Source organism: Shimia aestuarii, from assembly GCF_900114635.1.
GTDB lineage: Bacteria > Pseudomonadota > Alphaproteobacteria > Rhodobacterales > Rhodobacteraceae > Shimia > Shimia aestuarii.
In genome coordinates this window covers 1,165,171-1,280,513 of record NZ_FOTQ01000001.1, presented here as the reverse complement: position 1 = coordinate 1,280,513, position 115,343 = coordinate 1,165,171, and the positions used below count along the sequence as shown (strand labels likewise).

94 protein-coding genes and 2 tRNA genes (2 of these 96 only partly in view) are annotated in these 115,343 nt (G+C 61.9%); 40 read left to right on the top strand and 56 right to left on the bottom strand.

Going from position 1 to position 115,343, the window contains the following annotated elements; genetic code table 11:
- The 6 genes in view from BMZ35_RS06340 to BMZ35_RS06315 are tightly spaced (at most 46 nt apart) and all read right to left on the bottom strand, a layout consistent with a single transcriptional unit that may run on beyond the window.
- Window positions 1-113, bottom strand: partial view of a CHAT domain-containing tetratricopeptide repeat protein gene (locus tag BMZ35_RS06340; protein WP_093091920.1) — the start only. Its footprint begins 2,872 nt before the window's first position; 113 of the gene's 2,985 nt are visible here — the first part of the coding sequence; its start codon is at window positions 111-113; its stop codon lies off the left edge, out of view.
- Between the two features lie 10 nt (window positions 114-123).
- Window positions 124-1,599, bottom strand: a complete 1,476-nt coding sequence (locus BMZ35_RS06335; RefSeq protein ID WP_093091918.1) for a hypothetical protein — start codon at window positions 1,597-1,599, stop codon at window positions 124-126.
- Window positions 1,599-3,017: a CHAT domain-containing protein gene (locus BMZ35_RS06330; protein ID WP_165610019.1), complete on the bottom strand. Its 1,419-nt coding sequence runs from the start codon at window positions 3,015-3,017 to the stop codon at window positions 1,599-1,601. Before BMZ35_RS06330 ends, BMZ35_RS06335 begins: the two co-directional genes overlap by 1 nt.
- A gap of 46 nt (window positions 3,018-3,063) precedes the next feature.
- Window positions 3,064-3,258, bottom strand: coding sequence for a hypothetical protein (locus BMZ35_RS06325; protein ID WP_093091914.1), 195 nt, complete (start codon window positions 3,256-3,258; stop codon window positions 3,064-3,066).
- Window positions 3,259-3,261: 3 nt separating this feature from the next.
- Window positions 3,262-5,367: a caspase family protein gene (locus tag BMZ35_RS06320; protein ID WP_165610018.1), complete on the bottom strand. Its 2,106-nt coding sequence runs from the start codon at window positions 5,365-5,367 to the stop codon at window positions 3,262-3,264.
- An 11-nt stretch (window positions 5,368-5,378) separates the two neighbouring features.
- Complete coding sequence (locus BMZ35_RS06315; protein WP_093091910.1) at window positions 5,379-5,999, bottom strand: hypothetical protein; 621 nt, start codon at window positions 5,997-5,999, stop codon at window positions 5,379-5,381.
- 205 nt (window positions 6,000-6,204) lie between these two features.
- Here BMZ35_RS06315 and BMZ35_RS06310 point away from each other — a divergent pair, with 205 nt between their 5' ends.
- From BMZ35_RS06310 to BMZ35_RS06285, 6 genes are all read left to right on the top strand, one after another.
- Window positions 6,205-7,470 (top strand): trypsin-like peptidase domain-containing protein, encoded by a 1,266-nt coding sequence (locus tag BMZ35_RS06310; RefSeq protein ID WP_165610017.1) that lies wholly within the window; start codon window positions 6,205-6,207, stop codon window positions 7,468-7,470.
- A gap of 21 nt (window positions 7,471-7,491) precedes the next feature.
- On the top strand, window positions 7,492-8,193 hold the full coding sequence (locus tag BMZ35_RS06305) for a response regulator transcription factor (protein ID WP_093091906.1): 702 nt from the start codon (window positions 7,492-7,494) through the stop codon (window positions 8,191-8,193).
- Window positions 8,194-8,196: 3 nt separating this feature from the next.
- Window positions 8,197-9,567, top strand: coding sequence for an ATP-binding protein (locus BMZ35_RS06300; protein WP_093091904.1), 1,371 nt, complete (start codon window positions 8,197-8,199; stop codon window positions 9,565-9,567).
- A gap of 42 nt (window positions 9,568-9,609) precedes the next feature.
- Window positions 9,610-11,019 carry a patatin-like phospholipase family protein gene (locus tag BMZ35_RS06295; RefSeq protein ID WP_165610016.1) on the top strand — a complete coding sequence of 470 codons (1,410 nt, stop codon included), beginning with the start codon at window positions 9,610-9,612 and terminating at the stop codon, window positions 11,017-11,019.
- A gap of 66 nt (window positions 11,020-11,085) precedes the next feature.
- Window positions 11,086-13,170 (top strand): caspase family protein, encoded by a 2,085-nt coding sequence (locus BMZ35_RS06290; RefSeq protein WP_093091900.1) that lies wholly within the window; start codon window positions 11,086-11,088, stop codon window positions 13,168-13,170.
- A gap of 19 nt (window positions 13,171-13,189) precedes the next feature.
- On the top strand, window positions 13,190-14,248 hold the full coding sequence (locus tag BMZ35_RS06285; protein WP_131814336.1) for a serine protease: 1,059 nt from the start codon (window positions 13,190-13,192) through the stop codon (window positions 14,246-14,248).
- 54 nt (window positions 14,249-14,302) lie between these two features.
- On the opposite strand, the gene BMZ35_RS06280 is transcribed toward BMZ35_RS06285, so the two are convergent.
- The 8 genes from BMZ35_RS06280 to BMZ35_RS06245 all read right to left on the bottom strand — a co-directional run bounded on the left by BMZ35_RS06280 (window position 14,303) and on the right by BMZ35_RS06245 (window position 23,183).
- Window positions 14,303-14,836: a dihydrofolate reductase family protein gene (locus tag BMZ35_RS06280; RefSeq protein WP_093091898.1), complete on the bottom strand. Its 534-nt coding sequence runs from the start codon at window positions 14,834-14,836 to the stop codon at window positions 14,303-14,305.
- 192 nt (window positions 14,837-15,028) lie between these two features.
- Window positions 15,029-15,733 carry a hypothetical protein gene (locus BMZ35_RS06275; RefSeq protein WP_093091896.1) on the bottom strand — a complete coding sequence of 235 codons (705 nt, stop codon included), beginning with the start codon at window positions 15,731-15,733 and terminating at the stop codon, window positions 15,029-15,031.
- Between the two features lie 205 nt (window positions 15,734-15,938).
- Complete coding sequence (locus tag BMZ35_RS06270; RefSeq protein ID WP_093091894.1) at window positions 15,939-16,709, bottom strand: CpsD/CapB family tyrosine-protein kinase; 771 nt, start codon at window positions 16,707-16,709, stop codon at window positions 15,939-15,941.
- A gap of 81 nt (window positions 16,710-16,790) precedes the next feature.
- Window positions 16,791-18,908 carry an NAD-dependent epimerase/dehydratase family protein gene (locus BMZ35_RS06265; RefSeq protein ID WP_093091892.1) on the bottom strand — a complete coding sequence of 706 codons (2,118 nt, stop codon included), beginning with the start codon at window positions 18,906-18,908 and terminating at the stop codon, window positions 16,791-16,793.
- Window positions 18,909-19,874, bottom strand: a complete 966-nt coding sequence (locus tag BMZ35_RS06260; RefSeq protein WP_093091890.1) for a glycosyltransferase family 2 protein — start codon at window positions 19,872-19,874, stop codon at window positions 18,909-18,911.
- Complete coding sequence (locus BMZ35_RS06255) at window positions 19,871-21,091, bottom strand: glycosyltransferase (protein ID WP_242654707.1); 1,221 nt, start codon at window positions 21,089-21,091, stop codon at window positions 19,871-19,873. Before BMZ35_RS06255 ends, BMZ35_RS06260 begins: the two co-directional genes overlap by 4 nt.
- Window positions 21,088-22,053, bottom strand: a complete 966-nt coding sequence (locus BMZ35_RS06250) for an NAD-dependent epimerase/dehydratase family protein (RefSeq protein ID WP_093091888.1) — start codon at window positions 22,051-22,053, stop codon at window positions 21,088-21,090. Before BMZ35_RS06250 ends, BMZ35_RS06255 begins: the two co-directional genes overlap by 4 nt.
- On the bottom strand, window positions 22,050-23,183 hold the full coding sequence (locus BMZ35_RS06245) for a Gfo/Idh/MocA family protein (protein ID WP_093091886.1): 1,134 nt from the start codon (window positions 23,181-23,183) through the stop codon (window positions 22,050-22,052). The genes BMZ35_RS06250 and BMZ35_RS06245 overlap by 4 nt, the downstream gene beginning before the upstream one ends.
- 187 nt (window positions 23,184-23,370) lie before the next feature.
- Between BMZ35_RS06245 and BMZ35_RS06240 the strand changes: the two genes are divergently transcribed.
- Window positions 23,371-24,123, top strand: coding sequence for a WecB/TagA/CpsF family glycosyltransferase (locus tag BMZ35_RS06240; protein ID WP_242654706.1), 753 nt, complete (start codon window positions 23,371-23,373; stop codon window positions 24,121-24,123).
- Window positions 24,124-24,131: 8 nt separating this feature from the next.
- On the opposite strand, the gene BMZ35_RS06235 is transcribed toward BMZ35_RS06240, so the two are convergent.
- From BMZ35_RS06235 to BMZ35_RS06225, 3 genes are read right to left on the bottom strand one after another with little or no spacing between them, the layout of a single operon-like run.
- A complete protein-coding gene (locus BMZ35_RS06235; RefSeq protein WP_242654704.1) occupies window positions 24,132-24,884 on the bottom strand; it encodes an SDR family oxidoreductase in 753 nt (250 codons plus the stop codon).
- Window positions 24,881-26,428 (bottom strand): GMC oxidoreductase, encoded by a 1,548-nt coding sequence (locus BMZ35_RS06230; protein WP_093091884.1) that lies wholly within the window; start codon window positions 26,426-26,428, stop codon window positions 24,881-24,883. The genes BMZ35_RS06235 and BMZ35_RS06230 overlap by 4 nt, the downstream gene beginning before the upstream one ends.
- Window positions 26,425-28,422, bottom strand: coding sequence for an acyltransferase family protein (locus tag BMZ35_RS06225; RefSeq protein ID WP_093091882.1), 1,998 nt, complete (start codon window positions 28,420-28,422; stop codon window positions 26,425-26,427). The genes BMZ35_RS06230 and BMZ35_RS06225 overlap by 4 nt, the downstream gene beginning before the upstream one ends.
- A gap of 152 nt (window positions 28,423-28,574) precedes the next feature.
- Here BMZ35_RS06225 and BMZ35_RS06220 point away from each other — a divergent pair, with 152 nt between their 5' ends.
- Window positions 28,575-29,072, top strand: coding sequence for a serine O-acetyltransferase (locus BMZ35_RS06220; protein ID WP_093091880.1), 498 nt, complete (start codon window positions 28,575-28,577; stop codon window positions 29,070-29,072).
- 17 nt (window positions 29,073-29,089) lie between these two features.
- Here BMZ35_RS06220 and BMZ35_RS06215 read toward each other — a convergent pair whose 3' ends face one another.
- The 10 genes from BMZ35_RS06215 to BMZ35_RS06170 all read right to left on the bottom strand — a co-directional run bounded on the left by BMZ35_RS06215 (window position 29,090) and on the right by BMZ35_RS06170 (window position 51,342).
- Entirely contained in the window at window positions 29,090-30,580 is a 1,491-nt protein-coding gene (locus tag BMZ35_RS06215; RefSeq protein WP_093091878.1) for a hypothetical protein, read from the bottom strand.
- Between the two features lie 80 nt (window positions 30,581-30,660).
- Complete coding sequence (locus BMZ35_RS06210; RefSeq protein WP_093091876.1) at window positions 30,661-31,326, bottom strand: sugar transferase; 666 nt, start codon at window positions 31,324-31,326, stop codon at window positions 30,661-30,663.
- A 501-nt stretch (window positions 31,327-31,827) separates the two neighbouring features.
- Entirely contained in the window at window positions 31,828-33,096 is a 1,269-nt protein-coding gene (locus BMZ35_RS06205; protein WP_093091874.1) for a GumC family protein, read from the bottom strand.
- 74 nt (window positions 33,097-33,170) lie between these two features.
- Complete coding sequence (locus tag BMZ35_RS06200; protein ID WP_093091872.1) at window positions 33,171-33,902, bottom strand: 4'-phosphopantetheinyl transferase family protein; 732 nt, start codon at window positions 33,900-33,902, stop codon at window positions 33,171-33,173.
- A complete protein-coding gene (locus BMZ35_RS06195; RefSeq protein WP_242654703.1) occupies window positions 33,899-38,557 on the bottom strand; it encodes a MupA/Atu3671 family FMN-dependent luciferase-like monooxygenase in 4,659 nt (1,552 codons plus the stop codon). Before BMZ35_RS06195 ends, BMZ35_RS06200 begins: the two co-directional genes overlap by 4 nt.
- Entirely contained in the window at window positions 38,554-39,579 is a 1,026-nt protein-coding gene (locus BMZ35_RS06190; RefSeq protein ID WP_093091870.1) for a glycosyltransferase family 2 protein, read from the bottom strand. Before BMZ35_RS06190 ends, BMZ35_RS06195 begins: the two co-directional genes overlap by 4 nt.
- Window positions 39,576-45,986 carry a type I polyketide synthase gene (locus BMZ35_RS06185; RefSeq protein ID WP_278247130.1) on the bottom strand — a complete coding sequence of 2,137 codons (6,411 nt, stop codon included), beginning with the start codon at window positions 45,984-45,986 and terminating at the stop codon, window positions 39,576-39,578. The genes BMZ35_RS06190 and BMZ35_RS06185 overlap by 4 nt, the downstream gene beginning before the upstream one ends.
- A 118-nt stretch (window positions 45,987-46,104) precedes the next feature.
- Complete coding sequence (locus tag BMZ35_RS06180; RefSeq protein WP_093091868.1) at window positions 46,105-47,472, bottom strand: oligosaccharide flippase family protein; 1,368 nt, start codon at window positions 47,470-47,472, stop codon at window positions 46,105-46,107.
- Window positions 47,469-48,293, bottom strand: a complete 825-nt coding sequence (locus BMZ35_RS06175) for a glycosyltransferase family 2 protein (protein WP_242654702.1) — start codon at window positions 48,291-48,293, stop codon at window positions 47,469-47,471. Before BMZ35_RS06175 ends, BMZ35_RS06180 begins: the two co-directional genes overlap by 4 nt.
- Before the next feature lie 91 nt (window positions 48,294-48,384).
- Window positions 48,385-51,342: a hypothetical protein gene (locus tag BMZ35_RS06170; protein ID WP_093091866.1), complete on the bottom strand. Its 2,958-nt coding sequence runs from the start codon at window positions 51,340-51,342 to the stop codon at window positions 48,385-48,387.
- A 221-nt stretch (window positions 51,343-51,563) separates the two neighbouring features.
- On the opposite strand from BMZ35_RS06170, the gene BMZ35_RS06165 reads away from it, so the two are divergent.
- Window positions 51,564-52,808: a serine hydrolase domain-containing protein gene (locus BMZ35_RS06165; protein WP_093091864.1), complete on the top strand. Its 1,245-nt coding sequence runs from the start codon at window positions 51,564-51,566 to the stop codon at window positions 52,806-52,808.
- A 56-nt stretch (window positions 52,809-52,864) separates the two neighbouring features.
- A complete protein-coding gene (locus BMZ35_RS06160) occupies window positions 52,865-54,142 on the top strand; it encodes a tetratricopeptide repeat protein (protein WP_093091862.1) in 1,278 nt (425 codons plus the stop codon).
- Window positions 54,143-54,251: 109 nt separating this feature from the next.
- On the opposite strand, the gene BMZ35_RS06155 is transcribed toward BMZ35_RS06160, so the two are convergent.
- The 3 genes from BMZ35_RS06155 to BMZ35_RS06145 are packed head-to-tail and all read right to left on the bottom strand — an operon-like array spanning window position 54,252 to window position 56,279.
- Complete coding sequence (locus BMZ35_RS06155; protein ID WP_093091860.1) at window positions 54,252-55,046, bottom strand: metal ABC transporter permease; 795 nt, start codon at window positions 55,044-55,046, stop codon at window positions 54,252-54,254.
- The gene (locus BMZ35_RS06150) at window positions 55,039-55,803 is read right to left on the bottom strand and encodes a metal ABC transporter ATP-binding protein (protein ID WP_093091858.1); all 765 of its coding nucleotides are present in this window, start codon (window positions 55,801-55,803) and stop codon (window positions 55,039-55,041) included. Before BMZ35_RS06150 ends, BMZ35_RS06155 begins: the two co-directional genes overlap by 8 nt.
- A complete protein-coding gene (locus tag BMZ35_RS06145; protein ID WP_093091856.1) occupies window positions 55,800-56,279 on the bottom strand; it encodes a transcriptional repressor in 480 nt (159 codons plus the stop codon). The genes BMZ35_RS06150 and BMZ35_RS06145 overlap by 4 nt, the downstream gene beginning before the upstream one ends.
- An 85-nt stretch (window positions 56,280-56,364) precedes the next feature.
- Here BMZ35_RS06145 and BMZ35_RS06140 point away from each other — a divergent pair, with 85 nt between their 5' ends.
- Window positions 56,365-57,351: a zinc ABC transporter substrate-binding protein gene (locus tag BMZ35_RS06140; protein WP_093091854.1), complete on the top strand. Its 987-nt coding sequence runs from the start codon at window positions 56,365-56,367 to the stop codon at window positions 57,349-57,351.
- On the opposite strand, the gene BMZ35_RS06135 is transcribed toward BMZ35_RS06140, so the two are convergent.
- The 5 genes from BMZ35_RS06135 to BMZ35_RS06115 form a co-directional block, all read right to left on the bottom strand.
- A complete protein-coding gene (locus BMZ35_RS06135) occupies window positions 57,348-57,830 on the bottom strand; it encodes a DUF2165 family protein (protein WP_093091852.1) in 483 nt (160 codons plus the stop codon). The genes BMZ35_RS06140 and BMZ35_RS06135 overlap by 4 nt on opposite strands.
- Window positions 57,831-57,893: 63 nt before the next feature.
- A complete protein-coding gene (locus tag BMZ35_RS06130; protein ID WP_093091850.1) occupies window positions 57,894-59,555 on the bottom strand; it encodes an ABC transporter substrate-binding protein in 1,662 nt (553 codons plus the stop codon).
- Window positions 59,556-60,026: 471 nt separating this feature from the next.
- On the bottom strand, window positions 60,027-61,436 hold the full coding sequence (locus tag BMZ35_RS06125) for an FAD-binding oxidoreductase (RefSeq protein ID WP_093091848.1): 1,410 nt from the start codon (window positions 61,434-61,436) through the stop codon (window positions 60,027-60,029).
- The gene (locus BMZ35_RS06120; RefSeq protein WP_242654701.1) at window positions 61,433-62,653 is read right to left on the bottom strand and encodes an amidohydrolase family protein; all 1,221 of its coding nucleotides are present in this window, start codon (window positions 62,651-62,653) and stop codon (window positions 61,433-61,435) included. The genes BMZ35_RS06125 and BMZ35_RS06120 overlap by 4 nt, the downstream gene beginning before the upstream one ends.
- Before the next feature lie 3 nt (window positions 62,654-62,656).
- The gene (locus BMZ35_RS06115) at window positions 62,657-63,436 is read right to left on the bottom strand and encodes a creatininase family protein (protein WP_093091846.1); all 780 of its coding nucleotides are present in this window, start codon (window positions 63,434-63,436) and stop codon (window positions 62,657-62,659) included.
- A gap of 169 nt (window positions 63,437-63,605) precedes the next feature.
- On the opposite strand from BMZ35_RS06115, the gene BMZ35_RS06110 reads away from it, so the two are divergent.
- The 6 genes from BMZ35_RS06110 to BMZ35_RS06085 all read left to right on the top strand — a co-directional run bounded on the left by BMZ35_RS06110 (window position 63,606) and on the right by BMZ35_RS06085 (window position 70,242).
- Entirely contained in the window at window positions 63,606-63,995 is a 390-nt protein-coding gene (locus BMZ35_RS06110) for a RidA family protein (protein WP_093092615.1), read from the top strand.
- Window positions 63,996-64,107: 112 nt separating this feature from the next.
- Entirely contained in the window at window positions 64,108-65,160 is a 1,053-nt protein-coding gene (locus tag BMZ35_RS06105) for a glycosyltransferase family 2 protein (protein ID WP_093091844.1), read from the top strand.
- 37 nt (window positions 65,161-65,197) lie between these two features.
- Window positions 65,198-67,453 carry a glycosyltransferase family 2 protein gene (locus BMZ35_RS06100; protein WP_093091842.1) on the top strand — a complete coding sequence of 752 codons (2,256 nt, stop codon included), beginning with the start codon at window positions 65,198-65,200 and terminating at the stop codon, window positions 67,451-67,453.
- Between the two features lie 99 nt (window positions 67,454-67,552).
- A complete protein-coding gene (locus BMZ35_RS06095; protein WP_093091840.1) occupies window positions 67,553-68,557 on the top strand; it encodes a hypothetical protein in 1,005 nt (334 codons plus the stop codon).
- 1 nt (window position 68,558) lies between these two features.
- Window positions 68,559-69,320 carry a sulfotransferase family 2 domain-containing protein gene (locus tag BMZ35_RS06090; RefSeq protein ID WP_093091838.1) on the top strand — a complete coding sequence of 254 codons (762 nt, stop codon included), beginning with the start codon at window positions 68,559-68,561 and terminating at the stop codon, window positions 69,318-69,320.
- Complete coding sequence (locus BMZ35_RS06085) at window positions 69,283-70,242, top strand: alpha/beta hydrolase (RefSeq protein ID WP_165610014.1); 960 nt, start codon at window positions 69,283-69,285, stop codon at window positions 70,240-70,242. The genes BMZ35_RS06090 and BMZ35_RS06085 overlap by 38 nt, the downstream gene beginning before the upstream one ends.
- Here BMZ35_RS06085 and BMZ35_RS06080 read toward each other — a convergent pair.
- On the bottom strand, window positions 70,239-71,255 hold the full coding sequence (locus BMZ35_RS06080) for a LacI family DNA-binding transcriptional regulator (RefSeq protein WP_093091834.1): 1,017 nt from the start codon (window positions 71,253-71,255) through the stop codon (window positions 70,239-70,241). The two genes, BMZ35_RS06085 and BMZ35_RS06080, sit on opposite strands and share 4 nt — an antisense overlap.
- Window positions 71,256-71,398: 143 nt before the next feature.
- Between BMZ35_RS06080 and BMZ35_RS06075 the strand changes: the two genes are divergently transcribed.
- Window positions 71,399-71,475, top strand: a tRNA-Arg gene (locus BMZ35_RS06075).
- Window positions 71,476-71,585: 110 nt separating this feature from the next.
- Here BMZ35_RS06075 and BMZ35_RS06070 read toward each other — a convergent pair.
- Window positions 71,586-71,672 (bottom strand) — tRNA-Leu (locus BMZ35_RS06070).
- 225 nt (window positions 71,673-71,897) lie between these two features.
- On the opposite strand from BMZ35_RS06070, the gene BMZ35_RS06065 reads away from it, so the two are divergent.
- Entirely contained in the window at window positions 71,898-72,878 is a 981-nt protein-coding gene (locus tag BMZ35_RS06065) for a complex I NDUFA9 subunit family protein (RefSeq protein ID WP_093091832.1), read from the top strand.
- A gap of 51 nt (window positions 72,879-72,929) precedes the next feature.
- Here the strand turns inward: BMZ35_RS06065 and BMZ35_RS06060 are convergent, their stop codons facing one another.
- On the bottom strand, window positions 72,930-73,733 hold the full coding sequence (locus BMZ35_RS06060; protein WP_093091831.1) for an undecaprenyl-diphosphate phosphatase: 804 nt from the start codon (window positions 73,731-73,733) through the stop codon (window positions 72,930-72,932).
- A gap of 220 nt (window positions 73,734-73,953) precedes the next feature.
- On the opposite strand from BMZ35_RS06060, the gene BMZ35_RS06055 reads away from it, so the two are divergent.
- The 8 genes from BMZ35_RS06055 to BMZ35_RS06020 all read left to right on the top strand — a co-directional run bounded on the left by BMZ35_RS06055 (window position 73,954) and on the right by BMZ35_RS06020 (window position 85,965).
- On the top strand, window positions 73,954-75,387 hold the full coding sequence (locus tag BMZ35_RS06055) for an NAD(P)-dependent oxidoreductase (protein WP_093091829.1): 1,434 nt from the start codon (window positions 73,954-73,956) through the stop codon (window positions 75,385-75,387).
- A 65-nt stretch (window positions 75,388-75,452) separates the two neighbouring features.
- Window positions 75,453-76,139 carry a hypothetical protein gene (locus tag BMZ35_RS06050; RefSeq protein WP_093091827.1) on the top strand — a complete coding sequence of 229 codons (687 nt, stop codon included), beginning with the start codon at window positions 75,453-75,455 and terminating at the stop codon, window positions 76,137-76,139.
- 104 nt (window positions 76,140-76,243) lie between these two features.
- On the top strand, window positions 76,244-80,782 hold the full coding sequence (gltB, locus tag BMZ35_RS06045; RefSeq protein WP_093091825.1) for a glutamate synthase large subunit: 4,539 nt from the start codon (window positions 76,244-76,246) through the stop codon (window positions 80,780-80,782).
- A 119-nt stretch (window positions 80,783-80,901) separates the two neighbouring features.
- On the top strand, window positions 80,902-81,267 hold the full coding sequence (locus tag BMZ35_RS06040; protein ID WP_165610013.1) for a DUF4189 domain-containing protein: 366 nt from the start codon (window positions 80,902-80,904) through the stop codon (window positions 81,265-81,267).
- A 73-nt stretch (window positions 81,268-81,340) separates the two neighbouring features.
- Window positions 81,341-82,054: a monofunctional biosynthetic peptidoglycan transglycosylase gene (mtgA, locus tag BMZ35_RS06035; protein WP_093091823.1), complete on the top strand. Its 714-nt coding sequence runs from the start codon at window positions 81,341-81,343 to the stop codon at window positions 82,052-82,054.
- Between the two features lie 58 nt (window positions 82,055-82,112).
- Window positions 82,113-82,778: an FtsZ-binding protein FzlA gene (gene fzlA, locus BMZ35_RS06030; RefSeq protein WP_093091821.1), complete on the top strand. Its 666-nt coding sequence runs from the start codon at window positions 82,113-82,115 to the stop codon at window positions 82,776-82,778.
- 75 nt (window positions 82,779-82,853) lie between these two features.
- Entirely contained in the window at window positions 82,854-83,906 is a 1,053-nt protein-coding gene (gene queG / locus BMZ35_RS06025) for a tRNA epoxyqueuosine(34) reductase QueG (protein WP_093091819.1), read from the top strand.
- A gap of 52 nt (window positions 83,907-83,958) precedes the next feature.
- Window positions 83,959-85,965: a hydantoinase/oxoprolinase N-terminal domain-containing protein gene (locus tag BMZ35_RS06020; RefSeq protein ID WP_093091817.1), complete on the top strand. Its 2,007-nt coding sequence runs from the start codon at window positions 83,959-83,961 to the stop codon at window positions 85,963-85,965.
- A gap of 70 nt (window positions 85,966-86,035) precedes the next feature.
- Here BMZ35_RS06020 and msrA read toward each other — a convergent pair whose 3' ends face one another.
- Together msrA and msrB are read right to left on the bottom strand one after the other, a co-directional pair.
- Entirely contained in the window at window positions 86,036-86,545 is a 510-nt protein-coding gene (gene msrA, locus BMZ35_RS06015) for a peptide-methionine (S)-S-oxide reductase MsrA (protein ID WP_093091815.1), read from the bottom strand.
- A complete protein-coding gene (gene msrB / locus BMZ35_RS06010; protein WP_093091813.1) occupies window positions 86,542-86,991 on the bottom strand; it encodes a peptide-methionine (R)-S-oxide reductase MsrB in 450 nt (149 codons plus the stop codon). Before msrB ends, msrA begins: the two co-directional genes overlap by 4 nt.
- A 144-nt stretch (window positions 86,992-87,135) precedes the next feature.
- On the opposite strand from msrB, the gene BMZ35_RS06005 reads away from it, so the two are divergent.
- Window positions 87,136-87,672, top strand: coding sequence for a glutathione peroxidase (locus BMZ35_RS06005; protein ID WP_093091811.1), 537 nt, complete (start codon window positions 87,136-87,138; stop codon window positions 87,670-87,672).
- Here the strand turns inward: BMZ35_RS06005 and BMZ35_RS06000 are convergent.
- Entirely contained in the window at window positions 87,669-90,119 is a 2,451-nt protein-coding gene (locus BMZ35_RS06000; RefSeq protein WP_207502908.1) for a GcvT family protein, read from the bottom strand. The two genes, BMZ35_RS06005 and BMZ35_RS06000, sit on opposite strands and share 4 nt — an antisense overlap.
- Window positions 90,120-90,175: 56 nt before the next feature.
- Window positions 90,176-91,690 (bottom strand): trimethylamine methyltransferase family protein, encoded by a 1,515-nt coding sequence (locus BMZ35_RS05995; RefSeq protein WP_093091809.1) that lies wholly within the window; start codon window positions 91,688-91,690, stop codon window positions 90,176-90,178.
- 96 nt (window positions 91,691-91,786) lie between these two features.
- Between BMZ35_RS05995 and BMZ35_RS05990 the strand changes: the two genes are divergently transcribed.
- A complete protein-coding gene (locus tag BMZ35_RS05990) occupies window positions 91,787-92,698 on the top strand; it encodes a LysR substrate-binding domain-containing protein (protein ID WP_093091807.1) in 912 nt (303 codons plus the stop codon).
- A gap of 118 nt (window positions 92,699-92,816) precedes the next feature.
- Here the strand turns inward: BMZ35_RS05990 and BMZ35_RS05985 are convergent, their stop codons facing one another.
- From BMZ35_RS05985 to BMZ35_RS05960, 6 genes are all read right to left on the bottom strand, one after another.
- Window positions 92,817-93,227: a thioredoxin family protein gene (locus tag BMZ35_RS05985; protein WP_093091805.1), complete on the bottom strand. Its 411-nt coding sequence runs from the start codon at window positions 93,225-93,227 to the stop codon at window positions 92,817-92,819.
- Between the two features lie 19 nt (window positions 93,228-93,246).
- Complete coding sequence (locus tag BMZ35_RS05980) at window positions 93,247-93,960, bottom strand: cytochrome c biogenesis CcdA family protein (protein WP_093091803.1); 714 nt, start codon at window positions 93,958-93,960, stop codon at window positions 93,247-93,249.
- A 57-nt stretch (window positions 93,961-94,017) separates the two neighbouring features.
- Window positions 94,018-94,893, bottom strand: a complete 876-nt coding sequence (locus BMZ35_RS05975) for a DMT family transporter (protein ID WP_093091801.1) — start codon at window positions 94,891-94,893, stop codon at window positions 94,018-94,020.
- Window positions 94,894-95,082: 189 nt separating this feature from the next.
- Window positions 95,083-96,201: a DUF2955 domain-containing protein gene (locus tag BMZ35_RS05970; protein WP_165610012.1), complete on the bottom strand. Its 1,119-nt coding sequence runs from the start codon at window positions 96,199-96,201 to the stop codon at window positions 95,083-95,085.
- 28 nt (window positions 96,202-96,229) lie between these two features.
- The gene (locus tag BMZ35_RS05965; RefSeq protein WP_093091797.1) at window positions 96,230-97,294 is read right to left on the bottom strand and encodes an HlyD family secretion protein; all 1,065 of its coding nucleotides are present in this window, start codon (window positions 97,292-97,294) and stop codon (window positions 96,230-96,232) included.
- Window positions 97,291-98,388 carry an AI-2E family transporter gene (locus BMZ35_RS05960; RefSeq protein WP_093091795.1) on the bottom strand — a complete coding sequence of 366 codons (1,098 nt, stop codon included), beginning with the start codon at window positions 98,386-98,388 and terminating at the stop codon, window positions 97,291-97,293. Before BMZ35_RS05960 ends, BMZ35_RS05965 begins: the two co-directional genes overlap by 4 nt.
- Window positions 98,389-98,500: 112 nt before the next feature.
- On the opposite strand from BMZ35_RS05960, the gene BMZ35_RS05955 reads away from it, so the two are divergent.
- The 3 genes from BMZ35_RS05955 (at window position 98,501) to BMZ35_RS05945 (ending at window position 100,412) form a co-directional block, all read left to right on the top strand.
- Window positions 98,501-99,154, top strand: coding sequence for a potassium channel family protein (locus BMZ35_RS05955; RefSeq protein ID WP_165610011.1), 654 nt, complete (start codon window positions 98,501-98,503; stop codon window positions 99,152-99,154).
- Window positions 99,151-99,531: a VOC family protein gene (locus BMZ35_RS05950; protein WP_131814334.1), complete on the top strand. Its 381-nt coding sequence runs from the start codon at window positions 99,151-99,153 to the stop codon at window positions 99,529-99,531. The genes BMZ35_RS05955 and BMZ35_RS05950 overlap by 4 nt, the downstream gene beginning before the upstream one ends.
- 194 nt (window positions 99,532-99,725) lie before the next feature.
- Window positions 99,726-100,412 (top strand): Crp/Fnr family transcriptional regulator, encoded by a 687-nt coding sequence (locus BMZ35_RS05945; RefSeq protein WP_093091791.1) that lies wholly within the window; start codon window positions 99,726-99,728, stop codon window positions 100,410-100,412.
- A 44-nt stretch (window positions 100,413-100,456) separates the two neighbouring features.
- Here BMZ35_RS05945 and BMZ35_RS05940 read toward each other — a convergent pair whose 3' ends face one another.
- The 4 genes from BMZ35_RS05940 to ade all read right to left on the bottom strand — a co-directional run bounded on the left by BMZ35_RS05940 (window position 100,457) and on the right by ade (window position 104,741).
- Complete coding sequence (locus tag BMZ35_RS05940) at window positions 100,457-100,891, bottom strand: CBS domain-containing protein (protein WP_165610010.1); 435 nt, start codon at window positions 100,889-100,891, stop codon at window positions 100,457-100,459.
- Between the two features lie 145 nt (window positions 100,892-101,036).
- On the bottom strand, window positions 101,037-101,324 hold the full coding sequence (locus BMZ35_RS05935) for an HU family DNA-binding protein (protein ID WP_058238617.1): 288 nt from the start codon (window positions 101,322-101,324) through the stop codon (window positions 101,037-101,039).
- A 133-nt stretch (window positions 101,325-101,457) separates the two neighbouring features.
- Window positions 101,458-102,936 (bottom strand): AMP nucleosidase, encoded by a 1,479-nt coding sequence (locus tag BMZ35_RS05930; protein ID WP_093091787.1) that lies wholly within the window; start codon window positions 102,934-102,936, stop codon window positions 101,458-101,460.
- Window positions 102,933-104,741 carry an adenine deaminase gene (ade, locus tag BMZ35_RS05925; protein ID WP_093091785.1) on the bottom strand — a complete coding sequence of 603 codons (1,809 nt, stop codon included), beginning with the start codon at window positions 104,739-104,741 and terminating at the stop codon, window positions 102,933-102,935. The genes BMZ35_RS05930 and ade overlap by 4 nt, the downstream gene beginning before the upstream one ends.
- 45 nt (window positions 104,742-104,786) lie before the next feature.
- Here ade and BMZ35_RS05920 point away from each other — a divergent pair, with 45 nt between their 5' ends.
- The 3 genes from BMZ35_RS05920 to BMZ35_RS05910 all read left to right on the top strand — a co-directional run bounded on the left by BMZ35_RS05920 (window position 104,787) and on the right by BMZ35_RS05910 (window position 107,284).
- Window positions 104,787-105,233 (top strand): VOC family protein, encoded by a 447-nt coding sequence (locus BMZ35_RS05920; RefSeq protein WP_423227746.1) that lies wholly within the window; start codon window positions 104,787-104,789, stop codon window positions 105,231-105,233.
- A 277-nt stretch (window positions 105,234-105,510) separates the two neighbouring features.
- Window positions 105,511-106,266: a class II aldolase and adducin N-terminal domain-containing protein gene (locus BMZ35_RS05915; protein WP_093091783.1), complete on the top strand. Its 756-nt coding sequence runs from the start codon at window positions 105,511-105,513 to the stop codon at window positions 106,264-106,266.
- Between the two features lie 22 nt (window positions 106,267-106,288).
- Window positions 106,289-107,284, top strand: coding sequence for a sterol desaturase family protein (locus tag BMZ35_RS05910; RefSeq protein WP_093091781.1), 996 nt, complete (start codon window positions 106,289-106,291; stop codon window positions 107,282-107,284).
- On the opposite strand, the gene BMZ35_RS05905 is transcribed toward BMZ35_RS05910, so the two are convergent.
- Entirely contained in the window at window positions 107,281-108,219 is a 939-nt protein-coding gene (locus tag BMZ35_RS05905; RefSeq protein WP_093091779.1) for a GlxA family transcriptional regulator, read from the bottom strand. The two genes, BMZ35_RS05910 and BMZ35_RS05905, sit on opposite strands and share 4 nt — an antisense overlap.
- A gap of 74 nt (window positions 108,220-108,293) precedes the next feature.
- Here BMZ35_RS05905 and BMZ35_RS05900 point away from each other — a divergent pair, with 74 nt between their 5' ends.
- From BMZ35_RS05900 to BMZ35_RS05885, 4 genes are all read left to right on the top strand, one after another.
- A complete protein-coding gene (locus BMZ35_RS05900) occupies window positions 108,294-109,454 on the top strand; it encodes an acyl-CoA dehydrogenase family protein (protein ID WP_093091777.1) in 1,161 nt (386 codons plus the stop codon).
- 270 nt (window positions 109,455-109,724) lie between these two features.
- Window positions 109,725-111,746: an acetate--CoA ligase family protein gene (locus tag BMZ35_RS05895; protein WP_093091775.1), complete on the top strand. Its 2,022-nt coding sequence runs from the start codon at window positions 109,725-109,727 to the stop codon at window positions 111,744-111,746.
- The gene (locus tag BMZ35_RS05890; protein WP_093091773.1) at window positions 111,743-112,528 is read left to right on the top strand and encodes a carnitinyl-CoA dehydratase; all 786 of its coding nucleotides are present in this window, start codon (window positions 111,743-111,745) and stop codon (window positions 112,526-112,528) included. Before BMZ35_RS05895 ends, BMZ35_RS05890 begins: the two co-directional genes overlap by 4 nt.
- Complete coding sequence (locus BMZ35_RS05885; protein WP_242654700.1) at window positions 112,525-112,965, top strand: DUF1810 domain-containing protein; 441 nt, start codon at window positions 112,525-112,527, stop codon at window positions 112,963-112,965. Before BMZ35_RS05890 ends, BMZ35_RS05885 begins: the two co-directional genes overlap by 4 nt.
- Here BMZ35_RS05885 and BMZ35_RS05880 read toward each other — a convergent pair.
- A complete protein-coding gene (locus tag BMZ35_RS05880; RefSeq protein WP_093091771.1) occupies window positions 112,953-113,585 on the bottom strand; it encodes a class I SAM-dependent DNA methyltransferase in 633 nt (210 codons plus the stop codon). The two genes, BMZ35_RS05885 and BMZ35_RS05880, sit on opposite strands and share 13 nt — an antisense overlap.
- An 80-nt stretch (window positions 113,586-113,665) precedes the next feature.
- On the opposite strand from BMZ35_RS05880, the gene BMZ35_RS05875 reads away from it, so the two are divergent.
- On the top strand, window positions 113,666-114,520 hold the full coding sequence (locus BMZ35_RS05875; RefSeq protein ID WP_093091769.1) for an SDR family oxidoreductase: 855 nt from the start codon (window positions 113,666-113,668) through the stop codon (window positions 114,518-114,520).
- 30 nt (window positions 114,521-114,550) lie between these two features.
- On the opposite strand, the gene BMZ35_RS05870 is transcribed toward BMZ35_RS05875, so the two are convergent.
- Together BMZ35_RS05870 and BMZ35_RS05865 are read right to left on the bottom strand one after the other, a co-directional pair.
- Window positions 114,551-114,853 (bottom strand): chorismate mutase, encoded by a 303-nt coding sequence (locus tag BMZ35_RS05870; RefSeq protein WP_093091767.1) that lies wholly within the window; start codon window positions 114,851-114,853, stop codon window positions 114,551-114,553.
- A 21-nt stretch (window positions 114,854-114,874) separates the two neighbouring features.
- On the bottom strand, window positions 114,875-115,343 hold the 3' portion of the coding sequence (locus BMZ35_RS05865) for a TetR/AcrR family transcriptional regulator (RefSeq protein WP_093091765.1). It continues 140 nt past the right edge of the window; 469 of the gene's 609 nt are visible here — the last part of the coding sequence; its start codon lies off the right edge, out of view — the gene reads right to left on this strand; its stop codon occupies window positions 114,875-114,877.

Genomic DNA, 115,343 nt, shown 5'->3' with positions numbered 1-115,343 from the left:
TTGAATGCCTGCGTGATGATCTTGCCTTCGGCCTCGGTCAGGTCTCGCGCCTGCGTGGGGTTGGACAGACCCGTTGAGAGAACAAGGCAAACGGCAAGGGCAAAGGGTTTCATGGGCAGTTTCTCAATCAGAGGGCATCACGATCAGGCAGGAGGTATAGGCATCGTCCGAGGGGCAGCTTTCGACGCGCTGGCCCGGAAGGTCAGAGGCCGAAGCGGCGGTATGGGCGGCGTGAAGGAAGAACTCCAGCGTGTCGCGGCTGGCGCGGCGTGCCTGCGTGGCACCAAAACCGGTATCGGTTTTTCGGGCCAGATCGGCCTGCCGCCAGCGCAGCGCCTTGCGGGCGTATTCCAGCGTTTTGTCGGGGACATCGCCATGGCGCAGGACATTGGCCGCCGAATAGAGAAAGAAATCCCGGTTTGGCATCTGATGCGTTTCATGCGCCGCGAGAACCCGGTCGGTTACGGCGATGAAGGCGGCGGTGGCGATCGGCTCCTGCGCCACCAACTGGCCATAGATACGCATCATTTCGACGTAGAACTCTGCAACAAGTGCATCAACGTCCAGCCCTGCGCCCTCGGCAATGGCGCGCGATTGCATGAGCAGGTCAAGCGCGGCGTCGATCTGGCCATCTGCGGCCAGAATACGTGCCTGGCGTTGCAGTAGTGTGTAACGCTGGCGGGGGCTTGAGACGACGTCCATCGCGGCGGCCAGTGCGGCGCGCTCGACGTCCGGGCGGTTGATCTCGGTGGCGGCGGCGGCGAGACCGTTCAGGGTGGAAAAGGCGATGTCGGCTGCTTCCGTATTCACATGGCCCCACCAATCGGGATGGCCGGACAATTGCCACGGCGTCGTTGTCATGTAACCAAGCGCCCGCATGTAGGCATTCGCCGCCTCGCGGTGGCGCCCGAGGGAAAACAGCGCCTCGGCGGTGAGTTTTTCCGCCTCGGTGTTCACCGCGCGTAGGTCGGCCTCGGCAAAGCTCGTGTCCATCGGCAGGAGCGCCGATCCGGCCAGCACCAGCACCCGTCCATAGGACCCGGAGGACTGGGCGTCGTAGGCGGTTTCCAGCGTGTCACGCGCGATGTCGAGCGCGGATGTATTGAAATCCCCAAGCTGTCCCTCGGCCCATTCGGCGGCGTGTTTTTTGTAATCGGCAATGTCCTTTGCGCCAAAGGTGCGGGCCAGGGTGGGCAGGGCAAGGGTCAGCGCGGCATGGGCTTCGGCAAAGCGGCCCAGATCGGCAAGCGCGTAGGCGCGCGAGGCCATCAGCGCGGCCTGAAAATCCGATTGCCCGGCATCGCCCGCGATCAGCGCAAGCCCGTCTTCGGCAACCTGCAGGGCATAGGCGGGATTGCGGGCCTCGAGTCGCAGGTGATCGGCCAGCATCGCGTAAAGAATCGCAAGGTCCGGGTCGATGACACCCGAAGCCTTAACGCTGCGCAGGATGCCCGCGATTCCGAGCGCCATCTCATCCGGGTTCGCGCCCCTTTGGAACAGCGCGTCGATCTCGGCCATGGCCTGATCAAGCGTGTAGGCCTGTGCAGGTGGGGCAAAAAGGGTGAGACAGGTCAGGCAGGTGGCAAGCAGGCGGCGCATCAATAACCCCCGTGCCCGACGATGACGAAAGGCGCCCAGGCCGCCGGGTGGGCCAGTGTCGGATCGCTTTGATCCATCAACAGGGTTTGCATCGCCGATTGCAGGGCTTCGGCCTTGCGACGTGTTCCGGGCGCGGCGCGCAGGGCGGTGAAGGTATCGGTGGTCAGCCGCGCCGCGGCGTCGTCGCGCACCGGCCAGTGGGACACCAGCAAGGACCGCGCCCCGGCAAAAAGAAAGGCGCGTGCAAGGCCCGAAAGTCCTTCGGCATCGGGGTGTCCATCGCTTCCGGCGGTGTTGCAGGCCGACAGGACCACCCAGTCAGCCGCAAAACGCATTCCCGCGATCTCGGAACTTGTCAGCAGCCCGTCATTCCCCGGCGCCACGGTGTCAGGTGGGGTCAGGACAAGCGCGGGCTCGGCCAGCCCGCGCAGCTCGCCGGACAAGAGGCCGTGGGTGGCAAAGGCGATCACTTCGGCGCGGTCAATGGGGGCGGCGCGCACGGCTGGCTCGGAGGCGTCGGCACCCAGATGGACCCGGCTTTGGTCGCGGCCCAGAACCTCGGCCAGCCGATCAATCTCGGTCCGGGTGTTGGGCAGTGGGGCCAGCGCGCGGATGCTGTCGAGATCGGCCGCGCCAGAGCGGAAGAACTGCCCGCCGCTTGGGTTGGAAAGCGCGCCGGAAAAGATCGGATCGCCGAACCCGAGAAAGGCAAGCTGATCCGCGTGGGGCGCGGCGCGGTCTCGGGTCACGAGGGCGAGGCTTTCGACTGAGGGCAGGGTGGTCAGCGCATGGCGCTGGAACATCCATCCCGTCGCACGGAGCGCCGCCGGATCGTTGTTTTGCCCATTGATTTTCCGGTCCGTGACCAAAAGGCCGAAGGGCAGGCCGGACAGGGGGCCGTCCGTGACGGTGTAGATGTGGTTGAGGCCCTTGAGATATGGCTCCAGCGGGAAGATCAGTTCGGAATAGAGCAGCCACGCGTTCAGCCGATCAAAAGCCGGGGTCGAAGGCCCGTCAAAAGCGTCGTCCAGCGCTTCGGCGGCGCGCACGGTCGCTGCGGCCTGAAGCGATTGACGAATGGCCGTGACGCTTTCGCCAATTTCCGAGGTGCCCAGCGACAGGCGATGCCACGCGGCAGCATCCGGTGTGATCAGCCAGACAAATGTGCGCCGTTCGCCGGAATAGAGAAACAAGAGCCCCTCGTCGGCGGCGAGATGGGATTGCACATCCGCAACGGAAAGCGGGTGCGGGCGGGCCAGCTTGTCGAATTCGGGAAACTCGGTTGCGATGGTGGCATCGAGCGCCGCGATCTGGGTGTTGAGATGGCTGATTTCCCCCGAAAGTCGGGTGAATTCGGCGCGCGCATCCCCAGCCGCGTCCCCGCCCAGACGTGCCAGAGCGGCCTCGTTGGCCTGCACCTTGTCGGCGAGGATCTGGCGATCCTGAAGGCGTCGGGCAAGCGCGTCATCCCCTGCCGCAAGGCGCTGGCTGGGTCTGTTGCAGCGCGCTTCCGGCAGAGGACAGGAAGCCCCATTGCGCGGCCTGAAACGCTTCGTCCAGAAGCGTGATCCGCTGTGGTTCGGGCGCGGCGTGGCTTTCGCAGGCCAGCCCGGTCAGCGTGATCATCGAGGCCAGGAACAGAACCATACGGCACAGCATGGTTCAGCCATCCCCCGGCACGGCGTCGATTTCGAATTGCAGCACTGCGCCACCGGGGCCGTCTTCCTCGTCATCCAGCGCAATCGCGCCGCGTGTCGTGGTGCCGAAACCGGCCTGCATGAAGGCGGCGGCCATGCTTGAGGCGTTGCCGCGCGTTGTTTCCAGCTCGGCCTGCTCCATGAAGGCAAGGTTCTCGACCACGGATTGCGGTTTGGCCGGGGTCAGGACCATGATCACCCGGTCGCGACCAAAGGCCGTGTCGGTGATCCGCAGCAACCCTTTTTTGAGGCTGTCGCCGGGCTGCATCCGGCCGGAAAAGAAATGGCTGATGGAATAATCGCTGCCTACGTACAGCACGTTCACATCCACTGGTTGATCCGTGTTGTTCCGGGCAAGGATATGCACCTCGTCGCCGGGGATCAGCTTGGGCACGGCCACGGTATCAAGCGTGCGAAGCGTCTTGTTGCGCTTGTTCTTGGTGCGCAGTTCCACGTCCACATCCAGATCGGATGCGCCATAGCCTGCGCCGATTTTCAGAAGATTGAGCGCGCGCGACATGTGACCGAGCGTGTCTTCGAGAACGATGGCCAGATCCTCGGTCGACTTGTCGGCAATGCTGATCGAAGGAGTCTGGCCAGGGTTCTCGGGATCAAACAGCCCCGAGGAGGGCAACAGCCAGACCGCGCCGGGGCGCGGGCTGTCCGGGAGAAAGGCCATGCGGATATCCGCGTCCTCGCCGGGGGGGACAAAGCTGATGCGGCTGGACATCTCACCATCAGTGCGGATCACCGCGAGTGCTTCGGCAAGGGCGGCGCCGTGGTTGGCGGCATCCGGCTCGGGCAGGGCGACGGTGAGGGTGAAATCCATGCCCTGCGCCTGTTTGCGCAGATAGGCGCCGTTCGGGATGACGTCGGGCGTCAGGGCTTCGTGGCCATGGGCGGCAATCGGCACAACTTCGGCGGAAAAGGCATCGGCCCAGTCCACGCGGAAATAACCCAGTACCGCTTCGTCCGCATCGGCGGCCGAGGCAAACAGCGCCAGTTCTGCCCCTTCGGTCAGATTGTGTAGAGCGCCTGCGGGGATGGTCAGCACGTCGCCCCCGATTTCGACCGGCCACTGGGTCACGGGTTTCACGGGCTCGCCCGAGAACACGACCGTGTCGAGATCGCCCTCGAACATCGGGGTTGACCGGGCCATGTTCTTGACCGCGTACCGTCGCAACACCTCCTGCCCCAACTGGCGATAGGTGATGCCGGGGTTCTGGGCCAGCGTTTCAAAAAGGACAAAGGTGAACACCCCTTGGGATCGCCGCCCCTTCTTGCCCTTGGGTAGGCGTTTTTCGGGGGTGGTTTCGTTGGTCTGCGCCGCGAAGAAGGCTACGAATCCGCCGGTGTCACCCGCCGGGGCCGCATCGGCGACCGGGCTTTCGGGACGGGCACGGGGATCGGGCAGGGCGCGGGAGCTGGTTTCGGCATCGGCCAGCGCGGCATCGGGAATGCCCAGGGCGCGCGGGTCGAGTTTGCGCAGGCGCACGTCGTCATCCCCCGTGGGCGCGGCGCGGGTTGCGGTGCCGGAATGGCAGCTGTCAAAAACCGCCCAGACGGTGGCGCCGCGCGCGCGCAGGGCGTCGATCATCTGGCCGATTTCGTCGTCAACCAGCGCGTTTTCGACTGTGCCCACCGTATCGTTCCAAGGGCCGATATCGACGGGTAGAAACAATTCGTCCAGCCCGTCCAGCTCGCTGTCCGGGTCGGCGGCGGGGGCCTGGCTCCCGTGGCCGGAGAAGTGCAGATAGACAAAGTCCCCCGGCTGAACCGTTTCCGTGAGATCGGCAAAGGCCTGACGAATCGCGGCCAGCGTGGGCGCGGTCGATCCTTCGATACCATCGGCAAGGATGGTGACATTTTCCGGCGCGAAGGGCGTGCTCGCCGACGTGGTCAGGAACCGCTGCACAAGGTCGATGTCATTGGCCGGACCCCTCAGCCAGAACCGTTCATCCAAGTTGGTATAGGTCGAGGCTCCGATCAGGATCGCGTGGTTGTCCCGTGCAAGGGCGGGCAGCGCCAGCATGGCAGCGGCGGCCGAAGCAAGAAGGGTGGTGCGCAACATGTCCGGCATCCTCAATTGGTGATCAATGCGTATTGATTTTCCGCCGCGCCCTTGTTGCGCACCTCGACACGAAAGCCGCTGGTGGTCGCCGGGCGCCAGCCGCAATAGGCGATGTCGCTGACATCCGTGTCCGAACACACGAGCCGCCCCTGTGCGTCATATATGTAGAGGTTGAGATCGGTGTTGCCCTTGCCTTCGACATAGACCTCGGCATAGGCGCCGCCGGTGAACGGGAGCGATTCATATTGGTCGGTGCCATTGGCGCCGATGGTGACGACGCTGTAGACCGGGCCGTCCGCGACGCCCTTGGTCATCTCGACGCGGATATCCTCGATCAGCCCCGACATGAGCTCATCGTCCCCGGCCAGCGCCGCAGCGGTGTCGAGCATGTCCTGCCATGTGACCATCTCTCCACCGCTGCTGCCCCCAACTGGGGCGCGATCGCTGGCGCTGAGCGCTACGGATTTGCGCAGCTTGGCGGCCGAGATCATCAGCAGGGGATCGGTTTCGGCCTGGGCGATGGCAAACAGCTCTCCGGAGAGGCGGAAGGTATTCAACGGGCTGGTCTGGGCCTGTGCCTGAGCGCTGGTCGCGGCCAGAAGGGCCGAGAGACAAAGGGCTTTGAGCTTCATTCCGGGTCTCCTGAAAAGGGGGAATTCAAATAATTAACTTGTCTTCAATCTAAGGAGGCAGCTTTGCCCGGATCAACGGAATTCTGCGTGATCCGCCGTTTCTAACCGGATTTGTCATGAGCCTTGCGTGACGCGCCCCGCTAGGGTGCAGGAAACCGAGATCAAGGAGTACGAGATGCGAGTTTTGCCCCGATTTGTCCTTTTCATGGTACTGCCGCTGTGGCTGTTCGCCATGCCCCAGATGGCCAAGGCAATGGCCTCGATGCGCCCTGCGATCGACGCCACATTCGTCATTCGGTCCAACGATCTGGAAGAGCGTCTTCTGGGGTCGGGGTTCCGGTTTCTGCGCCCTGGTTTGGCGGTGACGAATGCGCATGTGGTGGGCAATGAGAGCACGGTTTTGATTGTCGATGTGCACGGCGCGCGCGAGGTTGCGACGGTGGTGGCCCGCGATCCGGTGCGCGATATCGCGATCCTGAGCGTCTCGGAGTCCGACACCTACCTGCGACCAACCCCTGCTGGGACAACGGATCTGGGACAGGTGGTCTATGCCATTGGCGCGCCCTATGGGGTGGAGTTCTCGCTCAGCCGGGGGATTATCTCGGCGCTGGAACGCCAGATCGAGGCCAATGTGCCGATGCGCATGATCCAGCATGACGCCGCCGTCAATCCCGGCAGCTCCGGAGGGCCGCTGATGGACATGAGCGGGCGGCTTGTGGGCATGAACAGCCAGATCGCGGACGGGTTCCGCAATTTCATCGGCATCGCCTATGCCATTCCGACCGAAGCGCTTGTGGCGGCCATCGCGCGGCTTGAGCAAGGGGGCGAGACAGACTTGCCGCGCATGGGGCTGCGTACGCGCCCCGTGAGCCCGAAAGTGGCCGCCGCAATGGATCTGGAAGATCGCTCGGGCATTCTGGTCGATTCCGTTTCGGCTGGCAGCGCGGCGGATCGCGCCGGGATGAAACCCGGTGACATCCTGCGCGAAGTGGGCGGGCGTCCGCTGGAAAAGATCGGTGACCTCGCCTTTGCGCTCGAGGCGGTCGCCGGGCGCCCCGAATTCGAAGTTATCGTTGAGCGCAGCGGGCGCGAGGAATCCCTGACTGTAACCACGGCCGGTGAAACCCCGACCAGCGCGGTACGGCACGGCGAACCCGCGCGCCGCTCGGAGTATGGCTTTGATGAAACCGGAATGAAAATTGGGTCGGACGGGTGGATCGACTCGGTCACCGAGTTGAGTCTTGCCCATTACGAAGGTTTGCTGGCCGGGGATCGGATCGTCGCGGTGAATGGGGTGACTGTAGTCGACGGGCTGTTCGAGAGCTTCCGCATCACGCGGCCTGTGCTCTTGCTGGTCGAGGTGTCCGACGGGTCGACCAAGCATGTGATCCTTGATCCGTGGGCGCGTCCAGGTCGGTTGCGGCCGGTGTCCGGTGCGAATGTGCTTGACGAAAGCGTTGTACTCTTCTGAACTTGGCGAAAGGAATTTGCCATGACCAACCCCTCTGTCCTGATTGTTGAAGACGATCCTGTCAGCGCCGAAACCGTCGCCACCGTGGCCCGAAGCCTTGGGTGCGAAACAGAGGTGCAGGGCACCTATGACGATGGGTTGGCGGCGGCGACGTCCGGAGATTTCGACGTGATCATCGTGGATCGCATGCTGCCCGGTGGCGACGGGATCGACGCCATCGCCAAGTTGCGCGGTGCGGGCTCGAATGCGCTTGTCCTCGTGGTGAGCGCGTTGGGCCGGGCCGCGAACAAGATCGAAGGGCTGGAACGGGGGGCGGATGACTACCTTGCCAAGCCGTTTGATGCCGACGAGCTGCGCGCGCGGGTGCAGGCGCTGTTGCGGCGTGCAAGGATGCAGACCAGCGACAATGACCTGTTGGTGTTCGGCGACCTCGAGGTGCGGCTTAAGGCGCGCACCGTGCATTTCGGCCAGACCCATATCAAGGTGACGCCCAAGGAATTCGATCTTTTGACCTTCTTCGCCCAGAATGCCGGCCAACCGGTGACGCGGATGCAATTGCTCTCCGAGGTCTGGAACCTGCATTTTGACCCCGGCACCAACGTGGTCGATGTTCATATCAGTCGCCTGCGTCGCAAGCTTGAGGCCGATACCGGCGTGACCTACATCCATACCGCGCGGGGTGAGGGGTATATCTTTTCGCCAACCGCGCCCGAAGCTGCCTGATACATGGATCGCAAGACCTCTCGATCGGCCAGCCTGCGCCTGACCATCCTGATCGCGGGGGTCATGGTGCTGGTGTCGCTTGGGGGGCTGTGGTTCCAGTACGGACAGGTGGCGCGCGCCTTTGATGCGCGCCAGATCGAGGCGTTACAGGCTGATCTGGATGGGTATTCCGCGCTTTATGATCAGCGGCGGATCCCGGCCCTGCGGCAGGCGATGGAGTTCCGGGCCCGCACGCAGGTGGGGTACGAGCGCGTCTTCCTGCTGCTTGATAAACAACAGCAATTCCTGGGCGGCAATATTCCAAGCTGGCCTGAAGGTGTGGAAATCACTGCGCAGGGGTTTAAAGCCGACCCGGTGCAATGGTTTGACTATACGCTCCCGAATGGTGAGGCCGGTCGATACATGGGCGTGGCGAGGTCTTTGCCCGGTGGCTTTCCCATTCTGGTTGCCACGTCATTGACCCAGAAACAGGCGTTGATGGCGGATATGCGGGCCACGATTGCGCTTGCGGCGGTCATCATGGTCGCGCTCAGCATCGTTGCTGGATGGCTAGTCAGCCGTCTGGTGATCACGCGCATTGACCGCGTGAACCGGCTGGCCGACCGGGTGGCGGGCGGTGAGCTTGGCGCCCGCATTCCCGGTGCGCGCAGCGATGACGAGTTCGGACAGCTTGAAACCCATGTGCATGACATGCTGGATCGGATCGAGACCCTGCAAAACGCAACGGCGCGCCTGTCCGACAATATCGCGCATGAATTGCGCACCCCCCTGAACCGCATCCGGCAGGGGCTGGACCGGGTCGAGGGGCAAGACGCGGTGGTTGATGGGTTGAAGGCCGAGTTGAATGACACCGTGCGGGTGTTCGAGGCGCTGCTCGACATCGCCTCTGCCGAGGCCGCAACCGGGGACATGCCGTCGCTTGTCCCGGTGAATCTTTCGGAGCTGTGCGAACAGATGTTCGACCTTTACGAACCGCTGGGCGAAGAGCGCGAATTGCGGGTCAGCGCCGAGATTGCGCCGGATCTCTGGATTGTCGGAGACCGCGCTCTTGTCTCACAGCTTTTGGCGAACCTGCTGGACAATGCGCTGAAGTTTACAGCGCCCGGGGATGCCGTGACCCTGTCGCTGCAAGAGGCTGGCGAGCGGCATCGGCTCAGCATCTCCGATACCGGCCCGGGGGTGCCGCAAGAGCTGCGGGATCGGCTGTTCGAACATTTTTCACGGGGTGAACCGGCGCGCGGCGTGAAGGGACACGGTCTCGGCTTGGCGCTGGTGCGCGCGATTGCCGCGCGCCACGGGGCCAAGCTCAGGATTTTGCCTCAAAACAAGGGCTTTGCGGTCGAATGCCTTTGGCCTAGAGTTGACGCGATGTAAGCTGCTGCATCTGGGTTGGGTTGGACATTGGTTTCTGAAATTTTGCGTAGTTTTTTGGGCGCGGCCGTGGTGACACTGGCGGGGTGCGCCGCCGTCAACGAACCGATTAATGCGACGTCGCGCGGCGGTATTCCGGGCGGAGCCGAAAGCCAAACCACCTATGTTGTTGATGACGTCTTTATCGGACTTGCCTTTTCCGGTGGCGGTACGCGGGCGTCGTCTTTCTCTTATGGCATGTTGCAGGAACTGCAGGCCAATGGCCTGTTGAAATACGTGCGTTTGGTGTCGGGCGTGTCCGGCGGATCGGTGACGGCGGCCTATTACGGGCTGACCGGACCGCGCGGCATGAAAGGCTATCGTGAGAGATACCTGATCAAGGACGCCGAAACCTATATGGCGAACAACCCGGTCAATCCGGTCACGATTGCCAAGGGGCTTTCGGGCGGCGCCAATGATCGCAGCACCTTTGCACGGTTCCTTGACGAAACCCTGTTCCACAACGCGACCTTCAAGGACCTGCACAAGTCCGGGGTCGAAACCTGGATCAACGCCAGCGACGTGGCGAATAACACGCCCTTCCTGTTTTCCACCGAGACCTTTGCCGCGCTGTGTAGCGACCTGACCAAGCTGCCCGTGTCCGAGGCGGTGGCGGCGTCGGCGGCGTTTCCGTTGGTCTTTGCGCCGATCGTGCTTGAGAGCCATCAGGACTGTAACTACCGGGAACCCGATTGGCTTACGGCGGCGCGCAACAACCCCGAGGCCACATCGGCCCTGCGTGCCTATGGCAAGGCGCTTGAAAGCTATCGCGACCCGGACAAGGTACGTTATGTGAAGCTGCTGGATGGGGCCGTGACCGACAATTTCGGCACCACTGGGCTTTCGGTGGCGCGTGCCAAGTCGCAAAACGAGGTCGGTCCGCTGACCCCGAAACAGGCGGTACGGATGCGACGGATGATGTTCCTTGTCGCCAATGCCGGGGTGCAGCAGGACTATAAATGGACACAAGAGATCAAGGGGCCGGGGGGCGTGGAACTTGCCATGTCGATTGCCAACAGCTCCATGGGAGCCGCCACGCGGGTGGGCTTTGACGTGATGCGCCTGTCTCTGGATCGCTGGCACAATGACCTCGTGGAATGGCGCTGTAGCCTGTCATTGCCCGAGGTAAAGGACCTGCGCGGATCGCTTGACGGATGGGATTGCCAGGACGTGAAGCTGTTCGTGGGCGAGGTCAATTTCGATCCGCTGCCCAAGGAGATGCGGGACAGGCTTGATGAGATTCCGACGCGGCTCAAGCTGCCCGAAGAGCAGGTGGACCTTGCGATTGCCGCCGCGCGCCAATCGACCCGTCTCAACGCCGAGTTCAACGGCTTTCTGCGCAGTCTTAAGGGGGCGGAGCCTGTCGAAGGTGCGCGCCGCATAACGCCCAAAAAATCAGCCCCGGTTTCGAATTGATGACAAATCCGTTCATGTTTCAACACGCGCTTGATCGGTGCCAAATCCCTTGTATCGTTGGCTATTATGACCAAAGCTCTTAAGCCAAGATCATATTACCTCGGACTGCTCATGACAGTCTTCTGCGCGGCGCTTTTTGTCCTGGGCGTCGCGCAGACCCATGCGCAGACCGCCCCGCAGACGCGAGCCGTTCTTGTCGGGGTGAGCGATTACTATCATCTGGACGCGGACCTTCGAGGGCCGCGCAATGATGTGGCGCTGATGCTGCGCGCTCTGCTTGGGCGCGGGATCGCACCGGAGAATATCACCGTTCTGAGCGAGGGCGTTGAGGATGCCCCCGAGGGTGTCATCCAAGACAAGCCTACCCGCGCGGCGATTTTGGCGGCAATGGAGGCTGCCAGAGGTCAAAGCGCTTCGGGCGACACGGTGCTGTTCTATTTCTCCGGCCACGGCTCGCAGATGCCCGACCAGAGCGGCGATGAGCAGGGCGGCTATGACCAGATTTTCCTGCCTGCCGATGCAAAAGGCTGGCAGTCGAGTATCGGCGCCGTGGAAAACGCGCTTGTTGACGATGAACTTCGCGTTTGGGCGGTGTCGGTGCTGGGGCGGGGTGCGCAGCTGGTGGCGATTGTCGATGCCTGTCATTCCGGTACCGGGTTTCGCGCACTGGAAGGCGGGGCGGGGGCAGCACGCTATGTCGATCCCTCCATGCTGGGCGTGCCGGATGCCGCTGAGCCACGCGAAACCCACGACACGGGGGCCGAGTTGAGCGGTGATTTTGTGTTTCTCTACTCCTCGCAATCCGACCAGCGCAGTTTCGAATATCCCTTGGGCGATGGCGCCGATCCGGCCAATTGGTACGGCGACTTCACCCGCAACCTTGTCCAGGTGCTCGAACAGGCCGATGCGCTTAGCTACGGACAGTGGCTGCAAGCCGCGCGCGACGGGATGCGCAAGGCCTCAGCCACCGCTACGCAAACCCCGGATGGCGAAGGTACGCTTCTGGATGCTGCGGTTTTCGGAGAGGGCGGGGCCGCCGGGCAGCGGATGGTGATCAAGGGCGGCAAGCTGCAGCGCGGCGCGCTTTCCGGTGTGGCGCCCGGTGCGGTGCTGGCTGTGTACGGCGCCGCGACGGGAGGTGAAGTTCTGGGGCAGGTCGAAGTGATCGAGGCCATGCCCACGCAAGCCACGCTTCGGGGACGCGACGGTTTTGCCGTGCCCGCCGCGGGCTACGGCGAAGAAGTGGCGCCGGGCCTGCCGCCAAAGCTGGTGATTGCACCGCCCCGCGCCGCGATCGAACATGACGGCTATGAATACCGCCCGCTGACGGAAGCCTTTGATCGTCTCGCGGCGGACGACCGCGTGGATGGCGTCGCCTTTGCGGATCAGGGCTATGACATGGGACTGGTTCTTATGGACGGCACGCTGGCGCTGACCGGGCGGGATGGCATCCTTGACCCGAACGGTCCGGAAACCTCGCCCCGGTTCCGGTATGGTCCGACGGGCGATATTCAGGAACAACTGGCGGGCTGGCTCGAAAGGATCGGGCGCGTGCATCGCCTGACAGCGGCGCTGAACGGGGTCAAGGGTGGCGGATTCTCGATTGGTGGCACGGGTTTGAAAGTGGCGCTTGAGCGGCGCCCGACCCCGGCGCGGGGATCGGGTTGTGCAAAGCCGCGCGGTAAGGAAGAGGTCGGAGACGGTGCGGCGCTACGGCATTGCGATCAGCTCTGGATCAACCTCACCAACCAATCCCGCAAGGCGCAGGATGTCACCGTGCTTTATGTGGACCGTGATTTTCACATCAGCGCGCTTTGGCCCGAACCGTCCCTGTCCAACCGGATCGAACCCAGTGGTCAGAAAAGCATCGGCATGCGCATCGTCAACGAAAGCGCGCCGGATGCGCCCTTTGCCAGCGGACAGGAACAGCTTCTGGTTCTGGCGGTTCCAGTCGATCCGGACGCTCCGCGCGTGGTGCTGACCGCGCTGGCGGACGGGGCGCCCACACGGGCCGGGGATCAGAGCCCGTTGGAAAGTTTCCTGGGCGCGGCGGTTGCTGATGGTGCCACCCGCGCGCTCAGTCTGAGCGGGGCAATGGCGCCGCTCAAGGTCAACAGATTTGGATTCGAGGTTCTGCCTCGGGAAGAGTAAGGGAACAGGAGTAACCTTCATGAATATCAGGAAGATAAGTCAGATTTGCGCTGCCGCGCTGATGGTGGGCGGCATGGCAAACGCGCAGGAATTCGGAGGGGAAAAGGCCGACCCGGTCATGGCCTCGCCTTTCTCCTTCGCGGAAAGTCAGAAAAAGGCCGAACGCGCCAAGGAAGTTGCCGCACAGGAAAGCGGGTCCAAGGTGATCGGCGGAAAGGTCGCGGAAGATGGCGCATGGCCCTGGCAGGTGGCGCTGGTGGTGGGCGGCTATCCGCTTCAGCCCGATATCCAGTTCTGCGGTGGTTCGATGGTGCTGGATCGCTGGGTGCTGACTGCGGCGCATTGCATCCACATGGCGGATGACAACGGCAATTATCGCGACATCCCCGCCGAGCGGTTCAATGTTGTGGTGGGCACCAACCATCTTGTCGAGGGCAAGGGGGACGTTGTGCCGGTCGAGGCCGTGTTCCGCCATCCCGGCTATGTCGGCACCGAGTTTGACAACGATATTGCGCTGATCAAGCTGGCTCGCGCCCCGCGCGCGCCCTACCGGACGATCAAGGTGCCGGATGCCGAGTTTGGCGACTATCTCGAACAGCCGGGCGTGACCACGTTTGTCACCGGCTGGGGCCTGATCGAGGGTGCCCAGAACCCCGACCGCCTGCGCGAGGTACAGATCCAGATGATGGAACGGGACATGTGCAATGGCCTGCTGCTTGAGGCGCGCGCCGAAGAGGCGGTCAAGGGGTTCGGCTATGCCGCACAGGTCTTTGGCATGAACCAGGCCACGGCCGAACAGGCCTGGTCCGAGTTTGTCCAGCATGTCCCGGCACCGCTTACGCCGAACATGATCTGTTCGGGCACCTATGAAGGCGGCAAGACCTCGTGTCAGGGGGATAGCGGCGGCCCGCTGGTGGTGCCGCTGAATGACGGGTCGTTCATTCAGGCAGGTGTGGTGAGCTGGGGTCTTTCGGCCAAGGACAGCAAGACCTGTGCCGAAAACGCGATCTTCTCGGCTTATACCCGCACTGCGAATTACGTCGGCTGGCTGAACGACACGATCGCGCGGAACAACTGATCGTCTTGCGAACTGCGAAAGAAGGGCGCCGATGTCTCGGCGCCCTTTGGCGTTCTAGCTTTCGATCCTGAATTCCTGGAACAGGCAGCCGCCGGCATAGGGCTTTTCCTCAAGGAGTGTCAGGCGCGGCGTGGCTTTGACCCCTTCGAAGAGACCGACGCCGGATCCCAACAGGATGGGCGCGCGTTTGAGGCGCAGTCTCTGTATCCTCCCGGCGTTCAGCAGCGCGCCCGCGAGTTTTCCCCCGCCGCAAAGGTATATCGGACCGGAGGCCGTGCGTTGCAGGTCCCGGACATGGTGTTCAAGCCCATTGCGCAGGATGTGAATGTCGCTTTGTGCCGGTGTTTCCATCGTGTTTGAAAACACCACGGTCTTCATGTGCGGGTAAGGGTTCTGCCCCGGTTGCAGCCCAAACCGATAGCCGAACTCATAACTATGCCGCCCCATGATCGCCGCAGAATACTCTGTCAGGCGCGACATGTAATCGTCGACCACGGGGCCGGTATGCGCGAATTGAGAAATGTCCCCTTCGGGACCACAGATAAAGCCGTCAATCGAGACGGCAACGTCATAAATGACCGGTTGCATGATGTGCTCCAGCTTTCGTGAATAAGGTGTCCTTGGCCGTGTTGGCCTTTCAAATCATGGACTTACTTGATCACTGGCAGGGCGCTCCTCTGGATATAGGATGTGATAGCAGGTCTCGGCTCGCGCGGCAAATGGGCCAACAAAAAAGGCGCCCCGTATGAGGGACGCCTGTCTGCTCGATTGGTCTCGGGGCTAGTTGGTCAGAATGTAATAGCTGTTGCGAACGCGGCCCTGGTTCACCACGCCGATCAGGAAGTATCCATCCCAGCGCGGGGTCCACGAACAGTAAAGCTTGTCCGAGTAGCTGACATCGCGGCAGATAACGTTTCCGTTCTCGTCCGTGACCAGCAAATCGAGGTCCGCATCGCCGTCGCCGATGATGGCGAGTTCGGCGAGACGCCCGCCGTAGAAGGGGACGCGGAAGATGTCCGTGCGTCCGGCGTGCAGGCGTGACAGGGTGCGCGAGGGGCCACCGATGCGGCCACGTGCGCCTTCGGCCTCGGCGTCTTCGATCAGCCCGAGGATGGTTTCATCCCCACCGGCAAGCTCGCGCGCCGAAGCAAGCATCATTTCGGCCGAAACCGGTGCCTCGGTACCTTCGCCACCATCAACCACTTCGCCTGCGCCTTCGGTGGGTTTGTTCTCGACTTCACGATCTACATCGGTGACCTCGATAGACATGGTGATCTGCGCCGCGGTCAGTACGGCCAGAGCATTTTTCTGTTCCATACCATAGGCATAGAGGTTCTGGGCCATGGCAAGCTGAGCCACCGGGCCTTGTACGCCCTCGGCGTTTTCAGCAACGTTTGTGCCGGTCTTGTCCTCGGCAAAAGCAAGGGTCGCGGCGCCGATGGCGATACTGGCCACGGCGGCCTGGATAAAGGATTTGGTCTTCATAAGGGTCAACACTCCTCGAGCAATTCCGGGATGTCCCCGGCTTCGTGAATGGCCCGATATTGGCATCTCGGGTCGCGATCACAAAGCCTTTCTTGATGACAATAACGGTCATGTTCGCGAATGCCCGGAAAACGGTATTTCACGGGGTCGGTTTCATGTCGGTATAACGTCGGTATTGCGTCGGTGCGGAGTTGGAAAGCAGAGGTCAGAAGGACAGCTTGCCTTCGGCCCGGTTCAGCATGACACCCAGAAGCGGTTTCACTTCGCTCAGCATCTGCTCGACCTTGGTTACATCCTCGGCTGTCGACTCGCCTGCGCCTGCCACGACGAGCACGCCGTCGACATTGGGCAGGAAGGCCAGCACGTCGTCATGTTCCAGTGCCGGGGGCAGGTCGAACAGCATTAAGTGCGGGCACAGCAAATCCTGCAACTCGTCCAGCACGTCGCTTGTCATCGTATCCTGAAACAGCTCTGCGGCATTGTTGGCGGGTGTGTTGTTCAGACCAAAGGCGAGATTGGCATGGCTGCGCAACAGGAATTCTTCGGGGGCAAGCGCACCCTGCAGATAGTCGGCCATGGCATGTTCCGCCGGGAGCCCCATCAGGCCATGCAACGCAGGCGCGCGCAGGTTGAGATCAAGGACGACGCTGCGTGCCGATTCAAGTCGGGCCACCGAAAAAGCAAGGTTGGTGGTGACAAAGCTGCTGCCACACCCGCGGGTCGGGCCGGTGATGGCGACGCGGGTCCAACCCTGATCGGCCAGCGCCTGCATCAGTCGCGTGCGCAGCATGTCGAACGCTGCATGGGCCGGATGGCTGCGCGTGGCGGTGATAATGTGGTTGCGTTCGAGTGTTTCAGTGTTGGGTCGCACAATGGGAAGGCTGTCCCAATAGACAGCGGGGTCGTGCACCGCCGGGAGGCGGGGCGCGGTGTCTTCGACATCAGGATGTGTCTCTTCGGACGGATCGTCGATCATTGTGATACCCGGGCTGCTCTGCTGCAGAACATAACAGCGCAATGCGGACAAAAGAATGGCGCGAATGGGGTCTTTGCGGTGTCAGAAGCCAAGAAGATCCGCCTCGTCGATTGCCTTTGTGAGGAACACGTCACGCCGCGCTTCCGGCGCCCAGCCCAGCACCGCCTTGGGCAAACTGTTGTCAAAGGGCGAGAAATGCGCACGGCTTTTCCAGTCGGCCAGCGACGGGTTGCTGAGCCCTCCGCGCCGCAGCACGTGTTTCTTGAGTGCGTACTTGACCGACGCTGAGGCATAGAACGCGGTGAGATTGCCCGGTTTGACCTTGATCCGCGCGCCCAATCGCGCATGGATCGCGTCGAAGTAATCGCAGGCTGACAGCATCGGCTCTCCGACCAGATTGAAGCTTTGCCCAATCGCGGCGTCGTTTTCCGCCATGAGGATCAGCGCCTCGGCCACGTCTTCATTCAAAACAAACGGTAGCGTATGGTTGCCCTTGCCCCAGATACGCACCGCGCCGGCCCCGTGCCAGCGGCCAATGCCCCAATGTTGCAGCGGGCCGCCTTTGCCCACGACAATGCCGGGGCGGGCGATGGTTAGCGGCAGGGCGTATTTGCGATGCATCTCCAAAAGCCGCGCCTCGCATTCGGCCTTGGAGCGGGCATAGATGTTGCGATCCGTCATATCGTCGGCAAAGCCGGTCTGTTCGGTGATCGTGACGCCCGGGTCGGACATGTCATAGCTGGCAATCGTACCGGTATAGATAAAGCGCGCCACGCCGCTGGCATTGGCAGCGCGGGCAATGGTCTCGGTCACGCCGACATCGTTCTTGAGCGCGGCGTCCCATGTGGCATCCAGCGACTTGCCAAGGTGATAGACAATCTCGATCCCGTCCATGGCGGCGGCCAGTTGATCGGGGTTCGACAGCGACGCGCCAAACAGTTCGACATGGTCGGCAATATCGTCAAACGGGCCGGATTGCCCACGTGAAAGAACGCGCACATCGCGTCCCCGAGCCACCCAAGCGCGGGTCAGGTCGCGTCCAATGAACCCGGTGCCGCCGATGATCAGCACGCTGGGCTTGGGTTTCTTGCGGGTGGCAGGCTTGGGTTTTTTCTCGGGTTTCGGCAACAGCGCCAGTGCGGCGTCGATGGCGGTCATGACCGCGACGGCGCTGTCGCCGGAAAAGCGCTTGTCGAGCGGGCGACCGGTGCGGATTGCCGTATAGAATGCGCCGGTGAGACCGAAAAAGCTTAGCCCATAGGGAGATTTTCGGTTCAGTGACACAAGTTGCCGCACGCCGTTCACCATGCCTTCGCGCAGGTGCTGCCCGGCGAGCGACATCTGGCGCAGGAACGGGTTGGCGACGATGTCGGCGGCATTCTCGGCGTCGATCACCAGTACATCATTTGCATAGTCCAGCCGCGCCGTGGCCGTCGAGCCATGCAGCGTGACCGAGCGGTCATCCATGGTTTCGACCAGCGACAGGTTGATCGTCACGGCGACCCTCCCGGCGGTGGCAAGGATACGCCAGCTTTGCGGGCGCGTGGTGTCGCCAGGGATGGCGATGGGCTTGGACAGGCTGACATGCTCGATATGCAGCGGGCCAAAGAGGTCGACCGCAAAGGCAAAGAGATGCGGGCCCAGTTCCAGCAAGAGGTTCCGGGGTTCTTGCAACAGCCAGAGGCCAAACGGCCCCGAGCGCAGGGGGGCAAGCGGGAAGTGCCAGTTGATCTCGGCGGCTGCAACGCACCCGACACGACCCATCTCGACCGCATCCCTGAGCCGCATGTAACCGGGTGTGCCCATGAAATTATGCCCGGCGGCAAAGATACGGTCATTGGCAAGTGCGGCTTCGTGGATGGCCAGCGTGTCCTCGGCCGAGAGCGCCACGGGTTTTTCCACGAGCACATGTTGCCCGGCATTGAGACAGGTCTCGGCCAGCATGCGGTGGGTTTGGGGCGGGGTGACGATATGCACCGCATCACAGATGCCCGCGTCGAGCATGGTGGCAAGATCGGTATAGGGCGCGATGCCATAGGTCTCGGCCAGCGCAGTGGCGGCGGCCTGCGAAGTATCGCACACGGCCACGAGTTCCACGCCCGGAGTGGCCTGAATCGCGCCTGCGTGCCAGTCTGCGATATAGCCTGCACCCAGAAGGGCGGCGCGCACGGGGCGGTCTTTGTTCAGGTCTGCAATCATCTACTTGTACTCGATAATCTTCATGGCGCGACCGCGCAGGCGGCGCCAGTGAAACAGGAACATGCCGATCACGTTCGGCACCTTAGACATGGACAGAAGGCGGGCGTGGCGGCGGGCCTCCCAATAGGGCAGACCATCGGCAACAAGCCCGCGTTTCGTGCGGATATAGGACATCAGGTAGAGCGCCAGCACCGCGAGGAACAGCCATGCCGACTGGCAGAGGCCGATCAGCGCCAGTAGCGGTAGGACAAGGCCATAGACCAGCGCGCGGATCTGTTCGCGCCGGAAATAGGGGGGATGCATCCAGCCAACCTGTGCAAAGCCATGCCCGGTGCGCACAGCGCGTTGCCACCATTGGCCAAAATGCAGCATCGCGGCGTCGTGGCGGGTCATTTCAAGCGGCAGGCGGCGGAGTTTCCAGTTGGCCTTGGCCAGTCTTACGCAAAACTCATCATCCTCGGCGGCGATCACGTTCGGATTGAACCCGCCCGCCTCTTCAAACGCGGCGCTGCGCACCATCATGTCCCCGCCACATGCGGTGATCTCGCCCGCCGGGCGGTGCCATTCAAAGTCGCAAAGCGCGTTATAGACCGATCGTTCCGGGTAAAGCTCGGCGCGCCAGCCAGTCACCAGACCAAGGTCGGGGTTTTCGCGCAAGGCCGCTTCTCCTGCGGCGATCCAGCCGGGAACCACCACGCAGTCGCCATCGACGAACTGGATGAATTGCGGCAGATCGCCGGTGGCCTTGAGCGCGTCGAACCCGGCCTGCCGCGCGCGGGCGGCGGTGAAAGGCAGGGTGTGATCCAGTTCGACCACAAGCGCGCCCACGCTGCGGGCCTCGGCCACGGAATTGTCCCAACTGCCGCTGTCGACATAGACAATTTCGACGTCCTGCTCGACCAGCGAGGTCAGGCAGGCAATCAGCCGTTTGCCTTCGTTGCGGCCAATGACGATGGCGGTGGTCATGTGACCCTCCCGTCAAGCAGTGCCTTGAGGCGGACGGCCTCGATGCTGACGTCAAAGGCAGTTTCCACGGTGGCGCGGCCCGCGATGCCCATCCCCGTGGCGCGTGACGGGTTGCCGACGACCTTGCCAATCGCCTCGGCCAGCGCTGCCGGGTCGCCGGGCGGCACCAGCAGCCCGGAGGCGCCGTGGGTGACCAGTTCGGGGATGCCCGCGATATGGGTTGTGACCACGGGACGCGCGGCGGCCATGGCCTCCATCAGAACGACGGGCACACCCTCGGCAAAGCTCGGCAGAACAAAGAGGTCCGCCGCGACCAGCGCTTCGGCGACTTCGGATTGCGATTTGTAGCCGACGAAATCCACATGGTTGCCCAGCCCCGCACTTTCCGCCTGATGCTCGAGCGCTGCGCGGCTTGGGCCATCGCCGATCACGGTCAGGTGCAGGTCGGGATAGTCCCCGACAAGTGTCTCCATCGCGCGCAGCAGGATCGGCAAGCCCTTGACCGGGGCCAGACGCCCGACAAACAGGAGGTTGTGTCCCATCGGCAGTTCGTCATTGGCATAGCGACGCGGATCGACGCCGCAATGGATGATGTGCAGCTTGTGCCAGTGTTTCGGATCGCTGAAGGCCATCGCTTGAGAGCGACAGAAATGGCTGATGCAGGCCACGAAAGCGGCGCGCGCGATCTTTTCATCAAGCCGCCAGTGTTCCGGGGCAAAGAAGATGTCTGGGCCATGCAGGGTGAAACTGTAGGGGATGCCCGACAGTTCGGATGTCAGCATGGCGACCGAGCAGGAGGATTTGGCGATGTGGTTGTGCAGGTGGCGCACGTTGTTTTTGCGCAGATGTGCGGCCAGCACCCCGGCCTCGGCAAAATAGAATAGCTGATAGAGCATCGCCTTGATGCCGCCGGGGGACGTGCGGATGGCCAGCCAGAGCGCACGCAGATACCGCGCCGGGCTGCGCAGGAATGCGCCCAGATGGCACAGAAGCAGGTGCAGCGGACGCGCGGCGGACAGGATGTAGAAGGTGCGCGCGGCCTCTTTTTTCTGCTCCTCACCGACGAGATGTTCGTCGCCGGTGCGTCGCACCGAGCAGGTCACGACCTCTTGCCCCATGGCACGCAGTTCGGCCACCTCACGTTGAATAAAGGTGTCGGTGGCGCGGGGGTACTCTCCCGTCAGATAGGCGATGGGGCGGTCTGTGGTGTCGCTCACGTGTTTCGGTCCTGCTCGATCCCGATTGATCCGGACATAGCGGTTTCAAAGGGCAGCATTGTGACCGGGTTCAGGCGTTTGTGCATCAAGGTGTTGTCATAAGACAGCGGCTTGTGGCGCGCCTCAAGCGTATCGCGCCGCAACAGCCCCGGCATGGAGGCGCCATTGGGCGTGATCCGTGCCAGAAGCCGCGCCATGCCAAGCGGCAAGTGCAGCACCAGTCGGGGCCAGCCGGTTCTGCGAAAACTGGTTACAAAGCGGTCGCGGCTAGGCAGGGCGTCGTCAAAAAGGTTGATCGCTTCGATCCCGTTCGGGGACTGGGCGGCGCGGATCAGGCATTCTGCGGCAAGGTCGACATGACAGAGCGGCACCTTGCCGCCGCCGTCGATCATCACCAGCGCCGGGCCAATGCCGGGGCCGATATGGGCGTTGAACAGGCGATCCGGCCCGTAGATCGCGCCGGGGCGCAGGATAGACAGGGTGAAACCGTGTTCTTGGGCGGCGGCGCGGAACATGTGTTCCTGTGAAAGCTTGGCGGCAGCATAGGCATCGCGCCCCGTGGTGGCCAGCGGGCACGCTTCGGTCAGGATGTCATTGTCGCGGAGCGCGGTGACATCGTAAACGGACAGGGAGCTGACCAGAACCACATGCGGTACCCCAGCCTCGATAATTGCAGCGATCAGGTTCTCGCTTGCCGCGATCGTGTCGCGCGCGTGATCCCCGGCAAGCGTCGCTGCGGCGTGGATCAGGGTGCTGGCTCCCTTTAAGCTGCTGGAAATATTGGTGCTTTCTGCCAGATCGGCTTCGTGGGTCGTGACGCCCGGATCATTGACCCACCCCCTCGGAACGCTGTGTTCCGCACGCACGATCACGCGGAGCGGCAGGTCGATCAGGCGCGCATAGGCAACGGTGTGCTGTCCGACGAACCCGGTTGCCCCGGTGATGGCAATGGGGCCGTTCATGACGCCCACGGCATCGGGGTGAGTGGGTCGCAGCGCGTGGTCATGTCCTGCACTCCGGCGCTGTCCCCCGCGTTCTGGATGGCCAATGTCACCTCGTTGAGGTGCAGCGCGAATTCGGCGGAGAGCCGGCAGGCGCGCCCTTCGGTCAAAGCGTCCAGCATTTCCACCGGGCCAAGTGCGAAATTCATCGCCGCCGCGCCCCACCGGTCAACCTTGGGATGGGTGGCGCGCCCCAGTCGGATGGACTTGCCTATCGGGTGCTCCATAAGGCGGCGGCGTAGGACGAAACGGCGGTGGAACCGTACTGGCGCGCTGTTGTCCCAGGCCTGTTTGACCTGCAACACGCCCTTGTCCCCGAACATGCGGATGCGGTGGTCATGCGGGGCCACGATGGAGCAGGTCAGACGCGCGGTGATGCCGTTTTCAAAGAAAAGGGTCGCGGTCGAGAAGTCGGGGGTGCCGGTGGTCGATTTGTCGGGCAGGGTCTCGGCCGAAGCAGCAATGACCCGGCGCACGGTGCCGAACATACCGATCAACCATGTCAGGTAATAGCCCGCGTGTTCCAACGTGCAGCCCACCGCGAATTCATCCTCGGCGGGCCACGGCGCGCCTGACGGGCTTTTCCAGCCCTTGTAGGGGGCTTGTGGAATGAACCCGTCGTCAAGCTCGGCATAGATTAGCCGGACCGGTCCGCAGACCTCGTCGCGCACCGCCTTGGCAAGCGTCTGGGCGGTTTCGCCCAGCACCGAACAGGGGGCAGAGGCGAGCAGAAGACCTTTTGAAGCGGCCAGGTCATGCAGCGCCCGCGCGTCGTCCATCGCCATGGCCAGCGGCTTTTCGGAGTAGACATGATGTCCGGCCTCGAGGCAGGTACGGGTGATCTCGAAATGCGACCCCGGATTGGTCAGGTTGAGCACCAGTGAGCCAACCGGCAGGTTGCCAAGGAACCGCTCCAGCGTATCGGCGGGCGTGACTTTCCAATGCGCGCAAAACGCGGCCAGCCGCGCCGGATCACGATCAAAGGCCTGGGTCACGGCGACATCGGGATGGGCCGCAAGCGAACGCATGTAAAGATCGGCAACAAAGCCACAACCGATGATGGACACGGCCCGGATGGGTTTGCCGTTCATGTGAAATACCCTTTGCCCGCAAGCGATTGGCGACAGTATAGGGGAAGCGGCGGGCGAGGCCAGCGGCGGGCCGGTTTCTGTGGCGATTTGTGGCGCAGGGGAACCACTTATCCGGGATTTGCGGCAAGGTTCTGGCGGCGCGCGGCGCAGGTGCTAGTGTTGAAGTCGGACAAACCGAGGGCAACGGGTGGAATTTCGCACGATCGACGGGCCGGTGACGGTCAACATCGCCACTATGGACGCGTTGGAAGCGTCGGTGCGCGCGCGGTTCCGGGCGCGCGAGGGGTTTGCGCTGGCGACGTTGAACCTTGATCACCTCGTCAAGCTGCGGCAGGACCGCGATTTTGCCAGCGCCTACCAGGCTCAGGATTTTGTGGTCGCGGATGGCAATCCGGTGGTCTGGCTGTCCCGGCTGGCGCGTCGCCCCGTCGGGTTGCTGCCGGGGGCCAACCTCGTGCTGCCGCTGGCTAAATGGGCCGCTGCTGAGGGCGTTACGGTGGCCTTGATTGGAAGTACGGAAGACAGTCTGGCGGCGGCAGGGGACGCGTTGCAGGCGCAGGTGCCGGATCTGGAAATCGTCGCACGGATCGCGCCGCCAATGGGGTTCGATCCGGACAGCGCGGTGGCGAACACGGTGTTGCGACAAGCCTCCGAAGCCGGCGCGGGCATGGCCTTTCTGGCGCTGGGCGCCCCCAAGCAGGAAGTACTGGCCGCGCGCGGGCGCGTCGTGGTGCCGGAGATGGGATTTGCCTCGATCGGGGCGGGGCTGGATTTTCTGGCCGGGACACAGAACCGTGCCCCTGTCTGGGTACAGAACCTCGCGCTGGAATGGCTGTGGCGGATGCTGAGCAACCCGGCGCGGTTGGCGGTGCGTTACGCGCGCTGTTTCGGTATCCTTCCCGGACTGACCCGCGATGCGATGAAGCTGCGCAACGGCTGACGGTGCTCTCAGACGCTGATCCGGCGGGGTTTGCGGCGGCGCAGCAGCAGCATGTCCTTGAGTTTCCCTTTCAGCCCGCGCGGCGGCAGGATTTCCCGATCCATTTCGAACACCGTTCCACTCAGGGTGCGATCCGACCAAAGCGCCAGCGCCGCCCCCCATTTCGCCGCGACCGCCGGGTCCAGCCCCTCTGGAATGCCCATGTCGGTGTTGAGCATGCCCGGCATCCAGGTGCTGACCACGATCCCCGGCAGGCGGTCCCCCAGATCGGCCACCAACGCGCGCGAAAACACTGTGCAGGCCCCCTTGGATACGCTGTAGGCCGCGCTGCAGGGTGGTGGCGAGAGGTCGGAAAAGCTCGACACGTTGACGATGCGCCCCTCGCCCGCCGCGCCCATATCGGCAAGCGCTTCGCGGGTGCAGGCCACCATGCCGCCAAGGTTGGTGTTCACCGTCTCCATGAAGCTTTGCGCGGTCTCGTCGAAGATATCGCGATGCGGATAGACTCCCGCGTTGTTGATGAGGATGGTCACGGGGCCAAGCGCACGGACCTGCGCGAAGGCTGCCCTTACCGAAGCCGGGTCGGACACGTCTGCCGGAATTGCCGTGAAGAGATCGCCCGCCAGTGCCGCTGTCTCCTGCAAGGCGTCCGCGCGGCGGCCAAGCCCTGCAACATGTTGTCCCCGTGCACAGAGTTCCACGACCAAAGCCCGCCCAAGCCCCGAGCCCGCGCCGGTCACGACTGTCATGCCTGTGCTCATGTCTTGCCCTCCGCTTGCAAGGTTTCCGCCAGCCGATCACCGACACGCAGGGCGTTGGCGGCAATGGTCAGGCTAGGGTTCACGCCCATCGAGGTTGGCATGAAGCTGGCATCCGCGACCCAGAGATTGTCAAGCTCGTGCGCGCGGCAATCCGCATTGAGCACGCTGGTCGACGGGTCATGCCCGAAACGCAACGTACCGCAGGGATGGCCATAGTTCAGGTCCGGGCCGGAGCCGAGAAACACGGCGCGAAGCCGCTTGCGGATCGCCTTGCGGAACGCCTTGCGGCGGGTTCCCAGTTCGGGGGGCATGTCATAGGTGATCGCCAGCTTGCGCGGGGCGTCCGGGTCATAAATAACGCGGTTTTCCGGCATCGGCAGGTCTTCGAGGATACCGACAAAGATCTTGGCCTCGCCAAACAGCTTCACGGCAATCGCGGCGGGCAGGCGGGTAAACTGGCGCAGGGGTCGCAGACCGCGCAGGCGCGAGCGGTCGAAAGCCATGTTGAGGTAATGCACGATCTCGCCATAGCGGGCTTCGATGCCCATGGCCTGCACCATACCATAGCGTATGTTTTTGTCCCGATAGAGGTCCCGGAAGGCAAGCGCCTTGGTGGGGGCGCTGCCCTTGTGGCCGCTCCCCGGCCAAAGGGCGAACATTTCCGAAAGGTGAAACATGAGGTTGCGTCCGACCTGCCCCGAGCTGTTCGCCAGATCGCCTGACGCCATCAGGAGGCGCGGCGAGGCCAGCGCCCCCCCGGCCAGCACATAGGCCCGTGCCTGCAGCGTGATCGGCGTGCCCCGGTGGGTGGCCTCAATGGCGCGGACCGCGCCGTTTTCGGTCCGCAGCGCCGTTACTTCGCAAAGGTCGAGAAGTGAGGCGTTCCCCGTGGCCAAGGCCGGTTCCACCCCGGCAGATCGCCCGTCCATCTTGCAGGCGCGCGGGCATTTCGAGCCCAGGCAGGACTGGCAGCCCTCCAGATAGCGCAGCGCCATATGCCCCTGATAGGGATGCAATCCGGCGCGTTGCATCGCCGCGAAAAGCGCCTTGTCGGCAGGCGGCATTTCTGGTCCCGGCGGCAGCTCCGCCGGATCACCCAGCGGATCGACACTGCCACAGACATGGAACATCTGCTCAGCCTCTTCGAAATAGGGGCGCATCTCGGCATAGGACACGGGCCAGCCGCCGGTCGGGTGGGGGATGTCCGCGCTGTCATCAAGATCATGCGGTTCGGGGCGTTCCAGCGTGGCGGCGTAGAACACAGAAGACCCGCCCACCCCCGCACCCAGCGGAGCGTTGAATATGGTGTCGACGCCGTTCACCCGTGCATGCAGGGGCTCGGGCCAATATCCCCGCACCAGTCGCGCTTCCTTGCCCCAAATGTCGGCGCTAAGCTCCTGTTCCTCGGCCCTCAACCCGGCGGGGCCGCGTTCGACAAACAGCACCGACAGCCCCTTTTCAGCGAGCCGCCGCCCGATCGGGCCGCCGCCCATTCCGGTGCCGATCACGATCACGTCCCATGTTTTGTCCTGTGGCCGTGTCATGTGCCGCCCTCGGCAAAGACGGGGGCAAACACGGCGCGGATTTGGCGGGCGGCAGCATTGGTCAGGTGGTTGTTGTCGAAATAAAAGCCTTGCCCGTTCCGCACCGCCTCGCAAAGGAACTGGTCGCACAGGAACGGCCACGGATCGAGGATCTGCGCACCGTTTTGGGCAATCGCCTTCTCGGCAGATGCCGCGCGTTCTTCAGCTGCGTCCATCGTCACCTGCCCCATGCGCTGCGCCTCTTGCGCAGTCACCCGCCCATGCACCAGCGCGCGAGCCATTTCAGGGGCGGCATAGTGCGGGATTTCCGGCGGCTGGCGTAGCAGGAAGACGGTGCGGTCCTGCAAGGCCAGTGTCTGAACCGTGGTCGTAAGGGCTTCGGCTAAAAGCGCATCCTGCGGCTTGTCCGCTCCGTCGCCTTTAAGCGTGATGGTGTTGTGCGCGTCGATTCCGCTCCCGGTGCCGGTTGCGTAATAGGCCCAGCGTCCGATCAAAAGCACGTCGCGCAGATCGGGCATCTCGGCCAAGGCCGCCCTGATCTGGTCATTGCCGCTGCGACAGGCGGCGTTCTGGGTGGCGGTGGCGCTGTTTTCCTGCTTTTCGAGGTCAAAGGCGGGCGGGCAGCCAGCGCGCCAGATCACCAGCGCGGCGCGGTTGTGGTCGTGGGCGGCCTGCGCCAGCCCCTCATAGAGCGCACGCACATGGCTGTCGCCCCAGATCAACAAGGTTGGTGTTTGGCCTTCGGGTCCAATGGGGCAGGTTTCGATCCCCTTCAGGGGGCCGTTTTCGGGGGTGGTGCAGCGCGAGAAATCCTGAAGGAAATCGCCGGAGGCTGCGATATGCACCTGTGTTTCCGGGCCAAAGCGCCCCGGCATCCCGTCGGCGCGGAAGATCGCCGCGGAAGCTCCGAGAAAAAGAACCGAGGCTAATGCCGCCCCGCCCAAGAGCGTCTTGCCGGAGAGGTTGGAGGCCCGGCGCACGGGTTGTTCGATGAACCGCCACGATAGCAACGAGAGGATCAGACAGAGAATGATCCAGCCCGTCGTCTCCAGCGGTCCGGAATACTCCCCACGCATGTAGGTCGAGAGGGTCAGCACCGGCCAGTGCCAGAGATAAAGCGAATAGGAGATCAGCCCGATCATGACCGGGGCGGGCATCGACAGAACCCGGTTCACCGGGTTCGGATCGCCCCCGTTCATCAGGAGCAGGACCGTTCCGGCGACCGGCACCACGGCCTGCCATCCGGGAAAACCGGGACCGGGCTGGATCAGGGCAATCCCGGCCAGCACGAGGGCAAGCCCGAGCCAGCTTGGCCAAGGTCCAAAACGCCAGTCGGTGCCGCGCTCTTGTCCCCAGACCGCGAGCAGCACCCCGGCCAAAAGCTCCCATGCGCGGAAGGGAAAGAGATAGAACGCCGCTGTGTGGGCACGGCTGGTCAGGGGAATGGCGCTGAGAAGCGAGGCAAGAAACAGGGCAGCAAAGGCAAGGATCATGCCCCGGCGTGACCGTCCGCACAGCAGGAAGACCAGAGGCAGGAACAGGTAAAACTGTTCCTCGACCGAAAGCGACCATGTATGCAGGAGCACCTTGTCCTCGGCCGCCGTGTCGAAATAGCCCGACTGGCGAAAGAACAGCACGTTCGAGAGATATACCGTCGCCGCGATCACACCCTTGGCGGTTTCGCGGAAATCGTACGGCAAAAGCACGAGCCAGCCGACAAGCAGCACAGCCGCCGACATCGCGACATATGCGGGGGCAAGGCGGCGGATGCGGCGCAGATAGAAGCGCCCAAGCGACAGACGCCCGGTCGCGGTTTTTTCCCGCCACAGGATGCCACCGATCAGAAAACCGGAAATGACAAAGAAGATGTCGACCCCGACAAAGCCGCCCGCGAGACCGGGCAGGCCGAAATGATAGAGCACCACCGCCGATACGGCGATGGCGCGCAGCCCGTCGATCTCGGCCCGGTGGGGCGCTGGTGTGGTCTGGGTCATGCCCGAAAACTGCTCTTGTTGTGGCCCCAGCAAAGCATTGCCGCCGGGGTGGGTTCAAGAATAGGCGCAAATGCAGTCCGAAGTTGCGAAACAACAGAGGTTTTGCGACAACGATTCAAGGGCATTTTGATGGCAGGGGACCGCCAGTGAAGATGGATTTCGATGTATCGGCCACCGAGGCCGACTGGTCACGGGAAAAAGTGACCCGGTTCTGGGATCCCGGTCCCAAGCTGATCCGCGCCCTGCGCCGCTACCAAAAGGCGCGCGCGCGCGGCGGTCTGTTTGGGCGACTCGCGTCCAAGTACTGGGTTCTGGTGCATCGGTTCTGGTCGGTGATCACCCAGTCCGAACTGCACCTGCACATGGAGGTCGGCGGCGGTCTGCGCATGCCGCATCCCACGGGCATCATCGTTCATCCCAACGCCGTGATCGGGCCGAATTGTATGCTGATGCATCAGGTCACGTTGTCGGGTGCGGTGCGTATGGGCGGGCACGTGGATGTCGGCGCCGGGGCCAAGCTTCTTGGCGAGATCACCATTGGCGACAATGTCGAGATCGGCGCTAATGCGGTGGTGACGAAGGACGTGCCGGATGGCGCGGTCGTGGCCGGTATTCCGGCACGGGTCATCCGCATGAAGGACAATACCTGATCCGCGTGGTTCCCGTTTTACAGAACAGTGCGCCGTCGTGCCGGTTCCGGCATGGCGCGCAAGCCTTCTTCCACGCCTTCCTTGCGTTGCCGCGCCAACATCTCGGCATGACCCAGCAACATGCCGGAAATGATCCATGTCATCGGGGTGAGCGTGGCATTGGGCAGCAAATCAACGAGGTTCACGCCCAGCAGCAGCGCCAGCGGCCCGACATAGGGCGAAACCGACACGCGGGCCAAATCCGCTCGGGGATGGCTGTCGCCCCGCATCGAAAAGGATGTCTCGCGCACGAACCGGGTGCGTGCATCCGAGCGAGCCTGTCCAAGGCGCCGCCACAAGAGGAAAATCGGCAACGACAGCAGCCCGAATTGCGCCGCGTAGCCGACCGCCCCCCAGACACCCAGAACAATCACCCAATAACCGTCGGACACGGACGTGATCTGACCCGTGACGGGATCATGCAGATGGTTGCGCCCCCAGATGCCCCACCCGAAGAACGGCCTCTCAAACGCGCGTGCGGCCAGAATATCTTCGTTCTGAAACCGAAAGGCCAATGACGCGGCCCGTTCTGGCGACACGGCTTCGGCCTGTGCCAGAATGAAATCGGTTGGCACCAGCCCGGCGGCCTTGAACGCAGGGTAAAGGCAGGCAATCAAGGCCAGCGCTGCGGCGATCCGGAGCTGCGCCCCCGTCGACAACATTATGATCATCAACCCTGCAACCCCGGCATAAACCAGCACGGCCAAGGTTTTGCAGAGTACCAGGATCACCGCCAGGTAACAGGCCGCGATCAGGAACTTGATCCGTGATTGGCGCGTGTCGCCCCGCCAAAGCGCCAGTGCCGCGAGCAGGCAGGTGAGCATGAAATAGGCCAGCCAGATGCCATGATAAAGGAACACCATGGGGCGATACCCGCCGCCACGAATGGTCTGGGAAAACAGGTGCTGATAATAGCCATAGACCCAGTTATTGATCTGCGGGCTGAGCCGGACCTCCATCAGAGTCGGGATCGTATAAACCAGCCCCGCGATCAGCAGAGCCAGCAGCATGTCGCGCTGGTCTTCTCGCGTCTGCAGGAAGTTGCGCGCCATCAGAAAGCCGATCAGCATGATGAACTGGTTGATCGGCTGGGCAATCGCGTCCTGCAGGTGAAGCCCGCGGATATAGCGTTCCGTGAAGATCAGCGGGTCGGAGTTGGTGGCCACGGTCAGTACCGGGGACAGGATGAACAACAGCACCAGCCAGCGCGCGGGACGGGACTCGGGCAGGATTTTGGGCTTCAGGGCGAGCACAAAAACCACCACGCCAAACACTGCCAGGTGGGGCAGCGATTCCTTGTCGAGCGCGGGCATGAGGGGCAGGTCGAACTTGGCCGGTGGCGGCGGCAAAAGCAGATAGGCCCCCAGCAGGGACCAGACCAGCGCCCGCCCCGGGGGAAGCGCCACGAAAAGCCGCCAGACCACGACCGGCCAGAGCAACAGCATCAGATTGGCGATGACGTTGGGCATGGCGCGCGGGGCCTTTCCTCGAAACAACAGGGCGCGCGCCAAGTATAGCGCGCGCAACAGAGCGTGTCAGTCTTGCAGGGTCAGACGCCGGTGCCCACGGCCACAACAAGCACCGTGCGTGCCACAACGGCCACATCGGTGCCAAAGGACAGGGCGCGGTCATAGTTGGTATCGTGCAGGGCGCGTTCGGCAAAGCTGCATTCGTTGCGTTCAGCAATTTGCCAGAACCCGGTAATGCCCGGACGCATCGCATAATAAGCGGTTCCGGGATAAAGACTTACCTGTTCGGTCATCATCGGACGCGGTCCGACCACCGACATGTCTCCCACCAGCACGTTCCAGAATTGCGGCAATTCGTCCAGAGACGTCTTGCGGATCAGGCGGCCGATGGGTGTGATCCGTGGGTCGTTGAGCAGTTTCTGCTTCTCGTCCCATTCCCGGCGTGCCTCGGGATTTTCGCGCAGGTAGACTTCGAGCTTGGCCTCTGCATCAGGGACCATCGAACGCAGCTTAAGCATATTGAAGCGCTTGCCGTTGAGCCCGACACGTTCCTGAGGATAAATCGGAGACGTGCCGTCCCGGGCAATGACAATGGCCAGAACCGCAATGATGAGACCGACCGGAAGCGCGATGGCCAGCACGAAAAGGATGTCGAAAGCGCGCTTGAAATACCTGCGGTAAAACCCCGTGCGCTCTGGCACGGCCAAATAGGCTCTTTCAAAGTCCTTGCGCGAATAAATCGCCATTGGCTTCTTCCCCACAAAACCTGGATGTGCAGCTTGGGAAACCGGTCCGTCATTTCAGCAGGCCAAAAGCAACCAACGCGCGCCCAAAAGGCGTGCAGTCGTTCAGACCGTGACTGTTCCAGAAATCGCCCCGGCAGCAGGGGCTTGTCCACGCGAGCAGTCGTGACTCAGTTTCTTAAGTGCTCCTATCCAAGAAGCGCCCACCCAAGGACATAGATTAGACACATTCTCTTTTAAATCTACGATATATTTTTCGAATATTCCCCTAAGTATCTGAAAAATAACGGATTGAATTGTGGCAATTTGTGGGCGCGACCAAATTGCCGAAAAAACTGCCTCAAAAGCACGCGCTAATATTCATGTTTTAGAAATAGTCCACGCTTCGTCTGCGAGATTGTTTCCTGCGGCTGGCGGGATTGCGTCCCCCGCTGGCCGGGACGTGTGCAGTGATTCGGGGAGTTCATGTATCCGCGCGTCAAATTGCGTCGGAATTGTGGCGCCTTAGCGTCCAAATTTCAGGATGACCCCGGCAAGGGCGGCGACCATGGTTGCGAACGCAGTGAGGGTCAATCCTGCTTTGACAAAGCGCTTGCGGCGCTCTGGTTTGCTTTCGATTACGGGGATCGCCACGACCGCGCGCATGCCCAACTGGCGTTCAAGCTGCGAGCGCGTCCAGATCTTCGGGCTGCGCAGCTCGGCAAGGAAAACGAGAACCAGCGCAACCACGCCGCTCAGCAGTCCGCCCATGGCCAGGATTTTCTTGCGTGACGGCGCAATCGGCCAATCTGGCGGCAACGCCTTTTCGAGAACCGCAAAGCTGTTGGACTGGCTGTTGGCTTCAAGCATCTGGTTCATTTCCGCCTCGGACTTGCCAACTGTGATCGCGGCGAACTGGTCTTCGAGCGTGCGCAGCTGGCGTTGCAGCTTGGACAATTGCTGTTCCATGCCGGGAAGGGCGCGGATCTGGGCGACGATGCGGTTGATTTCGTCCTGGTAGACGTCGCGCTCTTCCTCAAGCCGGCGCACACGCTGGGCCCGCACCGAGTTTTCCGACCCGGTGCCGATCTCTGTCAAGGCAACGATCTGGCGCGAGACTTCAAGCTGCAATTGCTGAAGGTTGGACAAGCGGGTTTGCAGAGCCTCGAGACCGCCGGGCAACAGCACGTCGTTGCGGCGTTTGAACTCTGCGATCTGTTCTTCAAGAACCGAGATTGCTGCGCCGATCCGGCGCTCTTCGCCGTCGAAGAACGCCAGCGTTTCGCGCACGCGGGCGGTACGGCGTGCCTCTTCCTCGGCCAGCACGTTGTTGACCAACTCATTGGCGACGTTGGCGGCCAGAACGGGATCGTTCATGCGCACGGTAACCAACAGGGCCGAGGGGCTGATATCCTGACGCCAGCGGAAATCCGGGTTGGTGATGTGATGCACACGCGCCGAACGCCGCAGAAGTTCGACCTTCTGCGCGTCGGCCAGCCCCGGATACAGACCGTATTTGTTGATGATGGTCAGAAGGTTGTCCCGCGCCATCACGCGCTGTTCGACGATCTGCAGTTTCTGCAGCATCGACGCATTGATCGACCCTGAAGAGCTTTCGCCGGTCTGGATCGAGGGCTGTTCGATCTGGATCGTGGCAGAGGTTTCGTATTCGCGTGGCAGGCTCAGCGCATAGGTCAGAGAGACAAGGACGCCGAGCGCAATGACCGACGCCCACAGAAAAAATCTCCTGCGGAGCATGCTCAGCACTTCGCCAAGTGTCTGGATCTTGTCCATGCCCGGTCCTCAATAGTCGGTGGCGCGACTCGTTATTTACGCTCTGTTCCCGTCAATGTGGCGCGGGAATGTGGTTATCCAATGGCCGAAACAGGGAAATCCGCGTTTTGTGAACCGTTTTGCACCCCCAGCGACACCATGGCCAGCACATGCCCGCCGGCGCTTCCGACCCTGCCTGACAGGCGGCTGCCTGCCCGGATGGGACCGACGGTGCGCAGGAATACGGCGGTAAAGGTGTCCTGTCCGGGATCCAGAAATACCTGCACGGCATCGAAACCAAAAAGCAGGCGGGTCAACGGGAACTGGGCCTTGTAGAGGGCTTCCTTGGCGCAGAAAATCTTGCGCGCAAGCATGTAACGCGACACTACGGGCTGTGTCTCAAGCCATGCGCGTTCCGCTGAAACACAGATTTCCGGCACGAGATCTTCGGGCAGAGGGGCGTCCGGCTCGACGTCCACGCCAAGCGCGCGAAACCTGTCGGTCCGGGTGACCAGGGCGATACAGCTCGTGGCGTCATGGCTGATGGATCCGGTTAGCCCGGCGGGCCATTGCGGCGCACGGTTCTGACCGCCGGGCAACGCGCGGGGCGCGACCCCGATCAATCCCATAGCGCGCCGCGCGGCATGGCGCCCTGCTGCGAACTCGCGCCGCCGGGCCGGAATAGCGCGGGCAATCGCCGGGGCCTCTTGGGGCCAGACCGGGTAGGCGGGCAGGGTCGGATCAGTAACTGCGATCCCAACACCCTCCGGCGCCCAGGAAATGCCGCGCTCGATCAGTTGGTTCAGGTGGTTGTTGTTCAGGATCATTTGGCAACTGCCCGGCGCCGTGCTCGCATGGCGCGCCGCTTCGACATGGCCTCGGCGCGATCGGTGGCGCGTTCTGCCACTTCCTCGGCCGGAGCAGTTTCAGGGGTGCCGGTCGGTCGGGCGCCGCCGGTCAGCTCTTCGAGACGTCCGACAAGCGCACCCAGAACCGGGAAGCGGAAAATGTCGGTGATGGTCAGCCTGTCAACGCCGATTTGCGCCTTGATCTCGCGATGCGCCTGTACTGCCAGCAAAGAATGTCCGCCAAGATCAAAGAAATTGTCGGTTGCCGAAACCTGCCCCACGCCCAGCACATGCGCCCAGACATCCGCCACTACCTGCGCGAGATCGCTGTTGGTGGCGGTGGCGGCGACCACGGGGGCCGCCTTGGGTTCAGGCACCGACAGCTTGCGGGTCGCCTCGGGTGCGGGCAGCGCCTTGCGATCCACCTTCTTGTTGGGCGTCAACGGGAAGCTTTCAAGCGTGACATAGTGCTGGGGCCGCATGAACTCGGGCAGGGTTGTGCGCAGCGCGGCACGGATATCTGCGTCCGCAGGCACCGACGCTCCGCGCAGATAGGCCACAAGCCGCACGTCGCCGGGCGTGTCTTCGCGGGCGATCACCACCGCCTGATCGATGCCGGTCATCTCTTCCAGCCGGGTTTCGATCTCGCCCAGCTCAATCCGATAACCGCGCAGCTTGACCTGATGGTCGGCCCGCCCAAGGAAATCGAGTTTGCCGTCAGCGCGCCAGCGCACCAGATCCCCGGTCCGGTAAAGCCGCCCTTCACCGAATGGGTTGGCGACGAACCTGTCGGCGGTCATTTCCTCGCGCTGCCAATAGCCGCGCGTGACGCCTTCCCCCCCGATATGGAGTTCGCCCGGAACCCCGATCGGAACGGGGCGTCCCGCGTCGTCCAGAACATACGCTTGCGTATTGACGATGGGTGTGCCGATATTGGCGACCCCCTCGGATGCATCGGTCAAAGCCGAGGTGGACCAGATCGTCGTTTCCGTGGGCCCGTACATGTTCTGCACCTCGGCCCGCGTGGCGGCGTTCAGGTCCGAGACCAGCGCGCCCGATAGCGCTTCGCCCCCGATCATCAGGTGTTTCACGCCGCCAAGGGCAAAACGGGCCTCGTCGTTCATGGCGATCATGCGCGCCATGGACGGGGTGCATTGCAGGTGGCTGACCTCGTGACGCAGCATCTGCGCCGCGATCGAGGTGTCGGACGGGTCCAGTTCGCCGCCCTCGTTGGCGCGTTTGAGCACCTCGGCCAGCGGGCGCAGCCCCTGCAACACATCTGCCGGTGCAATGCCATAGTCGATCAGGCAGGCAATCTCGGTCACACCGATGCGCTTGACCTGCTCCACCCGGTCGAGCGCGTCTTCGACCGTGCCAAAGAGGCCGCTGTCTTCGAAATAGCGCAGGAAGGCAAAGTCGAGAATTTCCTCGAGTTCCTCTGGCGACAGGATGCCAAGGTCGAGCTCAAAAGCGTTGTCCACGCCCTTGGGCCGTTTGAAAGCCGGGAAGGCCCAGGCGTAGGACTTGATGAGCCCGGCAGCACTGCGCAGGTAATCCTTCATCGGCTCGCGGGCAATCTCGCGCGCGGTGTCGCGATCCTCGGCCAAAAAGCTGTGCAGCATCAGCGTGACGGTGAAGTCATCCGGGTTGTGCCCGGCCTCGCGCAGCGCATCGTGATACAGCGCGATCTTGGCGCCCACTTCGTCAACGCTCTGGCCCAACAGGTGGGTCAGCACATTGCAGCCGCGCCGCCCGGCGTCTTTCCATGTTTCCGGGTTGCCCGCGGTTGTCACCCAGACAGGCAGTTCCTTGGACACGGGGCGCGGTTGGGTCAGAACGGAATGCTTGCTGCCATCCTTGCGGGCAAACTCCACCTCTTCGCCGCGCCAGAGTTTGCGCAACTCCTCCAGCTGTTCGAACATGACATCCCGGTTGCGCGGCGGCGTGTTTTCCGGGCGCAGCACAAAGTCATCCGGTTGCCAGCCTGCAGCAATGGCAAGCCCCGCGCGTCCGTCGGTCAGGTTGTCGATCACGGCCCATTCCTCGGCCACGCGGGCGGTGTGGTGCAGCGGCGTCACACAGGACCCGGCGCGCACGCCGATCTGTTTGGTCACGGCGGCCACGGCGGCGCCGGTCACCGCCGGGTTGGGGTAGGGGCCGCCAAAGGCGTGGAAATGGCGTTCGGGCGTCCAGACGGCGCAGAACCCGTGCGCGTCGGCGAATTTTGCGCCTTCCAGCAGGGTTTCGTATTTCTTCGATCCGACCCCGTCATCATTGCCCCAGTAATAGATCGAGAATTCCATGCCCCCGGCAGCGGCGGGCAGGCGACCATTGGAAATCTGGGTCGAGGTTTCGTCACCGGACAACACCAGCTTGAAGCCGCGCGCCAAAGTCCAGAACAGTTCGAGCACCGAGATATCAAAGCTGAGCGAGGTGACGGCCAGCCACGTATCGCCCGCCGCATGGGGAATGCGCGCATCCATCCCGGCAAAGAAATTGGCCACATTGCCATGTTCCACCATCACGCCCTTCGGGGTGCCGGTCGAACCAGATGTGTAAATCAGATAGGCCAGATCACTGCCTGCGCTCACCGGATCGGGATTTGCATCCGGCGCCATGTTCAGGCGCATATCCGTATCAAGTTGTAGCAACTGTGCCTGATGCGGTGGAAGATCGGCGGCAAGTGCTGCCTGCGAGACAATCACGCCGCAGCCCGAGTCGGCAATGTAATGCGCCAGCCGGTCCTGCGGATAGGCCGGGTCCAGCGGCACATAGGCCCCGCCCGCCTTGAGGATCGCCAGCGCGCCGACCACGAGGTCGGGCGACCGCCGCGCACAAAGCCCCACGAGCGAGCCGCGCGTCACGCCCATGTCGCGCAGCACATGCGCGGCGCGGTTGGCGCGCGTGTTCAGGTCGGCGTAGCTCAGGATGTCATGCTCGAATACCAGTGCCGGGGCGTCGGGCGTCCTAGCCACCTGCGCCTCGAACTGGGCCTGCATGGTGAAGTCGGGATCAAAGTCGGTCTGGGTCGCGTTCCAGCTTTCCAGAACCTCGGCACGTTCGGCCTCGGGCAGGATTGGCAGGTCTTTGCCCGCGACTTCGTCAGCCATCGCGCCCGCCAGAAGTTCCAACCGCGCCACGAGCCGCGCGGCATGTTCGGAAGGCACGCGCGCCGCATCATAGTGCAGGGTTGCCGACTCGTCCGCCAGAACAAAGGACAGGGCCGCACCTTCAAGCGGACCATGCCCGGTGTCACAACAGATCGCCAGATCGGGCATCGCGGGCGCGGTCAGCTTCGGATCGCGTGCGATCAGGTCGCGGGCGAAGCTGCCATTCCTGTCGCAGATTTCGGCCTCGGTACGGATTGCGGCACGGGCCGTATCCACCGGATCATGCAGCAGCGCGGCATCCATGCGCAGCGGCACCCAGTCGTTGAGATACCCGGCGGAATGGGGCGCGTCGGCGCCGCGATAGGCGATGTCACAGGTTTCAGGCGCGCCGGAGCGCAGCGCCCAGAGCACCAGCGCGGCCAAACCATCCGCGCCCTTGAGATTAACCGGCAAACGGCGCATGTCGGGCAAGTCGCCCGCCGCACCAATCAGCGGCAGCGTCGCGGGCACGAAACCTTCCAGCCGCTTGCGCCAGAAGGGTTCGGATTTCGCCGCGCTTCCCATGGTTTGCGCCAGCGCTTCGGCGGCGGCGCGGTCTGCCATCGGCAGGCGTTCACCCATGCGCAGGATATGCGCGGGTTGCTCGGCAGTGCCGGTCTGATCACTCAGCCCCGAAAGCACAACTGCGCCCCGTCCACAGGCCACGGTTACATTGTCGTCGGACACGGCCAGCACCGCGCCCGGTTCTCCGCGTCCGGCACTTTCGGCCAGTTCCGCCGAACGCACCAGCAGCACACGCCCCCCCGCGACAATCTTGGGCGCGGTGATCGGGTTGAAGTAATCGCCATGATCCAGCGCCCGCACCAGCGCGACCAGTTCCTGCGCATCGCGGCGGAAATCCAGCCGCCCGGCGCCATCCGGCATATGGGCGCGCCCGAAATAGCTGCGCTGGCTTATGTCTTGTGCGCGCCGTGCCGGCATTCCGTCGGCAAGCGCCTGCACAACCTCGGGAAAGCTGTCGATGGCGGCGGCATAGCATTTCGTGTTCAGTGCGAGGGCCGTGTCGGTCTGGCTTATGTCGAACATGCGCTGCACGAGAATGTCGCCCGTGTCGGCGCCGGGTTCGATCACGTGCCAGGTGATGCCGTGGCGCGGTTCCTGCGCGATGCGCGCCCAGACCGGCGCATTCAGCCCCGCATAGCGCGGCAACGGCCCGTCGTGAAAGTTCACCGCACCCCGCGAAGGCAGGCGCAATACCGCCTCGGGCAGCATGTCGAGATTGGCCACCGACAACAACCAGTCGAACCGCAGGCGCCCAAGTTCCGAAACGAGGGCGGCGTCCGAAGAGATCACAGGCAATCCGGCATCCTGGGCCCAGTCCGCGATCTCGGGAGAACGGGTCACGATGGCGGCAATCCCGCCGCCGGTATCCCGCCAGAGGGTCGCGCATTGAATCAGAAGGCTTTCGTTGCCGATGAAAACGGCAGACATCGGGGCATTTGCGGAAATCGTATCAAGGCTCATGGCATCTCTCCCCCGCGTGCGGGATCAGGTAAAAGGGCAAAAGTGGGTATTTGGTTACGTTCGCGCGGTAGGTGTTTGAGAGAGAACTTGCAGTAGTGCACGATCAGGTCCCACAGGAACCAGTCGGGATCACGACGGGGTTTCCCGCCGATCAGGCGGCGCAGCCGCCAGATGAGGCCGCCGACAACATGGGCCAGCGTTGCGGCCCCGGCATAGAGCCCGCCATGGTTGCGCCGGAAATAGTAAAGGCGGCTGTCGAACCAGTAGCGGGGCATCCGGGTCCATGTTTTCATGCCCGTCGAAACCGACCCGATATGTGTCACCTCGCTGGCGCGCACATAATCGGTGCACCACCCGGCACGCGCAGCGCGCAGGCAAAGGTCGGTTTCTTCGAAATAGAGGAAAAAGGTTTCGTCAAAGGCGCCCACCTGCTCGAGCACCTTGCTCCGGATCATCATCGACGCACCTGCCAGCCAGTCGACTCGCGTCGTAACGGACGGGATCGGCAGGGGAACAATGTGCTTTTCCAACATCTTGCTCACCGCGCCCACGCGCGCCGCGCCTTCAAGCTCGCCCCAGATCGACGGAAATCGAAAGGCGGTCAGGTGCGGATCGCCGTCGGGGCCATGGATATAGCTCCCGGCGAGCCCGGTTTCCGGGGTGTGGCACATGTGATCCAAAAGGGTGCGAATGCTGCCCGGGTCGGGAAAGGCGTCCGAATTGAGGATATAGACGAAATCGAAAATGCGCGTGGCGAATCCGTGCCGGATGCCAAAATTGTTGCCCGCGCCAAAGCCACCATTCTCCCCGGATCGGATCACTTCGATTCGGTCGGCAGGCCACCCGCGCCGGATGATCTCGGCCCGGATGGTTTCGAAAGACCCATCGCCGCTATCGTTGTCGACAACCACGATCTGCCCGTCGATCCCTTTCATCTCGCGCAGGGCAGCCTCGGCCGATTGAAGCGTCATCTCGGGCGTCTTGTAGTTCAGAATGATGGTCAGCAGCGACGGGTTCTTCATTCGGCCGCCTCCCGTCTCGTGCCCGGTGGCATGGCTTTCTCGGCCTCGGCGATCACCTTTTTCATGCGCGCGGCGAGCACGCGCACATTGGGTTCGAGAACCATGCTGTCATGGTCGCCCGGCACCTCGAAAACGCGCACGCCCGGTACGTGTTGGCCCCAGTCATTGTCATGGAACACATAGGCGCGGTCCTGATCGACAAGGCGGCCATCGCCCATGTCCCACTTGCCCGACAGTGGAGGACGGAACAGCACGAGATTGCCATCCCAGCCATGCATCTCGTAGCGCCCGACGGCCTGCAGGAAGGCGGATTCGATCTCGGCATCATGGAATTGCTGGCCTTGCGCCTCTTGCCCGGTTTCCTCGGGAGCGCGTCGTTTCCCGATCTCCCATGCGATCCGGTTTCGCGCCCAGATCAGCGGATAGGCAGCGCCCTTGGCCTTCAGCTCCTGCATCTGGATTTTCATCCGGTCCGCGCGGGACAACGGGCGGCGCACCGGCAGGGGTGTGTCGAGCATGGCCACCAGCGAAACGGTTTCGCCGTCCGCCTCGAGCTGGCGCGCGATTTCATAGGCGGTGATGCCGCCACCCGAAAATCCACCGAGAAGATAGGGGCCGTGTGGCTGCACCTGCCGCATCTCGGCTATGTAGTCTGTCGCCGCCTGCACAAGGGTGTCATGCGGGGCCTCGTCACCGAACAGCCCGCGCGCCTGAAGCCCATAGAAAGGGCGATCGGTGCCGATCAGATGGGCAAGGTGGCGCAGGTTCAGAACGTTTCCAAACATGCCTGCCACAAGGAAAAACGGCGTTTTCTGGCCGCCTTCGCCCTGATGCATCGGCACGAGATGCGTAAACCGGCGGGCAGGCGCCGCCTCGGGCGCAGGCGCGCCGTCGTCGGCGCCTTGGGCGTCCGGTCCAAGCCGTTCTGCGATCATGGCGGCGCATTTTTCAACCGTGGGGGCTTCGAACAGGATCGAGATCGGGAATTCGATCCGATAGGCTTTCTTAACCATCGCAAACAGGCGTACCGCGATCAGAGAGTGCCCGCCAAGGTCGAAGAAACTGTCACGGATGCCCACCTTGTCGACGCCGAGAAGATCCTGCCAGAAACCGGCCAGCGTGCGTTCGATGTCGTTTGTCGGTTCGACGTAATCCGTGTCCAGCTCGGGGCGCTCGAAGGCCTGCCCGTCGCCGCCTTCTTCGCGCATGCCCGCCGCAGCCTGTGCGATCAACGCGGGCAGGTCGAGGGACGAGATCACGACCTGCGCCATCGGCGCAGCGAGCGCGGCTTCGAACATCTCGGCTCCCTGTTCGGGTGGTATGCCCTGCGTCAGGTTATAGGCCAGCCGTTCCTCTGCCGGGGACAGCGGCGCCTGCGCCGTGTCCGCCTCGTCAAACGTGACTTCCCCTTTGCGCAGGGGCTGCGCGCGGGCAAATCCGGCAGCGGTTTCCACCCGGCGAATGGACAGACCTTTGACTTCGCAACATACGGTTTCGTCTGGTTCTGCAATGGTGACGTCAAAGCTCGCCATGCCCGTGTCGCCATCGCCCGAGGACAGGCGCACATGGCTGACGATTTCGGACGGCAACGGGGCCAACAGGCGCAGGGCGCCATAGCCGACCGGCACCCACAAATGACTTGGCGTGTATCCGGGGATGAGATCCATCGCCCATCCCGTTGCGATGTCCAGAAGGCCGGGATGCACCTCGCACCCATCCCCGGCAAAGGCCGGATCGAGAGACAGGCTCGCAACCCCTTCGCCGGTTCCAATCGCCGTTTCGCGCAGCACTTTCCAGCGCGGACCAAAGTCGAGATGTGTCTCTTGCGGTGTGCTCAGCGCCATTCCCGCGCCCGATTGCCGCTCGGGACAGCGCGCCAGGATCGCGCAATTTTCGAGCCGGGGTGTTTGGGCGGCACGCACCGGAACAAGTCGCGCCTCGGCATGGGTCTGCCATCCCTTGCGCCCCTCGAACAGACAGGCAGTCTGGACCTCGAACCGGTAGCCCTCTTCGCTGCGCAACAGCCGTGCCCGCAGCTCGGTTTCGCCGGTGTCAGAAACCTGCAGTGGGCGCAGGAACAGCAGATCGCGAATTTCGAAGGGATCGGTTTCGCCCTGCGCGGCCAGCGCCTCGAAGGCAAGTTCGACATAGCCCGTGCCCGGCATGACGGCCTGACCGTCCTTGGTGCGATGTTCATCCAGCACCCAGCGGGTCGTGTCATAGCGCGCAGTGAAGACCCGCGCACCCGCTTTGTCGAAACCGGCCGCATCCAGCAAAGGTACGCCAATCGGCTCGAAGGGTACTTCGAGCACTTCGCCACTTCGCGCGGCGACCGCTTCGGCGGCCATGCCGACCTCGGCCCACAGGCCCCAGTTTATGGCGCGCACGCGGGTCTTGTCGCCCAAACGGGACTGCGCATAGGCGTTGAGATAGGCGTTGGCAGCGACATAGTCGATCTGTCCGGCAGGGGCGGTCGCGGTGGACGAAGAGGCAAACAGCGCCAGCCAGTCCAAAGCTCCGTCCGGGAACAGGGTTTCCAGCACCTGCACCCCATGCAGTTTGGGCGCCAGCACGTCGTCGATCCCGGCAGAGGTCTTGGCCAGAAGCGGGCCATCGTCGATCACACCGGCAGCATGGATCACGCCATTGATGGTGCCAAACGCTGTCTTTGCGGCGCTCACAGCCTCGGTCATCTCGTCGATATTGCAGACATCTGCGGCAAGGCACAGCACGTCGCCGCCGAGCGTTTCAAGCCGCTCCACGGCCCGGATGCGTCGCGCGGTGCGATCCATCGGCCCGTGGCCGTTCAAATAGCGCTCCCAGTCGCTGCGCTCGGGCAATCCTTCACGTGACAGCAGCGCGATATTGGCGCCCGCCGCGCGAATGGCGCGCTCGGCCAACGTCAGGCCAATACCGCCAAACCCGCCAGTGATCAGGTAAGTGCCGCCCTGCACCCATGTGGGCGCGTCCGATTGATCCAGCGCCACCTTGCGATAGCTGCGTTCAAACCGTTTCTCGCCGCGCAGTGCGCCGATCAGGTCGCGCGGCGGCGCCATCAGGTCTTCCAGCAGCCGCAGGGCCAGCGCATCGCGCCCCTTGCGGTCGGGTGGGGTGACGTCCAGCAGGGCACAGGTCACACCCGGAAATTCGCGCGGGATCACCTGCACGGCCCCCAGCACGGTGGATTTCTCCGGGTAGGGCAGCGCCTCGCCGCGGACCTGCACGGCACCGGAACTGATGGTGGTGATATGCAGCGGGCGGGGCAGGTTTTCGTCGCTGATGGCCTGTGCCAAGAAGAACAGGCTCATGAGGCCCTGTTCCTGGTTGCGGTGGAAAAAGCTTGAACCGGGGCGGTGGGATTCCGTCTCGGTCAGCAGCCACATATGCAGGATCCGGTCCGGCACACGGCCCCGGCCCATCAGGTCCTGCACCAGCGCATCATACCCGTCGCGCCCGCGCTCGGGGGCCAGAATATAGCTGTCCGGTCCGATCTGGGCAAAGGCATCCCCGGTGGTGACGGTGACGACATCGTGTCCGTCGACCCGCAGCCGCGCGGCCAGCGCCGCCCCGGTCCCGCCATCGTCGGCAAAGATCAGCCACGCGTGTTTCGGCGCGGTGCCAAGCTCGGTCTCGACATCAATCTCGCATTCCGCCAGCGCCGGTTTCCAGGCGGGGGCATAGGTCCAGTCCGCGCGGTCCTCGAGCCGCATCAGGATGTCTTCGGGCGCGTCGATCCGGGACTTGCCCGGTTCTATGAAATAGCGCGACCGCTGGAACGCATAGGACGGCAGAACCACCTTCTGCCGTGGGACACCGCCCCAGTATTGTTCAAAATCCACAGCGACGCCGCAAGCCCAGAGCTGACCCAGAACGGTCAGGAAATAGGCGTCGTCGGCCATCTCGTCCTCGGGGTGGCGCAGGGATGACAGTACCTTGTCCGGCTTGACGCCCCCGTGCATTTTCACCAGCGAAGACAGGGCCTTGCCCGGCCCCACTTCGAGATACACGCGCGCGCTGTTCTGCGCCAGCGTGGTGATGTCGTCGGCAAACAGCACCGTGTTGCGCAGATGCTGTACCCAGTATTCCGGGTCCGTCGCCTCGCTTTCGAGCAAGGCCGCGCCGGTGCGGTTCGAGATGATCGGCAGGCGCGGCGCTTGAAGCGGGATCGACCGCAGGTAGGCTCCAAACCGTTCAAGGATCGGGTCCAGGATCCGCGAGTGGGCGGCGATGTTGATCGGCACCCGCTGGGTTTCGACCTCTTCGGCGGCAAGCCGCTCGGCGAGCGCGGCCAGCGCCGCATCGGGGCCAGAGATGACCGTCAGGGTAGGGGCATTCACCGACGCAATGTCGCAATCTTCGCTCAGATGGGGCTGGACCTCGGCCAATGGCAGCGGCACCGAAAGCATCCCACCCGGCGGCACCGTGTCAAAAAGCTGCCCGCGCAGCTGGACCAGACCAAGACAGTCTTCGAACGACATGACCCCGGCAATGCAGGCGGCGGTGTTTTCGCCCATGGAATGTCCGACCAGTGCGCCGGGCTTCACACCCCAGCTGATCCACAGCTGCGCCAGCGCATATTCCACCATCATGATCAGCGGCAGTTGCAGTGAGGGCTGCTTGAGCCGCTCCTCAGCCTTGTGCGAGGCTTCCTCGCCCTCGGCCAGCCACAGAGCGCGGAGGTCTTCGCCCCCCTTGCCTGCCAGCACGTCGAACCCGCGATCCATCCACTCTTGGAACACTGGCTCGGTTTCGTAAAGGTCGCGCCCCATGCCGACATATTGCGCCCCGCCGCCGGGGAACATGAACACCATTTCCGGCGAGTCGATGTCGGCGGCATGGGTGAACACGCGGCGCGGATTGCCGCTTTCCAGCAGGTCGGCGGCCTCTTCGTGGCTCTCGGCCACCACCAACCGGCGTTTCTCGAACGCGCGCCGACCATTCAGGAGCGTATGGGCGACGTCCTCCAACGGCTGTTCGGGATGGGCACGCAGATGTTGGGCAAGGCGCGATGCATTTGCATCCAGCGCCTTGTTGGACCGGCCCGAAACCACGAGCAGTTGGAACGGCCAGTCCGATTGTTCTGATGCAGGGCGGGCAGGGGCTTCTTCGACGATCACATGCGCATTGGTGCCACCTACCCCCAACGAGTTCACCCCGGCGCGGCGCGGTCCGTTGCGGGTCGTCCACTCGGTCAGCGTGTCATTCACCCGGAACGGGCTGTTTTCAAAATCGATCGCCGGGTTCGGTGCCTCATAGCCCAGCGACGGGGGCATCTGCTTGTGATGCAGCGCCAGCGACGTCTTGATCAGGCTCGCGGCCCCGGCCGCCGTATCGAGATGCCCGATATTGGTCTTCACCGACCCGATCCGGCAGAACCCGGTGTCTTTGGTGGTTTCGCGGAACGCCTCGGTCAGCGCGGCGACCTCGATCGGGTCGCCGAGATAGGTGCCGGTGCCATGGCATTCGACATAATCCACCGTGTCCGCTGGCACATCGGCAATTGCCAGCGCATCGGCCACCGCCGCTGCCTGTCCATCCACCGAGGGCGCCAGATACCCGGCCTTGGCCGAGCCGTCATTGTTGACCGCCGATCCCTTGATCACCGCCCAGATGTGATCGCCATCCGCCACGGCATCTTTCAGTCGTCGCAGCACCACGACACCCGCGCCAGACCCGAACACCGTGCCCTGCGCGCGGTGGTCAAAGGCGTGGCAATGCCCGTCCGGCGACAGGATTTCTCCGTCCTCGAACACATATCCCCGCCCATGCGGCAACTCGATGGTCACGCCGCCCGCCAGCGCCATGTCGCATTCGCCGTTCAGAATGGCCTGCGTCGCGTAATGCACCGCCACCAGCGACGTCGAACAGGCCGTTTGCAGGCCGAGGCTTGGCCCCTTGAGATCAAGGATGTGGCTCAGCCGGGTGGACATGAAATCCTTGTCGTTCCCGGTGTGGCGCAACAGGAACATGCCGGTCGACTCGACCAGATCGCGGTTCGAACAGATGTTGAAGTAGAAATAGCTGCCCATGCCGCAGCCCGCGAATACTCCGATCGGCCCGTCGAAATGCTCCGGCATGTGTCCGGCATTCTCCAGCGCCTCCCAGCTCACCTCGAGAAACTGGCGGTGCTGCGGATCCATGATTGCCGCTTCTTTCGGCGACAGGCCAAAGAAGTCAGCATCGAAATCGGCAAACCCGTCCAGCATCGCGGCGGCGGGCACGTAGTTGCGGTGCTTCATGCGGGCCGGGCTTTCGCCATTGGCCTGCAAGTCGGTCTCGCTCAGCCGCGTGATCGACTCGATTCCGTCGCGCAGGTTTTGCCAATAGGTCTCGATCCCCGGCGCACCGGGAAGGTGGGCCGCCATGCCCACAATGGCAATATCCGTCTCGTTTATGTCACCGACCACGTTACTCAACGCTCACAACCTGTTGTCAAAACTGCGCCACAATTGCTCCGGTGTGCTGCACCGGGAAATATTCTTGATCTCGAAGATACGCCGCGAAACGCCCGGTACAAAGGTCAAATCAGGGCAAATTGAGGGCGGTTAGCCCCTGAATTGCGCTGAAGTTGAGCCAAAGCGACAGGGCTGCAATTCCGACCCCCAAGGCCCAGAAAAGCGCGTCGTGGCGCGAATCCCACGCCCCGTGGCGCCGCGCCAGCCAGACAACCACGGGATAGGCGAGCACCATCGCGGTCCCCTGTCCCAGCAACGCGCCGGTCAAGCCCCACTGGCTCGCTCCAATCAACAACCCGGCCATCATCAGGCCGGCGCGGGTTGCCGCCAACACGAAGAACCCGCGCGAATCCCCGGCTGCAAGGGCCGCATTGTCATAGGTCAGCGCGATCAGTTGCGGGATCTGCATCAGCGCAAGAAGCACAACGACACCCCCGGCCAGTTCATAGCGCGGATCATAAAGAACCAGCACCAGCCACACCCCCAGCATGGCAAACCCGAACAAGAGCGCAAACAATCCGCCCGAGAGCATCATCCGCATCCGGTGAAGGTTGGCGACATTGGCCGCGCTTCCGGACGGGGGCTTTTCACGATAGATCGGGATCATGATCCGACGCACCACCATGCCGCCCAAAAGCAGCGGGAATGAGGCGAGGAAATAGCCGATATTATAAACCCCCAGCGCCCCGAGGCTGAGGTACTTGCCCAGAACGATCTTGTCCCCCTGGCTGAGCAGGAAGCCAGCTGCCGTGGACAGGAAAATCCACTTGCCGAAATGGATCAGCTCATGTGCAGCTTTCGGTTCCCAGCGCGGTTTGTTGAGCGCGCCGGGCAGGAAGATAGTGTAAAACGCCAGCTGCATGAGGTTGGTCACAACTGCGCTGACCACAAGCGCCCAGACCGACCCGGTCATCCATGCGACAAGAACGCCAGCCCCGAGTCCGATGGTCTGCGCGACAAGGTCGATGGCCGTCAGCCGCCCCAGCACCAGCCTGCGATTGGCGCTGTCGCGTTTGGTCGGGAACAGGCCCATGATGAACAGCGTCAGCCCCACCACCGGAAGCAGTTCACGCAGCTCAGGCGCGTCATAGAAGGCCGCCACCGGTGCAGCAAGCGCCCATGTCGCTGCCCAGAGGATCAGCCCGCGCAACACCTGCACCGTCCATGCAGTATCAAGGAAATCCTTCTCCTCGCCGCGCTTGGATTGCAGGATGGATTGCGCCACCCCCATGTCCGAGAAATTCGACAGACCTTGCAGGAAGACCCAGACAAGGCTCATCAGACCGAAGGCTTCGGGAAACAGCAGCCGGGTCAGGATCAGGTTCGACGCCAGCCGCAATGCCTGTGAGCCGCCATAGCCCAGCACGGTCAGCGCCGAGGACCGCATCGCCCGGGCGGCAAGGTTTTCGCCACGGGTCAGGTTGCGCAACCGGCTCATCTTCCCCGCTCCCAGCCTGCGGCCTTGCCCGGTGTCAGTTTCACGATCAGAGCCACCCCAGCATAGACGGCAAAGCCGAGCGGGTCAGAGAGCGCCAGCCCGAGAAGGCCGCCCAGCCCAAGCGAAGGCTTGTCGTCGTTTTGCAGCAGCGTGGGATGGTCGCGTTCGATTTCCGCAACCCCGGCATTCTGCCGCCGCCGCACGCGCACGAGGTTGCCAAACCCCTCGACCAGCGGCCAGTCATAGCCTGCCGCCACGCCGATGCGTTCGTCCGGCGCGAAACTCAGCCGAACGAAGCTATCGTCGGAAATGATGGCCGGAAAGCTGTCCCAGCGCCTGCGCCCCGTTGCGTTCACCGCGAACAGCCCCGCACCGGGAACACCATGGGTCACGAACGGCACCCGCGCATAGATGCGCCCATAGGCACGGGTGGCCCATGTGCGCGCCTTGGCCAACCGCAATTGCCCGCTGGCATAGCGCGGCGCGTCGGTATCAAGCGCCTTGGCGATCTGTCCAAACAGGGCCGGATCGACGATCACATCCGCATCCAGATAGGCCCGCGTGCCGTGCGCCGCCCCGGCGTCGCCCGCGTTCAGCGCGCCCATTTTTCCCACCGCGGGCAAGTCCAACACCTCAAGCTGCCACCCCCGCGCGTCCGCCGCGTCGAAAAACGCCTGTGCCTTGGTCACGGTGTCGTCGTTGCAGCCATTGGCGACCACGATCACCTGCGCACGCGCGGGACCGTCCGACGCGAACACCGCCTCAAGACACGCGCCAATATGCGCACCCTCGTTGTTGGCCGGTATGATGATGCTGATCACGGCTGCTCTGCCCTGCTTGTTTTATGCAAAAAACCTAGCATTGGCAGGAGTCCGGCGTCATGGGAAAACTGCGCCAGCGCTCGTCCCTGTGTCACAAAAGCCCATCAAGAGGCAGAGCCACATCCGGTTCCGCTTCGAAAACCACGGTCTCGATTTCGGTCAAAAGGTACTCGCCCGTGATCCCCAGCGCACGGATACGCCCCTGATACCGATCAAAGGCATAGTCGAGCCGCTCGCCCGGCAGAAGGACGGTATCCTCGCCCGGCCCGCCATGCAAAAGATCGCCCGCCCCTTGTGCCACAAGCGTGTCATTGCCCAAGCCGGCGATCAACACGTCGCGCTTTTTGGTGCCGGTAAGGCGGTCGTCGCCATCCGTCCCGATATACACGCCACCATGCAGAAAGACGCCCTTGGCACGTTCTGCGCCCCAATGCTGGCCGCGCTGGTTATAGGCCATCAAGGCATCATGGCGCGGGGTCTTGTCCCAAAGGTGGCGCAGGTGTCCCCAACTACCCCATTTGCTGGGCTGGCCCACATCGGTAAAGGCGTTGAATGCCTGACCGCCCAGCCCGGCCCAGGCCGGAAGCAACTCGCGGTAAATCTCGCCCAATTCCTCGCTTGTGCTGAAGGTAATGAAATAGTCGGTCAAGGCGCTGTTATTGGCCCACTCCAGTACGCCGGACACGTGGCTGCCACCTTCGTACATCACCAGCGCCAGCCGGTTTTCGCGGGCCACCCGCGCCTGATAGGGCAGGGCCTTGGTCAGGATATGGTTGAGACTGCCCTTGCGCAGTGCTGCCGCTGTCTTGGCGTGAACGCCGTCGTAACGGTGTTCATCGACATAGGCGTCCAGCGCCGCCCGTTTCAGCCCGCGCTCCTCCCCATCGACGCGCGCCTTGGCCCCGGCCGCTTCCAGCCAGCCGATCACCTTGGGCGCTCCCTCATCCATACCCAGCTCGACCCCGAAATACCCTGTGACGGCATAGGCATCAAAAAACGTCACTGGTGCCGGATTGCCTTCTTTCTGCCAAAACGGGGCCTGCAACAGCCCCTTCTCCAACCCCGGCCAATCCGTGTGTGTTGCTGCCACGCGCACCAGCCGTGCGTCGGTCTCGGCGCCGAACACTTCGCCCCAGATGCGCCCCATCTCGCCCGCTTTCATACCGGCAAATTGCATCCACGCATCGTCGGCAGCATTCGCGCCCCAGCGTTCCTCGGCCTGTGCGAGCGCCCATTGCGCCTGTCGAAAGCCCCAGTTCCACAATTCATTGGAGTATTCGACATACGCCTTGAGCCCCGGATCAAGGTTGTCGCGCACATAGGCGGCAAAGCGTTTGTTGTAATCTTCATCCGCCAGATGCGGCATGCAGAACCACGGATCGGCGCCGACCTCGTTGGCCAGTCGCACCATGATTTCCATCGGCACCCCGCGCCAGCTCCACGTGAAATCGCTGACCAGCGGGCGGTCCGCCCATGTTTCCATGGTCGACCCATTGGTCTTCATCCAGTTCATGAAGCGCACCATGCGCAGGTCGTCGACCACGGCCAGCCAATCGGGATTGAACACCGCCCCGGCCTCGTAAAGCGGGATGTGATCCTCGGCCACGACCACGATGTCATGGATATAGTCACCGACCCGCTCCGGGTCCGTCATCTCGATGCGCAGGCCCACGGGCCCGTCGCCGGGCGTGTAGTCGAACCAGATTTCGCCGGGCTGTTGCCGCACCACCCGCGCGCGTCCGGTGATGCGCAGCTCTCCGGCTCCCTGCCATGTGACGCGGTACATCCCCGCCAGCCCGGTCGCGGCTTCGGGCTGATCCGTCAGGATCAGCGCTTCGACTGTTTCAATATCCTCGGGAATGCCCCAGACCCAGCCCTCTTCGTCCATCAAGCCGCGATCCAGCAGGTCGTCTGTCGACACGCCCCCCCACTGCCCCGGCAAATGCCCTACCCAGGGCCGCGCCGTCTTGAAACGGTCGATGAACGGGTGTTGCGTCGACCAGTCCGAAATGCCGCTCAACCCCATCGCCAGCGCCGGATCGGCAAGGCCAAGACCGGACTCGCTGCGTTGGTCCGGGCGCAGGGCCGGGGTCGGGAAGGCCGTACCCGGCTCGGAGGCCACAGCGGTGACCGTAGGCGGCACCACCACCTTGCGCCCACTGGCCTCGGAGCGGTTCAGGACAAGCCGGTGTATCTCGTCACGCAGCGCGCCGTATTTACCCCGCACCGTTGCGTCGATCGAGTCGGGCAGGTTCAGCGCTTGCGGCAATGGCGCGTCATATAAACCAACATAGGTAATCGCCCCGGCAAGGAAATAGAGCGTTGCCGTGCCATGCGGCGCGTCATCGGAATAGAGCGCCTCGGCCGGAATGCCATCCAGCACACCACCATTCAGCAACGCAGCTAGCGTGCTTGCCACCGGGATCAGGTCAATCTGTACAGCCGGACGCTCGGCCCGCAGCATCGACAGGAAGTCTTCATACCAGTCGTGATACTCCCCTGCATTATAGCGATAATACTTGCGCATCTGCCGCTGCGAGGGCGGAAAGGACCGCCCGTACCCCCCCATATCGGCCCAGCCTTCATAAATCACGAACCGCCCCGGCGCGGCCTCGGCCCTGGCCCGGTCGATCACCGTCAGCATCGCCGACAGCGGCGACGATCCGTCGTCATTTTTGCCGTCATAGGGTTTGTCCGGCGCCTGGTACTGGATGAAGTTCGCCGGGTTGATCATGATCACGTCCCAGCCCACATCTCCATAATTACGATACTGGCGCGTCCACGCGCGCGGCACTTCCTTGAACCGCCAATTCGCCTTGGCACGCTCCGACCCGGCAAAATCGCGCAGGAACCCCCATTGTCCATCCAGCGCAAAATCGTTGCCCGCCGCCGCTGCGATCTTGGCGATCCAGTGCGGCGCCGTGGTTTCGTCACTGTCGGTCAGGTGGTGGATCAGGCTGTTACCGTAGACATAGACCTTGAGCGTCTCGGCCTGCGCTGCCCCACTCAAGGCAAGGCACATCGCCAGAATGCCGCCAATCAATCGCATGTTGTCTCCCCGCTGCAGGCTTGTCCAACTATGTGGCGATTCCGCCGGGTGTTCCAAGGGTTGCGTTGAAATCACACCATTTCCTGGCCCAAGCGGGTGACAATCTGTCGGATTTCACGGCGCGTGGCAAAAAACTACGTATTCTTACCGCCTTGTTCGAGGGCCTTCCCAGCGGGCAGTCTGAGGGCCGGAGGACAAGCGCGCTAACGGGAGAGGGCACGATGATCGGTACGGCAGATCCTGCAACCAAGGGCTTTGACACAGAGCGGCTAGAGCGTATCCGCGTCTGGATGGATGCGTTGGTCGCGGATCGCAAATATGCGGGCAATTCGCTTTTGGTTGCGCGGGATGGAGATGTGGTGTTCGACCATGCCACCGGACTGCGCGATCTCGACACCGGCCTGCCGTTCGAACGCGATACCGTGGCGCGGATCTATTCCATGACCAAGCCGATCACGACCGTCGCCCTGATGATGCTGGCCGAACGTGGGCTGTTCCACCTTGACGCACCGGTATCCGATTTCATCCCTGCCTTTGCCGATTGTCAGGCCCTGATCCCCGGCGCGACGACGATGGATCAGACCGAACCCTGCGCCACCCCGACCCTGCACCACCTTGCGACCCATACCAGCGGGCTGAGCTATCCGTTCAACCCGGGTCTCCTGTCACAGGCGATGGACGCCGAAGACATGCTGTTCAAACCCAACCAAGGGTCGCTTGCGGCAATGGTGGACAAGGTCGCGGCCCTACCGCTGGCCTTTCATCCGGGCACGCGCTGGGAATATTCGGTCGGCATCGACATTCTGGGCCGCGTGATCGAAGTGGTGTCGGGCAAATCGCTGGATGCTTTCTTCCGCGAAGAAATCCTTGATCCGCTGGGCATGCATGAGACCGGCTTTTCCGTCATGCCGGGCACCCAAGAGCGCTTTGCCGCGCTTTACACCCCGCTGGCAGGGGACGCATTTGACCTGAACTCGGCCGAAACGGGCGGCGACACGCTGCGCCTCACCGATGCGCCCGGCACATCGCCGTTCCGCAATGCCGATATGTATTCCGGCGGCGGTGGGTTGGTCGGCACCATCGACGATTATTTGCGCTTTACCGAGATGCTGCGCCGGGGCGGGCGTTTGGGTGATTTGCGCCTCTTGGGGCCGCGCACCGTTGACTTCATGACCCGTAACCACCTTCCGGGCGACATCGCCTCGATGGGGCCGGAAAGCTTTGCCGAACAGCCCATGGAGGGCATGGGGTTTGGCCTTGGCGGATCGGTTGTGCTTGATCCCGGTCGCGCGCGCTGCCCAGGCTCCGTTGGGGATTTCAGCTGGGGCGGCATGGCGTCGACCTTCTTCTGGTTCGATCCGGTCGAGGCGCTCTCGGTCGTGTTCTTCACCCAGCTTTCGCCCTCAAGCTCCTATCCCACGCGCCCACAGCTCAAGGCGCTGGTGCATGCCGCCTTGGCAGGATGATTTCGTGATCCGCTGATTCTGCCCTAGGCTGCCTCTTGCGCAACAGGAGGCCCGCCATGGCATTGAAGGATCACTACGAGAATCCCGTCACCACCACATCCACCGCGGCCCGCGATGCATATGACCGTGGCGTGCGCCTGTTCCTGAGCGGACAATATGGCCCCATCGCGGAATTTGACGCCTGCGTCGCCGCCGATCCGGGCTTTGCCCTTGGTCATGCCGGGCTGGCCCGGGCGCGGATGATGGGCGGGGACATGGCCGGAGCCAAAGAGAGCATCGCCATGGCCGAGGCGCTTGGCAGTTCTTCCCGGCGCGAAGCCCAGCATATCGCGGCCATGGCGGCGCTTCTGGCAGGCAAGGCCGTTGAAGCCCGCCGCCTTGTGCGCGCCCATGTGCAGGAATTCCCGCGCGACGCGCTCCTGGCCCAGCTATGCACCAATATCTTCGGGCTGATCGGCTTTTCGGGAAAGGTCGGGCGCGAGGCAGACCTGTTTGCCTATACCAGCACCCTATTCCCGCATTACGGCGATGACTGGTGGATGATGTCGATGCACGCCCTGTCGCTTTGTGAAGTGGGCGAGGCTGACGAGTCGCTGACCCTGATGGAACAGGCTCTGGCGATCAATCCCGAGAACGCGCACGGGGTGCATTTCAAGGCCCATGCCCAGTACGAGATCGGCGAGACCGCCGCCGGTCGGGCCTATCTCGATACATGGCTGGCCGATTATGACAATCGCGGCCTGTTGCATTGCCACCTGAGCTGGCATTCCGCGCTCTGGGCGCTGCATGATGGCGAGGCTGAAACCATGTGGCGTGCGGTGGATAGCGGCGTTGCTCCGGGATCGGCCCACGGCCTGCCGCTGAATGTCGTGACCGATGCCGCCGCGATCTATCACCGCGCAGAACTCGCGGGCATCGAGGTGGACCCGGCGCGTTGGAAAACGCTCAGCGACTATGCCGCGTCCTTCTTTCCCAATCCGGGACAAAGCTTTGCCGACATGCATGTGGCCCTCGCCCATGCCATGGCCGGTGAGGGAGAGCGGCTGTCGGTGCTGGCGGAAACCGATCAGGGATTTGCCGGCGATCTCATAGCGCCGGTGGCACGCACCTGGCGGGCCGTGGCGCGTGGGGATTGGGCCGGGGCATTGGCGGAACTCACGCCCGTTTTGGCCTGCGCGCAAAGGATTGGCGGCAGCCGGGCACAGCGCGATCTCTTGGAGCTGACCTACGCCAATATCCTTCTGAAACTCGGCCGTGCCGACGAGGCCCGGCGCAGCCTTGCGACCCGGCGCCCCATATTGGCCGATGCCCCGCCTGTTGAGGGGTTAACGTAACCTTGCGCACGGCGACTTAAAGCGGCTGTTTTCGTGGAGACGTGCAATCCATACCGACGCAATACCGACGTTATACCGACGTGAAACCGAACCGTGTTTTGCCGCTAAATCAGCGTGTTAACCCGATTCGGGCCCATAAGTTGCTGAATGCGAAAATAATCGCCGCCACACATACGATCGACGGACCCGCCGGGGTGTCATAGTGATAGGATGCCCACAGTCCGCCCATGGCCGAGGCCGCACCAATACCCGCCGCGCCAAACGCCATGCTTTCAGGCGAGCGCGCCAAGGCCCGCGCGCTTGCCGCCGGGATGATCAGCAGGGCCACGATCAGCAATGCCCCGACCACCTTGATCGCCACTGCGACCACCAGCGCCAGCCCCAGCGTCAGAACCATCTGTTCGCGTTTGGGATCAATGCCGCTGGCATAGGCAAGGTCGGGGTTCAATGTTGCCGTCAGCAACCCCTGCCAGCGCCATGCCATCAACCCGATCACCAAGGCCACACCTGACCAGATCACAGCCAGATCGCCTTTGCCCACGGCAAGAATATCACCAAACAGGTAAGACATCAGGTCAAGCCGCACGCCCTGCAGAAAGCTCACTGCGACAAGTCCAAAGGCCAGCGCGGAATGCGCCAGAACACCGAGCAACGTATCCATTGCATAGCCGCGCCCCGAGAGGGTTGAAACTGTAAGCGCCATGACCAGCGCGACCGCCAAAGCGCCAACAAAGACAGAGGTTCCAAAGGCCAGCGACAACGCCACACCAAGGATCGCGGCATGCGCGGTGGCGTCTCCGAAATAGGCCATCCGGCGCCAGACCACGAAACACCCCAAAGGTGCCGCAGCCAGCGCCACGCCGATCCCGGCCAACAGCGCACGCACGAGGAAATCGTCAAGCATGGGTATGGGCCTCGTGGTCGTGCGTGTGATCATGATCGCAGTTTTCGTGATCGTGGTGGTGGTCGTGTTCATGGCGATAAAGCGCCAGTGCCCCATGAGTGCCAGTCCCGAACAGCGCCCGGTATTCCGGGGCCGAGGCGACGATCTCAGGCGTGCCATGACAACACACATGCCCGTTCAGACAGATCACCCGGTCGCTCGCACTCATGACCACGTGCAACTCGTGGCTCACCATCAGGATGGCGGCCCCGGTTTCGCGGCGCACCTGTTCGATCTGGGCATAAAGGTCGGCCGATCCCGGTTGATCCAGCCCGGTTGTTGGCTCGTCCAGGATCAGAAGGTCCGGATTTTCAAGTAACGCGCGAGCCAGCAGGACCCTTTGGAATTGTCCGCCCGAAAGTCCGGTCATTTGCCTGTCAGCCAACCCTGCGGCCCCGGCCTGTACCAGTGCGGCCGCAATGTCGCCAGGCGCGCGGCGGCGGGGCAGGGACAGGAAACGTTCCACTCTAAGCGGCAGGGTCTGGTCAATGCTCAGGCTTTGAGGGACATAGCCGATGCGCAGGCCCGCCGCGCGCTTCACCTCGCCCGCGTTGGGGCGTAACGCCCCGATAATACAGCGTAAAAGCGTGGTTTTGCCCGACCCGTTCGGTCCGACAATGGTGACGATCTCGCCCTTGTCGATGTTCAGGTCCACATTCGAAAGGGCTTGGTGATCACCATGCGAAATGCTGAGCCCGGATACCGTGATAAGGCTCATGCGGCGCTCTTTTCACGACAGGCGGGGCACAGCCCCTCGGCCTCGATGACCGTGGTTTCAATGGCAAATCCGACCCGTTCAGCAGCTGCCCCAAGGCTGTTTCTAAGCGACATGCCGGTTTCGGCCACAACACCACAGTCGCGGCAGATCAGGAACACCGGCGCGTGATCGTCGCCCGGATGTGAGCAGGCAATATAGGCGTTCAGCCGCTCGATCTTGTGCGCGAACCCGTTGCCAACGAGAAAGTCGAGAGCGCGATAGACCACGGGCGGCTGTGCGCCGTAGCCTTCATCGGCCATTAACCCCAAAATGTCATAAGCGCCCATGGCCCGGTGTTCCTGCAACAGGATCTCCAGAACGCGCCGCCTCCCTTTGGTAAGGCGCAACCCGCGCGCTTCGCAGGCGCTTTCCGCCGCGTCCAGCGCACCGGCCATGCATGCCGTGTGATCATGTTTCTCAAATCCGATTTCGCTCATCGGAGTCCTTTCTTAGAAATGGCACTTGATATAGTATAACATTTCTTTTAGAGCCAGAACCTCTTTTATCCGAAGGTCCACCCATATGTCCAGATTTGCCCGCTTCTTCCCTGCCCTGCTTGCGTGGCCTGTTTTTGCGCAGGCCGAAGTGCCCAAGGTCGTGACCGATATCGCCCCGGTTCAGTACCTCGTGGCTGGCGTCATGCACGGTGTCGGCACCCCCAAGCTTTTGATCCGCCCTGGTACATCGCCGCATGACTATGCCATGCGCCCGTCCGAAGCCCGCGCGCTACAGGAGGCCGACCTCGTTGTCTGGATCGGGCCGGAGCTTACACCGTCACTTGAAGAGAGCATTGGTACGCTCGCGGGGTCGGCGGTGCAGATCACGCTTCTGGACGTGACTGATACCCGCCGTCTGCCCTTTCGTGACGGGATAATCTTTGATCATGACAGTGAAGAAGAGCATTCGGAGCACGGCGACGACGAACACGAAGCGCATGATGATCACGAAACACATGATGCGGGCGACGCTCATGACCACGATCATGATGGGCTTGACCCGCATGCCTGGCTCGACCCGGTCAATGCACAGGTCTGGGTTCATGCGATTGCCGCGCAGCTTTCCGAGATGGATCCCGGCAATGCCGCCATCTATGACGGCAACGCCGCGACTTTGTCGGCCGATCTTGAGGCGCTGACCAAGGAAACCCGCGCGCGTCTTGAACTGATGCGCGACCGTCGGTTTGTCGTATTCCACGATGCCTACCAGTATTTCGAAACCCGCTTTGGCCTGCACCTGACCGGGGCGCTTTTGCACAGCGACGGCGCTCCCCCGAGCGCGGGGCGTCTGCGCGCGCTTCATGAGGAGCTGGAGCACGAACAGGTGCACTGCATCTTCACCGAACCGCAGTTCGACCCCAAGATCGTCGCGGCGATTTCGGAAAACGGAGAGATTCCGGTGGTCGAGCTGGATCCGATTGGTGTGGGGCTGGACGGGGGAAGCGGTCTCTATCAGCGTCTCATCGCCCGTATGGGCGAGCAGTTTGCAACCTGCCTTGAGCCAAAGGGTTAAACGCTGAGAAACACCATGTTGGCCATCCCCCAGAGCACCAGTTGAAAATGCGTGTTCTGGGCGCCTTCATGGGCAAACCAATAGCTGAAATGGTTGCCGACGATGGTGAACATGGCCCAGATCGCGGTGAATAACAGCGCGCCGATCAGAGCGACATCGCGCGCCAGTGATGGCAGCGCTATACCCACAGCAGCCAGTCCCAAGAGAACGACGCCGCTCCACATGATCAATGCGGTGACGAGTTCCGACGCGACAATCAGGCGGAAAAGACCTTTCTGAACCCCGCGGTTGTTGATGGCGCGGTGTTCGACGCGGGCGTATTCCTGTGGCCAGTCATTGCGCATGCGCTCCATGGTCAGAACCTGTGCCGTGAAGACCTCGTTCACGGGAGGGTGCAGGATATTGTCGCGTACCCCGGTTGTCAGCCACGCCGCCGGAAGCGCCAGCGATACGGTTTGCGCAAAAAGCGTCATGTCCATGGGGTTGTCCTCTCATGAAAACGGGCCACCCGAAGGCGGCCCGCATGTTGCTTCAGGTCGGGATCAGGTCCAGGCGAGGTCTGCCGGACGGATCTCGAACGAAATGTGGTGTGCCGCACCGGCCAAACCCTCGCGGGCATGGTTGTAGAGCGACCGCCAGTAAGGCTGGATCGTGACAGCGTCCTCTTGCAGGATCGCTTCGCCTTTGGCCATCAGCGCACGGCGCTTTTCAACGTCAGCCGTAGCGAGTGCTTCTTCCAGAATGGCGTCGAAATCGGGGTTGGAGTAGCCGAATTCGTTCCATGCTTCGCCCGACTTATAGGCCAGCGCCCAGATCTGAACGCCCAGCGGACGGTGGTTCCAGTTGGTCGACGAGAACGGGTACTTGGTCCAGTCGTTCCAGAAGGTCGAACCGGGCAGGATGGTACGCTTGACGTTGAAGCCCGCATCCCGCAGCTGCGCGGCGACGGCGTCAGTGGTGTTCTTGCGCCATGCGTCGTCGATCGAGTGGATTTCCATCTCGAAATCGCCCATGCCCGCTTCGTCCAGAAGCGCCTTGGCAGCGGCCGGATCATGCTTGGGCATGCCGATATCGGCGTATTCCGGGTGGGCCGGTCCGACATGGTGGTTGGCCGCGACAACGCCGCGCCCGTCATAGCCCAGTTCGAGCAACACGTTGTTGTCCACGGCCATGGCGATGGCCTGGCGCACGCGCTTGTCGGCGTATGGCTTAACGCCCTCCACTTCGGCAAGCTGGTTCGGACGGATAACGATGGTGGCCATGGTGACAACCTCGTTCTCGACCCAGCCATCGAGAGACGAGATGATGTCGATGAATTCGCCGTCAACCGAATAGAGCATGTCGACTTCTTCGGCCTCTGCGGCAGCCATCCACGCAGCCGGGTCGGTGCCATAGTCGATATATTCGATACGATCCATGAACGCACCGTTGCCTTCGTTCCACCAGGTATGGCTTTCGTTGCGCACGAGCACACCCTTGACGCCCACTTCGAGGCTTTCCGGCAGGTAGGGGCCCGTGCCGACCGGATTGCCAAGCATGTTGTCGGCATTGTGCGAACTGTGCACGATCGCAGCCGGGTAGTCGGCCATGCCGGGAACAAGCGAGATGTCCGGCTTGGGCAGGTTCAGGCGCACCGTATGGCTGTCGACAACCTCGACCGCACCATCGATGGCCTTGTTGGTGTTCGCATCGATCAGCGTGGCAAAGCGGCCCGCCATCGAGTTGCCCTCAACGTCCTTGTCGCACCATGCGATGATGTTGCGTGCAACATCTTCCGCAGTGAAATCGTCGCCGTTGTTCCACTTCACGCCCTTACGCACGTTCAGGGTATAGGTCTTGGCGTCGTCCGAGATGTCCCAGCTTTCCAGAAGCTGCGGTTGGAACGTACCGTCGTTTTCGTACGTGATCAGGTATTCCAGCCACCCACGCGAGAAGTTGGCGATTTGCGACCAGTCATAGGTGCGCGGATCCTTGAGCGCGCGCACCTCCATCTGGATGCGCACCGTGCCGCCCATCTTGGCGTGGCTGCCCGCCTGCGCCGGAGCGGCCATGCCGATCATCGAATAGGCGGTTGCCGCAGTTGCCCCGAAGGCGCTGGCCAGCGCCAGGAATTCGCGGCGGTTGACCGGGTCCGTGCCGACCTTGGACGCCTGGTCCACGATCACGTCAGGCAGCGGCTGTCCGTTACGTTTGTAAAAAGTCATGATGTTCCTCTCTGTTGGTCATTCCGGGGTGCCCCGGTGTGCAGTGTGCCTGCATTATTGCAGCGGCCCAGACGACCGCATCTTTGGTGTTTCGGGTATAATCCCCCCTCGGGACAGTCCCAAAAATCGGGCTTTGCATGGCAATTCAATGCCTTCCGCACCGCGCTCTGATCATATCCAGCCATATGATAGGTCCGGTATGCAACAGATTTCCGATCTTTTTTTCGTGAGGTGCTCTGAGCGACGGACCGAGACGTGCCACAGTCGGAAACTGTAGTGGAGGGGGCCGGAACCGGCAGGAGTGGGCTGTCGGAATGCCAGAGCATAGTTGATTGTAGCGTTTGCATGCGCTGATTCCTCTGGTCCGATAACGACCCCACGAGTGCAATATTCGACATCATGGGTCGCTTTACTGCCATTCCTCTGCGGCTTTTTGCCAAAGTCTCCTGCAAATGGACCACTGGTTGTCCATCATTCGGGGATCATGGCCTCGATTTCTTCAGGCGTCTTATGCTTGACGTTTTCCCATTCGAGCGACTTGCCCGAGTTCAGCAACCCCTTCGGGTCCATCCGTTTTTTCCACGCAAGGTGCCGGTAGTCGGCATTCTTGAGCCCGCCCCCTTCGACCATGCACACATGCGCGTCGTACACCGGAAAGCCGTTCGCCTCGTAGGTGGCCTCGATCTCGTGAAGGCGGTCTTCTGTGGAATACCAAACGATCGGCAGATCAAACGAGACGATCTGTCCATCAAGAAGCGCGAATTCGTGGTGTTGCCACACATCGTCCCCAAGCTTGGGGCCAAGGTCGGTAATCGCTGCAGGATCGGGCGGTGTCGGACAACCCACTTGTAGATAGGTCGCGCTGCGGTCCGCCTTCAGGACTTGGAGTGTGGTATGGTTATAGGCAAATTCGAACACATGGGGCAGTTTGGCCGCCTTGAGCTCGGTCTCGGACATCGCAAGGTCCACGGTGCCACCTTGTTCGGCGATCAGGGCACGGTAGGCGTCCATGTCCTCGACCGGAACCAACGAGGTCATCAGGTGCTTTCCAGGGCGCAGGTGATCCGCAAGGCGCGGGAAATACGCACATATCCGTGCGTCCACGGTGGACACAAGCTTGCGATGGATATCGGGCGCGCAGGCCAGCGCGTACCCCGCGCCGTAGGCTTTGGGGTAACTGTCAAACGTCGCCATGCATCCGATCCATTTTTGGTGCGGTACGGTTCGAAGGGTCACTTCGGTAATGACGCCATTCAGACCCCAGGCATGGTGGATCTGGTTGACGTCTTGGCCTTCAAACAGGCGCAACTTTGGAGTGTCCTCGACGCTCATTGCCTTGAGTGAAATGATGTTTCCGGGATCGCGCAGCATGCCCTGGGCAACCGATCCGATGCCCGATGAACCTCCTGCGATGAAACCGCCGATGGTGGCGATGTCCTGTGTCGACGGAAAGATGGCCAGTTCCCAGCCTTTCGCGTGTAGGGCGGCGTTGATCTCTTCGATATTGGCTCCGGCTTCGGCAGTGACATAGCCATCACCGATGTCGAGAATGCGGTTCATCGCTGTGGTCTCGATGATCAGCCCGCCATCCAGCGGTACAGCCTGCCCGTAATTGCCAGTCCCGCCCCCGCGAAGCACAATCGGCGCGTCATGGGCATAGGCCACGCTCAGGCAATGTGCCATTTCTTCGGGTGTCTTTGGCAGCGCTACAAGGTCGCCGAAGCTTCGGCGCAACTGGCTGTTCAGGATGGGCGAGTACCAGAAGAAATCGCGCGATCGTTTCTTGACGAGAACCGGCTCGGAGATGGTTGCCACCGGGGCGAGTTCCTCGGCGAAACTGGCCCAGTTGAGGTTGGATTTCCCGGATATGCTGTCGGTCATTGAAGATGCTCCTTCAGAAGGTCAGTTGCGGGCCTGTGCGCTGCGCCGCTGATCAAGTGCGAAAGATCGCTCGCATCTGCGATCCGAAGGTCATTGAGATGAGCACCGTCGATTGGAGTGGGGTTCATGCCAAGCGCGGTGCGCGCATCGGTGGTGATGGTTCGCAACCAGCGCCCGAGCGGCGGGTCGAGATGTCCGGCCAGTATCGCCAGTTCAAGCGCATAAAGCGGGTCGTGCCGCCCGACTGGGCAAAAGGCATCACGTACATTGTCGCTACCCAACAGGATCGGGACACCTGCCGCGGCCAGCGCGTCAAGCGGGGTCAGGCCGCGCAGTCCGGGGGTATGTGGATCGCGCCCCTGAAGATAAAGGTTGGTCGTGGGCAGGGCGACAATGGTGATCCGCGCGCGCGCCAGCTTGTCCGCGATCCGCCTGAACTCATCAGGTGTGCAGGTGGCAAGGCTGACTGCGTGCCCGCAGAGGATAGGCCCGTCGAAACGGGTTTCCAGGGCCATATCGGCAATGGCCTCCAAGCCGTTGATTTTCGGGTCGAGCGTTTCGTCGACATGAAAATCAAGCGGCAGACCGTGATCCGCTGCCAAGGCGAACATGTTACGTAACCCCGTCGGGATCTGGGTGTGACCAAGGACAAAGGCGCCAAGGGCATGGCCGTCCGGAACAACCCGCGCCACGGTCGCCGCAAAAGTCGGGTCCGCCATCTGGTCTATGCCGGCAAGCGGCGAGAGTTGAAGAGTCAGGGCGCTTTCCTGAGCCAGTTCCAGTAGTACGTGCCACGCGGTTGGCGGTGTGGCCTCATGCCCCCAGTCCACATGACTGCGCAGCGTATGGCATCCCGCCGCAATGGCTTCGTCAAGCCCCCGTTGAGCGCGGGTGCGGATGTCGGATTCGCTCCAATATGCCTTGTCCCTCATCTGGGCTTCGATGGCCGCGAGAAGATCGCCACCGGAGTGGGGCATTCGGGATATCGTGTGACACTTGTCGAGGTGGCAATGCGGCTCGGTCAATGCCGGGAACAGCAGGCGTGGGGCAGTTTGCGCAGCCGCTGACGGGCGCATCCCGACGACGCGGCCGCGGCTCAGGATCAAGTCGCCGTGCACGCAATCATTGACGGAGGTGCCGTGAAATTGTTCCCGTCGATGGATCAGGTCCAATGGGATTGAAATGTCGGGCAGGATGGCGATGGCTTGGGTCTCCACGGATTACGCCTCCGGGTCGAAATGTGCGAAGTCGAGCAAGAAAGCGGCAAAGTTGCGAGCGGCGCTGTTCAACATCGCCTCGCCTTTCTCGACCGTCGCCGCAGAAGCATCGCCGCAGGCCCCCGAGGCCTGCAGATCGTCGATGATCCAACCGGGGCGCATTGCCTGACCATTGAGGCCGATCCATCGCTGCTCTGCCTGCCATTTCCGGCTTTTCGAGCGAAAATCCCCGGTGGCCTGCATGTCCACAAGATCGGCGCGCGCGGCAAGCATCGGACTGGTTTCGCTGTCGCCGCCATGCTGGTCGTGGTCAAGATTGTCCGGTGCCATCACTCCGTTCCAGTCCGCAAAGCTGAACCAGCTGCCATGCGCCGTAATGATGCCGTGTTTCACGCGCATCTCGCGGCTGGCGATTTCAAGCACGGCGGTGTTGCCGCCATGCCCGTTCAACATGGCAAGACGTGTGATCCCGGCCCTCGTGACGCTGTCGCCGATGTCTTCAAGCATCGCCAGAAGCGTGGTGGCTGAGAGCGCAAGCGTGCCGGGATGGTTAGAGTGTTCGTTACTCTTGGTGATGCGCAGTGTGGGCAGGATCAGTGCGTTGGTGCCCTTGTCCCAATGGGGAAGGCTGCGCGAGAGCACGGCGTCAACAAGGTCGCTGTCCACGGATAACGGCAGGTGGGGGCCGTGTTGCTCTGTCGCACCAAGCGGGAGAACAGCGATTGTATCCGCGGGCAGATCGCGAAATTGAGGGGCCTTGAGATCGGACCAGTATCCCTGCATGTGCCAGCCTTTCCAAAAGTCGGGAAAACGCCGAGGCAGAAATGCAAAAGCCACGCGCCGCCCCGAGTGGGTGGTGAACGTGGCCCTATGTCTGTGCCAGAGATGTCGGAAATTTACAAAGCGTGGAGGAAAATGCAAGTCTTTGCCGGGTCAGGATCAGGAGGTTTCCATGCGCCCGCTCAACCCAGTCGCAATCGCACCGCCCTTCGCCCGCTATTCACATGGGGTGGAAGTCCCGGCTGGGCATCGGATTGTCCGGACTTCGGGCCAGCTGGGCTTGGCGCAGGATGGCACAGTGCCCCAAGGCGCGCGGGAGCAGGCTGATATCTGTTTCGAAAACATCCGCCATATTCTCGCCGAGGCCGGCATGATGCCCGAAGACGTGGTGCATGTGTCCGCCTTCGTGACGGATCGTGACCACATGGACGGTTACATGGCGGCGCGCGACGCCTTCCTTGCAGAGGCCGAGAGATTGCCAAGCTCGACCCTTCTGATCGTGTCCGGATTTACACGCCCTGATTTCGTGGTCGAAATCGAGGTCTGGGCCGCGGCGCCTTGACCAAGCACTGTAACCCGCAGGACTCAGGTTGCCCGGCGCGCGTTTCCTTTGGATGTGCCAGCGCCGTGCGTCGTGCTAGCAATAGCACAGGGGTAGGAAAGAAGAGGCATTCGTGCGCGTTCTCAGTGTGACATCGGTTCGGAACGAAGGGCCTTATCTGCTGGAGTGGATTGCCCACCACCGGGCCGCCGGCGTGTCGGATTTTCTAATTTTTTCAAATGATTGCGATGATGGCACGCACGAAATGCTCGAGGCGTTGCAAGCCGCCGGGGTCATTTGCCATGTGCCGCATGAGCCCAAGCCGGGAAAGAGCATTCAATGGCAGGCTCTGCGACAGGCGTGGCGCCATCCGTTGCGCAAGAAGGCGGATTGGATATTGGTCTCGGATGTGGATGAATTTCTCAACATCCATGTCGAAGGTCACAGTATTCCGGCGCTTGTGAACAGGGTGCCGGAAAACACCGATGCGATCGTGCTGCCGTGGCGGCTTTTTGGGCACAATGACGTGGTCGGGATCGAAGACGCCCCCGTGACCGAGCAATTTACCCGCGCGGCCCCTGCGGATTTGCAGTTCCCGATCTCGGCAAGCCTGTTCAAGACTCTGTTCCGGGCCAAGGGGCCGTTCAATCAACTGGGCGTGCACCGCCCCAAGCAGAAAGACCCTGAAAAAGCGGGTTTGCCCATTTTCGTCGATGGATCGGGGCAGCCGATGCACCCGTTTCTTGCCCGTGCCCCGCAACGTCTTTCGCTGTTTGACCTTGGGGTGGGGCGTGATCTGGTGGAGTTGAACCACTATGCCGTGCGGTCGGCCGCGGCCTTCGTCAATAAATGCGATCGCGGCCTGCCAAACAGGGCGCACAAGCTCGTCGATCTTTCATATTGGATCGAACGAAACTTCAATTCTGTTCCTGACTCTTCCGTGTCGCAAATGCGCCCTGCCACGGAAGAGGCCGAGAAGGAGCTGCGCGCGGTGCCGGGTGTCGCAGAGCTTCACGAGCAGGCAGTGGCATGGCATCGGGCGCGGTTTAGCGAACTGGTGAGCCGACCGGCGTATCAAGCGTTGATGACCGAGATTCTGGTGGCCGGGAGCAGCGCCATACTACCACAGCGTTTGCAGCGGCAACTGGTTCGGTGGTATCAGGAAGCCAACAAGACAACCGGCTGAACACGGTCGGGACAGGACGCAGGGTACGAGTAGGCACATGAGCCAGGTGAGGTTTCAAAGCGGTTCCTTCCAACATCTTGACGTTGATGGCGTGCGGGTGCTGGCCACGATTGGTATCGGCAAGGGCGATGCGGTGACCTATTTTTCGACTGGCACCGCTGCGGATATGATCGTGCCGGGAGACAAGACCGACATTCTCAACCTTCGTAGTGTCGGCAATGGGTTGATTGCCGATCTGCGCTATGATGGAGCGCGGCCAGAGCTAGTCTTGAACGGACACGCGGCTACCTTGCAACCGATCTTGCAGGAACAGGCGCTGTTTGAAGGTCTGAACGTCGCATTTGCCATTCGAAACGGGGAAACGTTGGCCGCGACCATCGACTGGCTGCGCTATCATGTCGAGCATCACGGAATGCAGGCAGCTCTGATCTTGGATCGGACGCGACCCGAAGAAGCAGCCAGCTTTGCCGGTGATCTTGGGCGACAGGCAACGGAGATCAGGGGGCTGAAACAGGTGGTCGTAGTGCATGCTGACATGCCGCTGGGCCACCACGACCTGCCGCCCGAAGCCCATCCGTTCAACGCGCCGGATGCGCCGGGCAAGGATCGGATGGATGTACCGCCACCTTCTCCTTGGGATGCGCCGCTGGGCGAGCTGCAAGTTTTTGAGCTGATGCGGCGGTGGTTCCTTGATCGCGCCCGCGCGGTGGCACTGCTGGATATCTCGGACCTGCTCACCAAACGCACCGGGAACAGTGTTGCGGGGCGCAACGTGTTTGACGCTGCGGTGCAATCGTCGTCCGGTGCGGTCACGCTGGTTGGGCAGCATTGCTACCCGTGGCGTGTGCGCAACAATGACGACGCCAGTTTTGGCGACCATATCTGCGTACAGTTCGATGCCAGCAAGATGCGTCGCAGATGGTGTGTGGCGCCGGGCCGGGCCGGACCCGGGGCTGTCTGGCGGCTGGTGCGGATTGTGGGGACATCGCCGAGCCCAGAGGAGTGGGTCTACTTCTATCGCTGCATGGGGTTGCGCCATCCAACAGATACGGTGTCCAAGATCGTGCCCAAGACGGCGCTGATCGAAGAACCGGCGCTTTTGGACCTTGCGGAAAACGTGTTCGAGCACAAACCGGTTCGCATGCCCGAGATCGCAAAACCAAAGATTGACCCCGACAGCAACGATGTCACGATCATCACCTGTATGAAAAATGAGGGCCCCTTCATCCTTGAATGGCTGGCCTATCACCGGGCCATCGGGGTCAAGGACGTGTTGGTCTACACCAACGACTGCAACGACGGCACCGACGCGTTCCTGCAGCTGTTGCAGGACAAAGGCTATGTCCAGCATCGCGAAAACCCGTTCAAGGGTACCGGGCTGAAACCACAGCACGCGGCATTGCAGGCGGGGGAAAAGGAAGATGTGATCAGGAGCGCCGATTGGGTGATCTCGATGGACGTGGATGAGTTCATCAATATCAAGACTGGTGACGGGACACTCAAAGCGCTGTTCAATGCGGTTGGGGGGGCGAACCTGATTTCCTGCACCTGGCGTTTGTTCGGAAATTCGGACGTGCATGAATACGCGGATGAACCGTTGATGGCGCAGTTCACCCGATGTGCCTATGAAATGACCCGCAAGCCGCATCAGGCGTGGGGCTTCAAGACGCTTTACCGCAATATCGGCCTGTTCAAGAAGCTCGGGGTGCACCGACCCAAGGGGCTTAACCCGCAGTTGTGGAACGAAATCAAATGGGTGAACGGGTCCGGCAAGCCTTTGCCCAAGGACATGTACCGCAACGCGTGGCGTTCAACGACGGATACGGTTGGATACGATCTGGTGCAGCTCAACCATTACGCGGTCCGGTCCGCCGAGAGTTTCCTCGTCAAGCGTGACAGGGGGCGTGTGAACCACGTGGATCGGGATCAGGGGTTGGCCTATTGGTTCAGGATGAACAACAACGTGGACGAAGATTGCTCGATCCAGCGCATGATCCCGTTGATGCAGGCTGAGATGGATCGCCTTTTGTCCGATCCCGAGATTGCCGAGGCCCATGCCTTTTGCGTGGATCGCCACCGGGCAAAGATCGACGCGCTGAAAGCCACGGAGAACTATGCGAAATTCTACGAAGAGTTGACAGGCGCGCGCATGGAAAAGCTGGCTCGGTTGCATCCGCATTTCGGAGCCAACGTGTTCCTAGCCGGGCCGCAGGTAATCCCTGATTGGGTTGTTGAAAAGGACTTGGCAGAAGACTTTTTCTTTACCGTTGATAAACAGGAAACCGCACATTGATCGGGTCTGGAGATGTCTTTGATTTTAGCTTGAAAATCGGAGACAAAATCTGGCGGACCGGGTAAACTGTTCGCAAATCAAGAACAAAGGGCAGGCGACATGGCCAAACTTCCCGAGATTGCATCCTTGTGGATTGGTGGGCAGCTCAGCTGGCTGGAGCAGCTTTGCCTGAAAAGCTTTGCCGACGCTGGGCATCACACGACGCTTTACAGCTACGAGGAAATCACGAATGTGCCCGAAGGGGTCCATACGGCAGATGCGAACGAGATCTTTCCGGGCGAACCGATGTATCGCCACGTGCGCACTGGAAGCCCTGCGATACACGCCGATCTGTGGCGTCTTAACCTTCTGAAAAAGACTGACAAGATCTGGGTGGACGCGGATATCTATTGCTACCGCCCGTTCAATTTCACACGGAAAACCGTGTTCGGATGGGAAAAGGATGATCTTGTCTGCAACGCCGTGTTGGGCTTGCCAAAAACCTCCAAGGCTTTGAATGCGATGCTCGAATTTTTCGAGGATGAGTACGCCATCGGCCCCTGGCTGAGGCCATGGCAGCAGAAGGAATTGCAGGCAGAGAAAGATGCTGGAAATCCGGTTCATATGACGGCGCAGAACTGGGGGTTCACGGGACCTGCGGCGGTGACGTATTTCCTCAAGCAATCCGGCGAAATCAAATATGCTGAACCTGTCGCCGCATTCTACCCGGTGAGTTTCAAGGACCGGAACAAGATGTTCCAAAGCCGGTTCGACATGGATGACTGGTTTACCGAAGACACCAAGGGGGTGCATTTCTGGGCCCGCCGGATGAAGCCGCGGCTTCAGGAAAAGGAAAACAACCGCCCGCGGCGCGGTTCCTTCATGCGCGAGGTTATGGTCAAACACGGGATCGACCCCGACGCCGCCCCAATTCCGGCGCGTGTGGTCAAGAACAAGGCACCTGTGGACGATCCCGAGTTCCAGGCGAAAATCGCCATTGAATCGCTCAAGGGCGAGGCGTCGATTACCAAGATTTCGCGCGACTACCTTGTCGAAAAAAGCTTTATCAAGGATTGCCGGGACAAGCTGGTCGCGGCGGCCCCTGGTGTTTTTCGCGAGGGTTGAAATGGACTATCGCCCGCGTATCCTCGACAATTACCAACACCGGCGGCATTTCCTGCAGCTGGTGAATATCCCCTTGTTTGGCACACCGTTCCTTTACATGAAGAACCACAAGGCGGCCTGCACCACGGTGCTTGCCACGTTGATGGCCAATCTCCTGCAGAAAAAAGGTGAGGGAACAGAAAGCATCGACATGGGGTCGGTGCATACGCCACCCAATACCCTGCTGCTGACTGGTCCGCGGGGTCTTTCGATGCCCCGGGTGATGGAGGCATTGGCGGACAAGCAGGTCTATCGCTTTACGATCGTGCGCGAACCCGTGGCGCGCACCGTGTCTTCCTTTGCCGACAAGATTTTGAAGGGGGAAAAGCAGAAGACCAAGCTGATGCGCTATCTCAAGAGGCCGGCAGACAGCGACATGAGCTTGTCCCAGTTTCTCGATGTCATGGCCCATGACGAGGGCGCGCGCGACGTGGACCGCCATTGGCGCAGTCAGCGGCTCGAAGTGTCCTACGATTTCATCAACTATGACTTTGTAGGGGACATGGCCGATTTGAACGGCGCCATGACAAGGATCGTGCGCCGCATATTCGATGTCGAACATCCGGAAGTTCAGGACACACGAACCTCGCTTGGTCACAAGTCCATGAGTGCCGAATTGATCGCAGCCATGACGGCGACCGACCGAAAGAACATCGAAACCGCTTTTGGACCCGACTTCGAAATGTATGAAGACGTTCGCCGGACGCTGGCAAGGGCGGCATGACATGAAGGATCGGCCCGAACAGACGCAGACCGAATGGCAGACAAACTTGCAATCCATCGGCGCGCGCGAGGGGTTTTACGAGGCGCTTGGTCCGGAGCACACGGCCCTGTTTGTCGAGCGCGGCAAGACATTGATCGTGACCTTCGAAAATCTGGATCATGTCTATGGGAACGCAGATGATCGCATGCCTTGGGGCTATGATTTCGTGACTTCGCGTGGTTGGTCGATGCTTGGTCTCATGGCGCATGACTGGACGTGGTATCGTGATTGTGACGTCCATGACTTTTTTGACCGGTTGCGCGAAGAAGGGTTTTTCAAGCGTTTCGACAAGGTGATCTTTTATGGTGCGTCGATGGGCGCTTATGCCGCCGCGGTGTTTTCCTCGGCAGCCCCCGGCGCGACCGTGATTTGCATTTCCCCACAAGCGACACTGGATCGCGGGGTCGCGTCATGGGAGACACGCTATCGCAAGGCATGGAAGCGAAACTACACCGACCGTTATGGCTATGCCCCGGACATGGTGTCCGATGCGGAGGCGGTGCACCTGTTTTATGATCCGCGCGCGGCGCTTGACGCGATGCATGCCGCCCTGTTTCGCGGCGCACATGTTCACAAGTATCGCTGTCGTTTCATGGGGCACCGGATCGCGTCGCTGTGGTTGCAGATGGGAGTTCTAAAACCGGTGATCGAAGGCTGTGTCGCTGGGACGATGACGGATGCGGAATTCTACACCCTGTTGCGCCGCCGCCGGGAAACGCCGCGCTTTCAAAAGGAAATGCTGCACACGCTCGAAGGGATGAATCGTCCGAAGCTGTTGGCGCGCTATTGCCGTGCCGTGCTGGCCCGGCGTCGCGGGCCGCATTTTCGCAAGGCACTGCGCGCTGCCGAGCAACGCATCGCCAAATACGAGAAAAAACGCTAGCCGCGTTTCAACGTGTCTCCGAAGCTGATCTTGGGGGTCAGGGTCACTTTCCCGTCGGGATCGTCACCGGCGACGCGTTGTGCGATGATTTCGGCCGCCTTTGTGCCGATCTCCTTGCGGCAGGCATCCATCGTTGCAAGCTGTCGCGGCAGCCCCTGCAAAAGTTCGACCCCGTTGAACCCGGCCAAACCGATCTGGCCGGGTATGTCGATCCCCTGTTCCAGCAGGTACAAAAGACCACCCGCGCCGATCATGTCGTTGGAATAATAAATGAAGTCGATCTCGGGGCTTCGATCCAGAACGGTCTTGGTCATCTCGCGCCCTTTGGCCAGTGCCGACCCGCCCGAATAGAACTCGCGGTCGCAGACCTCGACTCCGGATTTGGCCAGCGTTTCCGTGAACCCTTCAAAGCGTTTCCTGGCCCGGTGATCGAGGGGCATCTTCGTTCCCAGGAAAGCGATTTTTCGGTATCCGGCGTCGAGAATGGCCGAAGCCATCTCCCGTCCGGCGCGGCGATGCGAGATCCCGACCATCGCGTCGACAGGATCACCGTCCGTATCCATGATCTCAACCACCGGAATGCCGCTGGCCTTCAGCATCGCGCGAGCCGCGTCGGTGTGTTCCAGACCCGCGATGATCACGCCCGAAGGGCGCCAGGACAACATCTCATAAAGGACTTTTTCCTCTTTTTCAGGGATATAGTCAGAAACCCCAACAACCGGTTGCAGATCCGTTTCTTCAAGAGCTTGGCTGATGCCGGAAAGTACCTCGGGGAATACCATGTTGGACAGGGATGGAATAATCACTGCCACAAGGTTAACCCTCTGGCTGGCCAATGCCCCGGCGATCTTGTTGGGCACATAGCCTAGATCCTTGGCCGCCTTGAGAACTTTTTCGCGGGTTGCGCTGGACACATCGCCTCTGTTTCGAAGAACCCGGCTGACCGTCATCTCGGACACGCCTGAAACCTCGGACACGTCGCGCAATGTCAATGAACGTTTGTCGCTTGCCACTGAATATCATCCTGTTGAGCTGAAGCGATGTTACCGCGAACATCGTTGCGGGTTCAAGCGTTGCCGAAAGCTTCGACCAAGGGAAACTTTTTTGTATGGGGGCATGACATCGTCCAAACAGAAAGATAGAAGCGTCGGCAAGCGGCCCCGTGGCTCAACTGGATAGAGCAGCCCCCTCCTAAGGGGCAGGTTGCAGGTTCGAATCCTGCCGGGGTCGCCAAAGCAAAATCATGAAAAGCCTTGGTGCGACGTGAAGCGGGTCCAGACGCGCTGGGCCATGCTGTAGGGTTGGTTTCAGGCGAAACACGTGCAGCAATTTTTGGGGATATTTGGTGCCCAGAAGAGGACTCGAACCTCCACGTCCATACGGACACTAGCACCTGAAGCTAGCGCGTCTACCAATTCCGCCATCTGGGCACGGGTTGGTGAGGCAGGCGTTTAGACCCGGGGCGGGGGCGTGTCAACGGCGATTCTGAAAAGAATCGGAAAAATTATTTCCGAAAGTTTCGGGGCATTCGGGCCGATGTGCTTTGAGGAAAACTCCCAGGAAGGGGATTCTTGTCGCGGGGGGGTGTTTGCGGCTTGTTCCCAAGGCCCTTGGGCGTTATTCGGACAGGGACTTATTGATAGCGGAGGCCCCTCATGTCGAAACTTGTCACCATCTACGGCGGCTCTGGTTTTGTTGGGCGCCATATTGCACAGCGTATGGCCAAGGAAGGCTGGCGGGTGCGTGTGGCCGTGCGTCGCCCGAACGAAGCGATGTTCGTCAAACCTTATGGGGCCGTCGGCCAGGTCGAGCCCGTGTTCTGCAACATCCGCGACGACGCCTCGGTGGCGGCTGTGATGGACGGGGCGGATGCGGTGGTAAACTGCGTTGGTATTCTCGACAACAGCGGCAAGAACACCTTTGACGCGGTGCAAGCGGATGGCGCAGAGCGTATTGCGCGGCTGGCGGCTGCCGCAGGGATCGAGCGCATGGTGCATATTTCGGCCATTGGTGGGGACGCCGAGTCCGAAAGCGCATATGCCCGGACCAAAGCAGCAGGCGAGGCTGGTGTGCTGGCGCATATGCCTGGTGCGATGATCCTGCGCCCCTCGGTGATCTTTGGCATGGATGATCAGTTCTTCAACCGTTTCGCGTCGATGTCGCGGATGGGGCCGATCCTGCCGATCGTCGGTGGCGAAACCAAGTTCCAGCCGGTTTACGTGGATGACGTTGCCAAGGCTGCCGTGATGGGCGTTCTGGGCGAAGCCGAAGGCCTGTTCGAGCTGGGTGGCCCGGAAGTCAAAACTCTGCGTGGCTGGGTTGAGGAAATCCTTGAAGTCATCCACCGCAAGAAAGTCATCCTGAACCTGCCGTTTGGCATTGGTCGCCTGATGGGCTGGACCTTTGACATGATCTGCAAGGTTCTCTTTGGTCTGTTCGACAACAAGATCCTGACCCGTGATCAGGTCAAGTTGCTGCGCCATGACAACGTGGTGTCCGAAGGGGCACAGAGCTTTGAGGCGCTGGGGATCAAGCCAGTGGCACCGGAATCGGTGATTGCCGACTACCTGTGGCGGTTCCGTCCGTCGGGTCAGTACGATGCCATCAAGGATTCTGCCAAAAATCTGCGTGTCTGAGACGCAAGACTACTCGGAAAGAAACGAAAGGCGGGTCGGAAACGACCCGCCTTATGTGTATGCGATGCCCAGCAGGATAAGACCAAGCACAACCCGGTAGATCACATATGGTGTAAAGCTGACCGAGCGCAGAAGGCGCATCATGAACTTCAGCGCCAGTAGGGCGGCGAAAAAGGACATCACAGCAGCGATGGCCCCGTCACGTGCGGTGGCCAAATCGGCCTGCCCGGCGACTTCGATGGCAAGAAGGGTGCCGCTCGCCAAAATTGTCGGGATCGACATCAGCATGGCAAGTTTGGCCGCGTCGTGGCGGTTGTACCCAAGGTGGCGGGCGCCGGTGATGGTGATGCCGGACCGCGATGTTCCGGGAATAAGGGCAACGGCCTGCCACAGGCCCATGATGATGGCGTCGCGCAGGTTCCATGCTGAATCAACCTTGTCGGTGGGTCCCTTCTGGTCGGCCCACCACAGAACGATCCCGAAGACAAGCATAGCCCAGCCGATCACGGCAATCGAGCGCATGGCGTCGTCAAGCCCCGTCAGCTTGAGTGCCAACCCGGCGAGGATCACAGGGACTGTGGCAACGATAAGCAAAAAGGCCAAGTTCGCTCCGGGTGTGTCTCGATGGCCGGTCAACAGGCGGGGCAATCCAAAGAGAGCGGCGCGCACGTCCGTCCAGAAAAAAAGAACAACGGCACCGAGCGTTCCGACGTGTACAGCGACGTCAATTGCCTGTCCCTGATCGTCGAGCCCTGTGAGATTCGGCAAGAGAATCAGGTGCCCGGATGAGCTGACTGGCAAAAATTCGGTGATGCCCTGAATGACAGCGACCAGAAAAATGTGAAACAGTGTCATGGGGCCTCGCGCGCGCCGGTGATGGTGCTATGGTATAAGTAACAGAAAATAAATGGAAAGTTGTTTTTGCGTCCGGTTCGGACCAAAAATAGGGGGTTTCAGCGCGACTTTCTGCGCTCGAAGAGCGAAAAATATGAATTTAGGTCAGCACAATTGACTTTTATCCTGTTCCGGAATTGCTTAAACACGCGCCACTGGATGTAATCAGGAGGCAGCTGCCGTGGCTAAGCAACCGATGTTGAAATTTGTGACCGTTGAACGCGACATGCCGGAAAAGCGTGATGCGAGTGCGCGGAAACAGGATTTCAATGAAATCTACGCAGAGTTCGCCAAGGCCAAGGCCGAGGAGCAGGCCAGCCGCTGTTCGCAGTGTGGTGTGCCCTATTGCCAGTCGCACTGCCCGCTGCACAACAACATTCCCGATTGGCTGCGCCTGACCGCGACGGGTCGTCTGGAAGAAGCCTATGGCATCAGCCAGGCCACCAACACGTTCCCGGAGATCTGTGGTCGTATCTGCCCGCAGGACCGTCTGTGCGAAGGCAACTGCGTGATCGAGCAGTCCGGCCACGAGACCGTTACGATTGGTGCCGTCGAGAAGTACATCACCGATACCGCGTGGGAAGAAGGCTGGGTCAAGCCTATCGTCCCGGCGCAGGAGCGTCCCGAGAGCGTTGGCATCATCGGGGCCGGCCCCGGTGGCCTTGCGGCGGCGGATCGTCTGCGCCGAGCGGGCGTTCAGGTGACGGTGTATGACACCCATGACCGCGCTGGCGGTCTGCTGACCTATGGCATCCCCGGATTCAAGCTGGAGAAAGATGTGGTGATGCGCCGCAACGATCAGCTTGAGCAGGGCGGCGTGACCTTCAGGCTCAACTGCGAGGTTGGCAAGGACATCTCGTTCGCCGAAATCCGCGAAGCGCATGACGCCGTGATCATCGCGACGGGCGTGTACAAAAGCCGTGATTTGCAAGGGCCTGGTGCCGGTGCGGCCGGGATCGTCAAGGCGATTGATTATCTCACCGCGTCCAACCGCCTGAGCTTTGGCGATACGGTGCCGGAGTTCGAAAGCGGGGAACTCAATGCCGAGGGCAAGAAGGTTGTCGTGATCGGTGGCGGCGACACCGCAATGGACTGTGTGCGCACCGCGATCCGGCAGGGCGCGGAAAGCGTGAAGTGCCTCTATCGCCGTGACCGTGCCAACATGCCCGGTTCGCAGCGCGAGACCAAGAACGCCGAAGAAGAGGGCGTGGAGTTCGTCTGGCTGTCGGCGCCCAAGGGCTTTTCCGGTAATCCGGTCAGCGGCGTGATGGTACAGAAGATGCGTCTGGGTCAGCCCGACGCTTCGGGCCGTCAGAGCCCCGAGGTGATCGAGGGCGCGGACTATGTCGAAGAAGCCGACCTCGTGATCAAGGCGCTGGGTTTCGAACCCGAAGACCTGCCGACACTGTGGGAGCAGCCCGATCTGGAAGTGACCCGTTGGGGCACGATCAAGGCGGCGTTCACCACCGGCGCAACCGACATGGATGGCGTCTATGCGGTGGGGGATATCGTGCGCGGTGCCTCGCTGGTGGTTTGGGCGATCAAGGACGGGCGCGACTGTGCCGATGCGATCCTTGAGCGGTTTGGTGCAAACGCTGCGGTGGCCGCCGAATAGGCTTCGGTAACGCGTCGGTATTACGTCGGTATCGCCACGCACCCGTCAAAAGAAGGAAAGACAGCATGGCTGACCTGACTGCCCTCAAGCTTGGTAGCGCTTCACTTACCTTTGTGAGCGCGATCCTCGCCGCGTGCAGCGTTCTGGCGGCTGAAGTTCCGGTGCCCGCGAGCTGTGAAGCCTTTGCGACGGTGCACCGCGATAGCTGTGTGGCAACCTCGTATCTGCGCTGCGGTGACCAGGTGCAGGCCGTGTCCTATTCCGAAGGTCTATTGCACGACACCCATGTGTTCGGTCCGCAATGGGATTTGGTTGGCTATTTCGCCGATGACGGCAAGGCCGAAGTCAGAGCCCTTGCAGGCAGCGCACCGGAGGCGGATTTGACCGCGGAGCTGGAAAGCGGAGAAAGTCTTGGCACACGTGAATTGGAATTCGCGTCGGGTGTGCTCAAGGGCAACAAGGTCACGGTCGACTCGGCGCTGCGTTTTGGCGACGAAACTGTCGAGATCGGGGGCGTTTCCCTGCGCAAGGGGACGCTGTCGCGTCTCATGACGGTGCAGAAGAACGGCGTGACCGCGCAATATGACTTTGTGGTCTATGCCACCCCAGACGCGTCGCTTTTCATCGAGGGCGCCGCAGATGTGAACCAGTTCGGCAGAGAAAGTCGGTTGGAATGGACCCCGCAAAAAATCGTCTTTGCCGGGGAGCCCGGTTTCCTGGCGACAACATCAGATATTCCGTGTGGCAGCTAAGACTGCCCGCGACATGACCCAGCATCCCGCAGCGGGACGCGCAAACGAAATAACACCCAAGGCCGAGGCCGGTCGCTGACCGCCCCCTTAGAAGGAGAGCCCCGATGACGAAGTATGATGAAAACTGGGCCCGTGCCGAAGAAGCCAAGCGCAAGTGGCTTGCCGAGAACGGTCTGTATTCGGAGGAAGAAGAGCATTCTTCCTGCGGTGTTGGCCTTGTCGTGTCGATTGATGGAAAACCCAGCCGCAAGGTTGTTGAGGCGGGAATTACCGCGCTGAAGGCGATCTGGCACCGGGGTGCTGTGGATGCAGACGGCAAGACCGGCGATGGCGCGGGTATTCACGTTCAGATTCCCGTAAACTTTTTCTACGACCAGATCCGCCGTACCGGCCACGAGCCGCAGATGGATCGCCTGATGGCGGTTGGCCAGGTGTTCCTGCCGCGTACTGATCATGGGGCGCAGGAAGCGTGCCGGACCATCGTGGAAACCGAAGTTCTCAAGATGGGGTATTCCATCTATGGCTGGCGCCATGTTCCTGTGGACATCACCTGCCTGGGCGAAAAGGCCAACGCGACCCGTCCTGAGATCGAGCAGATCCTGATTTCGAACTCGAAAGGTGTCGACGAAGAACAGTTCGAACGCGAACTCTATGTGATCCGTCGTCGGATCGAGAAAGCGGCTGCTGCGGCCAATATCGCGGGTCTTTACGTGGCATCGCTGTCGTGCCGGTCGATCATCTACAAGGGTATGATGCTCGCCGAGCAGGTGGCCGTGTTCTATCCCGACCTGCAGGACGAGCGCTTTGAATCGGCCTTTGCGATTTATCACCAGCGCTATTCGACCAACACGTTCCCGCAGTGGTGGTTGGCGCAGCCGTTCCGCATGCTGGCCCACAACGGCGAAATCAACACGCTCAAGGGCAACCTGAACTGGATGAAGAGCCACGAGATCCGTCTTGCTTCGGCGGCCTTTGGTGAGCTCGCCGAAGACATCAAACCAATTGTGCCGGGTGGCAGCTCGGACTCGGCGGCGCTGGATGCCGTTTTCGAAATGATGGTGCGGGCCGGGCGGTCTGCGCCGATGGCGAAAACCATGCTGGTGCCCGAAAGCTGGTCGCAGCAGGCGGTGGAGTTGCCGCAGGCATGGCGCGACATGTATTCCTATTGCAACTCGGTCATGGAACCGTGGGACGGCCCCGCCGCGCTGGCGATGACCGATGGCCGTTGGGTCTGTGCCGGTCTAGACCGGAACGGCCTGCGCCCGATGCGCTATGTCGTGACCGGCGACGGGCTGCTGATTTCGGGGTCTGAAGCGGGCATGGTGCCGATTGACGAATTCAACGTCATCGAGAAAGGCGCGCTGGGTCCGGGGCAGCTTTTGGCCGTGGATATGGAAGAGGGCAAGCTCTACCACGATACGGAGATCAAGGACAAACTGGCCAATGCCCGCCCTTATGGCGAGTGGGTTGGCAAAATCCGTGACCTCGGAGAGGAGTTGGGCGAGATCGAGGAGAAGCCCAGCTTTGCCGGTGAAGAACTGCGCAAGCGCCAGATCGCGGCCGGGTTCAGCATGGAAGAGGTTGAGCAGATCCTTGCGCCGATGGCCGAGGATGGCAAAGAGGCGCTGGCCTCGATGGGCGATGACACGCCGAGCGCGGTTCTCTCGAAGATGTACCGTCCGCTGAGCCATTTCTTCCGCCAGAACTTCAGCCAGGTCACCAACCCACCGATCGACAGCCTGCGCGAATACCGGGTGATGAGCCTCAAGACGCGGTTCGGCAACCTCAAGAACGTTCTGGACGAAGACGGCAGCCAGACCGAGATCGTGATGCTGGAAAGCCCGTTCGTGGGCAACACTCAGTTCGCGCACCTTCTCAAGGCGTTCGATGACACGGTGGTGCGTATCGACTGTACCTTCGAAGCGGGGGCCGGGGACGGTGCGCTGCGTAAAGGTCTGGAACGGATTCGCGCCGAGGCCGAGGACGCTGTGCGCAGCGGTGCGGGGCATATCGTGCTGAGCGACGAGGCGCAGGGCGAGGCCAAGGTTGGCATGCCGATGATCCTTGCCACGAGCGCCGTGCACAGCCACCTGACGCGCAAGGGGTTGCGGACCTTCTGTTCGCTGAACGTGCGGTCTGCCGAGTGTATCGACCCGCATTACTTTGCCGTGCTGATCGGCGCTGGTGCGACCGTGGTGAACGCCTATCTCGCAGAAGACACGCTGGCCGACCGGATTGCACGGGGGCTTGCCGACGGGTCTCTGACCGAGAATGTCGCGCGCTATCGCGAGGCGGTGGATCAGGGGTTGCTGAAGATCATGGCCAAGATGGGGATCTCGGTGATCTCGTCCTATCGCGGCGGTCTGAACTTCGAGGCCGTGGGCCTGTCGCGTGCGATGTGTGCGGAATACTTCCCCGGCATGATCAGCCGTATTTCGGGTATCGGTGTAACTGGTATCCAGAAGAAGGCCGAAGAGGTTCACGCCAAGGGCTGGCTGAGCGGGCAGGACGTGTTGCCCATCGGTGGCTTCTACAAGGCACGCAAGTCGGGCGAAACCCACGCCTGGAGTGCGCAGACCATGCACATGATGCAGGCGGCCTGCAACCGCGCCTCCTACCAGCTTTGGAAGCAGTACAGCGAGAAGATGCGGTCGAACCCGCCGATCCACCTGCGCGATCTACTGGACATCAAGCCGCTGGGTAAGGCGATCCCGATCGAGGAAGTGGAATCGATCACAGCGATCCGCAAACGCTTTGTGACGCCGGGCATGTCTCTGGGCGCGCTGAGCCCCGAAGCGCACAAGACGCTGAACGTGGCGATGAACCGGATCGGTGCAAAATCCGACTCGGGTGAAGGTGGGGAAGATCCGGCGCATTTCGTGCCGGAACCCAACGGCGACAACCCGTCGGCCAAGATCAAGCAGGTGGCCTCGGGTCGTTTCGGTGTGACCGCTGAATACCTGAACCAGTGTGAAGAACTGGAGATCAAGGTCGCGCAGGGCGCCAAGCCCGGTGAGGGCGGCCAGCTTCCGGGCATGAAGGTCACCGACCTGATTGCACGTCTGCGCCATTCGACCAAAGGCGTGACCCTGATCTCGCCGCCGCCGCACCACGATATTTATTCGATCGAAGACCTTGCGCAGTTGATCTATGACCTCAAGCAGATCAACCCGCGCTGTAAGGTGACGGTGAAGCTGGTGGCATCCTCGGGTGTTGGCACGATTGCGGCCGGCGTGGCCAAGGCCAAGGCGGATATCATCCTGATCTCGGGCGGCAATGGCGGCACCGGGGCATCCCCGGCGACCTCGATCAAGTTCGCGGGCCTGCCGTGGGAAATGGGCCTGACCGAAGCGCATCAGGTTCTGGCTATGAACAAGCTGCGGGACCGGGTCACGCTGCGGACCGACGGTGGCTTGCGCACGGGTCGCGACATTGTGATGGCCGCAATGATGGGCGCCGAGGAATACGGCATCGGCACCGCCGCGCTGATCGCGATGGGCTGTATCATGGTGCGTCAGTGCCAGTCGAACACCTGCCCGGTTGGTGTATGTACGCAGGATGAAGACCTGCGCAAGAAATACACCGGCAGCGCTGACAAGGTGGTGAACCTGATCACCTTCTATGCGCAGGAAGTGCGCGAGATCCTTGCCAGCATCGGCGCACGGTCGCTGGACGAGATAATCGGCCGGGCCGACCTGTTGGCACAGGTCAGCCGTGGGGCTGCGCATCTGGACGACCTCGATCTCAACCCGCTTTTGATCACGGTCGATGGCGCTGCAGAGATCGTCTACGACCGCCACAAGCCGCGCAATGCCGTGCCGGATACGCTTGATGCGGAAATCGTGCGTGACGCGCATCGCTTCCTTGAGGATGGTGAGAAGATGCAGCTTTCCTATGCGGTGCAGAACACGCACCGGACGGTGGGCACGCGGACCTCGTCCTATATCGTGCGTAACTTTGGGATGCGCAACGCACTGCAGGAGGATCATCTGACCGTGAAGCTGACCGGTTCTGCCGGGCAATCGCTTGGGGCGTTTGCTGCGCCGGGGCTCAAGATCGAAGTGTCGGGCGATGCCAACGACTATGTCGGCAAGGGCCTGTCGGGTGGCATGATCGTCGTGCGCCCGCCTATGGCAAGCCCGCTGACGGCGAGTGAAAACACCATCATCGGCAACACGGTTCTTTATGGGGCCACCGACGGCCACCTGTTTGCCGCTGGACGTGCCGGGGAACGGTTCGCGGTGCGCAACTCGGGGGCCAAAGTGGTGATCGAGGGGTGTGGCAGCAACGGCTGTGAATACATGACCGGTGGTGTTGCCGTGATCCTTGGCGAGATCGGGGCCAACTTTGGCGCGGGCATGACCGGCGGCATGGCCTATCTCTATGACCCGGAGAACCGGGCCGAAGCGGTCATGAACATGGAGACGTTGGTGACTTGTCCCGTGACGGTGGCGCATTGGGAAACACAGTTGAAGGGTCTGATCGAGCGTCACGTGGCCGAGACCGGAAGCCGCAAGGGCGCCGACATCCTGCAGCATTGGGATGTGGAAAAGACCAACTTCCTTCAGGTTTGCCCGAAAGAGATGCTGGTGCATCTCAAGCATCCGCTGAGCGTGGAAGAGGCGGCGGTTCCTGCCGAATAACCGGGCATTCGACCCAAGATTTGAAACTCCGCAGACCCATGGCCTGCGGGGTTTTTCGCTTGATTTGGCAGATTTCAGCCCTTGGGCGCATACTGGGGCCGTATTCCGGGAGAATCATCATGATCAAGCAAATTTGGATGGGAGTTGTTCTTTGGTTGTCGCTGCCGCTTGCTGCTTTCGCGGGGCAATGCGGATATGACTATTGCTGGGGTGCCGTTGGGATTGGTCCAGGGGGCGCTTGGGGCTATTCCTACGGTCAGTACTCCGAGCAGGATGCGATCAATCTGTTGCAGAACGAATGTGGCTGGGATTGTGACACCGTGCGCACCTTCTACAACACCTGTGGTGCCATGGCCTCGGGCAGCAATGGCAGTTGGGGATTCGGCTGGGGCGGGTCGCGCTCCATCGCCGAGTCGAACGCATTGGACTACTGCTATCAATACGGCAACAACTGCCAGGTGCGTGTCTGGGCCTGTTCCCCCTGAAGCGTGACCTTGCGACGCTTGCGTGGAAACGCCTGAGCGTCTACTCCATCGCTCAATAACGATTGGGCTAGGTATGAGCGGGAAGAAGGCGCCGAAGAAGCAGAGATGGACCAGGCGCCAATGGCTGCGCCTGCGCTATTGGTTGCGGCGTGCGGCGGTCTGGCTGGTCTCGCTGATCATCCTTGTCGTTCTTCTGTTTTCGGTTGTGAACCCGCCGACCACGATGACCATGCTGTCCGAAACACGACGGTTGGGCAGAGTGGATCAGGAATGGGTGCCGATCGAAGAGATCGCGCCGGTCATGCGCCGGTCGGTCGTGGCGGCAGAGGACGCCAATTTCTGTCTGCACTGGGGATTCGACATGAAAGCGATCCGCGCCGCGCTTGATGAGGGCGCGGGGCGCGGGGCTTCGACGATCAGTCAGCAGGTGGTCAAGAATGTGTACCTCTGGCAGGGGCGCAACTGGGCGCGCAAGGCGATCGAAGCGCTGCTGACGCCGTTGGTCGAGATCACGTGGTCCAAGCGGCGTATTCTGGAAGTCTACCTCAACGTGGCCGAGTTCGATGAGGGGGTGTTTGGCGTCGAAGCGGCGGCGCGGCATTACTTTGGCGTGGGGCCGGAAGACCTGAGCGCGGTGCAGGCGGCGCGGCTGGCGGCGGTGCTGCCCAACCCGAAGAAACGGTCGGCAAGCAATCCGTCAGCCGCTTTGCGCAAACGCGCGGCGCGGATCATGGACGGGGCGGCGACCATCCGCGACGAGGCCCGCGCGGCGTGTTTCGAGGATTGAAAATCCGCGCGCGGCAAGGCATTGAGGGAGAAATCCCGCTAAATGGTGTGTTGCCGCGATGAACCGACTTTTCCATGTTCCCTTGTCCCCGTTCTGCCGCAAGGTGCGCCTGAGCCTGGCCGAAAAACGGATCGAAGTGGAGCTTGTGGAAGAACGGTATTGGGAAAAGGACGCCGATTTCCTGCGTCGCAACCCGGCGGCCAAGGTTCCGGTACTCAAGATGGACGGCAAGATGATGGCCGAGAGCAGCGCCATCTGTGAATACCTTGAGGAAAAGTACCCCGAACCTTCTTTGATGCCGCGCGATCCGGACGGGCGCTATGAAGTGCGCCGCCTGGTGGCGTGGTTCGATGACAAGTTCCACAACGAAGTGACATCAAAGCTGCTTTACGAGCGGGTGAACAAGAAGGTGATGGGCACGGGCTATCCCGACAGCGCCAACGTCAAGGCCGGGGCCAAGGCGATCAAGTATCATCTCGACTACATGCACTGGCTTCTGGATCACCGTCGCTGGCTGGCCGGGGACGTGATGACGCTGGCTGATTTTGCGGCGGCCGCGCACCTGTCGTCGCTGGATTACATTTCGGACGTGGATTGGAACCGGTCCGAAGTTGTCAAGGACTGGTATGCGACAATCAAGTCACGCCCGGCCTTTCGTGCCATTCTGGCGGACCAGATTCCCGGTTTCCCGCCGCCCGCGCATTATGCCGATCTGGATTTCTAATAAAGGGGGGCCAGCCCCCCGTCGCCTGTGGCGACTCCCCCCGGGGTATTTTGGGAAAAAGAAAGAGGTGGCCCAGTGTCTGCCGAACTGAAGGCGCGGCTGATCGAGGAAGCGCGCGCGATCGGGTTTGACATGGCGCGGATTTGCCGTCCGAACGCGGTGGGTCACGTCGGCGCGGGGTTGGCCAGGTTTCTGGACAAGGGGTATCATGGGCAGATGGGGTGGCTGGCCGAGCGCACCCACTGGCGCAGCGATCCTTCGGTTTTGTGGACCGAGGCGCGCTCGGTCATTGTTCTGGCGGAGAGCTATACCCCCGAGCACGATCCGACGGAGGTGCACGGGATGCCGGATCGGGGGGCGATTTCGGTCTATGCCCAGAACAAGGATTACCACGACATCGTCAAGAAGCGGCTCAAGCGGCTGGCGCGATGGCTGATTTCCGAGGCCGGGGGTGAGGTGAAGGTGTTCGTGGACACGGCCCCGGTGCCGGAAAAACCGCTGGGACAGGCTGCGGGGCTGGGCTGGCAGGGCAAGCACACAAATCTCGTGAGCCGGGAACTTGGATCGTGGTTCTTCATAGGGTCGGTGTTCACCACGCTGGACCTTCCCGTTGATGCAGCCGAAGTGGATCATTGCGGGTCGTGCCGCGCCTGTCTTGATGCCTGCCCGACCGGGGCATTCCCTGCGCCGCACCAGATCGACGCGCGCCGCTGTATTTCTTACCTCACGATCGAGCATCACGGGCCGGTGGACGAAGCGTTGCGCCCGCTTTTGGGCAACCGCATCTACGGGTGCGACGATTGCCTTGCGGCCTGTCCGTGGAACAAGTTTGCGCAGGAAGCGCGCGAGATGCGCTATGCCGCGCGCGAAGATCTGGTGGCTCCGAAACTGGCCGAGCTTGCGACGATGGATGATGCGACTTTCCGGGCACACTTCTCCGGCTCTCCGATCAAGCGCATCAAGCGCGACCGGTTCGTGCGCAATGTGCTTTATGCGATTGGCAATTCCGGCGAGTGCGCGTTGATCCCCGTGGCCCAAAAACTGTGTGATGACGCGGATGCAACTGTGGCGGATGCGGCGCGATGGGCTGTGACACGATTACAAGACGTCGCAAACAGGCTGGATTAGCCCATGCTCTTGGCGTTACCTGCGCGGGCGTGAACAGGAAGGGAAGACCTGAATGGCCTTGTCATTGGGGGTGGATACGGGCGGCACCTATACGGATGCCGTGTTGATCCGGGATGAACGGGACGTGATTGCCACGGCCAAGGCGCTGACCACGCGGCATGATCTTGCCGAAGGGATCGGGGCAGCGGTGTCGGCTGTATTGCAACAATCCGGAGTGGACGTGGCAGAGGTGGCCTTGGCGTCTCTTTCGACGACGCTGGCGACGAATGCGCTTGTCGAGGGACAAGGTGGGCGCGTTGCGCTTGTCCTTATCGGCTTCCGGGAAAGTGACCTTGAAAAGCACGGGCTGGATGCGGCGCTGGCGGGGGATCCGGCGCTTGTGCTGGCCGGGGGGCATGATCATTCCGGCAATGAACGCGCTCCGCTGGACGAGGAGACGTTGCGGACATGGCTTGCGTCCGAAGCCGGAGCGGTTTCGGGGTTTGCCGTCGCCGGGCAGTTCGCGACACGAAACGCGGCGCATGAGCAGCGGGTCTGCGACATCATCCGCGAAGTGACCGGGCGCCCGGTGAGTGCATCACATCACCTCTCCTCCCGCCTGAACGGACCCAAGCGCGCCATGACCGCGGTGTTGAATGCGCGCCTGATCGGGATGATCGACCGTCTGATCGGACGTGCGCAGGCGCGGCTGACTGAACTGGGGATATCGGCCCCCTTGATGGTTGTGCGGGGGGATGGAGCGTTGATCTCGGCCATGTTTGCCCGGGAGCGGCCGATCGAAACCATCCTCAGCGGACCGGCCGCGTCGATTGTCGGCGCGCGCTGGTTGACTGGAGCGCAGGACGCGCTGGTCAGCGACATTGGCGGAACGACGACAGACGTGGCGGTGCTGCGCGATGGGCACCCGGCGATTGATCCCGATGGCGCCCGTGTAGGCCCCTATCGGACCATGGTCGAAGCCGTTGCCATGCGCACGTTCGGGCTCGGCGGTGACAGTGAAGTACATTTTCTGAGCGAAGGCCTGCAGGGAGGTGTCACCCTTGGGCCGCGCCGGGTGTTGCCGGTGTCCTTGTTGGCCAGCGAGGCACCGGAGGTGGTGCATGCCGCACTGGATGACCAGTTGCGCCGGGCTGTGCCGGGGGAACATGACGGGCGTTTCGTGCGCGCGGTCGAGGGTGTGGCGGCGGATGGGCTTGCCCCGCGCGAGGCGGCCTTGCTCGTAAGGATCGGCGGTACGGTGCACCCCGTCGGTGATGTGTTGCGGATGCGGATTGATGCCAAGGCGCTGCGGCGGCTAATCGAACGCGGGCTTGTTCAGGTGTCGGGTGTCACGCCCTCCGACGCGAGCCACGTGCTCGGGACGCAAGGTGCATGGGACGCGAGCGCGGCAGAAAAGGCCTTGCGCCTGATGGGGCGTCGTCGGACCGGGGCCGGCAGCATGCTGTCGCCTGACCCGTTGGACATGGCGCGACGTATCGTGGACCAACTGACACATCAGACGGGGCTGGCGCTGCTTGAAACGGCGTTTGCTGAAGACGGGAGAGATTTCGGTCTGCCGCCGGACCAGCTTGCGCGGCATGTTCTGATGCAGGCGGGCTTGGGCGGGCATCGGGGATTGGTGCGGCTGGATACCGGGCTGAGCGGGCCGGTGATCGGCCTGGGCGCTTCAGCCTCGGTTTATTACCCGGCGGTGGGAGACAGGCTGGGATGCCGTATGGATCTGCCACAGCACGCGGATGTTGCGAATGCCATAGGCGCCGTGGTCGGGCGTGTGACGATCCGCAGGTCGGGGACAGTGACGGCCCCGGCTGAGGGGCGCTATCGGGTGCATCTTGACACGGGGCCGGAAGATTTCAGCGATGCCGAGGCGGCGATGGCCCGGTTGCAAGACGTTCTTTCAGATGCCGCCAGGGAGGAGGCCCGGGCCGCCGGGGCCGAGGACATCCACCTCACAACCCAACGCGATATTCGCAAGGCCGAGGCCGAGGCGCGGGAGATCTTCATCGAGGCCATAGTGCATGTCGAAGCGTCCGGCCGCCCGCGTATCGTGCGCGACTGATCTTTCTTTTTCCAGAAATACCCTGGGGGAGTCGCCCCCAGGGGCGGCGGGGGCAAAGCCCCCTTCAGGCTCAGCTTTGCTGAGCCTCCCGCAGTGGCAAGACCCAGTCGGGCCGCGCAAAGTGGCAGGTGTAGCCGTTGGGGTGTTTTTCCAGGTAGTCCTGATGCTCTTCCTCGGCTTCCCAGAAATCACCCACCGGCTCGACCTCGGTCACAACCTTGCCGGGCCAGAGGCCCGAAGCGTCAACGTCGGCAATCGTGTCGAGCGCCACGGCTTTCTGGTCTTCGGTCACGTAGTAGATCGCCGAACGATAGGACATGCCAAGGTCATTGCCCTGCCGGTTGACCGTCGTGGGATCGTGGATCTGGAAGAAGAACTCCAGGAGCTTGCGGTAGCTGATCCGGGACGGGTCGAACACGATCTCGATCCCTTCGGCATGGGTGCCGTGATTGCGATAAGTGGCGTTGGGAACATCGCCGCCGGTATAGCCGACGCGGGTCGAGAGCACGCCATCCATCTTGCGGATCAAATCCTGCATACCCCAGAAACATCCCCCTGCGAGTACTGCGCGTTCGCTCATGTCACGTCCTCCACCTGATCCAGATAGGCGCCATAGCCTTCTGCCTCCATGTCGTCCTTGTGCACAAAACGCAAGGACGCCGAGTTGATACAGTAGCGCAGCCCCCCGCGATCCGCCGGGCCGTCGGGAAAGACGTGGCCAAGGTGGCTGTCGCCATGTTTGGAGCGCACCTCGGTACGGATCATGCCATGGGTGCTGTCATGGTGCTCGGTCACGTGTGCCGGTTCAATGGGTTTGGTGAAGCTGGGCCAGCCACAGCCCGACTCGTACTTGTCAGAACTGGCAAACAAAGGCTCGCCCGAAACCACATCCACATAGATGCCGGGGGCCTTGTTGTAGAGCAGCTTGCCCGAGCCGGGCCGTTCGGTGCCGCTTTCCTGCGTTACCCAGAACTGCTCGTCGGTGAGCGCGGCAATCGCGTCCGGGTCGCGTCGGTATTGGGTCATGACTGATCTTCCTGTCCAAATGCGTCTGTGCATTATTTGGAAGCTTCACGAAAAATACAAATGCAGGTTTCAGATCGTTGACGCAGAGTTGATCCGCACACCGATCTGCGGCGTAATCTTGGAAAGCCTTGAAAGGAGACCGCCATGAAACCTGTTCTTGCCGTTCTGCTCTCGCTTTGGGCCACCGTTTCCGTGGCGCTGGAGCTGGATGCGCCGTTTGACAATATCGACGGGGGGCAGCTTGCCCTGTCGCAATGGGCCGGGCAGCCGGTTCTGGTCGTAAACACCGCCTCCCGCTGTGGCTATACCGACCAGTATGCGGGGCTTCAGACGCTTTATGATACTTATCGCGCGCAGGGGCTGGTGGTGCTGGCCGTGCCGTCCGATGACTTTCGTCAGGAATTGTCGAGCAATGAAGCGGTCAAGGAATTCTGCGAGTTGCAATATGGTATAGACCTGCCCATGACCGGGATCACCTCGGTGAAGGGGGCGGACGCGCACCCCTTCTATCGCTCGCTGAAAGATGAGACAGGATTTCGCCCGCGCTGGAATTTCAACAAGGTATTGATCGGGCCGGACGGCACGGTGGTGGACACGTATGGATCCCGCACCAAGCCGATGTCGCGCGAGATCCGTGACGCGCTCGAAGCGCTCTTGCCCGACCGCGCCACAAGTTCCTAAGAGCGCATATTGGCCCCGTTCGCGTCATAGATCGGGGCGCCCAACACCTTGGCCGCGTAAGCTTCGCCAAGGATTTCCACCTGCAATTCAGTGCCGGGGGCTGCGTGGTCGATGCTGACATAGCCCATCGCCATGGATTTACCGGCGTGATGCGCGAAGCCGCCCGAGCTGACATAGCCGACAGCGGTCCCATCACCAAGAATGGCCTCGTCCCCTGACACGTCGATGCCATCAACATCGATGGTCATCGGCACCAGCTTGCGCGAGACACCAGCCTCGCGCAGCGCAAGCGTGGCGTCCTTGCCGACGAAATCCTTGTTCCAGTTGATGAACGCGTCCATGCCGCTTTCGATGGCGTTGAAATCCGGGCGATAGTCGAGCGTCCACACGCCCCAGCCCTTTTCCAGCCGCATCGACATTAACGCCCGCGCGCCATACCAGCGATAGCCCAGATCGGCCCCGGCCGCTTCGATGGCCTCGGAAAGGCGCAGCAGGTATTGCGGCTTGCAGTAGATTTCATAGCCCAGCTCGCCGGAAAAGCTGATCCGGTTCAGGATTACAGGCACACTGCCCACATAGGTCTGGCGCAGGTCGCGAAAGCGCAGGGCCTCGGCGCTGACGTCTTCACGGGTGATACAGGCCAGCAGCTCGCGTGATTTCGGACCCGACAGGGCAATGCCGTGCCAGTCATCGCTGACATTGGCATAGGTCACATCAGCGGGCAGGTCCTTTTCGAACCAGCGGCGATGGGCCTCCTGCATGACGCCCGAGCCAAAGAGGATAAAGTGATCCTCGGTCAGACATGCCACCGTCAGGTCGCCGTAAAGCTTGCCCTTGGGGGTCAACATCGGCGTCAGGGTCAGGCGGCCCGGCTTAGGGACATACCCCGCCAGAACCCGATCAAGATAGGCGCGCGCGCCCGGTCCTTTGAAGTCGTGCTTGGCAAAGTTGGCGATCTCGATGCCCCCCACCGCCTCGCGCACGGCTTTGACTTCGCGGGCGACATAGGCGTGGCTGCGGTTGCGCTCGAAACTCGGGTCTTCCCACGCATCTTCCGGGCCATCGGCAAACCAAAGTGCGTTCTCAAGACCAAAGCCCTGATCCATGCGCGCGCCCTTGGCAACAAGGCGGTCATAAAGCGCGGTGGTTTTCTGCAACCGACCCTTGGGCAGGGTTTCATTGGGAAAGGTCATCACGAAGCGGCGCTCGTAATTCTCGGTTGATTTCACCGTGCCCCAGTCGGGCGTGGCCCAATCACCGAAACGGGCAACATCCATGGCCCAGACGTCGATCGAGGGTTCCCCGTCGATCATCCATTCCGCCATGGTCAGACCCACGCCGCCGCCCTGACAGAAGCCCGCCATGACGCCAACGGCGCACCAGTAGTTCTTCATGCCCGGTACCGGGCCGATCATCGGGTTGCCATCGGGGCCAAAGGTGAAGGGGCCGTTAATCGCATCCTTGATCCCGGCTTCGGCCAGTGCCGGGATGCGGTCAAAGGCCAGCTCAAGCCGATCGGCAATGTGATCAAGATTAGGGGGCAACAACTCGTGCCCGAAATCCCATGGCGTGCCGTCAACCTTCCACGGCACACCTGTCGGTTCATAAGTGCCCAAGAGCATACCTTCGCGTTCCTGCCGAAAATAGATGTTGGCCTCGTAGTCAATCCCGCAGGGCAGGCGGCGCCCGGCATTGGCGATCTCGTCAATCCGTTCGGTGATCAGATAGTGATGTTCCATTGGCTGAACGGGCAGGTGCAGCCCCTGCATATGCCCCACTTCCCGCGCCCAGAGACCGCCGCAATTCACGATATGCTCGGCATTGATCACGCCCTTTGGGGTGGTCACATCCCAGCTGCCATCGGCGCGCTGGGTGGTGGCGGTGACAGGGGTGTGGGTGAAGTACTGGGCCCCGTGCACCCGCGCGGCCTTGGCAAAGGCATAGGTGGCGCCCGAGGGATCAAGATCGCCATCCTGATCATCCCAAAGCGCGGCATAATAGTGTTTCGGGTCTATGAGTGGGTGGCGTTCTGCCACTTCGGCCGGAGAGATGAATTCCTGTTGCAGCCCCATGTAGCGCGCCTTGGAGCGTTCGCGTTTGAGGTAGTCATACCACGTTTTGTTCGAGGCGAGGTAAAAGCCGCCGGTCATGTGCAGGCCGACCGAATGTCCCGAGGTCTCCTCGATCTCCTTGTAAAGGTCGATGGTATAGCCCTGCAGACGCGAGATATTGGGATCGGAGCTGATCGTATGGATTTGACCTGCGGCGTGCCAGCTTGACCCGCTGGTGAGTTCGTCCCGCTCAAGGAGCACCACGTCCTTCCAGCCGAACTTGGCCAGGTGGAAGAGGATCGAACAGCCCACAACGCCGCCGCCGATCACCACGACTTTGGCATGGCTGGGCAGCTTCTTGCCCGTTGTTGCTTCTTCCCTGTGCACCTCAGGCATGATCCGCCCCCCTCTTCATTTTGCCAAAAATACTCCCGGCGGAGCCTTGAACTCTCTCAATACCACGCATCGGGCATTTCCTGTTTTCGCCGCGCGACAAAGGCCGCGAGTTCTTCGCGCTTGGCCGGATCCATCTGCGGCGGCTCATAGTTTTGCAGCATCTTTTTCCAGCGGGCATGCGCGCGTTGGCGCATGTCCTGGGCGCCGCCTTCCTCCCAGCTTTCGACATTCTCGGAATCGCTGAGGTCCGGTGTGTAGAACGCGGTCTGGTAGTTGCGCATCGTATGGCCCGTGCCCAGAAAATGCCCGCCAGGTTCGACTTCGCCATAGGCGTCGCGGGCTAAAGCCTCATCGCCGACATCCAACCCGTGGCCCAGTTTCTGGTAGCCGCCCAGCCGGTCGGCATCCATGATCAGCTTTTCAAAGCCGGTGCACAGCCCACCTTCGAGCCAACCGGCGGAATGCAGGACGAAATTTGCCCCGGCCAGCATGGTGGAATGCATCGAATCGGCGCTTTCATAGGCGGCCTGCGCGTCTTCGATCTTGGAGGCGGTCAGCGAGCCACCACAGCGCAGAGGCAACCCGGCGCGCCGTGCCAGTTGCCCGATGACATAGTTCGACAATACCGGTTCGGGCATGCCGAATGTCGGCGCGCCGGATTTGAGCGACATCGACGAGAGGAAATTGCCAAGCACAAAGGGCGCGCCCGGGCGGACCAGTTGCGAATAGGCGCAGCACATCAGCGCTTCGGCCATGGCCTGCGCAATACTTGCGGCGGTCGAGACCGGCCCCATGGCGCCGGACAGGATGAAGGGGGCCACGACGATGCCCTGACCGCGCGCGCAATAGGTGCGGATGGCCTGTGTCACCACCTTGTCGACCAGAAGCGGGGAGTTGGTATTGACGTTGCCCATGATCACGCAGTTCTTGTCCATCACTTCAGCCCCGAACAGGATTTCGGCCATGTCGACACTATCCTGTGCGCGGCTCATTTCGGTGATGGCCCCGAGATGCGGCTTGTCCGAGCAGGTCATGTGCAGGAATAGCATGTCCAGATGCCGCTTGTTCACAGGCACGTCGCAAGGTTCGCAGGTGACAAAACCGCCGTGGTGCAGGTGCGGGTGCAGATAGGTCAGCTTGACCAATTGCTCGAACGCCTGCATGTCGCCATATCGGCGGCCTCCCTCGAGATCGCGAACAAAAGGCGCCCCGTAAATGGGGGCGAAGACCTGGTTTTGCCCGCCGATTACAACCGAACGCTGCGGGTTGCGTGCCAGTTGAGTAAACTGAGAGGGCGCGGTTGCGCAAAGCGCGCGAACTTCGTCCGCCGCCATGCGCACCCTGTCCCCGTCAAGCGTGGCGCCTGCGGCCTGCCAGAGCTGAAGGGCCTCGGGGTCGTCGCGGAACGCGATGCCGACATCCTGCATCAGCCAGTCAACCTGGGTTTCCAACCGGGACAGCTGCTCTTCGTCGAGCAGGTCGAAATAGGACAGCCCTCGTTGAAGATAGGGCGAGGGCGGCGCTCCGGACGGAGCGCTGCGGGGGCGTGAATTGCGGGAGCGGCGCGCCATCGTGTGACTCCGAAAGGTAACAGTTTTAGAAATGCTAGGGCGGCGGAACCTCTCTGTGATCCTTGAATTGTGCATGGTTTTGGATAAGCCTGAGTTATGCAGGAACTCTGGAAACTGGTGACGTCGCCGCGCCACCTGATCTTTTTTGAAGCCGCCGCACGGCACGGATCATTCACCCGCGCTGCCGGAGAGCTGAACGTGCAGCAACCCGCCGTCAGCGCTGCGATCCGGCAAATGGAGGCGTCTTTGGGGGTGCAGCTTTTTCAAAGGGCGCATCGGCAGGTGACGTTGACCCCGGCGGGCGAGCGGTTGTTTGCGGATGTATCACAGGCGCTGGAAAGGGTGCTGACTTCGGCGCGGGCGGTCCACCAGAGGGGCCAGAAGGACCATGTCACGCTCTCTGTTTCGACGGCCTTTGCCTATTACTGGATGGTGCCGCGTTTGCAGGTTCTGCATGGCGTACATCCGGATATTGACCTGCGCTTGCAGACCAGTGACCGGGAGCCGGACATTGATGCCGAGGGGATTAGCCTTGGGGTTCGGCGAGGCTATGGGCAGTGGACCGATTGTCATGCTGAGCTTATCGCGCGCGAGGTGATTTTTCCGATTGCCAGCCCGGTGGTCATGTCACAGGCCAAGGGGCTTTGGCAGGTGTCCGACTTGTTTCAGGAGCGGTTAATCCATCTTGAGGAACCGGTGCGGGAGCGCCCCAACTGGGGGGATTGGTTTGCGCATCATGGCGTGCGTGACAGGGCTCCGAAGGCCGGGCTGCGGCTGAATGATTATGCGCTGGTGTTACAGGCGGCGATGGCCGGGGAGGGGTTTGCCTTTGGCTGGCAGCATGTCACCAAGGGGCTGATTTCCCAAGGGCTTTTGCAAGGGCGCACCGATTGGGGATGGGAGACCGGGGCGGGGTTTTACCTTGTCTGGTCGCGGCGCACGCCCCTCATCCCGCAGGCAGAACGGGTGCGCGATTGGGTCTTGGCGCAGGCCCGCGAGGGGGGATAGGGGGCGCGGCGCCCGTCGCTGTGAAGCCAGGGCTCCGCCCGTTCACGCCTGAAACGGTCCACCGGACCGTTTCCGAGACGGCGCTCACCCCCCGGGGTATTTTCGGAAAAAGAAAGACCTAGGCGGTGGCTGCGCCGAGGGCGGCGTCCATCAGCTGCTTGATTTGCCCTTTGGACGTGCCAGCCACGATACGGCCCAGTTCCTGATCGCCCTTGAGGACAACGAGGGTGGAGCGGCGCGGGATTTTCATCGATTTCACGATGTCGGATTTGCCGTAGTCGTCCCAGTCGACATTGATGAATGTGATGTTGGCTTCGTAGTCGGGGTTTTCGGCTTTGAGCGCGTTGATCACGCGTTCCTGTGCGGCGCAGGTCGAGCACCAGCTGGCCTTGAAGTCGAGAAACACGGTATCGCCCTTGGCGAGGTGCTTTTTGACGAGGCCGGGCGTGTAGTCGAGTGGGGCGGCATGAGCGGCCATGGGCAGGGCCGTTGCGGCTGCGGAAAGGATCAGGAAGTCGCGGCGGTTCATTGGGGGGCTCCTTTGAAAGTCAGAGGGATACGGAAAGGTCGATCAGCCAGGCGGGCAGGGCGTTGACCATCCAGGCTTCGATCGCGTGGTGCAGGTTGAAGAAAAGCGCCAGTCCGGTGGCGAGGAAGATGACGCCCATGGCCGGGCGGGCCTTGGTGGCGAGGCTGCGCATGAGTGCCTGGCGGGACTGCAAAGCCGAGCGGGCGCCGTAGCCGAGGCCGAGGATCAGGGTGGAAACGCCAAGGGCAAAGAACACCATGATCATGGCGGCGCGTCCGAGGCTTTCGCCCTGGCTGGCCAGAGAGATGGCGCCGCCGAGGGTGGGTCCGACGCAGGGGCTCCAGACCGCGCCAAGCAGCAGGCCGCCGAGGAACTGGCCGCGCAAGGACGTTTGGTCAAGTACGTCCATGTTGCTGCCGGCGCGGGCGGCGACACCGGCGGTGGCGGTGGAAAAGGCCATTGAAAACCGCGGGATAAGGAGAATCGCTCCGAAGATCATCATCAGCACAGCCCCGGCTTGGGCGATGGTGTCGGGGGTGAGGCCGATGGCGTAGCCAAAGGTGGTGACGGCCATGCCGAGCAGGACAAAAGACAGGCTCATCCCGGCGGCGAGGGCCAGCGGGCCATAGCGGCTGGCCTGCAGGGCGCCGGCGAGCACGATGGGCAGGACCGGGACCACGCAGGGGTTGATCAGGGTCAGCAAGCCCGCGCCGTATGCAAAGAGAAGTTCCATGGCATGTTTGTGCCAAGGGTCGATTGTAATGTCAGCCCGCCGATAGCTGACGAAAGATCACTTGGGCGTGTTGGATTGTTTCGAAAGCTGCACGGCAAGGATGCCCGCCGCGATGATGGCGACGCCGATGATGTCCATCAGGCCAAGCGTTTCACCGAGCACGATCGCGGCCACGACCACCCCGAAAAACGGGTTGAGGAAGTGGAAGGTCGCCGCCTTAATCGGACCGATGCGGGCGACCAGCGCGAACCAGATGAACGTGGCCAGAAGACCGGGACCAAGCAGCGTGTAGGTAAAGGCCGTGCCCATGCGCCAGTTCCAGTTGAACTCCCATGTTTCGAACAGGATCGAGACGATGAAAAGCACGACCGCGCCGACGAACATCTGCAGGCCGACGATCATCATCAAGTTCCCCCCAGACGAGGCGCCGCGTACAGACAGGGTGGCAATCGCAAGGGCGATTGCCCCGATGATGCAGAGCATAAGGCCAAAGAGATCAACGCCTTGACCCATTCGGCTGCCCATGATCAGCACCACGCCGCCAAAGCCGAGCACGAGGCCCAGGGCGGCCAAAGGCGAGAGTTTTTCACGCAAGGCCGCCCAGCCGAGAAAGGCCACGATGAGGGGCATGGTGGAGGCGATGATCGAGGCAAGGGAGGCTTCGATCGTGGTCATCGCCACGAAATTCAGGCCAAGATAGAGCGCATTCTGGCAGAGTCCGAAGATCAGCGTGGCGCGCCACTGGTCGCGGGTCAGGTTCCAGTTTTGGCCCATGGCGCGGGCAATGGCGACGCCGAGCACACCCGCAATCGCGAAGCGGATCGAGGAGATGGCGAGGGGCGGCGCGTCTGCGACGATGATGCGCGCCGAGGTGAAAGCCGAGGACCAAAGGAAGGCGAAGCACAGCCCCATGGCGATTGCGCGGAAGTCCATTTTTGGTCGCCTCACATGTTAACCAATTGCCGCGATGTAACAACATCGCGCGGTGGGCCGCAACGCCCTGCGTGCGGTCGAGGAGGCGAATCGGGGTTAACGGGTTGGGTTCGTGGGAAAAACGCCCTTCGGTATTGCGTCGGTACCACGTCGGTATTGCGTCGGTAGCGGAACTGTTGATGTGGGTGGTTAAGTCTGCGCCCGTTGCGCGCGGCGTGCGGCCCGACGTGCTTTGCGACGGCGGCGCAGGAAGCCTTCTCCGGAGGGAGGGGCGCTGCGATGCAGCGGAAAAAACCGGTCGACGATGACATAGGCCAGAAGCACGAAGGCCAGCGCAAGGCCGATTTGCCAGAGGCGGTCGATCATCTTCACGTCGGCATCGCCGCTGAAGGGCGAAATGGCGCCACCAAAGATAATGATCATGGTGGAGAGTGCGCTGCCTGCAAGGGCGGAATCCGCGCGATCAGACACCAGCCAGCGCGCCAAAGTGACGGCGCCAAGTGTCATGACCAGCATCGCCACCACCATGAGGGGAGCGATCACGGTGACATTGTAGGCAATCACGGCAGCAATCCCGCCGACAACGTTCGCCATGAGCATTCCCTTGGCGACGGTGGGGCCTGCTCCACGGGCGGCGGCCAGTTGCATTGACAGGATGGCCACGAAAAACAGGGTGATCAACATGCCGCTGCCCGACAAGAAAAACAGCACGGCGAAAGGGATCGTGACCAGCGACATGCGCAGGACAAGGCGGCCCGGGTCGAGCCGGGTGCCGCCGGGAGCCTCGGCGGCGGGCGCGGGCATGGCGCCGGGCGGGATCAGCCAGAACATGAAGACTGTCCAAAGCCACGCGATACAGAGATTGATCGGAAGCCAGATCACGAGAAGCCATGTGAGTTCCTGGGAAACGATCACCAGGTTGGGTACCATCAGGGATGCGATCAGCGCCAGCACGACCGACATTTTGCCTGCGCCGGTGGCACCCCAGCGGAAGCTGATCGACACCGCCATGGCCACGGCCAGCAGAAACGGCACAGGGTAGGGCGACAGCACCGACGCGATCAGCCAGGACGCCACGAGCAAGACGACCGCCAGTTGAAACAGGCTACGGAAGGCCCGGGCTGGTATGGCAACGGGAGCTTGCAGGAACAGGGTCACGAAGACGGCTGAAAACGTGGCCAGCGGCCAGCCGATCAGAAGGGCCAGCGAGAATGCGGCACTTGCGCCAAGGGCGAGGCGCAGCCCGCGCCTGTTTGCTGCCGGGGACAGCCCGGGGCGCTCTGGCACCGCGTCTGGCAGGTCCGGCATTGGGCCGGTGGTTGCCTGATGGGTTTGTTCAGTAGGCATAGGAGAACCACGAGACGACCCGGATATAGGCGCGTCCTATGGTGTTGAGCAAGGTGTTGTCCCCCGTGTAGACGATCACGTCGGCCTGTCCATTGAGCGAGAAGCGGACGTCGTCGGTTTCGACGGCGGTCATGTAGTCCGGCAGAACGATGCGCACCGGGAATCTCTGAGGTGAGCGCAGCCAGCCCGAGGCGCGCGGGATCGCGGCGGGTTGGCCGGGTTTGCTTGTCGTGCCGTCGGAGGCAGCGGCGGAATAGCTTGAAACCCGGCCTTCGATGATGCGGCCCGGATGGCGGTCAAGAACTACGTCCACCCGGTCGCCAATCTTGATGTTGCCCAGATTGTTTTCGGTCATGTAGGCCTCGACCCAGACATTGGAGGCATCGAGGAAGGTGAGCAGATCCTGCCCGGCGCGTGCATAGCTGCCGGCGGCAAGATCGAGATCGGAGAGCGCACCGCGTGCCGGGGCGGTGAGGGTCGTCCAGCTCAGCTTGAGTTCCGCATCGGCCAGTTCCGCCAGCGCCTTTTGAATGCGCGGGTTGTCCTGTCCGGTGCTGCCCAGTGAGGTGCGGATGCTTTCGAGATCGGCGGTCGCGCGTTCGACCTCTGCCTCTGCTTCGGACAAGCGGCGGCGGGCTTCGTCGCCCTTGGCAATGGCCACAAGCCCCTTGGCTTCGAGGTCGAAAACGCGGGAGGCCTGAAGTTTCTCGGTTTCCAGATCGGCCTTGGCGCGCGACAGTTTGGCCTGTGCGCTTTCCACGTCGGCAGAGCCTGCGCCTACATCTTGCATGGCGCGGGCGAGGTCGGCGCGGGCTTCGTCGACGCGGATTTCATAGCTGCGCTGGTCGATCACGGCGAGCACTTCTCCGGCCTCGACGATCTGGCCGTTGCGGGCGCGGATCTCGACCACGGTGCCCGAGACCTGCGGCGTGATCGGCGTGAGAACCGCCTTGACGCGGGCATTCGAGGTGAAAGGCGTGATCCGGTCGGCCGCGAGATACCAGACGAGGATCACGAGCAGCAGGGACAGCGTGGTCCAGAAGGCGTTCTTCATGGCGTTTCTCCGGTTGCTTCGGCGGCTTCGGTTTCGTCCGTGACGAGGGGCTGGCCGTCATTCATCCACAGCATGACCAGTTCGTAGAAGACAGACAGGATGACCGGGCCGATAAAGATGCCGACGATGCCGCCGGAAAGCACGCCGCCGATGACGCCGACAAGGATCACAAGGATCGGCGTGTCGAGGCCGCGTGCGATGAAGATCGGGCGCAGGAAGTTGTCCATGATCATCACCGGGATCATGATCGCGGTGAAGAGGAAGGCCATACCCGGCGACATGGCCGACCAGGCCCAGATGATTGCGGGAATGATCACCGGGCCGGGTCCGACCTGAACGATGCCGAGCACAAGGCAGATCATCGCCAGCATGCCGGCCGTCTGGATGCCGAAGAGGAACATGACGACGCCTGCGAGAAACGCCTGGATCGCCGCAACGCCGAGAACGCCGCGCGACACGTTGCGCACTGTGGCGGTGGCCAGCCTGACGAATTCTCCACCCTTGGGAGCGAAGATGCGGTTGCCGAAGTTGTGCAGCATACCGCCGAGTTTTGGCCCCGCGGGCAGCATCATACCCATGACCACCACCGACAACGCCATGGCGAGAAGCCCGAGGCCGATGCCCGCGAGCATGCCGCCGATGCTTTTTCCAAGATTGACAATCACCGAGCCGTATTTGTCGACCGCCTGCGCTAGGTTGTTGTCAAACAGGGCCCAGGTCTCCTTGATCTTCGGGCCGAGGATTTCCCAGCTGTCGATCCGTTCAGGCAGGGGCGGGAGCCTGAGGTCACCAGAGGCGGCGCGATGGGCCCAGTCGTTGGTGAATTGCGCCAGCCCCGCGACCGAGGCCCAGAGCGGGCCGATTGTGAGCGCGAGGCCGAGGAGCACGATGATCGTCGCGGCCCAGCCGCCGCGTCCTCCGAGAAGGCGGGCGAGCCAGTCGTAGACCGGGTAGACTGCGACCGCCAGAATGGTGGCCCAGATCACGATACCGGCCAGCGGCGCCACGATGACAAATGCCGCGTAGATGAAGAGGCATAAGAAGACCAGCCGGATGCCGAGGTCCACGATGCGGCGATCATCTGATTGGTTCATGTCGTACCCTTCCCAAATCCCGTTTTTTCCGCGTAAGTTGGAAAAAATATCCAACTGCAATTGTCGCAGTCTGGCACAGAGATTCCATATTGAGGACAGGAAATTGGAAAACATGCAGAAAAATGCGGGCCCCCTTGTCTGGATGGATCATCATCGCTGGACAATCCTGTTGGGGTTGCTGGTTGTTCTGGTCGCGATTGGCGGTCTTGAAGGGCATTTCAATGGCCTGGAACGCGTGTCGCAGATCGGCATGAGCTTTCTGTTCCTCGGGGTTGTGGGAGCGATCGAACGGAACACCTGGCTGCGGGCGGTGATGATGTTGCCCGTGGCCGTGTGGATCGCGCTGATGCTGGCCAACAACCTGTGGCCGGGCGACGGGATCGACGTACTGCTGACCGGTGTCGCGGCAGTGTTGTGGGCGGGAAGCATGTTGATCGGATTCCGGCAGCTGTTTGTGTCGGCCCATTCGGAATACGAGCGGCTGGCCAGTGGCGTGTTCAGCTATCTCCTGATGGCGGTGATCTGGGGGATGATCTATTGGCGGATCGAAGCTGTTGCGCCCGGGTCGTTCAACCTGCCCGACGGGGTGAGCGGGGCGCAGCAAGGGCCGTTTCTCTACTTCAGCATGATCACCATGACCACGGTCGGTTACGGCGAGATCACCCCGGCGGCGGAGTTGCCGCGCATGTTGACCGGGCTTCAGGCCATTGTCGGAACCATGTTCGTAGCGATCTTCATCGGGCGCAGTGTCGGGCGGTTGACGTGAGCAGAGCCTCGGGCCGGATCATGGGGCAGATCACCTGGGTCTATGCGGAAGACCTTGGGCAGACGATTCCGTTTTACCGCGATGTTCTGGGGCTGAGGATTGACCGGGACTCCGGGGCGGCCATGATTTTCGAAACTGCACCGGGCGCGTTTGTCGGTGTATGCGAGGCGTTCGACGACCGTGTTGTCGAGCCAAAGGGGGGCATGATCACGCTGTTGGTCGAGGATGTGGCGACCGTGGACGCTTGGTATCAGCGAATGGTCGATGCCGGAGCCATACCCATGCGCGCGCCCGAGAAGATGGAGCGTTTTGGTATCTACAGCTTTTTCTGCCGGGACCCGAACGGCTATGTGATCGAGATGCAGACCTTTCTTTGAATGGAAGGGCGACTTTGCAAGACGACTGCTCCTGCACCATACGAGCGCGTATGTGATTGGCGCCATGCAATCCCGTTTTCTTGTATGCCTTCAAAATAATTTCACAGTTTTGATCTAGCTCAAATCCAACATCCCGCGTGCATCAATAAGGTGGGTGCTTACCGCTGGAAGTTGAACATGGAGTCGGGCCAGGGATGGCGAAGGTATGCGCGGATAGCATTTGCAAGATAGAGTTGCTGCGTGCCCTGTCACCAGAGGTGCGCGACTGCCTGTTGAGCCGTGCACGCACTCGTGACGTGAAACGCGGGGAAACGCTGAGCTGGCAAGGCGACAGGGCTGAAACGCTCAAGATCGTCACGCGCGGCTGGGTCAAACTGTTCCGGGTCAGCGAAGAGGGGCATGAGGCTGTCGTTAATACACTGGGGCACGGCCAGAGTTTTGACGAGGTGCCTGCGCTGCTTGGCGGGGAAAGCGCCGTTTCCGCAGAGGCGATCACCGATGCCACGGTTCTGATGCTGAACCTGTCCGACATCTGTTCCTGTACAAACGCGCGGGCGGAACTGTCCCAAGCGGTGTTGTCAGCGGCCCAGATCCACATGAACAGCATGACCAACCAGATCGAGGGGCTCAAGATCAAGACCGCGACACAACGTCTGGGCGAATTCCTGTTGCAACAATCCGGTGAGCATGACGGGCTTCGCAGCTTTGTTCTGCCATTTGGCAAGGTCGTGCTTGCGGGCATGTTGGGCATGAAGCCGGAGAGCCTGTCGCGGGCGTTTTCCCGGCTGAAAGACGTGGGTGTTTGCAGCGCAGGCGGCAGGGTCGAGATCAACGACCCGGCGACCTTGCGGGATTGGATGCTGCAGCAGTCGATACGCTAGATCGCTGGGACGGGCGCAGGCGCTGTCGCGCGGGTCAAGGCGTGTCAGGCTCCGTCGTCGGCATGGGCCGAGGACATCTCGCGGAAGCGTTCGAACATCATCACGTATTCTGCCGGGATGTCGCGGAAGGACAAGATACCGACCAGCGTGCCGTTTTCCATCACAGGCAGGTGACGAAAGGCATCGCCCAACTTGGCCGCCAGCGCATCGGAAATGGCATCGTCAATATCGACGGTCACGGGATCCGGAGTCATGACCTGATCCGCCGTTGCGGTGTCCGAGGCAAGCCCCTGCGCGACGCCGCGAAACACGATGTCGCGTTCGGTCAGGATTCCCCTGAGTGTCCCGCCCGCCGTCACTGCAACCGCGCCCACACGCTGTTGCGCCATCTTGAGGGCGACTTCACGCAGGGGGGTGTCGGGGGAAACCGTGTGAATCGGGCGGTTGGCCAGAAGGGCGCGAAGGGTTGTCGTACTCATTTTGTCCTCGGGTGACGGGGCGCGCGTTCGCGGGGAGTATGGGCTGCGGAGGTCGAGGGGACAAGCAGCTGGCGCGCCGTGGGGGCGCGACAAAAAGAAAGGGCCGCCCGAGGGCGACCCTTTCGATAACATACCAAGCGAAAGCTTAGCCGTTCACGCTGTCTTTCAGCGCCTTGGCGATGGTCATTTTCACCACCTTGTCGGCTTCTTTCTTGATCTGCTCACCGGTCGCAGGGTTGCGTACCATGCGCTCGGGGCGTTCACGGCAATAGATCTTGCCAACGCCCGGCAGGGTCACGGCACCACCGGCGGACACTTCGCGGGTGATCAGGGCGCAAACGGCTTCGAGTGCGGCACCTGCGGATTTCTTGTCAGAGCCCATTTCCTCGGCCAGCGCGGCAACGAGTTGGGTCTTGGTCATCGGTTTCGCCATTTCAGGTCTCCATTAGTCTGCCCGAGTAGTTGGGCCTCGTGTGGCGCATTTAACGGGATATGGTAGGGCAACACAATCAGTAGTGTGCCCAAAAACCATCTTTTTAAGGGGTTTTTAGCAACTTTCCGCTAGGTCAAAGGAAGGCGGTTTCGTCAAAAGACCGCAATTTGCGCGAGTGCAGCCGTTCAAGAGGCATTTCGCGCAAGGTTTCCATGGCCCGGATTCCGATCATCAGATGACGCGCCACCTGTGTCTTATAGAAGTCTGACGCCATGCCGGGAAGCTTCAATTCGCCATGCAGCGGCTTGTCGCTGACACAGAGCAGGGTGCCATAGGGCACACGGAATCGATAGCCGTTGGCGGCGATGGTGGCGCTTTCCATGTCGAGCGCGATGGCGCGGGACTGGGACAGGCGCTGCACCGGGCCGGTATGTTCCCGGAGTTCCCAGTTGCGGTTGTCGATCGTGGCGACGGTACCGGTGCGCATGACGCGTTTGAGATCATAGCCCTTGAGGTCGGTAACATCGGCCACCGCCTGTTCCAGCGCGATCTGCACCTCGGCCAGCGCCGGGATCGGTACCCAGACCGGCAGGTCGTCATCGAGCACGTGATCCTCGCGCAGGTATGCATGGGCGAGGACAAAATCCCCGAGGCTTTGCGAGTTCCGCAAGCCCGCGCAATGGCCGACCATGACCCATGCGTGGGGGCGCAGCACGGCGATATGGTCGGTGGCTGTCTTGGCGTTGGACGGGCCGACGCCGATATTCACCAGCGTGATGCCCGACCCGTCGGGGCGCTTGAGGTGATAGGTCGGCATCTGGGGTTGCTTGTCGACCGTCGGGATAGGGGCATCGGGAGCGATGATCTCGACATTGCCGGTGCTGACAAAGCTGGAATAGCCGGAGTTCGGATCGGCCAGAACCTCGCGGGCATAGGCTTCGAACTCGGTGACGTAGAACTGGTAGTTGGTGAACAGGACGTGGTTCTGGAAATGCTCGGGCGCGGTGGCGGTGTAGTGCGACAGGCGGGCGAGCGAATAGTCGATGCGCTGGGCGGTGAAGGGGGCAAGGGGGCCGACGCTGTTTTCATCATGCGCATGCATGCCGTTGACGATGTCGTCATTGGTGGTGGAGAGGTCCGGCACGTCGAAGATGTCGCGCAGGGTAAAGGCGGTGGCGCCTTCCTGTGGCACGGTCAGGTCGGTTTCCGAGGAGACGGCGAAATGCACCGGGATCGGGGTTTCCGAAGCGCGGATCGTGACGGGGACGTTGTGGTTGTCGAGCAGGAGCTTGATCTGTTGCGTGAGGTAATTGCGAAACAGGTCGGGCCGGGTGATCGTCGCCGCATGCACACCCGGTTCGGCGACGTGGCCATAAGAGAGGCGCGAGTCGATCTGGGCAAAGCTGGTCGTGGTTATGCGGATTTCCGGATAAAAGGCGCGGACGCGGTGGCCTTCTGGGCCATGCGCAAGCGTATGTCGGAACTGGTCGCAAAGAAAGGCAATCGCCGTTTCATAAAGCTCGATCAGGCGGCCAACGGCCTCGGCCGCATTTGTATAAGAGCGCGGGGCGGGGACGTCGGGGGTCAGGACGGGAATCTGTTGCGGGGTCATTCGGCGGCCTTGATCACTGGGGTGAGTTCGAATGTGGTTACATCGACAAGGCCAAGATCGGAGATGCGCAATTCGGGGATCACCACGAGCGCCAGCAGGGAATGCTGCATATAGGCGTTGTTGAGGGTGCAGCCGCAGGCCTCCATCGCCTCGACCATGGCTTGCGCCTTGGCGGCAACCTCGGACGCGGGCCGGTCGGACATCAACCCCGCGATGGGCAGTTCGACAAGGGCGATTTCCTGACCATCCTGGAAGACGGTGACACCGCCGCCAACCTCGCCCAGACGATTGGCCGCAAGCGCCATGTTCTCGCGGTCTGTGCCAACCACGATCATGTGGTGGCTGTCATGGGCCACTGTGGATGCCATCGCCATCTTGCCTTGGTAGCCAAAGCCCGAGACCAGCGCGTTGGTGGTGGTGCCGGTGGCGCGGTGGCGTTCGACAAGGGCGATCTGGCAGATGTCATTGGCGGGGTCGGTTTCTATGATGCCGTCTTTAACGGGCAGCGTCGCAGTGAGCGCCTTGGTTGGCGCCTGATTTTCGACCACACCAATTACGTTGGCGATGACCGAGGTGGCGCCATCTGCGGCTGCGATCTCGAAATCGGATGCGCGCCGCGCCGGGCCGAGATTGACGGTCTGGCGCGCATGGGCGGGCCAGTTGTAATGCGGGCAATCCACGGTGATCTGGCCGTCGCGGGCGACGGTCTGGCCGCGGGCGATGACATGTTCGATGGGCAGTGTCGTCAGGTCGCTGGTCAGGATCACGTCGGCACGCCGCCCCGGGGCGATCGACCCCAGTTCGCGTTCGAGGCCAAAATGCGTGGCGGTGTTGATCGTCGCCATTTGCAGCGCGATCACCGGATCACAGCCGCAGGCGATGGCATGGCGCACCACGCGGTTCATATGCCCGTCATGCACCAGCGTGCCGGAATGGCAGTCGTCGGTGCAGAGAATGAAGCTGCGCGGATCGAGCCCTTTTTCGGTGACGGCGGTGATCTGGGTTTCGACGTCATACCACGCCGAGCCCAGACGCATCATCGAGCGCATACCTTGGCGCACACGGGCGATGGCGTCGGCTTCGCAGGTGCCTTCGTGATCATCCGCCGGACCGCCCGCGGCATAGGCGTGAAAGGCGGGGCCAAGATCGGGGCTGGCATAATGGCCGCCCACGGTTTTGCCTGCGTTCTGGGTGGCGGCGATCTCGGCCAGCATCTGCTGGGAGCCGTTCACCACGCCGGGGAAGTTCATCATCTCGCCCAAGCCGATGATGCCGGGCCAGTGCATTGCCTCGGCCACATCCTCGGGGCCGATCTCGAACCCGGTGGTCTCGAGACCCGGCGCGGACGGCGCGCAGGAGGGCATCTGGGTGAAGATGTTGACCGGCTGCATCAGCGCCTCGTCATGCATCATGCGTACCCCTTCAAGGCCCAGAACATTCGCGATTTCATGCGGGTCGGTGAACATCGACGTGGTGCCATGCGGGATCACGGCGCGGGCAAATTCCGCCGGGGTTAGCATGCCCGACTCGATATGCATATGCGCGTCGCACAGGCCGGGGATCATGAAACGCCCGGTTGCCTCGATGATCTCGGTATCGGGGCCAATGCAATGAGAGGCGTCGGGGCCGACATAGGCGATGCGCCCCTCGGCCATGGCAATATCGCTGTTGGGAAGGATCTCGCGCGTGTGCACGTTGACCCATTGGCCATTGCGGATCACGGTGTCCGCGGCGTCACGGCCTGCGGCAACGGCGACGAGGCGGGGGGCCGTTTCGGCCCACGTTCTGATATGTATTCGCTCCATGGCCCACGTTGACATGAGTGTGGGGGGTGTTCAAGGTTGTCCATCATGAAGCTTTTGCGAAAGGTGTTTCAGGTGGATTTTGAAACCGTCGGGGCCGGGGAATTCGGAGCCTCCCTGAGGGGGATCGGGCTTAATCTTCTGGTGCGGGACGTGAAGGCGCTGTGTGATGTACTGGAGCGTGTTTTTGTGATGAAGACGCATCAGGTGACGGCGGATTTCGCGATTGTCACCTATGGCGCGCAGGTCTTCCAGCTGCACAGTGACGGCACCTATCATTCCAACCCGCTTTTGGGACTGTTGCCCGAAGCCGGGGCACGTGGGGCGGGGATCGAGATCCGCCTTTATGACACGGACCCCGATGAAGCGGCTGAAAAAGGCGTGTCGGTGGGGATGCATCTTTTGCAGGCGCCGAGCGACAAGCCGCACGGGCTGCGGGAGTGTTACCTGCTTTGTGGAAACGGATATGCGTGGGTGCCCAGCCGGCCGCTGTGACAAATGGGGGCGCTGCCCCCGCCGCAGCAAGCTGCGACTCCCCCGGGGTATTTCCGGAAAAAGAAAGATGTCGGGAGTTTGGGCTTCCTTCTCGTGACCCTATCCCGGGGCGCCGTCCCAAAAAGGCTCAGCTTGCTGAGCCATGCCCAACATCTGGCAGGTGCCGACAGGCACCGAAGATGGCGGGAGCCCTACTTAATGCAGGTGTCGTTTTTGAGATAGCGAGGTCGGCTTGGCCCGGGGCAGGGTGGCTGAAACGATATCGGGAGAACGAGAGATGAGCGTGACTGAACTGCGCCCCAACATGGAATTCTGGCAGGAGCGCGTGGATATGGCGGCCGCGTTCCGTTGGACGGCGCGGCTCAACATGCATGAAGGTGTGGCCAACCATTTCAGCCTTTCGGTGAACGAGGATGGCACCAAATTTCTGATGAACCCGAACCAGGTACATTTCTCCCGCGTGCGGGCGAGTGAGCTGATCCTGGTGGATGCCAATGATCCCGAGACGCTTGAAGGACCGGATGCGCCCGACCCGACGGCCTGGGGGCTGCATGGCGGTATTCACCGGCATTGCCCACATGCGCGTTGCGCCATGCATGTACATTCGATCTTTGCCACGGTGCTGGCGTCGCTGGCTGACAGCCGCCTGCCACCGATCGACCAGAACTGTGCCACGTTCTTCAATCGCTACGTGATCGACGAGGGCTATGGCGGGTTGGCGTTTGAGGATGAGGGAGAGCGCTGTGCCGCGCTTTTGACCGACCCCAAGGTCAAAACGATGATCATGGGCAACCATGGTGTGATGGTGATCGGGGGCAGTGTCGCGGACACGTTCAACCGGCTTTATTATTTCGAACGAGCGGCTGAGACCTATATCCGCGCCTTGCAGACGGGGATGCCTCTCAGGGTGTTGTCGGATGAGGTGGCCGAGAAGACGGCGCGGGAGCTGGAAGAGTACCCTGAGCAGGATGTGCGCCATCTGGCCGAGTTGAAGGCGATTTTGGACAGCGAAGGGTCCGATTACGCCAGCTAGGCGCATTTTGGGGAGGGCTGTCATGTCCGGCGATTTTGCAACTGATGACGAGGCGGCGCGCTGGCATTATCGCCCGCCGCATCCGGTGCGGCTCAACCCCCTGTTCCAGTGGCCGATCCGGTTGCGCGCGGTCTGGGACTGGTATCGCGGCGCTTGGTTGATGATAACCGCCGTAACCGTTCCTTTGGCCTTTGCCTTGGTCGTGTGGGCCGTGTTCCTGCCGCCGCTGGAGAGTATGAAGACCTTTCAGGCGGGTTGGATGCTGCGCGTCTGGCTGTTGAATGTGATCCCGCAAACCCTTGTTGCAGGGGGGCTGCATTGGTGGCTCTACATGCGCAAGGGGCAGGGGATGCAGAAGAAATTCGACAAGCGCGATCTCACGCGCAAGAACGGCGTCTTTACCTTTGATAATCAGGTGCTCGACAATATCTGGTGGACGTTGGGCAGCGCGATGACGGTGGCGACGGTCTACCAATGGCTGATCTTCTGGATCATGGCCAATGGCTGGGTGCCTGTGATCACTTTTGGCGATGCGCCGGTGTTTTTCCTGATCTGGATGGCGTTGATTCCCATGTGGTCGGGGCTGCATTTCTACTGGGTGCATCGGCTCGAGCATCATCCCAAGCTCTATCGCCATGTGCATGCGGTGCACCATCGCAACGTGAATGTCGGGCCATGGTCGGGCATCTCGAACCACTGGTACGAGAACATGTTCTACTTCACGACCTACTTCGTGCATCTGGTGGTGCCGTCGAATCCGCTGCATCTGATGTTTCATGTCTATTTTCAGCAGCTGAGCCCGGTGTTTTCGCATTGCGGGTTTGAGAAGTTGATTGCCAAGGACAGCGAGATTGCCAAGTCGGGGGATTTCTTTCACCAACTGCATCACCGCTATTTCGAGTGCAATTATGGCACCTCGGAAATCCCGTTCGACAAGTGGTTCGGCACGTTTCACGACGGATCGGCAGCAGGGACCGAGCGGACGCGGGCGCATAAGAAGCAGATGTATACACGTTAGCCCTGTCTGAGGGCGCGGGGTGTTGTGGCAAAGGTGGCGCGAAAGGCGCGGGTCATTGCGGCCGGGTTGGCGTAACCACAGCGCACCGCGATCTCGGAAACGGCAAGATCGGTATCCACCACCAGTTTGCGGGCCAGCGTCAGGCGCATGCGTTGATAAACCGTGGCTGGCGGCGCGCCAAGTTCGGCCCGCATCCGGGTTTCGAGGGTCTTCTGTGTGGCCCCGGCGCGGCGGGCGAGGGTTGGGATGGGCAGGGGGTCTTCCAGTGTTTCCTGCATCAGCGCCAGCGCGCGGTTGACGATCCGGCTGGCCGGGACGCTGCCGCCATGTGAGCGCGCCGAGTCGCGGGTCATGAAAAGCTGCGCCACTTCGAGGGCGAGCGCCTGACCGTGGTCGCGCCCGATGAGATGCAGCACGAGGTCAAAGGCGGCCATCGCCCCGGAACAGGTGATGCGGTCCCGGTCGATCACGAAGCGTTCGCGCAGCACTTCGACCTCGGGGAACCGTTCGGCAAAGGGGGTGAGTTCTTCCCAGTGGATCGTAGCCTTGTACCCGTCGAGCAGCCCGGCGCGGGCCAGAAGCCAACTGCCCGTATCAAGGGCGGTGAGGGTTGAGAACCGCCGGGCGGCTGCGCGCAGGGCGGCCTGGGTGGACCATCCGTCGTGGCCGTGAAAGCCATAGGAGGGCATCACCATCAACATGTCCCCTGACGCCGCGTTCAGGCGGTTGTGCGGTGTGACCGGGAGACCGCTTGAGCTTTCAACGGGCTGGACATCGAGGGAAAGAAAGGTCCAGTCGTAAAGTTGTTGACCCGACAGCATGTTGGCGGCGCGCATGGGTTCCACCGCATTGGCGAGACAATGGTTGGAGAAGCCCTGAAACAGGAGAACTCCGATCTTCTGCGGCGCGGCATGTGTTTTTTCCCAAACTGGCATGGTGAAACACTAATTCTGCATGATCAGCTGGCGCAAGCGCATTTCCATGGGTCCATTCCAAAGGGAGAGCCGTGATGCAGTTCGGGTTGAATGAAGAGCAGGAGATGATCGTCTCCACCGTGCGCAGTTTCGTGGAAAACGAGATCTATCCGCATGAGGACATGGTCGAGCGCAGCGGCGAGGTGCCCGAAGAGATCGCCCAGCGGATCAAGCAGAAAACCATCGAGTTGGGGTTTTACGCCTGCAACTTTCCCGAGGAGGTCGGGGGCGCGGGGTTGAGCCACCTTGAGTTTGCGCTTGTGGAGCGGGAATTGGGGCGCGGTTCGATGGCGCTTACCCATTTCTTTGGGCGACCGCAAAACATCCTGATGGCCTGCGAGGGCGAACAGAAAGAGCGCTATCTGTTTCCGGCAGTGCGCGGCGAGCGGATGGACGCGCTGGCCATGACCGAGCCGGGGGCCGGGTCGGATGTGCGGGGAATGAAATGTTCGGCGGTGCGGGATGGGGGCGATTGGGTGCTCAACGGCACCAAGCACTTCATCTCGGGCGCGGAGCACGCGGATTTCGTGATCGTCTTTGTCGCCACCGGGGAAGACATGACGCCCAAGGGGCCGAAAAAGCGGATCACGACCTTTCTTGTCGATCGCGGCACGCCGGGGTTCACCATTCGTGACGGATACAAGTCCGTCAGTCACCGCGGCTACAAGAACATGGTGCTTGAGTTTGATGACTGCCGCCTGCCGGATGCACAGGTTCTGGGCGAAGTGGATGGCGGGTTCGCGGTGATGAATGAATGGCTCTATGCGACCCGCCTGACGGTGGCGGCTTTTTGCGTGGGGCGCGCGAGGCGGGCGTTTGACTTTGCCTTGGATTACGCGGCGCAGCGGGAGCAGTTTGGCCAACCGATCGGCAAGTTTCAGGGCGTCGGGTTTCAGATTGCGGACATGATCACCGAGATCGACGCGGCCGACCTTTTGACGCTGGCGGCAGCGGATCGGCTCGACAAGGGATTGCCGTCGAACCGCGAGATCGCCTCAGCAAAGCTTTATGCCTCGGAAATGCTGGCGCGGGTGACGGACGCCGCGATCCAGGTCCACGGTGGGATGGGTTTGATGGATGACTATCCGTTGGAGCGGTTCTGGCGAGATGCGCGGGTGGAGCGAATCTGGGATGGAACCAGCGAGATCCAGCGCCACATCATCAGCCGCGACCTTTTGCGGCCATTGGGGGCATGACGATGGTGACATGTCCTTCGAACGCACTTGCCCGTGGGGGCCAGCCCCCACACCCCCGGGATATTTCCGGCAAAAGGAAGGAGAGTGGGAGGCGCCCGAACAGACACCTCCCAAGAAAACACGAGGGTCTTCCGATTGCACGGTCATCGGCTTCCCAGCCTGTGCCGCGCCCACAGCTTGCAACGGCAAGGTTAATAGTCCGTTTCTTCCTTTTGCCCCAAATATCCCCGCCGGAGGCTTCTGTCCTTGCGGTACGCGCAGGAGCAGACGATGTCGCGTGACCTTTCGAGGCTGATACGGCCTAGGAGTGTGGCCGTGATCGGGGGCGGGGCGTGGTGCGCCGAAGTGGTGCGGCAGCTGGCGCGCTTTGGTTTTGACGGAGCGATCTGGCCGGTTCACCCGAAGGCGCAGGTGGTTGGCGGGCGCGCGGCCTATGCGCGGCTGGAGGATTTGCCCGGCGTCCCGGATGCGGCGTTTGTTGGCATCAACCGCAGGGCGACGATTGAAGCGGTTGCGGTGCTGTCGGGCATGGGTGCTGGCGGGGCGGTGTGTTTTGCTTCGGGCTTTGCAGAGGCGCACGCGGAGGATGCCGAGGGTGCGGACCTGCAGGCCGCGTTGATCGCAGCGGCGGGCGATATGCCGATTCTCGGGCCGAATTGTTACGGGTTGGTGAATGCTGTGGATGGTGTCGCGATCTGGCCGGACCAACATGGGTGCGCTCCGGTTGAGCGCGGGGTGGCGATTCTGACCCAGAGCTCAAATATTGCGATTAACCTGACCAACCAGCGACGCAGTGTGCCGATTGCCTATGTCACAACCTGTGGAAACATGGCGCAGTTGAGCCAGGCGGCCATGGCGCGGGCGTTGCTGGAAGACGCGCGGGTAAGTGTTCTTGGCCTGCATGTCGAGGGGTTCAGCGACCTGCGCGACTGGGAGGCGCTGGCAAAGGCCGCGCATGCGCGGAGGGTGCCGGTGGTGGTGCTGAAAGTCGGGGCGTCGGAGCAGGCACAGGCGGCGACGGTGTCGCACACTGCGTCTCTTGCCGGAAGTGATGCGGGGGCGGAGGCGCTGATTGCGCGGTTGGGGTTCACGCGTGTGCATGACCCGGCGGTGTTTCTTGAGACATTGAAGCTGTTGCACATGGTGGGTCCTTTGGCGTCGCCCGCGGTGGCGTCGATCAGTTGTTCGGGGGGCGAGGCCAGCCTCATGGCCGATCTGGGGCTGCGGGCCGGGTTGGCGTTTCCGCCGTTGCTGGCCGCGCAGAAGGACGAGATGGCGAAGGTTCTGGGACCGATGGTGGCGTTGGCCAATCCGCTGGACTACCACACGTATATCTGGCGCGATGCGGATGCGATGGCGCGGGCCTGGGCCGGGATGATGGCCCCCGAGATTGCCCTGACCTTTTCCATCGTCGATTACCCGCACGAGAACCGGAAGGATTGGGATTGCGCCACCGAGGCCGCGATCCGGGCACATCGGTTGACGGGGCGCCCGATGGCGGTGGTGGCGAGCCTGCCCGAGTTGATGCCACAGGATGTTGCCAAAGAGCTGAGTGCCGCTGGTGTGGTGCCGCTTTACGGGCTGCGCGAGGCGGTTGAGGCCGTGGCCGCGGCGGCGCGGGTTGGGGCGTCGGAAGACTTGCCGCTGGCCTTGCCGGGGCGGCGCAACGCTGATGTTTTGCTGAGCGAGGATGAGGCGAAGGCCGAGCTTGCGGCGTTTGGCATGGACATGCCCCGGCGGGGCGTGGCGAATTCGATTGATGCCTTGTCCGGGGCTGCCAAAGGTTTGGCGCCGCCGCTTGTGCTCAAGGGCATGGGGCTTGCGCATAAGAGCGAGGCGGGGGCGGTGCGGCTGGGCCTGTCGGCTGGGGAGCTCGAGGCGGCGGCGCAGGATATGCCCAGCGCGCGTTTTCTTGTGGAAGAGATGATCGACGGGGTCGTTGCCGAGCTGTTGGTTGGTGTGACCCGCGACGTTGCGCATGGGTTTGTGCTGACGCTTGCAGCGGGCGGCGTGCTGACCGAGGTCTTGCAGGACAGTGTGTCGGTGCTTGTGCCGTCGAGTCGCGAAACGCTGAAACAGGCTTTGTTCCAGCTCAAAACGGCGAAGTTGCTCCATGGGTACCGAGGGGCGCCCGCGGCCAATATCGAGGCCATTTTGGACGCCGTCGAAGGGTTGCAGAACTATGTCCTTGCCAATGCGGAGACGCTTGGCGAGGTTGAAGTGAACCCGCTTATTGCGACGCCGACGCGCGCGGTGGCGGTGGATGCATTGATACGAAAGGGAGAGCCATGAGCGAGACGCCGGTCAAAACGAGGCGCGAAGGTGCCATTCTGGAAGTGACGTTGGACCGGCCCAAGGCCAATGCGATTGATCTGATCACGAGCCGGGTCATGGGCGAGGTGTTTCGCGACTTTCGGGATGATCCGGATCTGCGGGTTGCGATCCTGACCGGCGGCGGGGACAAGTTCTTTTGCCCCGGCTGGGACCTCAAGGCGGCGGCGGATGGCGACGCGGTGGATGGCGATTATGGTGTCGGCGGCTTTGGTGGGTTGCAGGAACTGCGTGACATGAACAAGCCGGTGATTTCGGCGGTGAACGGGATTGCCTGTGGCGGCGGGCTGGAGCTGGCGATTTCGGGCGACATCATCCTTGCAGCCGATCATGCCAGTTTTGCCCTGCCGGAAATCCGGTCAGGCACGGTGGCGGATGCAGCGAGCGTGAAACTGCCAAAACGCATTCCCTATCACATTGCGATGGAGCTTTTGCTCACGGGTCGGTGGTTTGATGCCGAGGAGGCACATCGCTGGGGGCTTGTGAACGAGATCGTGCCGGGTGAGAGGTTGATGGCGCGAGCCTGGGAATTGGCCGAGCTTCTGGCGAGCGGGCCGCCGCTGGTTTATGCGGCGATCAAGGAGATCGTGCGCGATGCCGAAGACGCAAAGTTCCAGGATGCCATGAACCGGATCACCAAGCGGCAGTTGCGTTCGGTTGATGTGCTTTATGACAGCGAAGACCAGATGGAGGGCGCGCGGGCCTTTGCCGAGAAGCGCGATCCGGTCTGGAAGGGGCGGTGATCGACATCGCAGCCCTTGAGCGGTTCCTACCGCGCCAGGACGAGACCCACGCGCGGGCGGTGGCCGAGTTGCGGGCCGGGCGCAAGGTGACTCATTGGATTTGGTGGGAGATTCCGCAACTGCGGTCTCTTGGGCGGTCGCAGCGGGCGCGTGATTACGGTCTGGCCGATTTAGATGAGGCGGAGCGCTATCTGGCGCATCCGGTTCTGGCCGCGCGGTTGATTGCATTGTGCGATGCGGTGTTGCTGCATGAGGGTATGGCACCTGAGGCGATCATGGGACCGGTGGATGCGCTCAAGCTGCAGAGTTCGATGACGCTGTTTTCCGCTGTTCCGGGGGCGCCGGATGTTTTTGAACGGGTGTTGGTTAAGTTTTTTGAAGGGCAACGGTGTGCGTTGACCGAGGCGGAACTGGCAAGCGCAGATCAGAGGCGGTGAAACAGGGCGATGAAACAGCGGTCGTCCTTGTGGGGGCCGTGGGCGCTTTCGCCGTAAACGCGGGCCTTGGGCAGGTGCAAATCGCAAATCCGATCGGATAAGGCGTCGAGCTTTGCTCTGAAGCCGACGGTTTCGAAATGGCGTTCGTGGATCGACAGGGCAAAAAGCGCACCGGGGCGGGTGATCCGCAGCAATTCATCCAAAGCGTCAGGGCCGACATGGCCGTTTGTGAAGGTGCCTGAGCTGACGATCCCGTCATAGGTGGCGTCTTCGACCGGCAGGCGCTTGGTCAGGTCTCCGACAAAGAGAGTCCGGTAGATGGATTTAGTGTCGGCGACATCCAGCATTTCCTGTGAGATGTCTGTTGCGTCGCATGGTGTGGTGCCCAGAGCGGTGAGGATTGCGCCGCAGAGTCCAGTGCCTGCTCCTACGTCCAGGACGGGGCCGACTCCGCCCGCCTCGACAAAGTAGCGTGCGACTTCGCGGGGCAGGACATAGTCAGAGGCTTGGGCAAAGCCGGTGTCATAGGTTTGTGCCCAGTCGCGATAGAGGCGCCGGGAGTCCTGAGGGGTCTTGAGGCTGTAGGCGGCCTCGAGGTTTGGGTCTTTCTTGGGACTCATGGTCACAGTGAACGGGCTGGAGCGCGCAAAAGCAAGAGGCGGCTCTTGTGTCGGGCGCAGGCTGGAGGCAGGGTGCGGGAATGACCAAGACTTTGCTTTCCCTCGGGCATGGCTATAGCGCCCGCGCCCTTGCCCGCCGTCTCGTGCCCCAAGGGTGGCGTGTGATCGGGACCGTCCGCGATACCGACCAGATCGCCGCAATCGAAGCCGAAGGCGCGGAAGCGCTGCAATGGCCGATTGATTTTGACACGGCATTGCAGGGGGTTACGCATGTTCTGACCTCGATCCGCCCGGACAAGGAGGGCGACCCGGTGCTGCGTATCGGGCGCGAGGCACTGGTCAGGGCGGCGCCTGATCTGGAGTGGGTCGGCTATCTGTCGACCACCGGGGTTTATGGCGACATGGATGGTGGCTGGGTCGATGAGGATACAGAGCTGCATCCCGGCGGCAAGCGCGGGCAGATGCGGGTTCTGGCCGAGGCAGAATGGCGTGATGTGCCCGGATTGCCGCTGCATATCTTCCGGCTGGCGGGTATCTATGGCCCCGGTCGTGGCCCCTTTGCCAAGCTGCGCAATGGCACGGCGCGGCGGATCATCAAGAAGAACCAGGTGTTTTCGCGCGCCCATGTTGATGACATCGCGCTGGTGTTGGAAGCGTCGATGCATCAGCCCAATCCGGGGCGGATATACAATGTCTGTGACGATACACCGGCCCCGCCGCAGGATATCCTTGCTTATGCGGCCGAGCTTTTGGGGATGGCCCCGCCGCCGGAAGTGGCCTTTGAAGATGCGGACCTGACGCCGATGGCGCGCAGTTTTTACAGCGACAGCAAGCGGGTATCGAATGCGCGGATCAAGGAAGAATTGGGCGTTACGTTGAAGTATCCCAATTATCGCGATGCGCTGAAATCCATGCTGGAAGAGGAACAGCGTTAAGCGCGTTGTTGTCCAGGGCGGGTCACGGCGCTACGCGTCGAGTTCCTTGGCTTCTTGCGCAATGGACCATTCGATGAGTTCCGTCCAGAGCGTGCGGACGAGGGTCGGGTCCAACCCCTTGGCTTCGGCAGTCGCGCTGACCTTGCCCAAGACCTCGGCGACGCGGTTGGTGGTTCGGGCGGGCAGGTTTTCGATTCTCTTGAGATCGACGGCCCGGTCAATATAGCCGCTGCGTGTCTTCAGCAGCGTGATGAGTTGCACGTCAATCGCGTCGATCTGCACGCGCAGATCGGCCATTGAGGTGCAGTTTTCGGGGGCAATGAGGTTGGTCATGAGGCTTTCCGGGTTTTTGGATCAGGGGGGCGGGGTGCCAAGCAGCGTTTCCAGATGGTGGACCGCGCGCTGGGCGCGAGTCTGGCAGAATTCTTCTGACGGGCTGGGCTGCCTGCCAATGACCCGGCGGATTTGCAGGTCTCCGATCAGCAGGTCGAGGTAGAGTCCGACGGCATCGGCGGTTTCGGCGAAGTGCAACTGTCCGTCGTCGCGTGCGCGTTCCAGCACCTTTTCGAGGAGAGGAAACACGGCTTCGCGCCCGGATTGCGAGAGCGTGGCGCCAAGCTCGCCGCTGTGATCTGCCGCTGCGGCCCGGTTGAGCGCAACGGCACGATCGCCAGTCAACAGATTGAGCAATTTGGGGCCAAGCGAGGCGAGAATCGACAGGGCGTCATGGTCTGTGTCCAGTTCCTCGACAAGATGGGCTTTCACCTCGGCGGCGTTGCGCGTGACAAGGGCTCGGAACAGCCCCTGCTTGTCACCATACCAG

What these genes read in the sequence shown, in the direction of transcription:
- BMZ35_RS06335 (WP_093091918.1), bottom strand. Translation starts at nt 1,599, where the DNA reads ATGCGCCGCCTGCTTGCCACCTGCCTGACCTGTCTCACCCTTTTTGCC.
- BMZ35_RS06325 (WP_093091914.1), bottom strand. Translation starts at nt 3,258, where the DNA reads ATGCTGTGCCGTATGGTTCTGTTCCTGGCCTCGATGATCACGCTGACC.
- BMZ35_RS06320 (WP_165610018.1), bottom strand. Translation starts at nt 5,367, where the DNA reads ATGTTGCGCACCACCCTTCTTGCTTCGGCCGCCGCTGCCATGCTGGCG.
- BMZ35_RS06315 (WP_093091910.1), bottom strand. Translation starts at nt 5,999, where the DNA reads ATGAAGCTCAAAGCCCTTTGTCTCTCGGCCCTTCTGGCCGCGACCAGC.
- BMZ35_RS06310 (WP_165610017.1), top strand. Translation starts at nt 6,205, where the DNA reads ATGGTACTGCCGCTGTGGCTGTTCGCCATGCCCCAGATGGCCAAGGCA.
- BMZ35_RS06305 (WP_093091906.1), top strand. Translation starts at nt 7,492, where the DNA reads ATGACCAACCCCTCTGTCCTGATTGTTGAAGACGATCCTGTCAGCGCC.
- BMZ35_RS06300 (WP_093091904.1), top strand. Translation starts at nt 8,197, where the DNA reads ATGGATCGCAAGACCTCTCGATCGGCCAGCCTGCGCCTGACCATCCTG.
- BMZ35_RS06290 (WP_093091900.1), top strand. Translation starts at nt 11,086, where the DNA reads ATGACCAAAGCTCTTAAGCCAAGATCATATTACCTCGGACTGCTCATG.
- BMZ35_RS06285 (WP_131814336.1), top strand. Translation starts at nt 13,190, where the DNA reads ATGAATATCAGGAAGATAAGTCAGATTTGCGCTGCCGCGCTGATGGTG.
- BMZ35_RS06280 (WP_093091898.1), bottom strand. Translation starts at nt 14,836, where the DNA reads ATGCAACCGGTCATTTATGACGTTGCCGTCTCGATTGACGGCTTTATC.
- BMZ35_RS06275 (WP_093091896.1), bottom strand. Translation starts at nt 15,733, where the DNA reads ATGAAGACCAAATCCTTTATCCAGGCCGCCGTGGCCAGTATCGCCATC.
- BMZ35_RS06270 (WP_093091894.1), bottom strand. Translation starts at nt 16,709, where the DNA reads ATGATCGACGATCCGTCCGAAGAGACACATCCTGATGTCGAAGACACC.
- BMZ35_RS06265 (WP_093091892.1), bottom strand. Translation starts at nt 18,908, where the DNA reads ATGATTGCAGACCTGAACAAAGACCGCCCCGTGCGCGCCGCCCTTCTG.
- BMZ35_RS06260 (WP_093091890.1), bottom strand. Translation starts at nt 19,874, where the DNA reads ATGACCACCGCCATCGTCATTGGCCGCAACGAAGGCAAACGGCTGATT.
- BMZ35_RS06250 (WP_093091888.1), bottom strand. Translation starts at nt 22,053, where the DNA reads ATGAACGGCCCCATTGCCATCACCGGGGCAACCGGGTTCGTCGGACAG.
- BMZ35_RS06245 (WP_093091886.1), bottom strand. Translation starts at nt 23,183, where the DNA reads ATGAACGGCAAACCCATCCGGGCCGTGTCCATCATCGGTTGTGGCTTT.
- BMZ35_RS06235 (WP_242654704.1), bottom strand. Translation starts at nt 24,884, where the DNA reads ATGAGCACAGGCATGACAGTCGTGACCGGCGCGGGCTCGGGGCTTGGG.
- BMZ35_RS06230 (WP_093091884.1), bottom strand. Translation starts at nt 26,428, where the DNA reads ATGACACGGCCACAGGACAAAACATGGGACGTGATCGTGATCGGCACC.
- BMZ35_RS06225 (WP_093091882.1), bottom strand. Translation starts at nt 28,422, where the DNA reads ATGACCCAGACCACACCAGCGCCCCACCGGGCCGAGATCGACGGGCTG.
- BMZ35_RS06220 (WP_093091880.1), top strand. Translation starts at nt 28,575, where the DNA reads ATGGATTTCGATGTATCGGCCACCGAGGCCGACTGGTCACGGGAAAAA.
- BMZ35_RS06215 (WP_093091878.1), bottom strand. Translation starts at nt 30,580, where the DNA reads ATGCCCAACGTCATCGCCAATCTGATGCTGTTGCTCTGGCCGGTCGTG.
- BMZ35_RS06210 (WP_093091876.1), bottom strand. Translation starts at nt 31,326, where the DNA reads ATGGCGATTTATTCGCGCAAGGACTTTGAAAGAGCCTATTTGGCCGTG.
- BMZ35_RS06205 (WP_093091874.1), bottom strand. Translation starts at nt 33,096, where the DNA reads ATGGACAAGATCCAGACACTTGGCGAAGTGCTGAGCATGCTCCGCAGG.
- BMZ35_RS06200 (WP_093091872.1), bottom strand. Translation starts at nt 33,902, where the DNA reads ATGATCCTGAACAACAACCACCTGAACCAACTGATCGAGCGCGGCATT.
- BMZ35_RS06195 (WP_242654703.1), bottom strand. Translation starts at nt 38,557, where the DNA reads ATGAGCCTTGATACGATTTCCGCAAATGCCCCGATGTCTGCCGTTTTC.
- BMZ35_RS06190 (WP_093091870.1), bottom strand. Translation starts at nt 39,579, where the DNA reads ATGAAGAACCCGTCGCTGCTGACCATCATTCTGAACTACAAGACGCCC.
- BMZ35_RS06180 (WP_093091868.1), bottom strand. Translation starts at nt 47,472, where the DNA reads ATGAGCCGGTTGCGCAACCTGACCCGTGGCGAAAACCTTGCCGCCCGG.
- BMZ35_RS06170 (WP_093091866.1), bottom strand. Translation starts at nt 51,342, where the DNA reads ATGCGATTGATTGGCGGCATTCTGGCGATGTGCCTTGCCTTGAGTGGG.
- BMZ35_RS06165 (WP_093091864.1), top strand. Translation starts at nt 51,564, where the DNA reads ATGATCGGTACGGCAGATCCTGCAACCAAGGGCTTTGACACAGAGCGG.
- BMZ35_RS06160 (WP_093091862.1), top strand. Translation starts at nt 52,865, where the DNA reads ATGGCATTGAAGGATCACTACGAGAATCCCGTCACCACCACATCCACC.
- BMZ35_RS06155 (WP_093091860.1), bottom strand. Translation starts at nt 55,046, where the DNA reads ATGCTTGACGATTTCCTCGTGCGTGCGCTGTTGGCCGGGATCGGCGTG.
- BMZ35_RS06150 (WP_093091858.1), bottom strand. Translation starts at nt 55,803, where the DNA reads ATGAGCCTTATCACGGTATCCGGGCTCAGCATTTCGCATGGTGATCAC.
- BMZ35_RS06145 (WP_093091856.1), bottom strand. Translation starts at nt 56,279, where the DNA reads ATGAGCGAAATCGGATTTGAGAAACATGATCACACGGCATGCATGGCC.
- BMZ35_RS06140 (WP_093091854.1), top strand. Translation starts at nt 56,365, where the DNA reads ATGTCCAGATTTGCCCGCTTCTTCCCTGCCCTGCTTGCGTGGCCTGTT.
- BMZ35_RS06135 (WP_093091852.1), bottom strand. Translation starts at nt 57,830, where the DNA reads ATGGACATGACGCTTTTTGCGCAAACCGTATCGCTGGCGCTTCCGGCG.
- BMZ35_RS06130 (WP_093091850.1), bottom strand. Translation starts at nt 59,555, where the DNA reads ATGACTTTTTACAAACGTAACGGACAGCCGCTGCCTGACGTGATCGTG.
- BMZ35_RS06125 (WP_093091848.1), bottom strand. Translation starts at nt 61,436, where the DNA reads ATGACCGACAGCATATCCGGGAAATCCAACCTCAACTGGGCCAGTTTC.
- BMZ35_RS06115 (WP_093091846.1), bottom strand. Translation starts at nt 63,436, where the DNA reads ATGCAGGGATACTGGTCCGATCTCAAGGCCCCTCAATTTCGCGATCTG.
- BMZ35_RS06110 (WP_093092615.1), top strand. Translation starts at nt 63,606, where the DNA reads ATGCGCCCGCTCAACCCAGTCGCAATCGCACCGCCCTTCGCCCGCTAT.
- BMZ35_RS06100 (WP_093091842.1), top strand. Translation starts at nt 65,198, where the DNA reads ATGAGCCAGGTGAGGTTTCAAAGCGGTTCCTTCCAACATCTTGACGTT.
- BMZ35_RS06095 (WP_093091840.1), top strand. Translation starts at nt 67,553, where the DNA reads ATGGCCAAACTTCCCGAGATTGCATCCTTGTGGATTGGTGGGCAGCTC.
- BMZ35_RS06090 (WP_093091838.1), top strand. Translation starts at nt 68,559, where the DNA reads ATGGACTATCGCCCGCGTATCCTCGACAATTACCAACACCGGCGGCAT.
- BMZ35_RS06085 (WP_165610014.1), top strand. Translation starts at nt 69,283, where the DNA reads ATGAAGACGTTCGCCGGACGCTGGCAAGGGCGGCATGACATGAAGGAT.
- BMZ35_RS06065 (WP_093091832.1), top strand. Translation starts at nt 71,898, where the DNA reads ATGTCGAAACTTGTCACCATCTACGGCGGCTCTGGTTTTGTTGGGCGC.
- BMZ35_RS06060 (WP_093091831.1), bottom strand. Translation starts at nt 73,733, where the DNA reads ATGACACTGTTTCACATTTTTCTGGTCGCTGTCATTCAGGGCATCACC.
- BMZ35_RS06050 (WP_093091827.1), top strand. Translation starts at nt 75,453, where the DNA reads ATGGCTGACCTGACTGCCCTCAAGCTTGGTAGCGCTTCACTTACCTTT.
- gltB (WP_093091825.1), top strand. Translation starts at nt 76,244, where the DNA reads ATGACGAAGTATGATGAAAACTGGGCCCGTGCCGAAGAAGCCAAGCGC.
- BMZ35_RS06040 (WP_165610013.1), top strand. Translation starts at nt 80,902, where the DNA reads ATGATCAAGCAAATTTGGATGGGAGTTGTTCTTTGGTTGTCGCTGCCG.
- mtgA (WP_093091823.1), top strand. Translation starts at nt 81,341, where the DNA reads ATGAGCGGGAAGAAGGCGCCGAAGAAGCAGAGATGGACCAGGCGCCAA.
- fzlA (WP_093091821.1), top strand. Translation starts at nt 82,113, where the DNA reads ATGAACCGACTTTTCCATGTTCCCTTGTCCCCGTTCTGCCGCAAGGTG.
- BMZ35_RS06020 (WP_093091817.1), top strand. Translation starts at nt 83,959, where the DNA reads ATGGCCTTGTCATTGGGGGTGGATACGGGCGGCACCTATACGGATGCC.
- msrA (WP_093091815.1), bottom strand. Translation starts at nt 86,545, where the DNA reads ATGAGCGAACGCGCAGTACTCGCAGGGGGATGTTTCTGGGGTATGCAG.
- msrB (WP_093091813.1), bottom strand. Translation starts at nt 86,991, where the DNA reads ATGACCCAATACCGACGCGACCCGGACGCGATTGCCGCGCTCACCGAC.
- BMZ35_RS06005 (WP_093091811.1), top strand. Translation starts at nt 87,136, where the DNA reads ATGAAACCTGTTCTTGCCGTTCTGCTCTCGCTTTGGGCCACCGTTTCC.
- BMZ35_RS06000 (WP_207502908.1), bottom strand. Translation starts at nt 90,119, where the DNA reads ATGCCTGAGGTGCACAGGGAAGAAGCAACAACGGGCAAGAAGCTGCCC.
- BMZ35_RS05995 (WP_093091809.1), bottom strand. Translation starts at nt 91,690, where the DNA reads ATGGCGCGCCGCTCCCGCAATTCACGCCCCCGCAGCGCTCCGTCCGGA.
- BMZ35_RS05990 (WP_093091807.1), top strand. Translation starts at nt 91,787, where the DNA reads ATGCAGGAACTCTGGAAACTGGTGACGTCGCCGCGCCACCTGATCTTT.
- BMZ35_RS05985 (WP_093091805.1), bottom strand. Translation starts at nt 93,227, where the DNA reads ATGAACCGCCGCGACTTCCTGATCCTTTCCGCAGCCGCAACGGCCCTG.
- BMZ35_RS05980 (WP_093091803.1), bottom strand. Translation starts at nt 93,960, where the DNA reads ATGGAACTTCTCTTTGCATACGGCGCGGGCTTGCTGACCCTGATCAAC.
- BMZ35_RS05975 (WP_093091801.1), bottom strand. Translation starts at nt 94,893, where the DNA reads ATGGACTTCCGCGCAATCGCCATGGGGCTGTGCTTCGCCTTCCTTTGG.
- BMZ35_RS05970 (WP_165610012.1), bottom strand. Translation starts at nt 96,201, where the DNA reads ATGCCGGACCTGCCAGACGCGGTGCCAGAGCGCCCCGGGCTGTCCCCG.
- BMZ35_RS05965 (WP_093091797.1), bottom strand. Translation starts at nt 97,294, where the DNA reads ATGAAGAACGCCTTCTGGACCACGCTGTCCCTGCTGCTCGTGATCCTC.
- BMZ35_RS05960 (WP_093091795.1), bottom strand. Translation starts at nt 98,388, where the DNA reads ATGAACCAATCAGATGATCGCCGCATCGTGGACCTCGGCATCCGGCTG.
- BMZ35_RS05955 (WP_165610011.1), top strand. Translation starts at nt 98,501, where the DNA reads ATGCAGAAAAATGCGGGCCCCCTTGTCTGGATGGATCATCATCGCTGG.
- BMZ35_RS05945 (WP_093091791.1), top strand. Translation starts at nt 99,726, where the DNA reads ATGGCGAAGGTATGCGCGGATAGCATTTGCAAGATAGAGTTGCTGCGT.
- BMZ35_RS05940 (WP_165610010.1), bottom strand. Translation starts at nt 100,891, where the DNA reads ATGAGTACGACAACCCTTCGCGCCCTTCTGGCCAACCGCCCGATTCAC.
- BMZ35_RS05935 (WP_058238617.1), bottom strand. Translation starts at nt 101,324, where the DNA reads ATGGCGAAACCGATGACCAAGACCCAACTCGTTGCCGCGCTGGCCGAG.
- BMZ35_RS05930 (WP_093091787.1), bottom strand. Translation starts at nt 102,936, where the DNA reads ATGACCCCGCAACAGATTCCCGTCCTGACCCCCGACGTCCCCGCCCCG.
- ade (WP_093091785.1), bottom strand. Translation starts at nt 104,741, where the DNA reads ATGGAGCGAATACATATCAGAACGTGGGCCGAAACGGCCCCCCGCCTC.
- BMZ35_RS05920 (WP_423227746.1), top strand. Translation starts at nt 104,787, where the DNA reads ATGAAGCTTTTGCGAAAGGTGTTTCAGGTGGATTTTGAAACCGTCGGG.
- BMZ35_RS05915 (WP_093091783.1), top strand. Translation starts at nt 105,511, where the DNA reads ATGAGCGTGACTGAACTGCGCCCCAACATGGAATTCTGGCAGGAGCGC.
- BMZ35_RS05910 (WP_093091781.1), top strand. Translation starts at nt 106,289, where the DNA reads ATGTCCGGCGATTTTGCAACTGATGACGAGGCGGCGCGCTGGCATTAT.
- BMZ35_RS05905 (WP_093091779.1), bottom strand. Translation starts at nt 108,219, where the DNA reads ATGCCAGTTTGGGAAAAAACACATGCCGCGCCGCAGAAGATCGGAGTT.
- BMZ35_RS05900 (WP_093091777.1), top strand. Translation starts at nt 108,294, where the DNA reads ATGCAGTTCGGGTTGAATGAAGAGCAGGAGATGATCGTCTCCACCGTG.
- BMZ35_RS05895 (WP_093091775.1), top strand. Translation starts at nt 109,725, where the DNA reads ATGTCGCGTGACCTTTCGAGGCTGATACGGCCTAGGAGTGTGGCCGTG.
- BMZ35_RS05890 (WP_093091773.1), top strand. Translation starts at nt 111,743, where the DNA reads ATGAGCGAGACGCCGGTCAAAACGAGGCGCGAAGGTGCCATTCTGGAA.
- BMZ35_RS05880 (WP_093091771.1), bottom strand. Translation starts at nt 113,585, where the DNA reads ATGAGTCCCAAGAAAGACCCAAACCTCGAGGCCGCCTACAGCCTCAAG.
- BMZ35_RS05875 (WP_093091769.1), top strand. Translation starts at nt 113,666, where the DNA reads ATGACCAAGACTTTGCTTTCCCTCGGGCATGGCTATAGCGCCCGCGCC.
- BMZ35_RS05870 (WP_093091767.1), bottom strand. Translation starts at nt 114,853, where the DNA reads ATGACCAACCTCATTGCCCCCGAAAACTGCACCTCAATGGCCGATCTG.